The 112,873-nt window shown below is 67.1% G+C and carries 106 protein-coding genes; 67 read left to right on the top strand and 39 right to left on the bottom strand.

The window, feature by feature from the left end:
* Positions 1-86: 86 nt before the first annotated feature.
* From HNO81_RS05115 to HNO81_RS05105, 3 genes are all read right to left on the bottom strand, one after another.
* On the bottom strand, positions 87-596 hold the full coding sequence (locus HNO81_RS05115; RefSeq protein WP_175317057.1) for a universal stress protein: 510 nt from the start codon (positions 594-596) through the stop codon (positions 87-89).
* A gap of 80 nt (positions 597-676) precedes the next feature.
* Positions 677-1,456 carry a class F sortase gene (locus HNO81_RS05110; RefSeq protein WP_217509101.1) on the bottom strand — a complete coding sequence of 260 codons (780 nt, stop codon included), beginning with the start codon at positions 1,454-1,456 and terminating at the stop codon, positions 677-679.
* Positions 1,457-1,553: 97 nt separating this feature from the next.
* Positions 1,554-2,252 carry a hypothetical protein gene (locus HNO81_RS05105; protein WP_175317056.1) on the bottom strand — a complete coding sequence of 233 codons (699 nt, stop codon included), beginning with the start codon at positions 2,250-2,252 and terminating at the stop codon, positions 1,554-1,556.
* A gap of 271 nt (positions 2,253-2,523) precedes the next feature.
* On the opposite strand from HNO81_RS05105, the gene HNO81_RS05100 reads away from it, so the two are divergent.
* The 3 genes from HNO81_RS05100 to HNO81_RS05090 all read left to right on the top strand — a co-directional run bounded on the left by HNO81_RS05100 (position 2,524) and on the right by HNO81_RS05090 (position 4,198).
* Positions 2,524-2,724, top strand: a complete 201-nt coding sequence (locus HNO81_RS05100) for a hypothetical protein (RefSeq protein ID WP_175317055.1) — start codon at positions 2,524-2,526, stop codon at positions 2,722-2,724.
* Positions 2,725-2,808: 84 nt separating this feature from the next.
* Entirely contained in the window at positions 2,809-3,918 is a 1,110-nt protein-coding gene (locus HNO81_RS05095; protein ID WP_175317054.1) for an exo-alpha-sialidase, read from the top strand.
* Complete coding sequence (locus tag HNO81_RS05090; protein WP_175317053.1) at positions 3,911-4,198, top strand: MoaD/ThiS family protein; 288 nt, start codon at positions 3,911-3,913, stop codon at positions 4,196-4,198. Before HNO81_RS05095 ends, HNO81_RS05090 begins: the two co-directional genes overlap by 8 nt.
* Positions 4,199-4,332: 134 nt before the next feature.
* Here HNO81_RS05090 and HNO81_RS05085 read toward each other — a convergent pair whose 3' ends face one another.
* Together HNO81_RS05085 and HNO81_RS05080 are read right to left on the bottom strand one after the other, a co-directional pair.
* A complete protein-coding gene (locus HNO81_RS05085; RefSeq protein ID WP_175317052.1) occupies positions 4,333-4,569 on the bottom strand; it encodes a hypothetical protein in 237 nt (78 codons plus the stop codon).
* 124 nt (positions 4,570-4,693) lie between these two features.
* The gene (locus tag HNO81_RS05080; protein ID WP_175317051.1) at positions 4,694-5,920 is read right to left on the bottom strand and encodes a pyridoxal phosphate-dependent aminotransferase; all 1,227 of its coding nucleotides are present in this window, start codon (positions 5,918-5,920) and stop codon (positions 4,694-4,696) included.
* A 151-nt stretch (positions 5,921-6,071) separates the two neighbouring features.
* On the opposite strand from HNO81_RS05080, the gene HNO81_RS05075 reads away from it, so the two are divergent.
* Positions 6,072-6,995 carry an AEC family transporter gene (locus HNO81_RS05075; RefSeq protein ID WP_175317050.1) on the top strand — a complete coding sequence of 308 codons (924 nt, stop codon included), beginning with the start codon at positions 6,072-6,074 and terminating at the stop codon, positions 6,993-6,995.
* Positions 6,996-7,048: 53 nt separating this feature from the next.
* Positions 7,049-8,134 carry an ATP-dependent DNA ligase gene (locus tag HNO81_RS05070; protein WP_175317049.1) on the top strand — a complete coding sequence of 362 codons (1,086 nt, stop codon included), beginning with the start codon at positions 7,049-7,051 and terminating at the stop codon, positions 8,132-8,134.
* A gap of 115 nt (positions 8,135-8,249) precedes the next feature.
* Here the strand turns inward: HNO81_RS05070 and HNO81_RS05065 are convergent, their stop codons facing one another.
* Complete coding sequence (locus HNO81_RS05065; RefSeq protein WP_175317048.1) at positions 8,250-9,569, bottom strand: MFS transporter; 1,320 nt, start codon at positions 9,567-9,569, stop codon at positions 8,250-8,252.
* Positions 9,570-9,798: 229 nt separating this feature from the next.
* On the opposite strand from HNO81_RS05065, the gene HNO81_RS05060 reads away from it, so the two are divergent.
* From HNO81_RS05060 to HNO81_RS05005, 12 genes are all read left to right on the top strand, one after another.
* Entirely contained in the window at positions 9,799-10,662 is an 864-nt protein-coding gene (locus HNO81_RS05060) for an IclR family transcriptional regulator (RefSeq protein ID WP_175317047.1), read from the top strand.
* A gap of 156 nt (positions 10,663-10,818) precedes the next feature.
* Positions 10,819-11,700, top strand: coding sequence for a shikimate dehydrogenase (locus HNO81_RS05055; protein ID WP_175317046.1), 882 nt, complete (start codon positions 10,819-10,821; stop codon positions 11,698-11,700).
* The gene (locus HNO81_RS05050; RefSeq protein ID WP_175317045.1) at positions 11,700-13,571 is read left to right on the top strand and encodes a bifunctional sugar phosphate isomerase/epimerase/4-hydroxyphenylpyruvate dioxygenase family protein; all 1,872 of its coding nucleotides are present in this window, start codon (positions 11,700-11,702) and stop codon (positions 13,569-13,571) included. The genes HNO81_RS05055 and HNO81_RS05050 overlap by 1 nt, the downstream gene beginning before the upstream one ends.
* A gap of 45 nt (positions 13,572-13,616) precedes the next feature.
* Complete coding sequence (gene pcaH / locus HNO81_RS05045; RefSeq protein ID WP_175317044.1) at positions 13,617-14,489, top strand: protocatechuate 3,4-dioxygenase subunit beta; 873 nt, start codon at positions 13,617-13,619, stop codon at positions 14,487-14,489.
* A gap of 5 nt (positions 14,490-14,494) precedes the next feature.
* Positions 14,495-15,049, top strand: coding sequence for a protocatechuate 3,4-dioxygenase subunit alpha (gene pcaG / locus HNO81_RS05040; RefSeq protein WP_175317043.1), 555 nt, complete (start codon positions 14,495-14,497; stop codon positions 15,047-15,049).
* On the top strand, positions 15,046-16,524 hold the full coding sequence (locus tag HNO81_RS05035) for a lyase family protein (protein WP_175317042.1): 1,479 nt from the start codon (positions 15,046-15,048) through the stop codon (positions 16,522-16,524). Before pcaG ends, HNO81_RS05035 begins: the two co-directional genes overlap by 4 nt.
* A complete protein-coding gene (locus HNO81_RS05030) occupies positions 16,517-17,335 on the top strand; it encodes an alpha/beta fold hydrolase (protein ID WP_175317041.1) in 819 nt (272 codons plus the stop codon). The genes HNO81_RS05035 and HNO81_RS05030 overlap by 8 nt, the downstream gene beginning before the upstream one ends.
* A complete protein-coding gene (pcaC, locus tag HNO81_RS05025) occupies positions 17,332-17,772 on the top strand; it encodes a 4-carboxymuconolactone decarboxylase (protein ID WP_175317040.1) in 441 nt (146 codons plus the stop codon). Before HNO81_RS05030 ends, pcaC begins: the two co-directional genes overlap by 4 nt.
* The gene (locus HNO81_RS05020) at positions 17,769-18,971 is read left to right on the top strand and encodes a thiolase family protein (protein WP_175317039.1); all 1,203 of its coding nucleotides are present in this window, start codon (positions 17,769-17,771) and stop codon (positions 18,969-18,971) included. Before pcaC ends, HNO81_RS05020 begins: the two co-directional genes overlap by 4 nt.
* A 3-nt stretch (positions 18,972-18,974) precedes the next feature.
* Positions 18,975-19,664 carry a 3-oxoacid CoA-transferase subunit A gene (locus HNO81_RS05015; protein WP_175317038.1) on the top strand — a complete coding sequence of 230 codons (690 nt, stop codon included), beginning with the start codon at positions 18,975-18,977 and terminating at the stop codon, positions 19,662-19,664.
* Position 19,665: 1 nt separating this feature from the next.
* On the top strand, positions 19,666-20,346 hold the full coding sequence (locus tag HNO81_RS05010; RefSeq protein WP_175317037.1) for a 3-oxoacid CoA-transferase subunit B: 681 nt from the start codon (positions 19,666-19,668) through the stop codon (positions 20,344-20,346).
* Positions 20,347-20,381: 35 nt separating this feature from the next.
* Positions 20,382-21,194, top strand: a complete 813-nt coding sequence (locus HNO81_RS05005; protein ID WP_175317036.1) for an IclR family transcriptional regulator C-terminal domain-containing protein — start codon at positions 20,382-20,384, stop codon at positions 21,192-21,194.
* A 99-nt stretch (positions 21,195-21,293) separates the two neighbouring features.
* Here HNO81_RS05005 and HNO81_RS05000 read toward each other — a convergent pair whose 3' ends face one another.
* Positions 21,294-22,631, bottom strand: a complete 1,338-nt coding sequence (locus tag HNO81_RS05000) for an MFS transporter (RefSeq protein WP_175317035.1) — start codon at positions 22,629-22,631, stop codon at positions 21,294-21,296.
* A 136-nt stretch (positions 22,632-22,767) separates the two neighbouring features.
* Between HNO81_RS05000 and HNO81_RS04995 the strand changes: the two genes are divergently transcribed.
* From HNO81_RS04995 to HNO81_RS04970, 6 genes are all read left to right on the top strand, one after another.
* Positions 22,768-23,607 carry a shikimate dehydrogenase gene (locus tag HNO81_RS04995; protein ID WP_175317034.1) on the top strand — a complete coding sequence of 280 codons (840 nt, stop codon included), beginning with the start codon at positions 22,768-22,770 and terminating at the stop codon, positions 23,605-23,607.
* 87 nt (positions 23,608-23,694) lie between these two features.
* Positions 23,695-24,474: an IclR family transcriptional regulator C-terminal domain-containing protein gene (locus HNO81_RS04990; RefSeq protein ID WP_175317033.1), complete on the top strand. Its 780-nt coding sequence runs from the start codon at positions 23,695-23,697 to the stop codon at positions 24,472-24,474.
* Positions 24,475-24,651: 177 nt separating this feature from the next.
* Positions 24,652-25,833: a Re/Si-specific NAD(P)(+) transhydrogenase subunit alpha gene (locus tag HNO81_RS04985; RefSeq protein ID WP_175317032.1), complete on the top strand. Its 1,182-nt coding sequence runs from the start codon at positions 24,652-24,654 to the stop codon at positions 25,831-25,833.
* The gene (locus HNO81_RS04980) at positions 25,833-26,153 is read left to right on the top strand and encodes an NAD(P) transhydrogenase subunit alpha (protein WP_175317031.1); all 321 of its coding nucleotides are present in this window, start codon (positions 25,833-25,835) and stop codon (positions 26,151-26,153) included. The genes HNO81_RS04985 and HNO81_RS04980 overlap by 1 nt, the downstream gene beginning before the upstream one ends.
* Entirely contained in the window at positions 26,150-27,523 is a 1,374-nt protein-coding gene (locus HNO81_RS04975) for an NAD(P)(+) transhydrogenase (Re/Si-specific) subunit beta (protein WP_175317030.1), read from the top strand. The genes HNO81_RS04980 and HNO81_RS04975 overlap by 4 nt, the downstream gene beginning before the upstream one ends.
* Before the next feature lie 83 nt (positions 27,524-27,606).
* On the top strand, positions 27,607-28,527 hold the full coding sequence (locus tag HNO81_RS04970; protein ID WP_175317029.1) for a diacylglycerol kinase family protein: 921 nt from the start codon (positions 27,607-27,609) through the stop codon (positions 28,525-28,527).
* 21 nt (positions 28,528-28,548) lie between these two features.
* On the opposite strand, the gene HNO81_RS04965 is transcribed toward HNO81_RS04970, so the two are convergent.
* From HNO81_RS04965 to HNO81_RS04945, 5 genes are all read right to left on the bottom strand, one after another.
* Positions 28,549-29,274 (bottom strand): aspartate/glutamate racemase family protein, encoded by a 726-nt coding sequence (locus HNO81_RS04965; protein WP_371818165.1) that lies wholly within the window; start codon positions 29,272-29,274, stop codon positions 28,549-28,551.
* Positions 29,275-29,282: 8 nt separating this feature from the next.
* A complete protein-coding gene (locus tag HNO81_RS04960) occupies positions 29,283-30,704 on the bottom strand; it encodes an amidohydrolase family protein (RefSeq protein WP_175317028.1) in 1,422 nt (473 codons plus the stop codon).
* Between the two features lie 31 nt (positions 30,705-30,735).
* Positions 30,736-31,524, bottom strand: a complete 789-nt coding sequence (locus HNO81_RS04955; RefSeq protein ID WP_175317027.1) for an aspartate/glutamate racemase family protein — start codon at positions 31,522-31,524, stop codon at positions 30,736-30,738.
* Entirely contained in the window at positions 31,521-32,204 is a 684-nt protein-coding gene (locus tag HNO81_RS04950; RefSeq protein ID WP_175317026.1) for a GntR family transcriptional regulator, read from the bottom strand. The genes HNO81_RS04955 and HNO81_RS04950 overlap by 4 nt, the downstream gene beginning before the upstream one ends.
* A 77-nt stretch (positions 32,205-32,281) precedes the next feature.
* The gene (locus HNO81_RS04945) at positions 32,282-33,640 is read right to left on the bottom strand and encodes an MFS transporter (RefSeq protein ID WP_175317025.1); all 1,359 of its coding nucleotides are present in this window, start codon (positions 33,638-33,640) and stop codon (positions 32,282-32,284) included.
* A 428-nt stretch (positions 33,641-34,068) separates the two neighbouring features.
* On the opposite strand from HNO81_RS04945, the gene HNO81_RS04940 reads away from it, so the two are divergent.
* The 3 genes from HNO81_RS04940 (at position 34,069) to HNO81_RS04930 (ending at position 37,332) form a co-directional block, all read left to right on the top strand.
* Positions 34,069-35,145, top strand: a complete 1,077-nt coding sequence (locus HNO81_RS04940) for an FUSC family protein (protein WP_175317145.1) — start codon at positions 34,069-34,071, stop codon at positions 35,143-35,145.
* Positions 35,146-35,268: 123 nt separating this feature from the next.
* Positions 35,269-36,012: an IclR family transcriptional regulator gene (locus HNO81_RS04935; RefSeq protein ID WP_175317024.1), complete on the top strand. Its 744-nt coding sequence runs from the start codon at positions 35,269-35,271 to the stop codon at positions 36,010-36,012.
* Positions 36,013-36,144: 132 nt separating this feature from the next.
* Positions 36,145-37,332, top strand: a complete 1,188-nt coding sequence (locus HNO81_RS04930; protein ID WP_175317023.1) for a 4-hydroxybenzoate 3-monooxygenase — start codon at positions 36,145-36,147, stop codon at positions 37,330-37,332.
* Between the two features lie 38 nt (positions 37,333-37,370).
* On the opposite strand, the gene HNO81_RS04925 is transcribed toward HNO81_RS04930, so the two are convergent.
* Entirely contained in the window at positions 37,371-37,910 is a 540-nt protein-coding gene (locus HNO81_RS04925) for a TetR/AcrR family transcriptional regulator (RefSeq protein WP_175317022.1), read from the bottom strand.
* Positions 37,911-37,966: 56 nt separating this feature from the next.
* Between HNO81_RS04925 and HNO81_RS04920 the strand changes: the two genes are divergently transcribed.
* On the top strand, positions 37,967-39,034 hold the full coding sequence (locus tag HNO81_RS04920; protein WP_175317021.1) for an FAD-dependent oxidoreductase: 1,068 nt from the start codon (positions 37,967-37,969) through the stop codon (positions 39,032-39,034).
* A gap of 1 nt (position 39,035) precedes the next feature.
* On the opposite strand, the gene HNO81_RS04915 is transcribed toward HNO81_RS04920, so the two are convergent.
* The 4 genes from HNO81_RS04915 to HNO81_RS04900 form a co-directional block, all read right to left on the bottom strand.
* Positions 39,036-40,859, bottom strand: coding sequence for an iron ABC transporter permease (locus tag HNO81_RS04915; protein ID WP_175317020.1), 1,824 nt, complete (start codon positions 40,857-40,859; stop codon positions 39,036-39,038).
* Positions 40,856-41,920, bottom strand: a complete 1,065-nt coding sequence (locus HNO81_RS04910) for an ABC transporter ATP-binding protein (RefSeq protein ID WP_175317019.1) — start codon at positions 41,918-41,920, stop codon at positions 40,856-40,858. The genes HNO81_RS04915 and HNO81_RS04910 overlap by 4 nt, the downstream gene beginning before the upstream one ends.
* A gap of 47 nt (positions 41,921-41,967) precedes the next feature.
* A complete protein-coding gene (locus HNO81_RS04905; RefSeq protein ID WP_175317018.1) occupies positions 41,968-43,044 on the bottom strand; it encodes an extracellular solute-binding protein in 1,077 nt (358 codons plus the stop codon).
* Positions 43,045-43,261: 217 nt separating this feature from the next.
* Complete coding sequence (locus HNO81_RS04900; RefSeq protein ID WP_175317017.1) at positions 43,262-43,765, bottom strand: GNAT family N-acetyltransferase; 504 nt, start codon at positions 43,763-43,765, stop codon at positions 43,262-43,264.
* Positions 43,766-43,919: 154 nt separating this feature from the next.
* Between HNO81_RS04900 and HNO81_RS04895 the strand changes: the two genes are divergently transcribed.
* The 3 genes from HNO81_RS04895 to HNO81_RS04885 all read left to right on the top strand — a co-directional run bounded on the left by HNO81_RS04895 (position 43,920) and on the right by HNO81_RS04885 (position 45,803).
* On the top strand, positions 43,920-44,435 hold the full coding sequence (locus HNO81_RS04895) for a MarR family winged helix-turn-helix transcriptional regulator (protein WP_175317016.1): 516 nt from the start codon (positions 43,920-43,922) through the stop codon (positions 44,433-44,435).
* Between the two features lie 151 nt (positions 44,436-44,586).
* On the top strand, positions 44,587-44,841 hold the full coding sequence (locus HNO81_RS04890) for a hypothetical protein (RefSeq protein ID WP_254703307.1): 255 nt from the start codon (positions 44,587-44,589) through the stop codon (positions 44,839-44,841).
* Positions 44,838-45,803, top strand: a complete 966-nt coding sequence (locus HNO81_RS04885; RefSeq protein WP_175317014.1) for a serine/threonine-protein kinase — start codon at positions 44,838-44,840, stop codon at positions 45,801-45,803. Before HNO81_RS04890 ends, HNO81_RS04885 begins: the two co-directional genes overlap by 4 nt.
* A 14-nt stretch (positions 45,804-45,817) precedes the next feature.
* Here the strand turns inward: HNO81_RS04885 and HNO81_RS04880 are convergent, their stop codons facing one another.
* Positions 45,818-46,495 carry a histidine phosphatase family protein gene (locus HNO81_RS04880; protein ID WP_175317013.1) on the bottom strand — a complete coding sequence of 226 codons (678 nt, stop codon included), beginning with the start codon at positions 46,493-46,495 and terminating at the stop codon, positions 45,818-45,820.
* Positions 46,496-46,630: 135 nt separating this feature from the next.
* On the bottom strand, positions 46,631-48,073 hold the full coding sequence (purB, locus tag HNO81_RS04875; RefSeq protein ID WP_175317012.1) for an adenylosuccinate lyase: 1,443 nt from the start codon (positions 48,071-48,073) through the stop codon (positions 46,631-46,633).
* A 179-nt stretch (positions 48,074-48,252) separates the two neighbouring features.
* On the opposite strand from purB, the gene HNO81_RS04870 reads away from it, so the two are divergent.
* Positions 48,253-48,540, top strand: a complete 288-nt coding sequence (locus HNO81_RS04870) for a hypothetical protein (protein ID WP_175317011.1) — start codon at positions 48,253-48,255, stop codon at positions 48,538-48,540.
* Positions 48,540-49,886 carry a hypothetical protein gene (locus HNO81_RS04865; protein ID WP_175317010.1) on the top strand — a complete coding sequence of 449 codons (1,347 nt, stop codon included), beginning with the start codon at positions 48,540-48,542 and terminating at the stop codon, positions 49,884-49,886. Before HNO81_RS04870 ends, HNO81_RS04865 begins: the two co-directional genes overlap by 1 nt.
* A gap of 26 nt (positions 49,887-49,912) precedes the next feature.
* On the opposite strand, the gene HNO81_RS04860 is transcribed toward HNO81_RS04865, so the two are convergent.
* Complete coding sequence (locus tag HNO81_RS04860; RefSeq protein ID WP_175317009.1) at positions 49,913-50,812, bottom strand: hypothetical protein; 900 nt, start codon at positions 50,810-50,812, stop codon at positions 49,913-49,915.
* A 226-nt stretch (positions 50,813-51,038) separates the two neighbouring features.
* Positions 51,039-51,464, bottom strand: coding sequence for a phage holin family protein (locus tag HNO81_RS04855; RefSeq protein ID WP_175317008.1), 426 nt, complete (start codon positions 51,462-51,464; stop codon positions 51,039-51,041).
* A gap of 108 nt (positions 51,465-51,572) precedes the next feature.
* Between HNO81_RS04855 and HNO81_RS04850 the strand changes: the two genes are divergently transcribed.
* The 5 genes from HNO81_RS04850 to HNO81_RS04830 all read left to right on the top strand — a co-directional run bounded on the left by HNO81_RS04850 (position 51,573) and on the right by HNO81_RS04830 (position 57,162).
* Positions 51,573-52,691, top strand: coding sequence for a histidinol-phosphate transaminase (locus HNO81_RS04850; RefSeq protein WP_175317007.1), 1,119 nt, complete (start codon positions 51,573-51,575; stop codon positions 52,689-52,691).
* A 148-nt stretch (positions 52,692-52,839) separates the two neighbouring features.
* Positions 52,840-54,072 (top strand): pyruvate dehydrogenase (acetyl-transferring) E1 component subunit alpha, encoded by a 1,233-nt coding sequence (pdhA, locus tag HNO81_RS04845; RefSeq protein ID WP_175317006.1) that lies wholly within the window; start codon positions 52,840-52,842, stop codon positions 54,070-54,072.
* Positions 54,072-55,052 carry an alpha-ketoacid dehydrogenase subunit beta gene (locus HNO81_RS04840; protein WP_175317005.1) on the top strand — a complete coding sequence of 327 codons (981 nt, stop codon included), beginning with the start codon at positions 54,072-54,074 and terminating at the stop codon, positions 55,050-55,052. Before pdhA ends, HNO81_RS04840 begins: the two co-directional genes overlap by 1 nt.
* Positions 55,053-55,059: 7 nt before the next feature.
* Positions 55,060-56,526 carry a dihydrolipoamide acetyltransferase family protein gene (locus HNO81_RS04835; protein WP_175317004.1) on the top strand — a complete coding sequence of 489 codons (1,467 nt, stop codon included), beginning with the start codon at positions 55,060-55,062 and terminating at the stop codon, positions 56,524-56,526.
* A 24-nt stretch (positions 56,527-56,550) separates the two neighbouring features.
* On the top strand, positions 56,551-57,162 hold the full coding sequence (locus HNO81_RS04830; RefSeq protein WP_371818164.1) for a phosphatase PAP2 family protein: 612 nt from the start codon (positions 56,551-56,553) through the stop codon (positions 57,160-57,162).
* Between the two features lie 24 nt (positions 57,163-57,186).
* On the opposite strand, the gene HNO81_RS04825 is transcribed toward HNO81_RS04830, so the two are convergent.
* From HNO81_RS04825 to HNO81_RS04805, 5 genes are all read right to left on the bottom strand, one after another.
* Positions 57,187-57,522: a hypothetical protein gene (locus HNO81_RS04825; protein ID WP_175317003.1), complete on the bottom strand. Its 336-nt coding sequence runs from the start codon at positions 57,520-57,522 to the stop codon at positions 57,187-57,189.
* A 173-nt stretch (positions 57,523-57,695) separates the two neighbouring features.
* On the bottom strand, positions 57,696-58,124 hold the full coding sequence (locus tag HNO81_RS04820; protein WP_175317002.1) for a universal stress protein: 429 nt from the start codon (positions 58,122-58,124) through the stop codon (positions 57,696-57,698).
* A gap of 44 nt (positions 58,125-58,168) precedes the next feature.
* Positions 58,169-59,461 carry a PLP-dependent aminotransferase family protein gene (locus HNO81_RS04815; protein ID WP_175317001.1) on the bottom strand — a complete coding sequence of 431 codons (1,293 nt, stop codon included), beginning with the start codon at positions 59,459-59,461 and terminating at the stop codon, positions 58,169-58,171.
* Between the two features lie 57 nt (positions 59,462-59,518).
* Positions 59,519-59,914 carry a GerMN domain-containing protein gene (locus tag HNO81_RS04810; protein WP_371818163.1) on the bottom strand — a complete coding sequence of 132 codons (396 nt, stop codon included), beginning with the start codon at positions 59,912-59,914 and terminating at the stop codon, positions 59,519-59,521.
* A 400-nt stretch (positions 59,915-60,314) separates the two neighbouring features.
* Positions 60,315-60,872 carry an NAD(P)H-dependent oxidoreductase gene (locus tag HNO81_RS04805; RefSeq protein WP_175317000.1) on the bottom strand — a complete coding sequence of 186 codons (558 nt, stop codon included), beginning with the start codon at positions 60,870-60,872 and terminating at the stop codon, positions 60,315-60,317.
* A gap of 120 nt (positions 60,873-60,992) precedes the next feature.
* Here HNO81_RS04805 and HNO81_RS04800 point away from each other — a divergent pair, with 120 nt between their 5' ends.
* The 6 genes from HNO81_RS04800 (at position 60,993) to HNO81_RS04775 (ending at position 68,996) form a co-directional block, all read left to right on the top strand.
* Positions 60,993-61,604 carry a TetR/AcrR family transcriptional regulator gene (locus HNO81_RS04800; RefSeq protein WP_371818162.1) on the top strand — a complete coding sequence of 204 codons (612 nt, stop codon included), beginning with the start codon at positions 60,993-60,995 and terminating at the stop codon, positions 61,602-61,604.
* Between the two features lie 267 nt (positions 61,605-61,871).
* A complete protein-coding gene (locus tag HNO81_RS04795) occupies positions 61,872-62,855 on the top strand; it encodes an ABC transporter permease (protein WP_175316999.1) in 984 nt (327 codons plus the stop codon).
* A gap of 2 nt (positions 62,856-62,857) precedes the next feature.
* The gene (locus HNO81_RS04790) at positions 62,858-63,847 is read left to right on the top strand and encodes an ABC transporter permease (protein ID WP_175316998.1); all 990 of its coding nucleotides are present in this window, start codon (positions 62,858-62,860) and stop codon (positions 63,845-63,847) included.
* Positions 63,844-66,042 (top strand): ABC transporter ATP-binding protein, encoded by a 2,199-nt coding sequence (locus HNO81_RS04785; RefSeq protein WP_175316997.1) that lies wholly within the window; start codon positions 63,844-63,846, stop codon positions 66,040-66,042. Before HNO81_RS04790 ends, HNO81_RS04785 begins: the two co-directional genes overlap by 4 nt.
* Before the next feature lie 52 nt (positions 66,043-66,094).
* Positions 66,095-67,810: an ABC transporter family substrate-binding protein gene (locus HNO81_RS04780; protein WP_175316996.1), complete on the top strand. Its 1,716-nt coding sequence runs from the start codon at positions 66,095-66,097 to the stop codon at positions 67,808-67,810.
* Between the two features lie 118 nt (positions 67,811-67,928).
* On the top strand, positions 67,929-68,996 hold the full coding sequence (locus HNO81_RS04775; protein WP_175316995.1) for a Gfo/Idh/MocA family oxidoreductase: 1,068 nt from the start codon (positions 67,929-67,931) through the stop codon (positions 68,994-68,996).
* Between the two features lie 72 nt (positions 68,997-69,068).
* Here HNO81_RS04775 and ald read toward each other — a convergent pair whose 3' ends face one another.
* The gene (gene ald, locus HNO81_RS04770; RefSeq protein ID WP_175316994.1) at positions 69,069-70,187 is read right to left on the bottom strand and encodes an alanine dehydrogenase; all 1,119 of its coding nucleotides are present in this window, start codon (positions 70,185-70,187) and stop codon (positions 69,069-69,071) included.
* A 234-nt stretch (positions 70,188-70,421) separates the two neighbouring features.
* Here ald and HNO81_RS04765 point away from each other — a divergent pair, with 234 nt between their 5' ends.
* Positions 70,422-71,642 (top strand): CdaR family transcriptional regulator, encoded by a 1,221-nt coding sequence (locus HNO81_RS04765; RefSeq protein WP_175316993.1) that lies wholly within the window; start codon positions 70,422-70,424, stop codon positions 71,640-71,642.
* On the opposite strand, the gene HNO81_RS04760 is transcribed toward HNO81_RS04765, so the two are convergent.
* Together HNO81_RS04760 and HNO81_RS04755 are read right to left on the bottom strand one after the other, a co-directional pair.
* On the bottom strand, positions 71,605-72,375 hold the full coding sequence (locus HNO81_RS04760) for an alpha/beta fold hydrolase (RefSeq protein WP_371818161.1): 771 nt from the start codon (positions 72,373-72,375) through the stop codon (positions 71,605-71,607). The genes HNO81_RS04765 and HNO81_RS04760 overlap by 38 nt on opposite strands.
* 59 nt (positions 72,376-72,434) lie before the next feature.
* On the bottom strand, positions 72,435-72,857 hold the full coding sequence (locus tag HNO81_RS04755) for a helix-turn-helix domain-containing protein (RefSeq protein ID WP_175316992.1): 423 nt from the start codon (positions 72,855-72,857) through the stop codon (positions 72,435-72,437).
* Positions 72,858-72,994: 137 nt separating this feature from the next.
* Here HNO81_RS04755 and HNO81_RS04750 point away from each other — a divergent pair, with 137 nt between their 5' ends.
* From HNO81_RS04750 to HNO81_RS04715, 8 genes are all read left to right on the top strand, one after another.
* Complete coding sequence (locus HNO81_RS04750) at positions 72,995-74,053, top strand: LacI family DNA-binding transcriptional regulator (protein ID WP_175316991.1); 1,059 nt, start codon at positions 72,995-72,997, stop codon at positions 74,051-74,053.
* Between the two features lie 79 nt (positions 74,054-74,132).
* Positions 74,133-75,803: an ABC transporter substrate-binding protein gene (locus tag HNO81_RS04745; protein WP_175316990.1), complete on the top strand. Its 1,671-nt coding sequence runs from the start codon at positions 74,133-74,135 to the stop codon at positions 75,801-75,803.
* A gap of 97 nt (positions 75,804-75,900) precedes the next feature.
* On the top strand, positions 75,901-76,878 hold the full coding sequence (locus HNO81_RS04740; protein WP_175316989.1) for an ABC transporter permease: 978 nt from the start codon (positions 75,901-75,903) through the stop codon (positions 76,876-76,878).
* Positions 76,879-76,888: 10 nt separating this feature from the next.
* Positions 76,889-77,836 (top strand): ABC transporter permease, encoded by a 948-nt coding sequence (locus HNO81_RS04735; RefSeq protein WP_175316988.1) that lies wholly within the window; start codon positions 76,889-76,891, stop codon positions 77,834-77,836.
* The gene (locus HNO81_RS04730; RefSeq protein WP_175316987.1) at positions 77,833-78,822 is read left to right on the top strand and encodes an ABC transporter ATP-binding protein; all 990 of its coding nucleotides are present in this window, start codon (positions 77,833-77,835) and stop codon (positions 78,820-78,822) included. Before HNO81_RS04735 ends, HNO81_RS04730 begins: the two co-directional genes overlap by 4 nt.
* Positions 78,819-79,895 (top strand): ABC transporter ATP-binding protein, encoded by a 1,077-nt coding sequence (locus HNO81_RS04725; RefSeq protein ID WP_175316986.1) that lies wholly within the window; start codon positions 78,819-78,821, stop codon positions 79,893-79,895. The genes HNO81_RS04730 and HNO81_RS04725 overlap by 4 nt, the downstream gene beginning before the upstream one ends.
* The gene (locus HNO81_RS04720) at positions 79,892-81,427 is read left to right on the top strand and encodes a glycoside hydrolase family 32 protein (RefSeq protein ID WP_175316985.1); all 1,536 of its coding nucleotides are present in this window, start codon (positions 79,892-79,894) and stop codon (positions 81,425-81,427) included. Before HNO81_RS04725 ends, HNO81_RS04720 begins: the two co-directional genes overlap by 4 nt.
* Before the next feature lie 35 nt (positions 81,428-81,462).
* Positions 81,463-85,122, top strand: a complete 3,660-nt coding sequence (locus tag HNO81_RS04715; protein ID WP_175316984.1) for a GH32 C-terminal domain-containing protein — start codon at positions 81,463-81,465, stop codon at positions 85,120-85,122.
* 26 nt (positions 85,123-85,148) lie between these two features.
* Here HNO81_RS04715 and ptsP read toward each other — a convergent pair whose 3' ends face one another.
* Entirely contained in the window at positions 85,149-86,834 is a 1,686-nt protein-coding gene (gene ptsP, locus HNO81_RS04710) for a phosphoenolpyruvate--protein phosphotransferase (RefSeq protein ID WP_175316983.1), read from the bottom strand.
* A gap of 161 nt (positions 86,835-86,995) precedes the next feature.
* On the opposite strand from ptsP, the gene HNO81_RS04705 reads away from it, so the two are divergent.
* The 6 genes from HNO81_RS04705 (at position 86,996) to HNO81_RS04680 (ending at position 93,378) form a co-directional block, all read left to right on the top strand.
* A complete protein-coding gene (locus tag HNO81_RS04705) occupies positions 86,996-87,724 on the top strand; it encodes a TetR/AcrR family transcriptional regulator (RefSeq protein ID WP_175316982.1) in 729 nt (242 codons plus the stop codon).
* An 87-nt stretch (positions 87,725-87,811) separates the two neighbouring features.
* Complete coding sequence (locus tag HNO81_RS04700) at positions 87,812-89,863, top strand: PTS mannitol transporter subunit IICBA (protein ID WP_175316981.1); 2,052 nt, start codon at positions 87,812-87,814, stop codon at positions 89,861-89,863.
* On the top strand, positions 89,863-91,026 hold the full coding sequence (locus HNO81_RS04695; protein ID WP_175316980.1) for a mannitol-1-phosphate 5-dehydrogenase: 1,164 nt from the start codon (positions 89,863-89,865) through the stop codon (positions 91,024-91,026). Before HNO81_RS04700 ends, HNO81_RS04695 begins: the two co-directional genes overlap by 1 nt.
* Positions 91,027-91,122: 96 nt before the next feature.
* The gene (locus HNO81_RS04690; protein WP_371818160.1) at positions 91,123-91,644 is read left to right on the top strand and encodes an N-acetyltransferase family protein; all 522 of its coding nucleotides are present in this window, start codon (positions 91,123-91,125) and stop codon (positions 91,642-91,644) included.
* A gap of 41 nt (positions 91,645-91,685) precedes the next feature.
* Positions 91,686-92,126 carry a MarR family winged helix-turn-helix transcriptional regulator gene (locus tag HNO81_RS04685; protein ID WP_175316978.1) on the top strand — a complete coding sequence of 147 codons (441 nt, stop codon included), beginning with the start codon at positions 91,686-91,688 and terminating at the stop codon, positions 92,124-92,126.
* A gap of 28 nt (positions 92,127-92,154) precedes the next feature.
* Positions 92,155-93,378: an MFS transporter gene (locus HNO81_RS04680; RefSeq protein ID WP_175316977.1), complete on the top strand. Its 1,224-nt coding sequence runs from the start codon at positions 92,155-92,157 to the stop codon at positions 93,376-93,378.
* 79 nt (positions 93,379-93,457) lie between these two features.
* Here HNO81_RS04680 and HNO81_RS04675 read toward each other — a convergent pair whose 3' ends face one another.
* The 3 genes from HNO81_RS04675 to rraA form a co-directional block, all read right to left on the bottom strand.
* Complete coding sequence (locus tag HNO81_RS04675) at positions 93,458-94,900, bottom strand: sugar porter family MFS transporter (RefSeq protein WP_175316976.1); 1,443 nt, start codon at positions 94,898-94,900, stop codon at positions 93,458-93,460.
* Between the two features lie 217 nt (positions 94,901-95,117).
* A complete protein-coding gene (locus HNO81_RS04670; protein ID WP_175316975.1) occupies positions 95,118-96,782 on the bottom strand; it encodes an MDR family MFS transporter in 1,665 nt (554 codons plus the stop codon).
* 119 nt (positions 96,783-96,901) lie between these two features.
* Positions 96,902-97,387: a ribonuclease E activity regulator RraA gene (gene rraA, locus HNO81_RS04665; RefSeq protein WP_175316974.1), complete on the bottom strand. Its 486-nt coding sequence runs from the start codon at positions 97,385-97,387 to the stop codon at positions 96,902-96,904.
* Positions 97,388-97,510: 123 nt separating this feature from the next.
* Here rraA and HNO81_RS04660 point away from each other — a divergent pair, with 123 nt between their 5' ends.
* The 5 genes from HNO81_RS04660 (at position 97,511) to HNO81_RS04640 (ending at position 102,657) form a co-directional block, all read left to right on the top strand.
* Positions 97,511-98,788: an MFS transporter gene (locus HNO81_RS04660; RefSeq protein WP_175316973.1), complete on the top strand. Its 1,278-nt coding sequence runs from the start codon at positions 97,511-97,513 to the stop codon at positions 98,786-98,788.
* A gap of 137 nt (positions 98,789-98,925) precedes the next feature.
* Positions 98,926-99,534, top strand: a complete 609-nt coding sequence (locus HNO81_RS04655; RefSeq protein WP_175316972.1) for a TetR/AcrR family transcriptional regulator — start codon at positions 98,926-98,928, stop codon at positions 99,532-99,534.
* Positions 99,535-99,824: 290 nt separating this feature from the next.
* Positions 99,825-101,024, top strand: a complete 1,200-nt coding sequence (locus HNO81_RS04650; RefSeq protein WP_175316971.1) for an NADP-dependent malic enzyme — start codon at positions 99,825-99,827, stop codon at positions 101,022-101,024.
* Positions 101,025-101,126: 102 nt separating this feature from the next.
* Positions 101,127-101,633, top strand: coding sequence for a DUF456 domain-containing protein (locus tag HNO81_RS04645; RefSeq protein WP_175316970.1), 507 nt, complete (start codon positions 101,127-101,129; stop codon positions 101,631-101,633).
* Positions 101,634-101,679: 46 nt separating this feature from the next.
* Positions 101,680-102,657 carry a hypothetical protein gene (locus HNO81_RS04640; protein ID WP_175316969.1) on the top strand — a complete coding sequence of 326 codons (978 nt, stop codon included), beginning with the start codon at positions 101,680-101,682 and terminating at the stop codon, positions 102,655-102,657.
* A gap of 12 nt (positions 102,658-102,669) precedes the next feature.
* On the opposite strand, the gene HNO81_RS04635 is transcribed toward HNO81_RS04640, so the two are convergent.
* The gene (locus tag HNO81_RS04635) at positions 102,670-103,311 is read right to left on the bottom strand and encodes a LysE family translocator (RefSeq protein ID WP_175316968.1); all 642 of its coding nucleotides are present in this window, start codon (positions 103,309-103,311) and stop codon (positions 102,670-102,672) included.
* A 106-nt stretch (positions 103,312-103,417) separates the two neighbouring features.
* On the opposite strand from HNO81_RS04635, the gene HNO81_RS04630 reads away from it, so the two are divergent.
* The gene (locus tag HNO81_RS04630) at positions 103,418-103,873 is read left to right on the top strand and encodes an Lrp/AsnC family transcriptional regulator (RefSeq protein WP_175316967.1); all 456 of its coding nucleotides are present in this window, start codon (positions 103,418-103,420) and stop codon (positions 103,871-103,873) included.
* 7 nt (positions 103,874-103,880) lie between these two features.
* Here the strand turns inward: HNO81_RS04630 and HNO81_RS04625 are convergent, their stop codons facing one another.
* The 3 genes from HNO81_RS04625 to HNO81_RS04615 form a co-directional block, all read right to left on the bottom strand.
* The gene (locus tag HNO81_RS04625; protein ID WP_175316966.1) at positions 103,881-104,438 is read right to left on the bottom strand and encodes a hypothetical protein; all 558 of its coding nucleotides are present in this window, start codon (positions 104,436-104,438) and stop codon (positions 103,881-103,883) included.
* 92 nt (positions 104,439-104,530) lie between these two features.
* On the bottom strand, positions 104,531-106,009 hold the full coding sequence (locus HNO81_RS04620; protein ID WP_175316965.1) for a WXG100 family type VII secretion target: 1,479 nt from the start codon (positions 106,007-106,009) through the stop codon (positions 104,531-104,533).
* Positions 106,010-106,075: 66 nt separating this feature from the next.
* Positions 106,076-106,534 carry an Lrp/AsnC family transcriptional regulator gene (locus HNO81_RS04615; RefSeq protein WP_175317140.1) on the bottom strand — a complete coding sequence of 153 codons (459 nt, stop codon included), beginning with the start codon at positions 106,532-106,534 and terminating at the stop codon, positions 106,076-106,078.
* A gap of 328 nt (positions 106,535-106,862) precedes the next feature.
* On the opposite strand from HNO81_RS04615, the gene gluQRS reads away from it, so the two are divergent.
* Entirely contained in the window at positions 106,863-107,762 is a 900-nt protein-coding gene (gluQRS, locus tag HNO81_RS04610) for a tRNA glutamyl-Q(34) synthetase GluQRS (protein ID WP_175316964.1), read from the top strand.
* 9 nt (positions 107,763-107,771) lie between these two features.
* On the top strand, positions 107,772-108,380 hold the full coding sequence (locus HNO81_RS04605; protein ID WP_175316963.1) for a phosphohydrolase: 609 nt from the start codon (positions 107,772-107,774) through the stop codon (positions 108,378-108,380).
* Here the strand turns inward: HNO81_RS04605 and HNO81_RS04600 are convergent.
* Both HNO81_RS04600 and HNO81_RS04595 read right to left on the bottom strand, forming a co-directional pair.
* Positions 108,377-109,693, bottom strand: a complete 1,317-nt coding sequence (locus tag HNO81_RS04600) for an ATP-binding protein (RefSeq protein WP_175316962.1) — start codon at positions 109,691-109,693, stop codon at positions 108,377-108,379. The two genes, HNO81_RS04605 and HNO81_RS04600, sit on opposite strands and share 4 nt — an antisense overlap.
* A gap of 118 nt (positions 109,694-109,811) precedes the next feature.
* Entirely contained in the window at positions 109,812-110,759 is a 948-nt protein-coding gene (locus tag HNO81_RS04595) for an L-lactate dehydrogenase (RefSeq protein WP_175316961.1), read from the bottom strand.
* Between the two features lie 87 nt (positions 110,760-110,846).
* Here HNO81_RS04595 and ggt point away from each other — a divergent pair, with 87 nt between their 5' ends.
* Positions 110,847-112,682 (top strand): gamma-glutamyltransferase, encoded by a 1,836-nt coding sequence (gene ggt, locus HNO81_RS04590; RefSeq protein ID WP_175316960.1) that lies wholly within the window; start codon positions 110,847-110,849, stop codon positions 112,680-112,682.
* Positions 112,683-112,873: the final 191 nt, after the last annotated feature.

Genomic DNA, 112,873 nt, shown 5'->3' with positions numbered 1-112,873 from the left:
GGCACTGCGCCAGCACCATGAATAACTACTTTCGCTTTACTTTAACCGTGCCCCAGGGGCGCTCTTTTTGTCCGTGTCAGTCCCGCTCATGGCCGGTCCTCGTGCGCAGGCATCCGGTACGGAACCACCAGCACCGGACGGCTCTGGTGGTGGCTGAGCCAAGCCCCAACGGATCCGCCCAGAGCCTCCGAGAGGCGATGGGACAGGCCGCGCTCGGAGGTTCCCACGATGATCATGGGGGCATTCACCTCGGCTGCCAGCTGGCCCAAAGCGCGGGCCGCGTCACCCGTCAGGGTGCGGAAGGACCACTCCGGCGGGCTGGCACCGGCCACCCTGTCCACGGCGTCCTGGACCTGTGCTTTCAGTTGCGTGGTCAACTCCAGCATGTCGTCGTCATCCCCGGGGTGCCGTGAAAGGCGGTGCGCGGAGCGTGCAGGGTCCCACTCCACGAGGTAACTCGCTTCGTCCACGTACGCGCAGACCAGCGCCGCGCCCAAACGGCCGGCCAGGGCAGCCGCGGTCTGGAGTACTTCCGGATGCTGTTTGGGCATGATCCCCACCAACAGCGGGGCGTCGTCGAAGTGTTCCCACGTCATGCTGCCATTCTCACCGGCTCCGGGCCGGATGAACAGGTACGTTGGGCCCGGGCACCTATTCGCGCTGCCCTGCAGGGACGCTACGGAACTGCGGGAGAGGCGGTAACCACCACGTTCCTGCCCCACGGGTCCTCCGTGTAGCAGCTGATGAGGACCAGGCGGTTGGGCACCATGTCCCAGACCGGGCTGTCCTTGAGGGTGGATTTCAGGTATGTCGTGACGCTGTCCACGCGGTAGCTGATGGTTCCCGCCGCCGTCTGGACGTCAAGCAGGCCGCCAACTGCGGCGGCGGAACTGAGGTGGTTGAAGGGCGCGTCCGCGCCCTCCCAGCTGTGGCCGATGACGTAAGTGGTGTTGCCGGAGCCTTTGCCCGGGGTGCCGAAAGCCGTGAGCCAGTAACCGTCCTTGGTGGCGGGGGGCTCAATGGTACGGGTGGACTGGGCTTCCCCGTCCAGTTCCAGCGGCTGGACGGCCACGTCCAGGCCGGCGTCCGGGTAGCGGAGGTGGATTGGTGGGGCCGAAGGCGGAAGAGGGGGTTCTTCGGCTACCGTCCGGGCCGGCGGCTGGGCCGCCACCGCTGTTGCCGGCGGCATCCCGGTGTCCGCGACCGGCGCGGCCGCCCGGAGGCCGGTGGAGCCCGGAACACTGGGAGCCGAAGCGGGGGCGCTGCCGGCGGACAGCAGCGGGGCCGGGTGGAACAGCGGTGCGCCGGCAGTGAGGGAGAGGAACGTGAGGATGCCACAACCGAGGATGGCCGCGTCACCCCGGTTCCACCGCCGCCAGCCCGGCCGGCCGGTGATGCCTTGCCGGGAACCTGCGTGCCGGCGTCGGTCCTGCGGCGTGGCGTTCCGCTGCGGCATTGCACTCCTCACGGGGTTGGGTGGGAAGGAAGGCGCCCTGCCGGGCACTGGCCGGACGCCTTCCTTGTCTTCGCCACTGGAGGTGGCGGAGCGCGGACTAGCCGGCGTTGTGCAGCGGGCGCGGCCGGCGACGGACGGCCACCACTGCGCCTGCTGCAGCCAGCGCCCCCACTCCTGCGAGCCAGCCCGGCAGTCCCTCAGTGCCGCCCACGGCGGTCTGGGCGTTGTAGCCCTGGTTGGTTCCCACGCTGGCGGGGGCCGCGGGAACGGCTGCCGGGGCTGCCTTCGGTGCGGCGGCGGCCTGCTGGGCCGGCGCCGCCTGGACGGGGGCGGCCTGGGCCGATGCAGCTGCCGGAGCCACCACGGCCGGCGGCTGCACCACAGCGGTATCAGGCGTGACCACGGGCTTTTCCCCGGCAGGGGCATCGACGACGACGGGTGTCTCAACGGGCGGCGTAACCACCGGCTTTTCCCCGGCAGGGGGGTCGACGACGGCGGGCGGGGACACCGGCGGGTCCACCACAACCGGCGGTTTGGCCGGAACCACACACTTGTTCTCGAAGGTCGCCTTGCCGGTATCCCAGTTCAGGCCGTCCGGGAGCTCGGTGCTCGGCGGAATGATGTCGTCTTTGTGCTTCTCGTGTCCGTTGAAGCCGGGCTGGGCAATGCTGATCGACTGGTAGCCGCTTCCGGCCGCGTGGCAGAAGGCCTTGTTGTCGTTGTCTGCTGTTGCCGGGGCCGCGACGGCCAATGCCGCCAGGCCCACGGCACCCAGTGTGGCTAAGGTGCGTTTCATGTCTTCTCCCCATAGGTGTGAAACGGACCATGGCGGGGCTGGCCAGCGGTGGCGCCGCATGCCCCAGCAACACGGTCAGCTTGCTGAGATTTCAGGCTAGGGGCGCCGTCTGGGGCAGTCGCCAGTAGGAAGTACTCGTCTTTCCACGGCGCGGGCGGGCCACGTTACTTGCCAGTACCCTAAAGCGGTTCCGGGCCACCTGATTCCCTGCCGGACGCTTGTCCGCCCCCTGGGCCGGGCCTACCGTTTAACTGGAGCAGGGAGGGCAAGGATGGAAATCTTCATGTGGTGGCTGGACCTGGACATCGCCAGCAAGGAATGGCTGCGGCAAAACCTCCGGGCAGAGGAGCTGCCGCTTCCGGTGCTCCAGGGCATTGCGGAGGCGGGCGGCCCGCATCCAGGCAATCCCGCTGCGGTACTCACCTCTGCTGACTGGGATTTCATCGAGACACAGTCGGAATTCGTCGACTAAACCCTGCCTGCCGGCGTCCAGGCCGCCAGGTATCCGGGTATCCGGACCCCAAAACCGTTGCGCCCCGCCCTTGGCGGTGGTTGCATGGTCCGCATGGCAATGGCGGCAGAATCCTTCCTCCTGGCAATCGGCACCAAGAAAGGGCTGTGGCTCGCCACAAGCCCGGACAGGCGGGAGTGGTCCTTCACCGGGCCCCACTTCCTCATGGCTGAGATCCCCAGTATCGGGATCGATACCAGGCAGGGCCGCACCCGGATCCTGGTGGGGGTCAGCAGCCCGCACTGGGGGCCCACGGTGGCCCACTCCGATGACCTGGGCGCCACGTGGTCCGAGCCCGAGCACGGCGCCATCAGGTTTCCTGAGGACACCGGCGCCGCCCTGGAGCGCGTGTGGCAGATCCACCCGGATGACCAGTCCCGCCCCGGAGTGGTGTGGGCAGGGGCCGAGCCCATCTCCGTCTGGAAATCCACGGACGGCGGCGAGCACTTCGAGTTGAACCGGGGCCTGTGGGAGCACCCGCACCGCAGTGAGTGGGGAGCCGGCTATGGCGGTGCGGCGGCCCACTCCATCGTCGTGGACCCGGCAGGCGAAACCGTCCACGTTGCCATGAGTACGGGCGGCGTTTACCGCTCGCTCGACGGCGGAACGTCCTGGGAGGCCCGGAACAAGGGCATCTCGGCCTACTTCATGCCGGACCCCAACCCTGAGTTCGGCCAGTGCGTGCACAAGATCGCCGCCGATGCCGCGGTGGAAGGGCGGCTCTACGCCCAGAACCACCACGGGGTCTACCGGACGGACGACAACGCCGACACCTGGACCTCCATTGCCGGGGGCCTGCCCGCGGACTTCGGGTTCGTCATGCTGACGCATCCACGCCGGGACGGCACCGCCTGGGTGGTGCCGCTGAAGGCCGACGGCGAACGCATCCCCCCGGACGGCAAGCTGGCGGTCCACCGCACGGACGACGCCGGGAACTCGTGGAAGCGGCTGAGTGCCGGCCTCCCCGGGCAGGAATACAACAGCGTGCTCCGGGACGCCGCATCGGTGGACACGGCGGAGCCGGCCGGGGTGTATTTCGGTACGCGGGGCGGGACCGTTTACGCCAGCGCAGACGAAGGGGAGACCTTCCGGCAGGTGGCGTCCCACCTGCCGGATGTCCTGTGCGTCCGGGCGGCAGTGGTAGCCGGTGCCTGAGATTTCCCTGCTGCTCCCCGGCGTCCTGCAGCCGCTGGCGGGCGGTCAGTCCGTCCTGTCCACCCCGGCCGAGGGGCCGGTAACGGTGGCGCGGCTGCTGGACGCCGTGGCCTCGGACTATGCCGTGCTGGGGCGGCGGATCCGCGACGAAACGGGGGCGCTGCGCAGGTTCGTCAACATTTATGTCAACGGCGACGAAGTGCGGCGGCTGCAGGGCCTGGATACGGAAGTGCAGCCCGGCCAGGAAGTGCTGGTTATCCAGTCCGTTGCGGGAGGCTGAGCCGGGCCCTCGGATTCCTGACCGCTCATCAGTCCCGGAACCGTTGGCCCTGCACACCGGCAGCTTCGCCTCACGGAGGAAAATGGTGCGGACAGTCCTTCCCGACTACGCCCGCCACTGTCTTCCCGGACCGGCTATGCCACCCGCCAGACGCTGCATTCGTCTGTATTGATGGCCTTGCGCAGGCCGCTGATGCGGTCCAGGATCCAGATCACGCCGATTCCGGGCGCTGTTTCCTGGACGCTGCCGCGGCGGATCACCACGTCATCGTAAGAGGGCCCCACCGACAGGCGGGCTTCGATCTCGTCGCCGCGGCGGAGCTGGTCCAGGGCGCGGACTCGTGTTACATGCGTGGTCGCTTTCTTCAACATCGCTGGGGCCTCCTGGCTGGAGCTGGTGCCGGCTCTTGCCTGCACTACCAAGTGTGGTCCGGGAATGTTGCGTACCGGTTTCCCCGCGGTTAGGGCGCGGTTAGTTCTTCGCGCCGCAAAGGTTTCAGGCGGTTGCCCCGCCCCGGTAGGCCGCCAGGAAGGTGGAGATCCGCCTTACGGCTTCCTCGATGTCCAGCACCGAGGGAAGGATGACAAACCGGAAGTGGTCCGGTGCAGGCCAGTTAAAGGCCGAGCCGTGGGAGACCAGGATCTTCTGGTCCCGGAGCAGGTCCAGGACGAATTTCTCATCGCTCTCGATCGGGTACAGTTCCGGGTCCAGGCGCGGGAAAAGGTACATGGCGCCCGACGCCGGGACGCAGGTGACGCCGGGAATGGCAGTAAGGAGTTTGTGGGCGAGGTCCCGCTGCTCGCGCAGCCGCCCGCCCGGCTTCACCAGCGCGTCGATGCTCTGGTACCCGCCAAGGCAGGTCTGGATGGCGTGCTGCGCGGGAACGTTGGCGCACAGCCGGAGCGACGCCAGCAGTTCCAGCGCTTCACGGTAAGCGGCGGTGGCTGCCAGCGGACCGGTGATGGCCACCCACCCGGCACGGTAGCCGGGCATCCGGTAGGCCTTGGACAGGCCGCTGAAAGTCAGGCAGCAGACGTCCTCGGCCACCGCCGCGGTGTGGATGTGCGTGGCGTCCCCGTAGAGCACTTTTTCGTAGATCTCGTCCGAGAACAGCACCAGGTTGTGCTTCCGGGCCAGGCCGGCGAACTGTTCCAGGATGTGCCGTGGGTAGACGGCGCCCGTAGGGTTGTTCGGATTGATGATCACGATGCCTTTGGTGCGGTTGGTGATCTTCGCTTCCACATCGGCCATGTCCGGCCACCAGTTCTCGGCTTCGTCGCAGATGTAGTGCACGGCCTTGCCGCCGGTCAGGGTCACGGCGGCGGTCCACAGGGGGTAGTCCGGGGCGGGGACCAGGATTTCGTCGCCGTTCTCCATGAATGCCTGCAGGCACATGGAGATCAATTCGCTGACGCCGTTGCCCACCACGATGTCCTCGACACCGATGTTCATCAGGCCGCGGGTCTGGTAGTACTGCGAGATGGCCGTGCGGGCCGTAAAGATGCCCTTGGAATCGCTGTAGCCCTGGGCGCCGCGGAGGTGGTGGATCATGTCCACCACCACGGACTCGGGAGCCTCCAGCCCGAAAGGCGCCGTGTCCCCGAGGTTCATTTTCAGGATCCGGTGGCCCTCGGCCTCCATGTTCTTGGCGGCCTCAAGGATGGGTCCGCGGAGTTCGTAGCGGACGTTCCGGAGTTTGCTGGAGTGTTGCATGGCGCGCATGGTTGATCTTTTCACAAAGCGCGGCGGCAGGCGGCCGGAGCGGCCAATCCGTGGACGCATGCTGGCATCCGGCACCTTATTCGATAAGTTGTGGACTTGTAGTACCGCCTTCCTGCGGTGGTGCACGGCGGAACCGGACGGAAGGACCCGCGTGGGCGGTGTGCTGGTGGGACTGGCGGTGATCGGCGTCGTCATCGCCGTGGGGTACCTTGCTGCGCGCTGCGGCCTGGGCGATGAACCCACCATTTCGGCACTGACCCGCACCGCCTTCTTCATCACCAACCCGGTCCTGCTGTTCACGGTGGTGTTGAAATCGGACCTGTCAGTGGTCTTTTCCGCCTATGTTCCGCTGGCCATGATCACGGCGGCGGCCACCGCGCTGATATACGTGGCGGCGAGCCGGATCTGGTTCCCACGGCCCCTGGCCGAGACGGCGGTGGGTGCCATGGCAGGCTCCTACGTCAACGCCAACAACATCGGCATTCCCATCACGCTTTATGCCCTGGGGGACGCAACGCCGGTGGCCCCGGTCCTGCTGGTCCAACTCCTCCTGTTCGCCCCGCTGGTCCTGACCCTGCTGGACTTCTCGGCGGCCGGCCGGTTCTCGCCCCGGCTCATGCTCACCCAGCCCTTTCGCAACCCCATGATCATCGCCTCACTGCTCGGCGTGGTCCTGGCCGCGTTCCACGTCGAACTGCCCGCCCCGGTGATGGCGCCGCTGACCCTGCTGGGCGGTGCGGCGGTCCCGGTGGTGCTCCTGGCCTTCGGCATGTCGCTGCGCGGCACCAGGATGCTCCGGAGCGGCGGGCACACGGCCGAAATCCTTACTGCCACGGCGTTGAAGTCCGCTGTGATGCCCGGCGTGGCGTTCGTCGTCGGACGTTTCCTGTTCAACCTGGACCACCACATGCTCCTGGGCGTGGTGCTCATGGCGGCGCTCCCCTCAGCCCAGAATGTCTTCCTGTTCGCCAGCAAGTACGGCCGGGGCGTGGCTGTGGCGCGGGAGACCATCCTGCTTTCCACGGCCGCCGCTGCGCCGGTCCTGGTGCTGGTGGTCTGGCTGCTGGCGGCCTGACACCGGGCGCGCCGCCCTATCGCGCGGACTGCCGGCCGGGCAAGAATGGGCACATGGAACTTCCCGTGATGCCGCCCGTCCCGCCCATGCTCGCCAAGGCCGTCAGCGGCATCGACGGTATCCCCGGCGGCGGAGCCCTCAGCTACGAGCCCAAGTGGGACGGCTTCCGGTCCATCATTTTCCGTGACGGCGATGACCTGGAGATCGGCAGCCGCAACGAAAAACCCATGACCCGCTACTTCCCGGAACTGGTGGCCGCGCTCAAGGAAAACCTGCCCCCGCGCTGCGTGGTGGATGGCGAGATCATCCTGGTGGGGGCCTCCGGGGACCGGCTGGATTTCGACACGCTGCAGCAGCGGATCCACCCCGCCGCCAGCCGGGTCAAGATGCTGTCGGAACAGACCCCCGCCAGCTTTGTGGCCTTCGACCTCCTGGCACTGGGCGACGAGGACTACACTGCCAAGCCCTTTGCGGAGCGGAGGGCCGCGCTGGAGAAGGCGCTCGCCGCCACCAAGGCGCCGGTGCACCTGACCGCGGCCACCACGGACAAGGAGACCGCTTCGCAGTGGTTCGAACAGTTTGAGGGGGCCGGGCTGGACGGCATTGTGGCCAAGCGGCTGGAGGGCCGGTACGAGCCGGACAAGCGGGTGATGTTCAAGGTCAAGCACGAGCGGACCGCTGACTGCGTGGTGGCCGGCTACCGGCTGCACAAGAGCGGGCCGGATGCCATCGGCTCGCTGCTGCTGGGCCTCTATAAGGAGGACGGTGGCCTGGCCAGCGTGGGCGTGATCGGGGCCTTCCCGATGAAGCGCCGGCAGGAGCTGTTCCAGGAACTCCAGCCGCTGGTGACGGACTTCGACAACCATCCGTGGGCCTGGGCCAAGCAGGAGGACGGTGAACGGACGCCGCGCAATGCCGAGGGGAGCCGCTGGAGTGCCGGGAAGGACCTGTCCTTTGTGCCGCTGCGGCCGGAACTGGTGGTGGAGGTCCGTTACGACCACATGGAGGGCGAGCGGTTCCGCCACACGGCGCAGTTCAACCGCTGGCGGCCGGACCGGCACCCGGAATCCTGCACCTACGCGCAACTGGAGGAGCCGGTGACCTTCGACCTCGCCTCGGTGCTGGAGACCGGCCGGTAGCCGCAGCGCAGCGTCCTCACAGACTGGCCCGGTGTTAACGGGGGAGAGCCCGCCATTGGGGGGAATGGCGGGCTCTCCGGCCTGAAAACCGGGCCAGTCTGTATGCGGCGGGGGCCTACTTCAGGCCGAGCCGGGCGGTGGGGGTCCGGAACGATTCCTTGGCGGTCAGTGCGGACACGGCTGCGACGGCGCAGATGATGGCGGTGAAGATGCTGATCTGCACCCAGCCGCCGGGCTTGATCCCGCCCATGGCGGCCACAATGGCCGGCGCGAATCCTGCCATCAGGAAGCCCAGCTGGGTGCCGATGGCCAGGCCGGAGAAGCGAACCTTGGTGCTGAACATTTCGGCATAGAAGGACGGCCAGACGGCGTTGGCAGCTGCGTAGCCGCAGGAGAAGTAGCCGATGGCGGCCAGGAACATCAGCGGGACGCTGCGGGACTCAAGGCTCAGCAGGAAGGCGGGAGTCAGGACCGCGCTGGCCAGGGCGCCGTAGATAAACACCGGTTTGCGGCCGATCCTGTCCGCCAGCATTCCGAAGAGGGGCTGGGTGCCCAGGGCCACGATGTTGGCGGCAACCACCAGCCACAGGGTGGTGGTGCCGTCCACGCCGGCCACTGTCTTGGCATAGCTGATGGCCAGGGTGCCGAATACGGTGGACACGGCCGCGATGAAGGCGCAGCAGATCACGCGGAGGACGTCGCGCCAGTGGCCCTTGAGCAGGTCGGCCACGGGGAGCTTGGCGATCTGGGCGTTCTTCCGGGCTTCCTGGAAAGCGGGCGGCTCGTGCAGGGTGCGGCGGATCAGGAACGCGACCACCACCACTGCGGCGCTGAGCCAGAACGGGATGCGCCAGCCGATGCCGAACTTGATCTCGTCCGGCAGTGCCAGGACGGGGATGAACACCAGGGCCGCGAGGATCTGGCCGCCCTGGGTGCCGGTGAGGGTCCAGGAGGTGAAGAAGGAGCGGCGGTTGTCCGGCGCGTGCTCCAGGGTCATGGAGGAGGCGCCGGCCTGCTCGCCGGCAGCGGAGAGCCCCTGGCAGAGCCGGGCCAGCACCAGCAGCGCCGGGGCCCACCAGCCCATGGTCTTGAAGTCCGGCAGGCAGCCGATGACGAAGGTGGAGGCGCCCATGAGCACCAGCGTGAACATGAGGACCTTCTGGCGCCCCACCCGGTCACCGAAGTGGCCCAGAATGATGGCCCCGATAGGCCGGGCAACGTAGGCGAACCCGAATGTTGCGAAGGACATGATGGCGGCATTGGCGTCAGCGCTGGGGAAAAAGACCGTGGGGAAGATCAGCGCTGCGGCCGAGCCAAAGATGAAGAAGTCGTAATACTCGACGGCGCTGCCCAGGAAGCTGGCGAGGGCGGCTTTGCGGGGCGTCCCTGTGGAGGTGAGAGCACCTGGCCCTGCGGAGGGAAGTGTCTTGCTCATGGTGTTCCTTTGGTGTGACGACATTGTCGCGGATGGATCTGGAGGCGCAGCCGCCGAGGCCTTGGTGCGGGCAGGGTTGCGGCGGGAGTCCGTGGGAAAGACCCGGCATGTGTAGCCACATGGTGGGAGCTACTTTTGCGATACAGAAACTATGACTGTGAGGACAGTCACCTGTCAAGAAAATAATCACTATCTAGAAATAGCTCTCACATTGTGGCAACATCGACGTATGAGTGTGAACCAAGCCACAGCGGCCAATGATGAATCCGCTGCCGATGTCCGCCCGGCCGAACCAGTCAATGCCATGCCGCCCGAGGGCAAGGTGGGGGCACGTCCCGCGGACCGCACGGACATGGTGGGCAAAGCCCTGGGGTTGCTGGTCCTCCTGGGCGATGAGCCCCGCGGTGCCAGTGCTGCCGAGATTTCCCGCCGCGCCGAGCTTCCGTTCAGCACCACCTACCGCCTGCTGGGCTCGCTGACCCGCGACGGTTTTGTCGACTACGAACCGGATGGCCGCCGGTACCACCTGGGCCTGCGGATCTTCCAGTTGGGGCAGCGCGTCTCCAACCACCACGGCTTCGCCGGCACGGCCATGCCCATCCTGCGCCGCGTCACTGAACAGACCGGCGAGGCCACGATCCTCAGTGTCCGGGATGGCCTGCACCACTTGACCGTCAGTAAGGTGGATGGCCCGCAGACCTTCCGCGTCACCAGCGACCCCGGCCACCTGGGCTCGCTTTCCACGACCGCCGTGGGCAAGGCCCTGGTGGCATTTGCCGAGGATGGGGAGCGGGAAAAGCTGCTGGCCGAGGTCCCGCTGGAGGCGCTGACCGGCAAATCCATTACGGACCGCGAAGCCTTCGCTGCTGAAATCGGGAAGGTGCGCCGGCAGGGCTATGCCGTCATGGATGAGGAGAATGAGGCCGGCATGCGCGCCGTGGCCGTACCGCTGCTCAACGACCAGGGGCACGCCTTCGCCTCGCTGGCAACCGCCGTGCCTGTCTTCCGGCTGGACCTGGACGGCTTGGTTGCGCATGTCCCCGTCCTGCAGGAGGCCGCGGCTGAACTGGCCGCAAGGCTGCCACAGCGCTAGGCCCGCAGGAGCCCAGGGGGCTCCCGCATCAGCATGGATGTTCGTATGTAGAACAACAGTGCGATAAGTGAACATTTGTTGTACCTTAATCCCTATCACCCCGCAGCGAGGCCGACACCAGCCCCTGTCCGGTGCCGTACCAAAGGAGCTGCACGCATGAGCAATCGGACTGAGTCCTACCTTGTAGGGCTGGTTGGTGATGGCGTGACGCCATCGCTCACGCCGCCCATGCACGAACGGGAAGGTGACGTGCAGGGCCTGCGTTACCTGTACCGGCCCATCGACCTGCTGGACCTGGGGCTGGCCGGGGAAGCGGTAGGCGCCATCCTGGACAGTGCCCGCACCCTGGGCTTCAACGGCCTGAACATTACCCATCCCTGCAAGCAGCTGGTCCTGCAGCACCTGGACGAGGTCTCCCCCGACGCCCAACGCCTCGGTGCCGTCAACACCGTGGTGATCCGCGACGGCCGCTTCATTGGCCACAACACCGATTTCTCCGGCTTCGCCGCCGCCCTGGCATCCGGCCTCCCCGGTGCGCGGCTGGACCGCGTGGTGCAGCTCGGCGCAGGCGGGGCCGGGTCCGCCGTCGCCTACGCCCTGCTCAGCGCAGGCGTAAGAACGCTGGACCTGGTGGACATGGATCCGCAGCGCGCCGCGGCGCGGGCCGCCGAACTGGCAGGCTTCTTCCCGGACAGCACCGTGACGGCACGCACGACGACGGAGCTGCCGCAGCTGATGCGCGTGACCGACGGCCTGGTGCACTGCACGCCGGTAGGCATGGCAGCCCACCCCGGCGTCCCGCTGGACCTGGATTTGCTGGAGCCCCGGCACTGGGTGGCGGACATCGTCTACCGCCCCATCGACACCGAACTGGTCCGCGGCGCCCGCGCCAAGGGCTGCGAGGTCCTGGACGGCGGACGGATGGCAGTAGGCCAGGCCGCCGACGCGTTCCGGATCTTCACCGGCCTGGAAGCGGACCCGGAGCGCATGCGCTCGCACTTCCTGGAACTCGTAGCCGCCGAGGAGGTGACCGCCTGATGCGCACCGGAATCGCCACCGTGTGCCTCTCCGGCACCCTGAAGGAAAAGATGCAGGCCTGCGCCATCGCCGGCTTTGACGGGATTGAGATCTTCGAGCAGGACCTGGTCACCTCACCGCTGGGCCCCGAGGACGTACGCAGGATGGCAGCGGACCTGGGCCTCGGCCTGGACCTGTACCAGCCGTTCCGCGATTTCGACGGCGTCACCCCGGACCTGCTCAAGGCCAACCTCCGGCGCGCCGAGGCCAAGTTCAAGCTCATGGCGCGGCTGGGCATGGACACCATCCTGGTGTGCTCCAACGTTGCCACCGCCACCATTGACGACGACGCCGTCCGCGCCGAACAGCTGGCACAGCTGGCAAACCTGGCCGGGGACCACGGCATCAAGGTGGCCTACGAGGCCCTGGCCTGGGGCAAGTACGTCAACGACTACGAGCACGCCAGCCAGCTGGTGGAAATGGTGGACCACCCCAACCTGGGCACCTGCCTGGACTCCTTCCACATCCTCTCCCGCGACTGGGACACCGCCCCCATCGAGGACATCAACCCGGAGAAAATCTTCTTCGTCCAGGTGGCGGACGCCCCCAAGCTTTCCATGGACGTCCTGTCCTGGAGCCGCCACTACCGCGTGTTCCCGGGCGAGGGACAGTTCGAGCTGGCCAAGTTCATGGGCCATGTGGTCCGCGCGGGCTACACCGGGCCGGTCTCGCTGGAGGTTTTCAACGACGTCTTCCGGCAGTCGGACCTGGAACGCACCGCGGTGGACGCCATGCGGTCCCTGATCTGGCTGGAGGAGCAAAGCGCCAAGTGGCTCGCCGGTACCGACGCCGCGCCGAGCAACCCAGGCCCGCGCCGCCGTCGTTATCCCATGGAACTGGCCACGCTGCCCACGGTGAACGAACCCGCCGGTTTCAACTTTGCCGAGGTCAAGGCGGACGACACCGCCCAGCTGGAGAAGCTCCTGGGCCAGCTCGGGTTCCAGTTCGAAGGCCGGCACCGCACCAAGGACGTCCAGCTGTGGACCATGGGCCAGGCCCGGGTGATCATCAACGAACAGGCAGCGCAGCACGCGGAACCCGCCATCGCGGCGCTGGGGTTCGACGTCGATTCCCCCGTAATTGCCTCAGCCCGGGCCCAGCAGCTCAAGGCCCCCGTGGTGGCCCGCAAGGTTCAGGCGGACGAGGAAGTGTTCCAGGGCATCGCCGCGCCGGATTCCACCGAGATCTTCCTCTGCCAGGGCAGCCCGGACGGGACCGCGGCGTGGACGCACGAATTTGGCGAAGGCCTGGAACACCCCTCGGCCGGAACCACGGCGGTCATTGACCACGTTAATCTGGCCCAGCCGTGGCAGCACTTCGATGAAGCTGTCCTGTTCTACACCAGCGCCCTGGCCCTGGAGCCGCAGCCCTTCGCCGAGGTTCCCAGCCCCAGCGGGCTGGTGCGCTCGCAGGTCATGCAGACCTCCGACGGCGCGGTGCGGCTGGTCCTGAACCTCGCCCCCATCCAGCAGGCCCGGAACGAGGCCCGCAAGACCTACCAGGAACACATCGCCTTCGCCGTGGAGGACCTGGTGGCCGCTGCCCGTGACGCCCGGGAGCGCGGCCTGGAATTCCTGCAGATCCCGGCCAACTACTACGAGGACCTGGGCGCCCGGTTCGACCTGGACCCCGGCTTCCTGGCCACCCTGCGGGACCTCAACCTGCTGTTCGACCGGGATGCCGACGGCGAATTCCTGCACTTTTACACCGCCACCGTGGGCAGCGTGTTCTTCGAAATGGTGGAACGCCGCGGCGGCTACGACGGCTACGGCGCCCCGAACGCCCCGGTGCGGCACGCGGTCCAGTACGACTCGCTGCACCGCACCACTTAGACCAGACCAGACGCACCAAACCAACAGATCAGAAAGGAGCCAGCCATGCCGGAAGACATCACCGCTGAGCTGGAGTCGGAGGAACTCGTGCCCCCGGCCGAACCGAAGGCTGCCCACCAGCCCCTGGACAAGGCCATCGAGTCGCAGGCGGACCTCAGCGCAGAGATCAACGCCATCGGCGAGGCCTACCGCCGCGCGCTCAAGGACGGCGGCCAGCCGGAGATCCAGCCCCGGCTGGACTACCCGCCGTACCGCAGCAGCATCCTGCGCCACCCCACCAAGAGCCTGCAGCACGCGGACCCGGAAACCATCGAGCTCTACTCGCCGGCCTTCGGTCACCAGGACGTGCACGCCCTGGAATCGGACCTGACCATCCAGCACAACGGCGAGCCCCTGGGTGAGCGCATCATCGTCTCCGGCAAGGTCCTGGACGGCGACGGCCGCCCGGTGGCGGGCCAACTGGTGGAGATCTGGCAGGCCAACTCCTCCGGCCGCTACATCCACAAGCGCGACCAGCACCCCGCGCCCATCGACCCCAACTTCACCGGCATCGGGCGCTGCATCACCGGCCCGGACGGCTCGTACCGGTTCACCACCATCAAGCCCGGCGCCTACCCCTGGAAGAACCACCTGAACGCCTGGCGGCCGGCGCACATCCACTTCTCGCTGTTCGGCACCGAGTTCACCCAGCGCATCATCACCCAGATGTACTTCCCGGGAGACCAGCTCTTCCCGCTGGATCCGATCTACCAGACCATCGTGGACCAGGACGCCCGCGACCGCCTGGTGGCCACCTACGACCACAGCCTCACCGAACCCGAATGGGCCCTGGGCTACAACTGGGACATCGTCCTGACCGGTCCCAAGCGGACCTGGACCGAAAACGAGGCGCTCGGCGCCGCAGGCGACGAGGAGTAGGAAAGATGACCAAACTGGTACCCACCCCCGGCCAGACCGTGGGCCCGTTCTACGGCTACGCGCTCCCGTTCGAGAAGGACAACGAACTCCTGCCTCCCGGCTTCCCGGGCTCCATCCGCCTGCAGGGCACGGTCTATGACGGCGCCGGCCACACCATCCCGGACGCCATCCTGGAAATCTGGCAGCCCGACGCCGACGGCAAGGTGGTCCAGCGCACCGGCTCCCTGGTCCGCGACGGCTACACCTTCACCGGCTGGGGCCGCGGCGCCGTGGGCAACTCCGGCGTCTTCACCTTCACCACCGTCAACCCCGGCCCCACCAAGCCGGGCGCGGCACCGTTCATTTCGGTGGCGCTCTTCGCCCGCGGCCTGACCAACCGGCTCTTCACCCGCATCTACCTGCCGGAGGACACCGAGGCCCTGGCCAACGACCCCCTGCTGAGCTCGCTGGACCCGGAGCGCCGCAAGACGCTCATCGCCCGCCGCGACCCCGACGGCGGCCTCACCTGGGACATCCGCCTCCAGGGTGAGGGCGAGACGGTCTTCCTGGACTTCCAGTGACCCACACTGCCGCCCTGGGAGACCTGCGCGCCTTCGCGGAGGAGGCCGACGCCGGCCTGCTCACCCCCGTCTCAGCGTCGCCATTGGTGGCGGCGCTGACGGGGGACCGGGCAGTGCTGGCGGCCATCCTCGCCGTCGAAGCCGGCTGGGCCGCCGTGCTGCAACGGGCCGGGCTGGCACCTGCCGGGTCGGCCGCCGTCGTCGCCTCGGCTGCTGAGGCCGGCCGGTACGACCTCGCCGGCATCGCTCTTCGCGCCCAGGGCGGCGGCAACCCGGTGATCCCGCTGCTGGCTGACCTCCGGAAGAACGTGGCGGCGCTGGATACCGCCGGAGTTGGTGCCGCGAAGGCCGTGCACACCTCCCTGACCAGCCAGGACGTGCTGGACACTGCCCTCATGCTGCTGGCCCGCAACACCGTCCACGCGGTGCTGGCGGACGTGAAAGGCACCACGACGGCGCTGGCGCACCTTGCCGGGCAGCATGCGGACACGCTGTGCGTGGGCAGGAGCCTGACGCAGCATTCGCTTCCCTACACCTTTGGGCTGCGCGCCGCGCAGTGGTTCCAGGGCCTGGCCGCTGCGGGGCGGCAACTGGACACCCTGGAGTTCCCGGTCCAGTTCGGCGGGGCGGCGGGAACCCTCGCCGCCGGAACCGTATTGACGGATGGCTCCTCCGCCACGCCGTTTACCTTGGCTGATGCCCTGGCGGCCCAGCTGGAGCTGGCCCCGGCCATGGCTCCCTGGCACACCAACCGCCTGGCCATCACCTCCCTGGGCCATGCGCTGGTGTCCGTGCTGGACGCCTCCGGAAAGATCGCAGCGGACATCCTGTTCCTGAGCCGGCCCGAGGTGGCTGAGGTCGCCGAGCCGCGGGCAGCCGGGCGGGGCGTGTCCTCGGCCATGCCGCAGAAGCAGAACCCGGTGCTGTCTGTCCTGGTCCGGAGCGCCGCGCTGCAGGCACCGCAGCTGGCCGCCCAGCTGCACGTGGCCGCCGCCAACTTCAACGACGAACGCCCGGACGGCGCCTGGCACACCGAATGGCCGGCCCTCCGCCAACTGCTGGCCCTGGCCCTCGGCGCAGCAGGCCACCTGCGGGAACTCGCCGAAGGACTCCGGGTGTTCCCGGACGGCATGCGCCGCAACCTCGACCTGTCCGGTCCGCTGCTGCTGGCCGAAGGCGTCACTGCAGCCGTGGCTCCGCTGCTTGCGGAGCATGATGGGCGCACCGGCAAGCAGCAGCTGCAACAGGTGGTGGACCGGACCCTCGAAGCACCTCCGTCGGAGCAGGCCGGAACGTACCGCAGGCTGTTCCGCGAAGTCGTCCCCGCCGCCGTCGTCCCGGACGACCGGCTGGAGGAACTCCTGGACCCTGCCAGCTACCTGGGCCAGGCGGCGGAAATCACCCGTCGCATCCTTGCCGCCTACCCCGAATTCACTTCCCCCACCCCCGACGCGAATGGAGCTTCCCGTGGCTAAGCCGGCCCTGAAGGCAGCGCTGCTGTCCCCCCAACGTCCCCTGGGCGACCACCCCCTGATCGTGGCAGGGCCGTCCCTGGGCACCTCCACGATCCTGTGGAACAGGGTGGCGTCCCTGCTCGGCAACGATTTCGACGTGGTGGCCTGGGACCTCCCCGGCCACGGGGTTTCGCCCGCCGCCGGCGAAGGGTTCGACGTGGCCGCGCTCGCTGACGCCGTCGTGGACCTGGTGGACTCCATCGCCCCCGGCGAAAACTTCCACTACGCCGGGGTTTCCCTGGGCGGCGCGGTGGGCCTGCAGCTCGGCATCAAGCACGGTGGACGGCTTAAGAGCCTGTCCGTGCAGAACAGCGGCGCCAAGATCGGCACCCCCGAAGGCTGGCTGGAGCGCGCGGAAACCGTCCGCACGCAGGGCACACCGGTGATGATCCAGGGGTCCGCTCAGCGTTGGTTCGCGCCCGGCTTCATGGACCGCGAACCCGAGTTCAGCAGCAGGCTCCTGCACGCCCTGCGCGACGCCGACCGCTTCAGCTACGCCTTCTGCTGCGAAGCGTTGGCCGCCTTCGACGTCCGCGACGAGCTGGGCAGCATCACCGTCCCCACCCAGGTCATCGCCGGGTCCCTGGACGGTGTGGCCACGCCCGCCATGGCCGAGGATGTGGCTGCGGGGATCACCGCCGGTGGCGGCACCGCGACGGCGGTGACCGTGGAGGGCATCTCCCACCTGGCACCCGCGGAGGCCCCGGCCCATGTTGCGGACCTGATGCGCAGCCTGGCCACCTGGGCCGAATCACGGCAGGCCGCCCAGTGAGCGGCGCTGAACACGACGGGGCACAGCGCCACGGCGTAGTCCAGCCCGGCGCCACCAGCCAGGAAATCTACGACGGCGGAATGGCGGTCCGGCGGGACGTGCTGGGCGACGCGCACGTGGACCGGGCCAACGCCAACAAGGACGAATTCACCGCCGACTTCCAGGACATGATCACCCGCATCGCCTGGGGCGGAATCTGGACCCGGCCCGGCCTGACCCGCCAGATGCGCTCCGCGGTCACCATCACCGCCATGGTGGCGCACGGCCACTGGGAGGAGCTGGCCATGCACATCCGCGCCGCCCTCCGGAACGGCCTCAGCAGGGACGAAATCAAGGAAATCCTGCTGCAGACCGCCATCTACTGCGGAGTCCCCTCCGCCAACACCGCCTTCAAGACCGCCCAGCAGGTCTTTCGAGAAATGGACACCACCCGATGAACCAGGCTTTCGTGTACGACGCTGTGCGCACCCCCTTTGGCAAGTTCGGCTCCGGCCTTGCCGGCGTGCGTCCGGATGACCTTGCCGCGCACGTGATCAAGGAATCCGTCAAGCGGGCGCCGGCCCTCGACGTCGAGCGGATCGATGAGGTGGTGTTCGGCAACGCGAACGGTGCCGGTGAGGAGAACCGCAACATCGCCCGGATGGGCACGCTGCTGGCCGGGCTTCCGGTGTCCATCCCGGGCACCACGGTGAACCGGCTCTGCGGGTCCTCGCTGGATGCGGCCATTATTGCCTCCCGCCAGATCAACGCCGGTGACGCCGACCTGATGCTCGTCGGTGGCGCGGAGTCGATGTCCCGCGCCCCGTGGGTGCTGCCCAAGACGGAGAAGCCCTACCCGGCCGGGGACATGACCCTGGCGTCCACCACGCTGGGCTGGCGCCTGGTGAACAAGGCGATGCCCAAGGAGTGGACCATCTCCCTGGGCGAGGCCACCGAGCGGCTCCGCGAAAAATATGGCGTCACCCGCGAGGCGCAGGATGAGTTCGCCGCCGCCTCGCACAACCTGTCCGCCGCGGCCTGGGATGAGGGGTTCTACGACAACCTGGTCACCCCGGTCCCCGGCACCGACCTGGTCCGGGACGAAGGCGTCCGCCCGGGTTCCTCTGCCGAGAAGCTCGCCGGCCTGAAGACCGTGTTCCGGGCAGAGAACGGCACGGTTACCGCCGGTAACGCGTCCCCGCTGTCCGACGGCGCCTCCGCGGCCTGGATCGGATCTGAGGCGGCCGCCGGGCTGCTGGGGCTGGACCCGCTGGCGCGTATCGCCGGGCGCGGGGCGCACGCCAATGATCCGCAGTACTTCGGCTACGCCCCGGTCGAGGCGGCGAACAAGGCCCTCGAAAAGGCGGGTATCGGCTGGGAGCAGGTGGGCGCCGTCGAACTTAACGAGGCCTTCGCCGCGCAGTCCCTGGCCTGCATCAACGCCTGGGGCGTCGACCACTCGATCGTGAACCGGCACGGCGGCGCCATCGCCATGGGACACCCCCTGGGTGCCTCCGGGACCCGGATCCTGGGCACCCTGGCCCGGTCCCTGCAGGCCTCGGGTGAACGCTGGGGCGTCGCTGCCATCTGCATCGGCGTGGGCCAGGGCCTGGCTGTCGTGCTCGAAAACGTGACTGCTTCGAACGGAAAGGCGTAAGCCATGCTGAACTTTGTTGATTCGGTCCAGGACGCCGTCGCCGGCATCAAGGACGGCTCCACCGTGATGATCGGCGGGTTCGGCAACGCCGGCCAGCCGTTCGAGCTGATCGATGCGCTGCTGGACTGCGGGGCCACGGACCTGACTGTGGTGAACAACAACGCCGGCCAGGGCGAACAGGGCCTGGCCCTGCTGATCAAGGAGGGCCGGGTGAAGAAGATGATTTGCTCCTTCCCGCGGCAGTCAGATTCCTGGCACTTCGACGCCAAGTACAAGGCCGGCGAAATCGAACTCGAACTCGTCCCGCAGGGAAACCTTGCCGAGCGCATCCGCGCCGCCGGGGCCGGCATCGGAGGGTTCTTTACCCCCACCGGCTACGGCACCATGCTCGCCGAGGGCAAGGAAACCCGGTTCCTGGACGGCAAGTGGCAGGTCTTCGAGACCCCCATCCACGCCGACGTCGCCTTGGTCAAGGCCCTGAAGGCGGACGGCAAGGGCAACCTGGTGTACCGCAAGACCGCCCGGAACTTTGGCCCCATCATGGCCGCGGCCGCGAAGCACACCATCGTCCAGGTGTCCGACATCGTCCCCACCGGCGGGCTGGACCCGGAGAACGTGGTCACCCCGGGGATCTACGTCAACAGCATCGTCAAAGTTGCCGGCAGCGGCAGCGCAGCAGAAAAGGTGGCCTGAGATGAGCCTCACCGAAACCAGCCTCAAGACGTCCGAAACGCCGCTGGGCCGCGATGACCTGGCCAAGCTGGTGGCCAGGGACATTGCGCCCGGATCCTTCGTGAACCTGGGCATCGGCCAGCCCACCCTGGTGTCCAACTACCTCACCGAGGAACAGAACATCACCCTCCATACGGAGAACGGCATGCTCGGCATGGGCCCGGAAGCCAAGGGCGACCAGATCGACGGCGACCTCATCAACGCCGGCAAGATCCCCGTCACCGAACTCCCGGGGGCTTCCTACTTCCACCACGCTGACTCGTTCGCCATCATGCGCGGCGGGCACCTGGACATCTGCGTCCTGGGCGCCTTCCAGGTCTCCGCCACCGGGGACCTGGCCAACTGGCACACCGGCGCACCCGGGGCGATTCCCGCCGTCGGCGGTGCCATGGACCTGGCCACCGGCGCCAAGGACGTCTTCGTGATGATGACCCTGCTGACCCGGGAAGGTGCCTCCAAGATCGTGGATGCCTGCTCCTACCCGATCACCGGCGTCGGCTGCGTCACCCGCGCCTACACGGACAAGGCCGTCTTCCTGATCGGCCCGGACGGCGTCTCCGTCCGTGAAACCTTCGGCTGCACCCTCGAGGAACTCCAGGACCTGGTCCCCGTCCCGCTGAAGGCCGCGCCCGCCGCCGGCTGAGCCTGCGCCCGCCACCGCACCTAGGATTGGTAACCATGACCGACGCCGCAGGCACAGATACCCGGGCCGCTCCGCAGGCCAGCGACCAGTACGTCCAATCGCTGGCCCGGGGCCTGGCCGTGATCCGCGCTTTCGACGCCGGGAGCCCGGTCATGACGCTGTCCGAGGTTGCCGTCCGGACCGGCCTCACCCGCGCCACCGCACGCCGTTTCCTGCACACGCTCGTGGAATTGGGTTACGTGCGCACCGATGGGAAGACCTTCGCCCTGACGGCGAAGGTCCTCCAGCTGGGCTACGCCTACCTTTCGGGACTTTCCCTGCCGCAGTTGGCGCAGCCGCACCTGGAAGAGCTGTCCTTGAAATTGGGCGAGTCCACCTCCGCTGCGGTGCTGGACGGCACGGACATCGCCTACATTGCCCGCGTGACCACCCGCCGCATCATGACTATCGGCATCACCGTGGGGACGCGGTTTCCGGCCTACGCCACCTCGATGGGCAGGGTCCTGCTGGCACATCTACCGGCCGCGGACCTCAAAACCTACCTGGCAGCCGCGGATATCAAGCCCCTCACCCCCCACGCACTGGGGACCGTCCAGGAGCTGCTGGCCGTCCTGGAAACGGTCCGGGCGCAGGGCTGGTGCCTCCTGGACCAGGAGCTGGAGCTGGGCCTCATGTCCGTCGCCGCGCCCGTCTACGACGGCGCCAAGGTGGTGGCCGCCGTGAACGTGTCCCTGCAGGCCCAGTCCGTGGAGGCCAAACCTGACCCACAGGCGTACCTGGCGTCCGTGGCGCAGGAGATCGCGGCCACCGCCAGGCTCATCTCCGCTGACCTCACCGCCCGCGGCTGACCTCTGCCGCCGGCGTTGCCGTGCTTTAACTGAAGAGGCCGACGGCGGGTGCTTCCCGCCGTCGGCCTCTTCCTGTCTGGTGGGAAGCCGCCAGAGCCGCTACTTCACATGGTTGCCCAGCTCCCGGAGCGGGGTCTTGGCGGTTTCGCGCGCCCACCAGGCACCTGCCACCGCCAGGATCGAGGAACCGGCCACGATCCAGGCTGCCGGACCCCAGTTGGCCTTGTCCGCACCCACCAGGGCGGTACCCAGCAGCGGGGTGAAGCCGGCGCACAGGATGCCCACCTGGAGCCCGATCGCCATCCCGGAGTAGCGGACCTTGACGTTGAAGAGCTCGGAGAACCAGGCCGGGTAGATGGCGTTGGACATGGAGTAGGTGCCGGCGGTGATCAGCGTGCTGGTCAGGAAGATCATGGGGATGTTGCCGGTGGAGATCACCCAGAAGTACACGAAGATCATGGCGCCGGAGCCCAGTACGCCGCCGATGAAAATGGGCCGCCGGCCAAGGGTGTCGGACCACCGTGCCATCATGGGTTGGCTGGCGATCGCCAGGACGTTGCCCAGGATGCTGACCCACAGCATGGTGGAGGCTGGGACGCCCACCGAGACGGCATAAGCCAGGCCGAAGGACTGCATGAACGTGTTGGTGACTGTTTCAAAGGACATCAGCGCCACCTGGAAGAACTGCGCCGGGTGCGTCTGGAACATCTTGGCGAAGGGGAGCTTCACCAGTTCGCCGTGGTCCTGCTTTTCCTCGAAGACCTCCGGCTCCTCCAGCGAGCGGCGCACCAGGTAGGCGACGATCAGGACCACGAGGGAGAGCCAGAAGGGGATCCGCCAGCCCCAGGCGAGCCGGTCGGCTTCGCTCATGGCGGCCACGGGCAGGAACGCCAGGGATGCCAGGACGATGCCGGCGGAGATGCCGCTCATGGCGAAGCTGGCGAAGAATCCGCGGCGTCCCTCGGGCGCTTCCTCCGTTGAGAGTGCCGAGGCGCCTGCCGTTTCCGCTCCGGCGGACAGGCCCTGCATCAGGCGCAGCACCACCAGCAGCGCGGGGGCCCAGTAGCCGGCGGCGTTGAAGTCGGGAAGGGCCCCGATCAGGAACGTGGCACTGCCCATGAGCACCAGGGTGAGCACCAGGGTGTTCTTGCGGCCGATCTTGTCGCCGAGGTGCCCGAACACAACAGCACCGAAGGGCCGCGCAACATAGGCGACGCCGAACGTGGCAAACGACGCGATGAGGGCCACGGTGGGGTCGCCGCCCGGGAAGAAGATCTTCGAGAAGACGAGCGACGCGGCGGTGGCATAGATAAAGAAGTCGTAATACTCCAGGGCGCCGCCGAGGAAGGCGGCCAAGGCGGCCTTCCGGGCGCGCTTGAGCTGGCGTTGTGCTTCAGGCGTCGACTGTGCCTGGGCTCCGGCTGCTGTGTGGGTCATGGTCGGGGTTCCTTCCACGCTGAAGGTGGGGATTTATCAATAGTTGTACGCAATGCGAACAGATGTGCGGAATGCGCCTAGAACGAGGATACTAGGCGGTGACGCCAATCACAACGGCACGACGAAAGGTTGCATGATGGCCGAATCACGCGGGTGTCCCGCCCGGCTGGTCCTGATCGGTTCCGCCGCATCACAGGCCATGTCCCCAGCCCTCTGGAACCCGGTCCTCGCGGAGCTCGGCGGCGGTTGGACCTACGAGGCGTGGGACGTGCCGGCCGGCGCCGACCTGGCCCCGGTCCGGGACAGGCTCCTGGAACCGGACATCGTGGCCGCGAACGTGACCATGCCGCACAAGCACTGGGCAGCGGCAACGGCCGACGACGCCACCAGTCCCGTCCGGCTGAGCGGCGCCTGCAACCTGCTGGTCCGCCGGGACGGCAGGCTGGCGGGACACAACACGGACGTTACCGCCGTGAAGGTCCTTCTCGCGGACGGCTACCAGCGGCATGCGGTGTTGCTCGGCGCCGGGGGAGCGGCCCGGGCAGCCCTGGTCGCGATCAAGGGCACGGTGGGAAAGGTGTCCATCGCGGACCGCGACGTCCGGGCGGCCGAAGAGCTGCTTGAGCTGGCCCGCGGCTTTGGAACCGAGGCGGAGGCGGTCCCGTGGCAGGACGCGCAGGAGCTGGCGTCCACGGCGTCCCTGATCATCAACGCGACCCCGGTCGGAAAGAAGACCACGGACGGCCCCGTCTGGGGTGGCGGTTCACTGGCCCCCGGCGCGGTGCTGTACGACTACGTCTATGCCCGGCACGTGACAGCCAGCGTTGAGCGGGCCAGGGAATTGGGTGCCCGGTGCATCGACGGCTGGGACCACCTCCGTGAGCAGGCCGTGGCCATGGTGCCCCTGCTGCGGCTGGACGAACGGGCCCGTGACCTGCTGCGGCAATCCCTGGCAGCGCTCCGGGAGAAGCACTGAAAGCCCCACGGCCCGAACGATAAGATCGAACGGGCACCGCAGGCCGGTGCAGGAGCGCCCACGGTTCAGAGAGGAACGGCAACGTCAATGGAGGAGCAGGCAGCCTACTTTGTGAAGTCGGTTGAGAAGGCATTCGACGTCCTGCTCGCATTCACCCCGGACCAGCCCAGCCTTACCGTGTCGCAGGTTGCCGCCAGGACGGACATGACCCGCGCCTCCGCCCGCCGCTTCCTGCTGACCCTCGCGGATCTTGGGTATGTCCGGGCCCAGGGGCCGGCATTTGAACTCACGGCCCGGTCACTGGACGTGGGCCGTTCCTACCTCGCCGGCCTGACCCTGCCCAGGGTGGCCGAACCCCACCTCAGGGACCTGGCGGCAGAGCTCAACGAAACCACTGCCCTGTGCATCCTCGACGGCGAGGACGTGGTTTACGTGGTCTGCGTGCCGTCTCCGGGACTGCTGAGCGTTTCGATCACCGTCGGTACACGTTTCCCCGCATGGGCAACATCGATGGGCCGGGTCCTGCTCGCCGGGCTGCCGGCGCCGCAGCTTGAGGAGTACCTCCAGTCGGTCCAGCTGCGCCGTTTTACCGACCGCTCCATCGGCAGCGTTGAGGACCTTCGGGCGGAAGTGGAAGCGGCGCGGACCAGGGGGTGGTCCATGGTTTCGCAGGAACTCGAGGAGGGCCTGCGGGGTGTGGCCGTCCCGGTCCGCCGCGGAAATGAGGTGGTGGCTGCCGCCAACGTTTCCCTGCAGACCCACCGGGCAGCGGCGCGGGATATCGAGGCAACGGTCCTTCCGCAGCTGACGGAAGCCGCGCGGCGCATCGCCCTGGATTACGGCGGCCCGGCCGTCCGCGCCGTATAACCCACCTGGTTCTGCCGGACAGCATGCCCTCCGCAGCGTGGCGGGCAGTGGCTGACAGGTGAATCGTTACCCACAAGCTCCCCGCAGACCACTCCCGCCTGGGGCCGCCGCGCTCTAGACTCGTGCCAACCGTGCAGCAGGGCCGCTGCACAGCTCGTCAGGAAGAGGAGTCGGCGGGTGCAACTGGGGATTCCGCGGGAACGCAGGGAGGGCGAGCGGCGCGTCGCCGCCACTCCGGATACCGTCAGGCAGCTGATGGGGATGGGGCTTGAGGTTCTGGTGGAAACCGGGGCCGGCGACGGTGCCGGGCACGCCGATGCCGCGTACCGGGCCGCCGGCGCGGCCGTCGTCCCGCAGCTGGACCTTGCATCGCTGGACATCCTGGCCCACGTCCGGCCCCTTGACCCGCGCACGGCCGCGTCCCTGGCGCGGGGAGCCGTGACGGTGGGGCTCGCGTCGCCGTCGTCCGAACTGCCCACCGTCCAGGCGCTCGCCGACAACGCGGTGACCTCCTTCGCCCTGGAGCTGGTTCCCCGTATATCCCGCGCCCAGTCCATGGACGCCCTGACCTCGCAGGCGCTGGTAGCCGGGTACCGGTGCGTCCTGGAGGCCGCCATCAGGCTCCCGCGGTTCTTCCCGCTGTACATGACCGCCGCCGGAACCGTTCCGCCGGCGCGGGTCCTGGTGCTGGGCGCCGGCGTGGCTGGGCTGCAGGCCATCGGCACCGCCAAGCGGCTGGGAGCCCGCGTCTTCGCGAACGACATCCGGCCCGCTTCAGCCGACGAAGTCGCCTCAATGGGCGGCACCTTCATCCGTTTGGACCTTGAAACCGCCGAAGCGGCCGGCGGCTATGCCCGGCAGCTCAGTTCCGACGCCGGCACCCGGCAGCGGCAGCTGTTGGCACCCCATGTGGCGCAGTCGGATGTCCTGATCACCACAGCAGCAGTCCCCGGACGTCCGGCGCCGCTCCTGGTGACCCGCGGGATGGTCGAGGGCATGCGCCCCGGCTCGGTCGTCGTCGACCTCGCCGCCGAGTCCGGCGGCAATGTGGAGGGCTCGGTGGCAGGCCAGGACATCCCCATTCCCACGGCCGACGGAACGGGCCACATCATCCTGGTGGGCTTGAAGGATCCGGCCTCCGCGATGGCGTCGGACGCCTCCCGCCTGTATGCCAAGAACGTCGCCAACCTGCTGGCCCTGCTGGTCCGCGACGGGAAGTCCACCCTGGATTTCGACGACGACGTGGTGGCCGGTGCCTGCCTCACCCACGCCGGTGACGTGCGGCACCAGCCCACGGCCGACCTGCTGGCGGCAAGGACGGCCGCCGCGCCGATGGCCGGCCCGGAAGGAGCACGCTGATGGACGGTACCGCGCTGCTGACCATCACCGTGCTGGCGGTGTTCGTCGGTTTCGAGGTGGTCTCCAAGGTCTCCAGCACCCTGCATACGCCCCTCATGTCCGGCGCCAACGCCATCCACGGGATCATCCTGGTGGGGGCCATCATTGTCGCCGGCCAGGCGGCGGACCCCTGGGTGCTCGCGGCGGCGCTGCTCGCCGTCGTGCTGGCCACGGCCAACCTGGTGGGAGGGTTCGTGGTGACCGACCGGATGCTGCACATGTTCCATGCCAGGAAGAACACCGCCAAGGCCGGCGGCCAGCCGAAGGCAGGCAGCAAATGAGCCTCCTGGACCCCGTCTGGACCTCCCTGCTCTATCTCGCCGCTGCGGTCTGCTTCATCCTGGCCCTGCGCGGACTCAGTTCCCCGCGCACGGCCCGCCGCGGCAACCTGGTGGGGGCACTGGGGGCGCTGATCGCCGTCGTCACCGTCTTCCTGTCCGCCCGCCTGGAGAACATCCCCTGGATCCTGGCCGCCATCGCGGTGGGTTCAGCGGTGGCGGCACCGGTGGCCCGGCGGGTGAAAATGACGCAGATGCCGCAGCTGGTGGCCCTGTTCAACGGGGTGGGTGGCGGCGCGGCGGCGTTGGTGGCACTGCTGGAACTGGCCCATGCGGAGAACCCCTGGGTCCGGGTTGCGGTGGTCTTCACGCTCCTGGTGGGTGCGGTGTCCTTCGCCGGCTCAGGGATTACGTTCGCCAAGCTGCAGGAATTGATGACCACCCGGCCCGTGGTCTTTCCGGGCCTGCCGGTGGTGATGGCGGTGGTCCTTCTCGCCGGCGTGGCGTCCGGTGTGGCCGTGGTCTTCACGGGGTCGCTGCCCCTCGCGGCACTGGTGCTGGTGCTGGGCCTGGCTGCCGGTGTGCTGCTGGTGCTGCCCGTGGGCGGCGCCGACGTGCCCATCGTCATCTCGCTCCTGAACGCCTTCACCGGGCTGGCCGTCGCGGCGTCCGGCCTGGTGCTGGGCAACGTCCTGCTGGTGGTGGCCGGCACCCTGGTGGGCGCCTCCGGCACCATCCTCACCCGCGCCATGGCCGCCGCCATGGGCCGGAGCGTGGCGGGCATCCTGTTCGGGGCGTTCCGTGGAGGTTCGACGGCGGGGTCCATGGTCGTCAGTGAGCGTCCGGTCCGTTCCTCCTCGGCGGAGGACGTGGCAGTTCTGTTGGGGTACGCCCAGCGGGTGATCATTGTCCCCGGCTACGGGCTGGCGGTGGCGCAGGGCCAGCACACGGCTGCCGAACTGGCCCAGGCCCTGGAAGCCCGCGGCATCGAGGTGGATTTCGCCATCCATCCCGTGGCCGGCCGGATGCCGGGGCATATGAACGTGCTCCTGGCGGAGGCCAACGTGCCCTATGAGTCGCTGAAGGAGATGGGGGAGATCAATCCCGAGTTCAAGACCACCGATGTGGCGCTGGTGGTGGGCGCCAATGATGTGGTGAACCCGGCCGCGAAGACCTCCTCCGGCTCCCCGATCTACGGGATGCCCATCCTGGAGGTGGCCGAGGCCCGGCAGGTGGTGTTCCTGAAGCGCTCCATGCGCCCGGGCTTCGCCGGCATCGAGAACGACCTGCTGTACGAGCCCCAGACGTCCTTGTTGTTTGGTGATGCCAAGGACTCCCTGGCCCAGGTGCTGGGTGCCGTCAAGGCGCTGTAGGCTGCCGTGCTGCGCCGGACCGCCCCCGTGGCGGGTTACCCTTCTTTCAGAAGCTTGCTTTCCATCCGCCAATTGAGGACGCCATGACTGAAACCAGCTCCACTACGCCCAAACGTGCCGCCATCATCGTCAACCCCGCCAAGCCGGTGGACATCGACGTGCGCGGCCTGGTGGCCAGGCACAGCGTCGAAAACGGCTGGGGTGAGCCCATCTGGCTCGAGACCACCAAGGAGGATCCCGGCGTCGGCCAGGCAAAGGAAGCACTGGCCCAGGGCGCGGACATCGTCATCGCGGCAGGCGGGGACGGTACTGTCCGCTGCGTGGCCGAGGTCCTGTCCGGCGGGGACACCCCCATGGGCCTGCTGCCCCTGGGAACCGGCAACCTGCTGGCCCGCAACCTGGGCATGGACGTGACCGATTACGACGCCGCCATGGCCGGTGCCCTGGCAGGCACCGAACGGAAGATCGATGTGGTCCGCGCCCGCCGCACCGACCCGGACAAGGAGCAGCTGTTCCTGGTCATGGCCGGAGTGGGTTACGACGCCACCATCATGGCGGACACCAACGAGGACCTGAAGGACAAGGTGGGCTGGCTGGCCTATGTGGACGCAGGGATCCGGAACCTGCCCGGCAAGCCCATCAAGGCCACCGTGGTGATCGACGGCAAGCAGGTGGTCCACCGTGGCGTCCGCAGTGTGATGGTGGGCAACTGCGGCAAGGTCCAGGGCGGCCTGGAGATCTTCCCCGACGCCAAGGTGGACGACGGCCTGCTGGACATCGCTGTCCTGGCGCCCCACCACGGCAAGCTGGGCTGGCTGTCCGTGCTGGCCGGCATCATCGGCAAGGGCAAGAACCGGGACACGGCCGTGGAGTACTTCCAGGGCAGGACCGTTGAGATCACGCTGGAGCACAAGGACGACTACCAGCTGGACGGCGACCACGAAGGCGAGGGCAAACGCGTGCTCATGACCATGGAGCCCGGTGCCCTCACCCTGCGGATGTAGGGGCGGTCGGGGACGGGGCCGCTAGCCCAGCAGCCGGCCCCAGCGCGGTTCCAGCAGCGGCGCCCCGGCCAGCTTCAGGGCATGCCACAGCGTCACCGCCACCGAATCCAGTACCGGGACCCCGGTGGCCTGCTCTATTTCGGCGGTGATGTTGGCTCCGTACAGGTTGGTGCACAGGTATACCAGTGCATCAGGGGCCGCGGCGGCGAGTTCCAGGGAGCCGGGGCGCATCTCGTCGTCGGTCACCCGGGCAAAGGACTCGTTCTCGCTCAGGCCCAGCGCCCGGTGCTCCACCGTCTTGATGCCGTCGCGCTCGTAGGACGCGATCACCTGGTGGTTCACGTCCTCGGTGTAGGGCGTGAAGAGACCGATCCGTTCTGTGCCGAAAGTCCGGAAAGCCTCAAGGTAGGCCAGCGTGGAGGTGGTGGCCGGGACTCCGGTGGCGGCTGTGATGCCGCCGGCCAGTTCCTGGTCGTGCTCTGATCCGAGCCATGAACCCGAGGTGCCGTTCCAGGCGATCACGTCCACGTCCGCCGTCGCCAGCAGCCTGGCTGCCTCCTGCATGCCGGCGGGGTCGAACTGGCGGTCGGAGGAGTCATCAAGGGCGATCCGGGTGACCGGGATACGGGTGAAGTGCACGGTGACATCCGTGCGGCTGCCAAGGATGCGGTAGGTCTGGGGTTCAAGGCAGGTGTTGGAGGACGGCACGATCATGCCGATCCTGCGGGGGCGGGTGGTTGCTGGCACAGGGACTCCTAGAGGACGGCGGCTGGCTGGAGGGCGGCCGCGGACTGGTGCTGCCGGAAACCGTTGCGGGGGATGAAGCGGCCCACGGCTCCCGGGTCGTGGAAGCCGCCATCGTCCAGCACTACGCGCCCGTTGGACACCACGACGGCGGGCCAGCCGGTGAATGCCTTCCCGTCGAAGGGCGAGAAGTCGGTTCCCATGTGCAGGGCTGCGCCGTTGACCGTGCGCTCTTCGGCGGGATCGAAGATGACCAGGTCGGCGTCGAAGCCTTCGGCGATACGGCCTTTGCCGGGGACGGCGTTGATCCGCGCGGGCTCCGCAGCGAACGCGCTGACGAACTGCTCAACGGTGGCTCCGGCGGAGGTCATTGCGGTGAACGTGACCGGCATCCGCGTCTCCACTCCGGGCAGTCCGTGCGGCATGGCGCGCACGTCATCGGTGCGCTCGCGCTTTTGGGACAGGTCGTAGCAGGAGTGGTCCGAGGACATGGTGTGGATGGCGCCGGATACCAGCCGGTCCTTGAGCGCGGCCACGGTTTCCGGGCTGCGCATGGGCGGGCAGCAGGCGAACCACTCAGGGAACGCGGAGGCGTAGACGGTGTCGTCCAGCGTGACGTAGTGGGGGCAGGTCTCCGAGTATGCCTCAAGCCCGCGTTCCCGGGCCTGGGCCACGAGGTCCACAGCCCCGGGCGTGGACTGGTGGACGAAGTACACCGGTGCGCCGGTGTACTCGGCCATGGCAAGGGTTTCCTTGACGGAGATTTCCTCGGCCAGTTCGGGCCGGGTCCGGTGCAGGTGTTCGATGCCGATCCGGCCGTCCTGGGCGTGCTGTTCGGTGCAGTCGGCAATGATGGGGTCGTGCTCGGCGTGGATGTAGGCCAGTCCGTCCAGCCGCACCATTTCGCGCATGACTTTAAGGATGGTTCCGCCGTCGGCCATGGTGGTGCCGCGGTTGGTGGTGTACATCTTCACTGAACGGACGCCCTCGGCGGCCAGCTGTTCCAGTTGCCACGGCACGGTTTCATCCCAGCTGACCACGGCGCCGTGCAGGGCGACGTCGCAGCGGGCCTGGGTGGCGAGTTCCTTTTTGTGCAGGACGGCGGCCAGCGGTGTTTCCTGGGCATCGCGGGGGATGCCGAAGTCGATGATGGTGGTGGTGCCGCCCCACAGCGCCGCGGTGGAGGTGGTGCGGTAGTCGTCCAGGGTGCGGAAGCGTCCGGTCACCTGGGCCACGTGGCAGTGCCCGTCCACGCCGCCGGGGATCACCAGCCTTCCGGTGGCGTCGAGGGTGCGGTCTGCGGCCGGGGCGGGGTGGGCGGCATCCACAAGGGCTGTGATCCGGCCGCCGGACACCACAATGTGGGCCGTTTGGCGGCCGTCGCTGTTCACCACGGTGGCGTTGGCGATGACAAGTTCTGGCTGGTGGGACATCGGTGTCCTCCTCGAGTTGGTGGGATCTGGCTTAGGCCGCGGGCTGCGGGGTGCCGGCGTATTCCTGGCGGCCGGCGAGGGCGGCGTCCAGGTTGCCGGACAGGCCCTTGCGGTCTTTGGCGGGGGGTGGCGCGAAGGCGCCGGCGCGGTGGGTTCCGGACTGCAGCGCAGCTACGGCTTCGGCCATGCGGATGCCGGCGGAGATTCCGTCCACCACGGGAACGGGGATCTGTCCGTCCAGTTCGCGGGCGAGCCCGGCCAGCGGGGCGCCGGCGAGGATCACGACGTCGGCGCCGTCCTCGGCGACGGCCTGCCGGCTCAGTGCCAGCAGGGTTTCCTTGAAGTCCTGTTGCACGGAAGCGATGCTGCTGAGGGAGTCGTTGATGGAGCGGATGGAGGCCAGCCGGCCGGCCAGCCCGAACCGCTCGACGCAGTCGCGGTACCAGGGCCTGATCCGGTCAGAGATGGCGATGATGGAGAAGCGGTGGCCCTGCAGGGCGGCCGCGCACAGGGCGGCCTCCGTGATGCCGATGACGGGGATGTCCGCCAGTTCCTTGAGGGCCGGCATGCCCGGATCGCCGAAGGCTGCCACCACTACGGCGTCCACCGGGTCTGCCCCGGGGCGGGTGTGTTCGGCGATGATTTCGGCCACTGCACCGGCGGCGATGAGGGATTCGAAGCGGGTTTCGATGTATTCAACGCCGTGGCCTGCCGTCCGGACCAGCAGTTCGGTGCCGGGGGAGGCGGAGCGGAGCGCCTCGGATTCGATCAGTGCGGTGACGTCGGCGCTGATGTTGGGGTTGATGACCAGGAGTTTCATTTTCTCTTCCGGTGGAATTCTGGTTCGGTCTTTTGGAAGTCCTCCGGGAACTGGTCCCGGTACTTTCCAATATGGGAGGCGGACTGGGCGGCTGCCTTGTCCGGGTCGCCGCTGGCAATCGCGGCGTAGAGTTCGCGGTGTTCCCGGATGAGCTCGGGCAGGTCGCTGACGTGCCGGAACAGCCAGTGCATGCGGCCCTGGAGGGGTTCCAGGGCGGATTTGAGGAAGTTGTTGTCCGCGATGCCGGTGATGGCGTCATGGAATTCGCTGTTGGAGCGGTGGGCTTCCATCACCGCCCCCTTGGCCAGGAACGCCTCCGCGTTGTCCAGCAGCCCTTTAAGGTAGGCGAGGTCGTCCCTGGTGGCCCGCCTGGCGGCGAGCCGGCAGGCGAGGACTTCAAGCGACTGGCGGACGTCGAAGAGGTCTTCCACGTCCTTGGGGCTGAGGCTGCTGACTTCGGCCCCGCGTGCGCCCCGGTCACTGATGAGGCCTTCCTGGCGCAGCATGCGGAGCGCCTCTCGGACCGGCAGCCGGGATACGGAGAATTCGGCTGCCAGGTCGCGTTCCACCAGCCGCGTGCCGGGAGCATAGTGTCCTTCAAAAATCCGGGTGCGGAGGGTGTCCCGGACAGTCTCGCGGAGGGGGCGGTCCTTGTCCTGGGTCTCTTCTGCGGTCAGCATGATGCTCCATTCGGATGTGTGCGGCACTGCTCCCGGCTGCGGGGGCGTTGTTTGCAGGTGTCCCTGCGAGGGTCAGCTTAGACAGGAAGCCGCTTGTTGTAGTTCAGGGTCAGCACTGATGCGCCCATGATGACGGCGGAACCCACGAAGTAGAGCAGCGCCCAGGTGTAGGAACCGGTGGCTCCGACGATCAGGCCGACGACGATGGGGGTGACGAAGCCGGAGATGTTGCCGCTGAGGTTCATGGCACCGCCCAGGACGCCGGCGTTGGTGCGGCCGCCCAGGATGGCGGGGATGCTCCAGAACAGGCCCACCCAGCGCAGGAAGAACAGGACCAGGGAGAGCAGGACTACGGCGGTGGTGGCATCGGGGACCACCGTGACGCCTACCAGGCCGCCGATCACCACGGCACTGGAGATGCCCAGCAGGGTCCGCATGACCAGGTTGGCGGAGGCCCCGGAGGCCCGCCACTTGTCGGCGATGGTGCCGCCGATGATTTCGCCCACGAACCCGGCGCCGAAGATCACAAGGGTGGACCAGCCAATGGTCTTCAGGTCGAAGCCCTTGGCCTGGGCAAGGTACAGCGGGCCCCAGGTCAGCAGGCCGTAGAAGACGCCGTTGAAACCCAGCCAGCCCAGGCACATGGCCCAGAAAGAGCGGAATTTGAGGTAGGGAAGCAGCCCGCGCTTGCCCGTACTGCCGTCAACGGCTGCCTCTGCGTCCTCGGCAGCGTGCGAGGCTTCGATGTAGGCGGCCTCGGCGTCGTTCACGCCGCGGTGCTGGCGGGGGTTGTCCCGGACGTACCACCAGACCGCCAGGCCCATGAGGACCGTGGCTGCGCCGGCGATGACGAATGACCAGCGCCAGCTGCCGGTGGAGGCGATGAGGCCGGCGATGATGATGCCGCCCAGACCCGCCCCGAGGGGCGCGCCGGCGTCGAGGATGGTGGCGCCGCGGCCGCGTTCGGATTTATGCATCCAGATTGCGTTGAGTTTGCCACCGGCCGGCATCACACCGGCCTCGGTGACACCGATTCCGAGCCGGGCGATGAACATGCTCAGGAAGCCGCCGGCCATGCCGGACGCCGCTGTGGCAGCACCCCAGCCGAGGCAGGACGCGGTCATGACTTTGCGGGGGCCGAACTTATCGATCAGCCAGCCGACAGGGACCTGCATCAGGGCGTAGGTCCAGAAAAAGGCGGACAACAGCAGCCCCACCAGTTCGGGCGCCATGTTGAATTCCTTTTGGATGATGGGCAGCGCCACGGAAATCGAACCGCGGTCGATGTAGTTGACGGACACCAGGACCAGGAGCAGCAGGAACAGCCGCCAGCGGACGGCAGTGCGCCGTTGCGTGCCGTCCTTTCCGGGCTGGCCGGCGGAGCCGGCAGCAGCCTCTGTGGAAGGTGCCGTTGTTTCGGTGTTTGGTATGGACACAGCTTCTCCTTCACGGGGAAGTTTACGGATGGGGAGGGTTCGTAAGATGTGTGGTGCTTGGCGGCGGGAGGGGGCCCGCCGGTGGGGAAGTAACCGCCGGACGATCCGGAGCGTGGAGCGGTTCTTAGTTTTGGGATCCCAAATTGGGATCCCAAAATCAAAGGTAGAAGTGACTCCCGCCACTGTCAAGACTTTTTGGCGGCTCAGGGCCCTGGGTCGCCTGGAAACGGATTGTGACTGCGTGCCGTGCGGCGGGGGAGGGGTGATTCATGACCCAAGCGTCGTGGAACCGTGTTTCCGCCGCGTTCCCCCCGATTCCGTTCATGGGAACGCGCCGGGCGGTTCAGGGGGTCTGCCCCGTAGGATTGGCCAGGAACGTCAGCGCGGCCGCCACCCCGGAATCCACCCCCAAGGAAGGCGCTGCCCCCGTGAAGATGTTTGCTGAAATGTTCAGCATCGCCCCCGGCAATAAGGACCACCACCCGGCGCTGAGGTGCGCCGTCGGCGTCTTCGTTCCCCTGATCACCTTGGTGCTGCTGGGCAGGCTGGACCTGGCCATCTTCGCGTCCTTCGGTGCCTTCACGGGAATCTACGGCCGCGGGGAGCCGCACGCCGTCCGCTTTGTGCTGCAGCTCCGGGCCGGACTGCTGATGCTGCTGGTGATCCTCCTCGCCGCGCTCGCCGCCCGGATGGGCCCTGCCTGGGGGCTGGATGTCGCCGCGCACACCTGGTTGCTGGTCCTGGCCACCACGCTGGTTGCCGGGGCGTGTTCGGTGGCTATTTCCTGGCTGAGGCTGAGGCCGGCAGGATCCCTCTTCCACATCTTCGCCTTTGCCGCCATCGCCTCCATCCCCAACCAGCCGCCGCTGTGGCAGGGCATGCTGGTGTCCGTCCTCACCACGGTGTTCGCCCTGCTGGTCGGCTTCTCCTCAAGGATTCTTGCCAGCCACCGCACCCCCTGGACCAGGCCTCCCCGCATCCGGCGCACCGCCGCCGAGAAGCGGACGGCGTGGCTTGAGGGCTTCGGCTACCTGGTGGCGGCGGGCCTGGCCGGGTCGTTGGCCACCTGGGCGGGCGGCCGGCTGGGCTTCGGGCACAACTATTGGGCCATGGTGGCCGCGGTGGTTCCGCTCGTAGGGCATACCACCAGGCACCGGGTCCGCCGGGGGGTCCAACGAATCATCGGCACCGTGCTGGGCCTGCTGGTCCTGGCCGCCGTCCTGCTGGTGGGCCTCCAGCCGTGGCAGACAGTGCTGGTCATGGCGCTCTGCCAGTTCGGTGCCGAAATGTTCATCATCCGCCAGTACCTGGTGGCCCAGGTATTCGTGACGCCCCTGGCGCTGGTGTCCACGCTCCTGGTGGTCCCGGCATCGGCATCCATCCTGCTGCGGGACCGCATCATCGAGACCGTCATCGGTGCCGCCGTCGGCATTGCCGTCGTGCTCGCCCCAGGCGCATGGCGGCGCCTTCGGCCCGGGCCGCGGCGGGGTGCGACGGCGGCCTGACCGCCCCTCCCGGGGAGTGGCAGTTTGGAGGTGCCCGGCCATTTGTAAGGCGCCTCCCACCCGGCCGTCCGGACGGCAGGCGCGGTACGCTGGACTTCCCATTCAACGGAAGGTTGTGCGGCCGTGGCGAACTCAAGTTCGGGCGATTCGGTGGTGGACCGGATTGTGCGGCTGATCTCCGCCTTCCCGCAGGACGTCACCGACCTCCGTCTGTCGGAGCTCGCTGACCGCGCCGGCCTGCCGCTGACCACCACGCACCGGCTGGTGGGGCAGCTTGCCGGCCACGGGCTGCTGGAAACCGCCCCCGGTGGAATCGTCCGGCCCGGCCTCCGGCTCTGGGAACTGGTGAACCGCGTTTCCCCGGCGCTGGCGCTGCGCCAGGCTGCCATGCCGTTCATGGAGGATATCCAGCAGGTCCTGAACCAGAATGTGAACCTGGCGGTGCTGGACGGCTGGGAGGCGTTGTTCGTTGAGCGGCTTTCCCGGCGCGGATCGGTGGCGAACCGTGCGCAGGTGGCGGGCCGGATGCCTATCCACATTTCGTCCGCCGGGCTGGCGCTGATGGCCCACCAGGACAGGGCGCTGCAGCAGGAATACCTGGGCCAGTTCCACGATCCGTACGGAAAGCTGGCTGCCGATGACGTGCGGACCCTCCTCGCGGATACGTCCCTCCAGGGTTTCGCGCAGCTGAAGGGCGTGGTTGATCCGGATACCTGGGGCATCGCCGTGCCCGTCCTGAACCGCCGCCAGCGCGCGGTGGCATCCCTCGGCGTCGTGGTTCCGCTGCGGGAAATGCGGCTGCAGGCCCTGGTCCCGGCACTCCAGACGGCCGCCCGCGGCATCGCCCGCGGCCTGGCTGAGGCCTGATCCGCCACCCCACCCCAGACCGCCGGAGTCCGTTGAACGGAATGCCTGTAACGCCGGTCACCCGCCCTGGCGCACACTGAACGCAGGCAACCATTTCGGCCCACGGGCCCCGCAACGAAGCGAGACACAGCCATGGCACGTAAAGTCATCACCACCCAGGTGGCCATCATGGGAGGCGGCCCGGCGGGGCTGATGCTCTCCCATCTACTGGCCACGTCAGGCATTGAGTCCACGGTGATTGAGATCCGCAGCCATGAAGAGATCTCGCACACCGTACGCGCCGGCATCCTGGAGCATGGAACCGTCAACCTGCTGGTGGACAGCGGCGTCTCCGACCGGGTGCTGCGCGACGGCGACCGGCACGACGGCATCGAACTGCGCTTCAACAACGAGAGCCACCGCATCGACTTCAAGGACCTGGTGGGCGAGTCCGTGTGGCTGTACCCGCAGACGGACGTCTTCCTGGACCTCGCAGCCCGCAGGAAGGGCGACGGCGGCGACGTGCGCTACAGCGTCACCGACACCACCGTCCACGAACTGGAGGGAAAGCCGAAGGTCTGGTTCACCGATGCCGACGGCGTCGAGTTCGAAATCCAGGCCGACTTCCTGGTGGGCGCGGACGGTTCGCGCAGCCACTGCCGGTTCCAGATCCCGGAGGCCCACCGCAAGTGGTATTTCCATGAGTACCCCTTTGCCTGGTTCGGCATCCTGGCCGAGGCGCCGCGCAGTTCCGACGAACTCATCTACGCCAACTCCGCCAACGGCTTCGCCCTGATCAGCCAGCGCACGGAGACCGTGCAGCGGATGTACTTCCAGTGCGACCCCAAGGAAAACGTGGCGGAATGGGATGACGACCGGATCTGGGCCGAATTCCGCAGCCGCGTCAACGGCAACGGCTTCGAGCTCAAGGAAGGCCCGGTCCTGGAAAAGATGGTGCTGCCGTTCCGAAGCTTCGTCCACACCCCCATGCGCCACGGCAACCTGTTCCTGGCCGGCGACGCTGCGCACACCGTTCCGCCCACCGGCGCCAAGGGCCTCAACCTTGCCATCCATGACGTGAAGGTCCTCTTCGAAGGGCTGGACAGCCATTACAACTCCGGCTCGGACCGGCTCCTGGACACCTACAGCGACCGCGCCCTTGACCGGGTGTGGAAGGCCCAGCAGTTCTCCTACTGGATGACCACCATGCTGCACACTCCGGCCGATGCGGACGATTTCTCCCGCGCCCGCCAGTTGGGCGAACTGAACTCCGTGGTCTCCTCCCGCCACGGCAAGGCCTACCTGGCTGAGGCGTACACGGGCTGGCCCGCCTCGGCGTAGAGGGCCCGGGAAGGTACGACGCCGGCGGCCGGGTTGGGCTAGTTGCCCACCAGCCGCCGGACGGCGGCTGCGATGGCGGGAGCGTCGGGCTGCTCGTCCCGCCTGACGGTGAGCAGGTGCAGCAGCACACCGTCGCCATAGTCGGCCACATCCCGCGCCCGGTCCTTCGCATCCTGGACACCCAGCGCGGCAAGGGCATGTTCCAGGCCACCCACCAGCTGGAAGTGGCCGGCCGTCACGGACTCCGGCCTGTCCAGGGAAAGGGCCAGCCGGGCCCGGGTAAGGCCGGCGTGCCGGCCGGCCAGCAGCGCCACCATGGAGGCAAGCTGGCCTGCCAGTTCACCCACATCCTTGGGCGGGCCCGCGGGCCCCTGTTCCCGGAGGAGCGCGGCGTCCAGCTCAAGCATCCGGTCAAGTGCGGCGTCAACCAGGGCTGCGCGGTTGCGGTAGTAGTTGGAGGTGGTGCCCTCCGACAGGCCTGCGGCCGTATCCACGGCGCGGTGGGTGAGGCCCTTCATGCCCTTGTCCGCCACCACGGCCAGGGCGGCGTCGAGCAGGAGGGTGCGTCGGTCCGGCATGGATTCAGTGTAGTGTTACCCGTTCCCGTTCACTACAAAAGTAGTAAAATGGCGGCATGGAAACGATCACGATCGTTGGCGGCGGCATCGCCGGCCTGGCCTTGGCGGCAGCCTTGGATCCCCGCCGCTTCCAGGTGACGGTGTACGAGAAGCGGCCGGAACTGCCCACGGTGGGCAACGCCCTCGGAATGTGGCCCAACGCCCAGCGCGCCCTGGAACGCTTGGGGATCCTGGAGCAGGCGCGGGCGGTCAGCCCGGTTCTGGGCAGCGGGGCTGTCCGGAACGCCCAGGGCGAACCGTGGGTCACGGTCGACGCGGGGGAGATGTTCGGCATCTCCCGGATCGACCTGATCCGGCTGCTGGATGCCGCCGTGCCCGCCGCCGTCCGCCGTGTCACCGGCACCGTGCAGCCGGTCCCCGCGGACGGCAGCCTGGTAGTGGGCGCCGACGGTGTCCACAGCGTGGTCCGCAGCACGGCGTGGGGCCCTGGAACCGGGTCGCACCTGACGCCCTACCTGGCCCTGCGGGGAACGCTCAGCACCCCGGTGGCCCCGGATGAGGTGGGCGAATACTGGGGCCGCGGCGATCTGTTCGGCATGGCCGCCGCCCGGGGCGGATCCTTCTGGTATGCCAGTTACCGGTCCGGGCTTGGTCCCTACGGAATCGACGTTCCGTCAGCGCTGGACCAGGCCCGGGAGCGTTTCTCCGGCCACGCCCCTGCCATCCGGCGCGCCCTGGCCGCAGCCACGCCGGAGCAGTGCCTGGTCCAGCGGCTGTGGACAGTTCCGCAGCTGCGCTCCTACGTCCGCGGCCGGACCGTACTCATCGGCGATGCCGCGCATGGCATGCTGCCCACCCTTGGCAGGGGCGCCTGCGAATCGCTGGTGGACGCGGTGACACTGGCCGGCCTCCTGAACTCCGTCCCGGCAGGGCAGGACCCGGCGCAGGCGCTGCGTGCCTACAACCGGCAGCGGCGGCTCCGGACCCGCGCCGTGAGCGTGGCCTCCACGGCGCTCGGACGGGTGGCACTGGCTGACCGGGCCCAGCCGCTGCGTGACCGCATGCTCACCCTGGCCCGGCGGCGGAACCGGCAGGCCGCCGTCGGGAACGGTGCCGGCAGATAGGTCAGCGGACGGCGGCCGCAGGGCGCGCGGCGTCATCCTCAGCCGGAGCCTGTGCCGGCGGAAGGTCCGGCCCGGGGACCGGCTGCCCGGGCGCCGCGTCGGGCAGCCGCTTCGTGCCCTTGCGCCGGCCTGACCTGCCGTACACGAGGTACATCGTCACTCCGGTGATGACCATGAGGAGCACCGTGTAAACGAAAGTGTTCGCGATTCCCTCTGTGCCCTCGGCACCGTCGGTGTTGGCTTTGATCACCAGGCCCAGCGGCTGCACCAGCGGATGGGCCAGGAAAATGGCGGTGTCGTAATCGTCCAGCAGGCTGTTGAAGTTCAGGGCGGTAATGGCTGCCGCAGCCGGAAGCACCAGGGGCAGGAGGATCCGTCGGAACACGTAGAGCGTCTTGGCGCCCATGATGGCGGCAGCCTCCTCCAGGGAAGAATTGACCGCGGCAAAGGAGGCCTTGAGCATCCGGAGGGTGAACGGGATCTTCACCGTGACGAAGGCGATGAGCAGGATCACCGTTGTTCCGGTGAGGACGGCACCGCCCACCAGCGGGTTGGGGTGGTCGTAGCTGACGATCAGGCCCAGGGCAAGCAATGCGGACGGCAGGATCCACGGGATGTGCAGCAGGTATTCAAACGTTGAAGCCACCCAGTTCCTGTACTTCTGCAGCAGCCGCGCCACGAAGAGCAGCCCGCCCACCGCGATGACCGCCGCCAGGGCGCTGTACACCACGCTGACGATGAACGGCCTGAGCCCGGACTGCTGGGTGAGGACGCGGATGTAGTTGTCCAGTGTCAGGTTGGCCAGCGAAAGCTGTCCGGTCTGGATGGCCGCGCCGTCGGCAAATGAATAGAGCACGATCAACACCACCGGAAGCGTGTAGATGGCGAAGAGGAGATAGGCCACGGCGTGCACGGCCACGTTGGCCACGGGATTGGAAATCTCCTGCTTCTGCAGCTCGGAGGACACCTTCGACACCGAAAAGTAGGTGCCGCCCTTCTCCAGCCGGGACATGACGGCGAGCATCAGCATGGTGGCCAGGCCCAGGATCACGGCCAGCAGGGCCGCCAGGTCACGCGAGGTGGGACTGTTGGTGAAGGTCAGGATCATCGGGGTGATGGTTTGGAATTCGCGGCCGCCCAGCACCTGCGGGGCGCTGAGGGCGCCCAGGCCGGTGAGGAAGGACAGGATGGTCACGGCGAAGAGGGTGGGCTTGAGCATGGGCAGGACGATCCGCCGCAGGATGGTCCATGTGGAGGCGCCAAGGTTCCGTGCCGCCTCGATGGTCTGGTAGTCGATGCCCTTGAGGGCGTTGGCGACGAACAGCATGTGGTTGGTGGTGGTGGCAAAGGTCATGACCACCAGCACGGCAAAGAACCCGGAAAACCAGCCAGGATCCATCCCGGGGAATACCCGGACCAGCAGGGACGTGACAATGCCCTTGTCGCCGTAGATGAACTTGTACCCCGCTGCCAGCACGATGCCGCCGTAGATGAAGGTGGAGGCGTAGCCCAGGAACAGGATTCTCGAGCCGCGGATCCGGAAGTAATGCGTCACCAGGACGATGAAGACGCCCACCAGGTTGACCGTGACGGACAGCGCCACGGCCAGCAGGAAGCTGTTGCCCAGCGCCTTCATGGCCCGCTGCGAGGAGAACAGCTTTTCCGCGGCGCGGCCCGAAAAGCTGCCGTCCGGGAAGAACGTGGCCATCAGGATGTTCACGTTGGGCCACACCAGGAACGCGGCGATGAACCAGGTGAGGATGACCCCCACCACCAGGACAAACGGGGAGCGTGCCATGCTCCGCACCGTGCTGCTGCCACTCATGGCAGGGCAACCGCCCGGTCCTGCGCCAGCGAGGCACCCGTGTCCGGGTGGTACTGGAGGATGTGCTCCGGCTGGACGTAGACGGTGGTGGCAGTTCCTGCCGGGGGATGCGCGGCCCCGTCCTCCCTGACAAGGAGGCGGATGTCAGCGCCATGGCTCCGGACCACGTACCGGCTGTGCAGGCCGTGGTAGGTCCGGGACACCACCGTGGCGGCGAGTCCGACGGCGGGCCCCCCGGCCGCCGGCTGGTCCAGGGAGGCTTTTTCCACCCGCAGGTAGGACTTGGCTTCCGTACTGAGGCCGGCAGTGGAGAGACGGTTGACCTCTGCCACGAACTCCGGCGTCAAGGCGGAGCTGTCGCCAATGAAGTTGCAGACGAACTCCGTGGCGGCGTGATCGTAGATGTCCTGGGGCGTCCCGACCTGTTCCACCACCCCCTTGTTGAACACCGCCACCCTGTCGCTCATGGCCAGGGCCTCGTCCTGGTCGTGGGTGACGTACACGGTGGTGATGCCGAACTCGCTCTGCAGGTCCTTGAGCTGCTGGCGCAGCTGGTGCCGCAGCTTGGCGTCCAGGTTGGACAGTGGCTCGTCCAAAAGCAGGATCTTGGGCCGCAGCACCAGGGCCCGGGCAACTGCCACGCGCTGCTGCTGGCCGCCGGACAGCTCCGCCACGTTTTTTGCCAGCTGTTCGTCGCTGAGTTCCACGCGCCGGGCAATGTCCCGCACCAGGCGGTCGCTGTCTTCCGATTTTTCCTTCCGGACCCGGAGCCCGAAGGCGATGTTTTCCCACACGCTCATGCTTGGGAACAGGGCATAGTTCTGGAAGACCATGCCCACCTGCCGCTTGTCGCTGGGAAGCCGGGTGACATCCTTCCCATCCACCCTGACCGTACCCCTGGCCGGCTGGATGAAGCCGGCCAGGGTGCGCAGCGCCGTCGTTTTTCCGCAGCCGGAGGGGCCCAGGAGGGTGAAGAATTCGCCGGGGCGGACATCCAGGTCCAGGTTGGGGATGGCGGTGAAACCGCCAAAGGTAACTTCAATGTTTTCCAAGCGGATCATGGCAACCCTGTCTGTTGGAACGCGGGAACGGCGGCTGGCAGTGCGGACTACGTCATGTATTCCAGTTCGATCTTCTCCACCCAGGCGCCCATGTTCTTCTGGACGAAGTCCCAGTCAATGTCCTGCTGCTTGAGGTCGGCAAAGAAGTCCACCACCTCGGGATTGGCCTTTGCCTGGGCGCTCTTGTTGACGGGCATGGAGTTGAATTTCTGGGCGAATTCGCCCTGGACCTCAGCGCTGCCGAACCAGTCGATGAATTTCTGCGCCTGTTCCTTCTTCTTGCTTCCCTTCACCAGGGCGAGCTGCTCCACGGCCAGCGGAACCCCCACGGACGGGGTGACAGTGTCCACGTTGACCTTGAAGGACTTCTCGCGGTCGGCAATGATCGAGGACGGCATCTGGCCCATGTCCACGTCGCCGGAAGCGATGCGGGCAAACAGGTCGGTCTTGGCCACGGCGGGGTTGCCGTTCTTGAAATACTCCTCAACCTGCTTCCAGCCGTCGTCGGAAATCCCCAGGTCGCCGGAGTCGTCCCGGTAGCGGGACAGGATGCCGGCGAAGACCAGCTGCGCGGTGGCCGTCCCCAGGCCCGTCACCCGTTCATAGCGGCTCTTGAACTCGTCCTTGGTCCACAGGTCCGTCCAGTCCTTGGGTGCGGCGTCCTTGGAGATCTTGTCCGAGTTGTAGCCCAGGAGGATGGCCTGCTTCACCAGCGGCCAGTAGGTCTCCCCGTCTCCCAGGCCTTTGTCCACTTCGCCCGCCCATGCAGGCTGGTAGGCCTCCAGTGCGCCCTCGTTCTTGACCTGCGAGAAGTACATGTTGTTCAGGCCGAACGCGACGTCGGCAATGGGGTTGTTCTTCTCCGCAATGAGCTTGTTGGTGGCATCGGCGCCGCCCGCTCCCACGATCTCGATCTTGTATCCGGCCTCGGCCGCCTTGGCGGCCAGCCAGTCGCCCCGGCCTTCGCCGTTGGAGTTGGTGTAGATCACCAGGGTGTCCCCGGATGCGGCAGCCGGGGCCCCGGAAGCTTCGCCGCTGGAAGCCGGCGGGGTGGAGCCTCCGCCGCAGCCGGCGAGGAGGGTGGCGGCGACGGCGGCGGCAACCAAAGTCTTCAATGTACGCACGATCAGGACTCATTTCTGGACTGGAATCGGAGCATGTCCGCACAGCCTATAGCCGGGCACGACGAAAACCGGGCTGTTATAGCTATCGATTCGATAAACAGCCCGGCTTCTTACTTTGATCCAGCCGGGAAAACGGAAGGGGGCGCCTGCCTGAACCGGAGGCAAACCTTGGCCCGTCGCCCGGGAGTCCTGTTCTGCGGCAACGCCGGGGCGGAGCCTACGCCATGGCGGTCTGGGCGGCGCTGTGGGCGTTGATGGCCTTGGCGTAGCAGTGGGAGTGCTCAACGCCGATGTAGGGACCGAAGTTCGGGACGGGCTCGAAGCCGGAGTTTTCGTAGAAGTTCCGCCCGTCCGGCTGGGCCGACCCCGCTTCGGCTTTGATGCGCGTGATGCCTTGGCTGAACGCCTCCGCCTCCAGTGCCGCCAGGATGGAGCTGGCAACGCCGGAGCCGCGCGTATAGGGCAGCACGTAGAGCCGTTTGATCTCGGCCGTCGTTCCATCCAGGAGCCGCAGCCCGCCGCAGCCGACGGGCTGCCCGGACCCCTTGTCGTACGCCACCAGGAAGACGGCGCAGTCGGCGCCCGACGGCGGCGGCCCGGGTTCGTGGTCGGCCCTACCAAAGCGGGCATCGAGTTCGGCCTGCTGTGCGCGGCGAAGGTCCGCGCCGACGGGGTTGGTCCAGGGGACCTGCCGGATGTTGAGCCTGGGGTTGGTCTGCATAGCTGCCTCTATTCGCCGGAGGGGTATGCCTGACAAGGCTAGGGCGGCGGAGTTACGCAGGTGTTTCCCCGTGGTTAGCAGCTGGATAACGCCCGGACCGGCCCCGTTGCAATTCGCTTGGCGGTCTAGTTACCAGTTGGTCTAAAATGATGGCATGGCTTCTATGGGCAACGAGGGATCGGGCTACTGGTACGGACCCGACGGGCAACTGGATTACAGTGCGGCAGTATTAAAGGCTCTCCGGGACTACCGGGCAGCCGAGACGGAAATCCGCCGCAATACCAGGGACTCCATGGGCATGGGCGAAACGGACATCCTCGCCCTGCGGTACCTGCTGCGGGTGCAGGCATCCGGCAAGCAGGTGGTGCCCAAGGACCTGAGCCAGTTCCTCAATATTACTAGCGCTTCCACTACGTCGCTGATTGACCGTCTGGTAGCCAGTGGGCATGTCCGCCGTGAGGCGCACCCGACCGACCGACGCTCCGTGGTGGTGGTGCCTACGGTGGAATCGGACAAAGAGGTCCGGGAGACCCTTGGTGCCATGCACCGCCGGATGATGGCGGTGGCGGAAGGCCTCACGGCTGAGGAAGCACGCATCGTGGTGGACTTCCTCCAGGGCATGACCGAGTCACTGCACGCCAAAGAAGGCGCAGAATTAAAAGTTCACTAGCCTGACTAGCTAGTTCAGCTAGATATATGTAAGCTTACGATTGTTCCCGAAAGTGCTTTTCAACGGAGTCGTGAGTGTGTTGGTTTCTGTCACCGAAGTTTCACCGCGTGAGCCCGGTACGGGTGCCGTAACCCCGGACGAGCATTTTGATTTGATCTGGCCCACCCTGGACGGCACCGTAGCGCCGCAGGGTCAGGCCGCCATCCACTGCGGCTCTCCGATGCAACTGGTTACTCCCGCCTCCGGTTGGCAGGGAACCAGCTACACCTTTGCTCCAGCCGGCGCAGGACTGGCCGCGCTTCCACCGGTATGGCGCTGCGCCTGCGGGTTCCAGCTCGATGCCTGGGCCACCGATGACTGCGCCGACCACAACTCCGCTGCTCCATCCTTCGCGTTCCCCGCATGACCGCCGTTGCCACGCGGCCGTTGTTGAGGCCCTCCCCGCTGGAAGCTGCTGCCGACCCGCTGGCAGGCCGCTACGTTCTGAAGGAACGCCTGGGCAGGGGTTCTGGCGCGGAAGTATTTCGTGCGGTGGACCTGCATGGTGGCCCGGACGTCGCCGTAAAGGTTGCTGCCGCCAGCGGCCGGAAGCAGCACCAGCGCATCCGGAACGAAGCGGCGGTCCTGGCCCGCCTGGACCATCCATCAATCGTCAAACTCGTGGCCCAAGGTGTGGTTGCAGGCCCTGGCGCCCACTCCAGCCGGCCCTACCTCATCGAGGAACTGGCCCTCGGCGCCAGCCTGGCCGAGACCATTCGGGTGGGAAGCCCCAAGGCCGGCGCTGTCGCCCTCTGGGCCCGCGGCCTGTTTGGTGCCCTGGCATACCTGCACGCCAATGGACTGGTGCACCGGGACATCAAACCTGCAAACCTGATGCTGAGCGGCCTGCGGAGGAGTCCTGTCCGCATCATCGATCTCGGCATTGCCGCCGCCATCGGCTCGGCACCCGAGCCAGGGATCTCGTCCGGCACCGTGCACTATATGAGCCCGGAACAGGCGTCCGGCGGGGCAGTTGCGCCGTCGTGGGACGTCTACGCCATGGGGCTGGTGCTGCTGGAAGTTCTCACCGGCCAGAAGGCATTTCCCGGCACCGCCATCGAGTCTCTGGTGGCAAGGACCCTGCGGTCACCGGACGTCCCCGGCCATCTCGGCGACTGGGTTCCTTTCCTGCGGTCCCTGACTGCCATGGATCCCCGGGACCGGCCGACGGCGGCCGACGCCGCAGCGATGGCAGCCCGGCTTATCCCCGGGGTACCGTCAGGCAGTCCTGGCATCCAGGGCAGCCACACCGGGCGGGGCACCATGGGTGCGCGCCCCTGCCCGGCGGCGGGGGCTTTTCCCTCCCGGCGGCACCGGCAGCAGGCCTAGCGCCGGCAGCACACCTACGGCGCGGACACGTCCCGTCCGGTCGGGTCCCCGGCGGCTGGGTCAGCCAGGGCCAGGCCGCCCACTGGGCTACCGTCCCAGTGGAGCAGGTTCCAGCCGGCGTCCGGGCTGCCCTCAACCGCCACAATTCCGGTATTGGCCAGGACGTGGCGCGCAGCGAACTCGTGGTCCGCGCCCTCGGCCCGCAGCCCCGCCCAGGTGCGGATGGCGGCTCCGTGGCTGACCACGGCAACGGTGCCGTGCTGCTGCCGTTCCGCCCGCTCCACCACCAGCGCAATCGCGGCGTCGAACCGCTCAAAAAACGCATGGCCGTCCGGTCCGGCCGGCATGCGGCGGTCCAAGTCGCCGGCGGCCCAGGAGATCACGGTGCCCATATAGCGCTTGTGTGATTCATGGTCGGTGAGCTTCTCCAGCGCCCCGGCCTCGATCTCGTGCAGCCCCTCCAGCACCTCAACTTCCAGGGTGTGCAGCAGCGCCAGGGGAGCGGCAGTGATCTGCGTCCTGACCAGGGTGGAAGCGTACAGCGCACCAATGCGTTCGTTGGCAAGTGCCCGTGCCATGGCCTCGGCCTGGCGTTGGCCGAGTTCGGTCAACCCGGGACCGGGATGATCGGTGTCCAACTCCCCCAGTACGTTACCGGGGGTTTCGCCATGGCGGATCAGGAGCAGCTTCATGTTCCCAGTTTCCCACCCCAAATGGCCGTCAGCCCGCCGTTGGGGCGGCTGTCGCGCTGCCGAGCCACAAAAAGGCGCCGGGCCCGGGGGAGCCCCGCGCCGCCGTCGTACCTTCTTGTCCTGCTGGCGCAGGGCCTACTTCAGGTGGTCCACCAGCTGGTCCGCGATACCGGTGTACCGGCCGGGGGTGAGTGCCAGGAGGCGTGCTTCGGCTTCCGGGGAAAGGCCCAGGCCCTGAACGAATTCCTGCATGCGCGCGGCATCCACGCGCTGGCCGCGGGTGAGGTCCTTGAGCCGCTCGTAGGGGTTTTCCATGCCCTCGACGCCGGCGATCGCCTCCGCCCGCATCACCATCTGGATCGCCTCGCCGAGGACCTCCCAGTTGGTGTCCAGGTCCGCGGCGAGGACGTCCTCTGCCACGTCGAGGCGCTCCAGGCCCTTGGCTACGTTGGAGATGGCCAGCAGGGAGTGGCCGAACGCCACGCCGATGTTGCGCTGGCTGGAGGAGTCGGTGAGGTCGCGCTGCCAGCGGGAGGTCACCAGGGTGGCGGCCAGGGTGTCCAGCAGGCCGTTGGAGATCTCCAGGTTGGCCTCGGCGTTTTCGAAGCGGATGGGGTTGACCTTATGCGGCATGGTGGATGAGCCCGTGGCGCCGGCCACGGGGATCTGCGCGAAGTAGCCGATGGAGATGTAGCTCCAGATGTCCGTGCAGACGTTGTGCAGGATGCGGTTGAAGCGCGCGACGTCGGCGTAGAGCTCGGCCTGCCAGTCGTGGCTTTCGATCTGCGTGGTGAGCGGGTTCCACGTCAGGCCCAGGGTTTCCACGAACGACCTGGAAACCTGCTGCCAGTCGGCGCCGGGGACGGAGGCCACGTGGGCGGCATAGGTGCCGGTTGCGCCGTTGATCTTGCCCAGGTATTCGGTCTTGGCAATCCGGTCCAGCTGGCGGGTGAGGCGGTGGGCGATGACGGCCAGTTCCTTGCCCAGCGTGGTGGGGGTGGCCGGCTGGCCGTGGGTGCGGGACAGCATGGGAACCGACCGGTTGTCCTCCGCCATCCTGCTGATCTGTGCCACCAGGGTGCGTGCTGCCGGCAGCCACACGTCCTCCACAGCGCCCTTGACGCCCAGAGCGTAGGAGAGGTTGTTGATGTCCTCGGAGGTGCAGCCGAAGTGGACCATGGCGGTCAGGTTCTCGATGCCGATGGCGGGGAGGCGGCGGCCAATGTAGTACTCCACGGCCTTCACATCGTGCACGGTCACGGCTTCGATCTCAGCCAGTTCAGCGACGGATGCGGCGTCGAATTCGGTGACGATGGCGCGGAGCCGGGCCTGCTGCTCCGTGCTCAGGGGGCCAGCCCCGGGAAGGACGTTGTTGCTGGTCAGGTGGATGAGCCACTCCACTTCGACGGCCACGCGGTCCCGGTTGAGGGCGGCCTCGGACAGGTAGTCAACGAGGGGCGCGACGGCGGACTGGTAACGGCCGTCCAGGGGCCCAAGCGCGATCTTGTCCGATGACGCGGCGAGGGCCAGGCGTCCTGAGGGCGTACGGGTATCAGCTGTGGCGGCAGTTTCAGGCATGTGCTGATTCTTTCATGAAGTCCGGCGCCGCCTTAAGCGTGGCCGGCCACGTTACTTCTCCACATGGCCGGCGGCGGCGCTGACGTGCGCGGTGCCCTCTGCCTAGCGTTGGGAGCGGCGGGGTTGCGGCATTCAATCCGGCCGGGGAGCCAGGGCGGAAAGAGCAGGGAGAGGGTGCGATGGACGGGATGTGGGGGAATGGGCTGGCCGTCAGCCTTGATGTCCAGGAGGTGGGCAGGAAAGTGGCGCAGTGCTCGGACAGGACTGAAGAAGTGCTGGCCGGATTCCAGGAGATCCAGTTGGTGGACTGGGAATCACCGGCCGGGCAGGCCTACCGCAACTCCGTCAGCCTCCAGGCGGTGGCGGTGCGGAGGGCACTGGACCGGATCCGGGAAGCCTCTGCCGCTGTGGCAGTGCACGCCAGCGCAGCACTGACATCCGACTGCCCGCCCGATGGGCGGTTGTGATGGCTGACGCAACGCCGCACGGATCGGGCGGACCCATCCGGGTCTTGCCGCCACCTCCCGACGGCAACCTCACGGTCTCCGGCGGGGTCGGCGGCATCACTGTCCAGCTGGATGAGCTTGAGAAGGGAGCCGGTAAGCTCAGCCTGCTCGCAGAGCAGCTCGCAGCCATCGAGGCGGGGCTCTTCGCCGCCTGGCAGGAGCTTGGCGTGCAACAGGACCATCCGCGCGGTACGGGAACCGCGGCTCTCATGGCCGTGTGGGAGGCAAAGGATGCCGTCCGGGATGTTCGCCAGGAACTGCAGCGGATCAGCGGACAGGTGCGCAGCTGCAGGCGCGACTATGAGATAGCTGAATCCGCTGCCCACCTTCAGTGGAGGCTGGGGCTGTCAGATCCCGACGTTGAGTTCCAAAAGCACGTGGACTTCTGGCGGACCGGATTCCTGAACGGGGATGCCACGGAAATGCTCGCGGCAGACGCCGTCCTCCTCCTGCCCGCGATCGAGCCCGTCATCGAAGAAAACATCCCTTCCCTGCGCACCGGAACGGTGACGGCAACGCGGGAGGAGAGTGTGCCCATCGATCTTGACGCCAGTCCTGCCGGGCTGCTGCAAAGGGTACAGCTGATTGAAGCCCGCGGAAGTGGCTACATCGAAGTCATTGAGGTGGATACCGGAAGCGGCAAGGCCTACATTGTGGTGGTTCCCGGAACCCAGGTTAATGAAGCCGACGGGGGAACCAATCCTTTCGACCTGGGCGGAATCGTTGACGGCATGGGAGGCCAGTCCGGATACGTGAATGCCGCCGTGATCCAGTCGCTGCGTGCGGCGGGTGCGGCACCGGGGGCGGACGTGGTTGCTGTCGGCTACAGCCAGGGCGGCATCCACGCGATGAACCTCGCGGCTGACGAGGATTTCCTGAAGGAATATCGGCTCAAATACGTCCTGACCGCAGGGTCTCCGGTTTCGCGCATCACACCGTCCCCCGATGTCAGCACCCTTCACCTGGAGCACCGGACAGACTGGGTGCCCGGCAGCGATGGCTTGCCTAACCGCGATGCCAGGAACCAGGTCACCGTCACCATGACCAACGACCTCTACGTGCGCGGCGGGGGAGACGCCGGGCTGGGTCCCGGCCACAGCCTCACGGGCTATGAGGAGGCGGCCCGGCAGGTGGGCGCAAGCAAAGATCCATCACTGGTGCAGTCCACGGCGGTGTTGGGCGGAGTCCTCGGTGCCGGCGGTGCGGCCACTGCTACCCGCTTCGCGTTGACCAAAACTCCGCCGCCCACGGTTCCCAAAGACCGCAGGGATCCTTTCTCCGGGCGGCCGCAACCGGGAGCCCGCTAGGACGTTTCTTCGACCCGGGGCCCGGGTTACGAGATGGGAGCCGGATGCAGTTCCACGTACCGGATTGAGCGTGCCGGTTCGGGCTGCGCTACCGGCGAGGCAGGCGCTGGAGCGGGGGCCGGAGCGTAGGCCGGGCATCGGTAGTTATAGTCCAGGTTGTCCTCCGTGAACTGGGTGGTGGTGACCGTTCCTCCGGGGGTTAAGGGGGCGGCCCCACAGTACTCTCTGGCAGACCACGCTGAGTCCGGGCCTGCCAGCCAGTTCGGGAGCGCGTAGAGGTTGCTGCGTTGGTCCACGGCACCGGCGATTTCCCCGAACTGGTAGGCCGTGGAGTAGATCCCAACTTTTGCGCCGGCCCCCTGGAGGTAGGCCGTCATGCCTTCCAGTTCAGCCATATTGGCTGCCTTGTCCCACAACCAGCTGTTCCCGGTTTCAACGTCCAGCCACCACATCCGGTGTACTCCACTGCCGTCCGCTTCCTTCAGGATCGCGGCATCGTCGGCAGCCGTGGCATAGCCGTGGATGTAAGCGCAGGCCGGAGACGCGGTGCCATCGCACAGTCCGTACGGGTTGCTGACAGACGTTTCACCGTAGGTGTTCCCTGCCGGCCACCACAAGGACTCCCCGGGCCCCGCAGCAGCGGTGTTCACGTAGACTGCCGCCGGGGTGCCACCGGCCGACTCGGCGCTTTGGTCTGCCCATGCCAACTGGGCCGCCAGGCATGGGTTGACCGTGCCCGGCCGCCCCCCGTTCACGCCCACCACTGCAAACGCCGGCGGCGCCGGGAGGTCTGTGCCGCACTGAGGCCAGGAGACGTCGTTGCCCAATGGTCCGCCGTCCAGGGCGGAGCCGGAGTCTGCATGCGCGGAGCCTGCCTGCCAGGCCACGAGAAGGCAGGCAGCGAGCAGCAACTTGATGGGTTTCATGGTGGGCACCCGTTTTCGGAACTGGAAACAATGGGCTGTTGTGGCCCGATTGGCAGCCTAGGCTGCCGGTTCCGCGGGGGTCATGGGTAGCCGGTACTGGACTTTTTTCCTGCTGGTTCGGGGGTGGCACCTAGGGGTACTTGTTCTGCGGCGCCTTCCTACTGGGCCGGAAGTCCTCCCTGACCAGCCCGGGATGCTCGGTGGAGGGCGTGGCGTTTCCCGGGACTCAGCGCCGTCCGCCCGGCAGCAACCCCGCCACCAGCGAGACCAGGGAGATGATGATCGCTGAAAGCAGGGCGGTCCAGAAGAACGAATCGATGGTGAGGTGCACCGGCGTGTAGCTGCTGATCCATGCTGTCAGGTAGAGCATGGCGGCGTTGATGACGATGGCGAACAAGCCAAGCGTCAGGATGGTGATGGGAAGCGCGAGGAGCCGCACCAGCGGCCGCACGAAGGCGTTGACCACACCGAAGATCAGGCCGATGAACAGGTAGGCCAGGACCACTCCGATTGTCCCGGTGTCCTGCGAAATGCCGCTCCTGGCCACGGCATCAGTTGCCGCTGTGCTGGAGATATCCATTCCCGGCAGCAGCCAGCTGGCCACCCAGAGGGCTGCGGCATTGACGATGACCCGAAGGATGAATGAACCCATGGCTCCATGCTTCCACACCGTCCGCTGTGGACGGATGGCGGCGGACCCTGATTTTCCCATGGCCCGCTCCCCGGCTGCCCGCCGGGGCTTGGACGTAGGCTAGGAGCCATGACTTCATCTGATGCCAGGGCGGGCGGGACTGCCCCGCGCCCGGTGCTGGACCGCCTGCCCCGCTACGCGGCAGGAAAGCCTCCGGCCGCTGTCAGCGGCCTTGCCAGTTACAAACTGTCCTCCAACGAGAACCCGTTGCCGCCCATCCCGGCCGTTCTGGAGGCCATCGCCGGGCAGACGGACTTCAACCGGTACCCGGACCCGCTGAGCAGCAAGCTCCGGGCGGCGCTCGCCGAATTCCTGGGGGTGCCGGCGGACGACATCGTCACCGGCGCCGGAAGCCTGGGCGCCCTGAACCAAATCCTGGCTGCTTTTGCCGGCCAGAACGACGACGGTAAAGCGGACGAGGTCATTTACGCCTGGCGGTCCTTTGAGGCCTACCCCATCAGCGTGGGCCTGGCGGGGGCAGAAAGCGTGCGCGTACCGGTCACAGCAGACGGACGGCACGATCTTCCTGCCATGGCCGCCGCCGTCAGCGCCCGCACCAAAGTCATCCTGCTCTGCACGCCCAACAACCCCACCGGCCCGGCGCTGACGGCAGCGGAAACCGAGGCGTTTATCCGGATGGTCCCAGCGGATGTGGTGGTGGTCATTGATGAGGCCTACCAGGAGTTTGTCCGGGCGACGGACGCCGTGGACGGGATCGACCTCTACCGCAAATACCCCAACGTGGTGGTGCTCCGGACGTTCTCCAAGGCCCACGGCCTGGCCGGGCTGCGCGTCGGATACAGCGTTTCCCACCCCGGGCTTACGCAATACCTGAGGGTTGCCGCCACACCGTTCGCCGTCTCCCAAATTGCCGAAAGGGCAGCAGTCGTTTCACTTGAGAACTACGCCCAGGTTGTGGAAAGGGTACAAAAGCTCGTGGACGAGCGCACCCGGGTGATGGCCGGTCTCCGCGACCTTGGCTGGTCCGTTCCCGATGCCCAGGGAAATTTCGTTTGGCTGGCCCTCGGCGCCGAAACTGCAGCCTTCGCAGAGTTGGCCGGAGCGCGTGCCCTTTCCGTCCGGGCCTTCGCCGGGGAGGGTGTGAGGGTCAGCATCGGAGAGGCTGAGGCTAACACCCGATTCCTCGAACTGTGTGCCGACTATACAAATGCACCAGCAACTTCCTAGCACTTAACAAGTAGCCCTCCCGCTACTTACCGAAGATAAAGTTAGGATCAGTAAGCCAATGTATGCCGCCACGGGAATGTATTCCTTCCGCGGCATATATCCCAGCGACATTGCATTGCATCCGGATGCGGCAAGCAAGGAGAACGGTATGGGCACTCATCTGCCTTCCACCGAGTTCGACGGAACAGCGGTAGACGACCAGCGGGAAGCTGATGCTGAAGCCGTCATGGGCGAGCCCGCGGCCCGGATGGTGCAGCTGCTCGGTCCTGACGGGAAGCTGGGCACCGATCCTGTCTTCAGCGGCTACGCGGACAAGCTCACCCCGGAAGACCTCCGCGGGCTCTACGCCGACATGGCGGCGATCCGCCGGTTCGACGTCGAAGCTACAGCCCTCCAGCGCCAGGGCCAGCTGGCTCTCTGGGTCCCCCTGACCGGCCAGGAAGCTGCGCAGATCGGTTCGGGCAGGGCCAGCCAGCCGCAGGACTACATATTCCCCACCTACCGGGAGCACGGCGTCGCCCTCACGCGCAACGTGGACCTGGCGGAACTCCTGCGCCAGTTCCGCGGCGTTTCCAACGGTGGCTGGAACCCCAAGGACACCAACTTCCACCTCTACACGCTGGTCCTGGCCGCGCAGACCCTCCATGCAGTGGGCTATGCCATGGGGATCCAGCGTGACCAGAAGCTGGCCGCAGCGTCGGACCCGGCAGGCCGCGAGCCTGATGCCGCCGTCATCGCCTACTTCGGCGATGGCGCCAGCTCTGAGGGCGACGTCCACGAGTCGATGGTGTTTGCCTCCTCCTACAAGGCCCCGGTGGTGTTCTTCTGCCAGAACAACCACTGGGCCATCTCGGTTCCCACCAATGTCCAGACCCGCGTCCCGCTCTCCAACCGCGCCAAGGGCTACGGTTTCCCGGGTATCCGCGTTGACGGCAATGACGTGATCGCCGTGCACGCGGTGACCGAATGGGCGCTGGAGCACGCGCGCCAGGGCAACGGGCCGGTCCTCATCGAAGCCTTCACCTACCGGGTGGGGGCACACACCACCGCAGACGATCCCACCAAATACCGGCAGTCAGCGGAGGAGGATGCGTGGCGCGCCAAGGACCCGCTGGCGCGGCTGGAGAAATACCTCCGGGCTGAAGGCCTGGCAGATGACGCCTACTTCGCCAAGGTCAAGGCCGACGGCGACGAGCTGGCTGCCTACGTGCGGCGCACCGCCCACGATCTTGAAGACCCGGACATCCGGCAGGCCTTCGCCAGCGTCTACCGGGAGGCCCACCCGCTGGTGGCCGAGGAACTGGCGTGGTTCGAGGAGTACAGCGCAGGATTCGCCGGCGGGGACGAGTCCGCCGGCCAGGCAGCAGAGGCAGGCCACTGATGACCACCATGACCATCGCGAAGGCCATCAACGAAGGGCTCCGCGCCACCCTTGCCGCCAATCCCAAATCGCTGCTGATGGGCGAGGACATCGGGCCCCTGGGCGGGGTCTACCGGGTCACCGACGGATTGATCGGCGAGTTCGGCCCGGACCGCGTGGTGGACACCCCGCTGGCCGAGTCCGGAATCATCGGAACCGCCATCGGCCTTGCCCTGCGGGGATACAGCCCGGTCTGCGAGATCCAGTTCGACGGCTTTGTCTTCCCCGGCTTCAACCAGATCACCACCCAGCTCGCCAAGATCCATTCGCGCAGCAGCGGCAAGCTCAGCGTCCCCGTTGTCATCCGGATCCCGTACGGCGGGGGCATCGGCTCCATTGAGCACCACTCCGAGTCCCCGGAGGCACTGTTCGCCCATACAGCCGGACTGCGCATCATCACCCCGTCCAACCCCCATGACGCCTACTGGATGATCCAGCAGGCCGTGCAGTGCCAGGACCCGGTCATCGTCTTCGAGCCCAAGCGCCGCTACTGGCTCAAGGGCGAGGTTGACGTCGAGGCGCCCGGACCGTCGGAGGATCCTTTCAAGGCCCACGTCCTGCGCGAGGGCACCGACGCCACCGTGGTGGCCTACGGCCCGCTGGTTCCTGTGGCCCTGGCAGCGGCCAACGCTGCGGAAGAGGACGGCAGGAGTGTCGAGGTCATCGACCTTCGGTCCATTTCCCCCATCGACTTCGACACCGTCACTGCCTCCGTCCGGAAGACCGGGCGGCTCATCGTGACCCACGAGGCCCCCACGTTCGGCGGAATCGGCGGCGAGATTGCCGCCCGGATCAGCGAACGGGCGTTCCACTCCCTTGAGGCGCCGGTGATCCGCGTCGGCGGGTTCCACATGCCCTACCCCGTTGCCAAGGTGGAGGAAGACTACCTTCCGGACATCGACCGCATCCTGGAGGCGCTGGACCGCGCCCTCTCCTACTGAGGACACCATGACCCTGAACAAGTTCAACCTGCCCGACGTCGGCGAAGGCCTCACCGAGGCCGAGGTGGTTTCCTGGAAGGTCAAACCCGGTGACACCGTCGCCGTCAATGACGTCATCTGCGAAATCGAAACCGCAAAGTCGATCGTGGAACTGCCGTCCCCCTTCGCCGGGACGGTGATGGAACTCCTCGTGCCCGAAGGCGTGACTGTCGACGTCGGGACCGCCATCATCAGCGTCAGCGACGAGGTATCCGGCGACCCCACCCCCGCCGATGTCCGGGCGCCGCAGGCGGCACCCGCCGCTGATGCTGCCGTCCAACCGCTCTACGGGAAGCTGCAGGCGGACCAGGAGGACGCCGGAAGCGCCGGTTCCCCGGCCACCGCACCCCTGGTGGGATCCGGGCCCAAGGCCGACGCCGTCAAGCGCCGGCCCCGGAAGACCGCCCCCGCGGCTGCCGTGACAGTCAACGCCCCCGAGGTTGAACCTGTCCAGCCCCGCACTCCCGCTGAGGTGACCGCCGGCGAACCTGCCGCCGTCGACACCCGGCCAACCCTGGGCGGCACCATCACGGGCCTGGTCAACCGGGTCCTGGCCAAGCCGCCGGTCCGCAAAATCGCCCGTGACCTGGGAATCGACCTCGCCGACGTCGTTGCCACCGGTTCCCGCGGGGAGGTGACGCGCGAGGACCTGGTGAGCTACCAGGCGCAGCGCGACGCCGAGCTGGACAAGGCTGACGGCTTCTGGGGCAAAGCCGGGAAGCCGCAGGACCAGCGCGTTGAGCGCATTCCGGTCAAGGGCGTCCGCAAGGCCACCGCGAAGGCGATGGTGGAATCGGCGTTCGCGGCTCCCCACGTCAGCATCTTCGTGGACGTCGATGCCAGCCGCACCATGGAATTCGTCAAGCGGCTCAAGACCTCCCGGGACTTCGAAGGCATCAAAGTGTCCCCGTTGCTCATCCTGGCCAAGGCCGTGATTTGGGCCGCTGCACGGAACCCCAGCGTGAACGCAGCCTGGGTGGACAACCAGGACGGCAGCGCCGAGATCCAGGTCAAGCACTTCATGAACCTGGGCATTGCCGCGGCCACTCCGCGCGGCCTCATGGTGCCCAACATCAAAAACGCCCAGGACCTGTCCCTGAAGGAGCTTGCGCTCGCGCTGAACGACCTGGCCACCACGGCCAGGGCGGGGAAGACGCAGCCGGCGCAGATGCAGGGCGGGACGCTGACCGTTACCAACATCGGCGCCCTGGGCATCGATACCGGTACGCCCATCATCAACCCGGGCGAAGTGGCCATCGTTGCGTTCGGAACCATCAAGCAGAAGCCCTGGGTCCTGGACGGAGAAGTGATTCCCCGCTGGATCACCACCCTGGGCGGATCCTTCGACCACCGCGTGGTGGATGGTGACCTGTCCGCCCGCTTCATGGCGGACGTGGCGGCCATCCTGGAAGAACCCGCGCTCCTGCTGGACTAAGGGGTGCCGGTTCAGGACGTGTCAGTGGGCAGCGGGTCGATCCGGGCCAGGAACCGCACGGCCAGATGGCTGACGGAGGTCTTCCAGCCCCCGGTGGTGGTCTCCCTGCAGTTGCTGATCAGCCCGCTGGCCCAGCCGGGGTTCCCGGGAACCATCGGCTACGGTGCACTGGCGGCACTTTTCGTCTGCGTGCTTCCACTGGCGGTGCTGCTGGTCCTGGTCAGGCGGGGCAAGGTCACGGACCACCACGTCAGCGACCGGAAACAGCGCGCACCTGTGTTGTTGATGGCACTGGCCTGCATCGCTGTGGGGTTGCTGGTACTGGGTGCCGTGAAGGCGCCGGCCAGTGTCATCGCCATGGTCCTGGCGGTGGTGGGCGGCGTAGCAGTGCTGGCCGTGGTCAGCCCGTTCTGGAAAATGAGCGGCCATGCCGCTGCCGTGTCCTGCGCCGCCGTCGTATCGGTGCTGATGCTGGGCGCCGCGTGGGCGCCGCTGCTGATTCTCATCCCGGCGGTCGGCTGGTCGCGGGTAGTGCTGCGGGCGCATTCGCTGGCCCAGGTGGTGGCGGGGTCGCTCTTTGGCGGCGTGGTGATGGCCGGCATCTGGTGGCTGCTGCAGGGCTGGCTGCTCGCCTGATCCCTGTGCCGCCGGGAAAGGTGCCTAGTAGGCGGCGTACGCGGTGAAGGCCTCAAGCATGGCCGGGTCTGCGGTGGTTCCCAGCGCAACGGAGGCGGCGGTCATCAGGCCGCCCACGAGCGCGGCCACTCCGGCCCAGGCGCTCAGTAGCTTCCAGTCCTCGCGCAGGACGCTGCGTACTGTCTGGGGAAGCCGGAGTCCCGGAGTAATGAGGTTCGGTGCGCTGTCGAGGCTGCCGTCGTCAAGGAGTGCAACCACCCGGTCGTTGCTGCGGTCCACCCGCATGGAGCTGATGTGGTTGCCGTGGCGGGCAAGGAGGATGTCATGGCCAACAAGCTGGCGGCGCTGCATGGTGATCAAGGGGAGCCCTTCGCTGGGGTGGATTCGTCCGAGTCCACGCCTTTGGGGCCCCTTCAATTTTATCGTTGCGCCAGCAGCTTAATGGATGGTAGAGCGGTGAGAACGGCCACCCCCCGCAGCGATATCCGCCACCACGGGGGGTGTCCTGCGTTACGCCAAAAGGATCCTGCGCCTTAGTCGGCGTCGTAGGTGTTGGCGATGTAGACGTCGCAGAGAGCGTTGTGGGCCACACTGTTGGCCACGCTGCCCAGGACACGGCCAATGCCGTGCATGCGCCGGTTTCCCACGACGATGACGCGGGCGTCCATGCGGACGGCTTCCTTGATGAGGGCATCGGCTGGCCGCCCGCGGGCCGCGGAGTACGTCACCGTGACGTCGCGGCCAAGCGATTCCGCAACCGTCCGTGCCACCTGTTCGGCGGCATCGGCGTCGGACACGATCCACCGGTCGCTGCCGCTGCCGAACACTTCGGTCCGGTCGCTGTCGAAGGCCGATACGACGTGCAGTGAGGCGCCCAGTCCTGCGGCCAGGTTCTTGGCCGATTCCGCCGCCTTCTTGGCGGTTTCGCTCCCGTCAACCCCTACAACGATGATTCCACCCATATGCATGCTCCTTTGCTCGGTTTTCGGCTTTCGTGTGGCTTACGCTACAGCGCGGCCATGGCTTCCTGCAGCACCGGCGCCAATCGGCGCACCCCTTCGGCGATGGCGTCGGGAGGCACGGCGCTGAAAGCGAGCCTTAGCTTGTTGGATGGTTCGTCCGACGGCGTGAAGGCGGCGCCGGGGATAAAGACGACGCCGGCGTCGATCGCCTTTTGCAGCAGGGGGTAGGTGTCGACGCCCTCAGGCAGGGTCACCCAGACGAAAAAGCCCCCCTGGGGGCTGGTCCAGGTGGTGCCGGCGGGCATGTACTCCTCCAGGGCGGCCAGCATGGCGTGGCAGCGTTCGGCATACAGCCCACGGTAGGTTTCGATCTGGCCTTTCCAGTCGTACTCGCGCAGGTAGGCGGAAACCAGCATCTGGTTCAGCGCGGGCGGGCACAGCGTCACCGCTTCCGCGGCGAGGTAGTAGCGGCGCTGCAGGTGCTGGGGGACCAGGGCCCAGCCGATGCGGAGCCCGGGGGCGAAGATCTTCGAGAAGGAGCCGAAGTAGATGACATCGTCCGGGTTGGCTGCGCGCAGGGGCGGCAATGATTCACCGTCGAAGCGGAGCAGTCCGTAGGGGTTGTCTTCCAGGACCAGGATATTCGCCCTGCGGCATATATCGACCACCTGCTGCCGCCGCTCCCGGGCCAGGGTGATGCCGGACGGATTGTTGAAATTCGGAATGGTGTAGAGGAATTTGATGCTTTTGCCCGCCAGCTGCAGCGCGGCGATCCGAGCCTCCAGCAGCTCCGGAACCAGGCCGTGCTGGTCCATCCCCACAGTCTCCACCTGCACCTGGTAGGCCTCAAAGGTGTTCAGCGCGCCGACGTAGGTGGGGTCCTCCACCAGCACCACGTCGCCCGGATTACAGAAGAGCTTGGTGGCAACGTCCTGGGCGGATTGCGATCCCGCGGTGACCACCACGTTCTCCGGCAGGGCATCCTGGATGCCTTCAGCGGCCATGACCTCGCAGATCTGCGCCCGCAGTTCCGCGGTTCCCTGCCCGGCGCCGTACTGAAGGGCCGTGAGCCCGTCGTCGGCAATGATTTTGGCGGCAGTCTCCGCGAGGCGCTCCAAGGGCAGCGACTGAAGGTATGGGCTTCCTCCCGCCAGGGACACCAGTCCCGGCCGCAGCGAGATATCGAAGACGTCCCTGACGGCGGACTGGCGGATATTCGCTGCACGCTCGGAAAACAGTCCCTCGTGGCGGTGGGCCGACGTGGCCGCGCGTTCGATCGCATCGATGGCCTCGGCGGGAAGCGCTCCGGCTGAGGCGTCAAGTGTTTCGTGGGTCACAACGTCAGGATACAGCCCGTTGTTGCTCTTGATGCAACACCTGTTTATCTATGATTTTCACCGGCTCCGGCTCATCCGCGCGAGGTAATCGCTCAGTGTTTCGCCGTTGATGTAAATCTCGGCCTTGACGGCGCCTGTGGCTTCGAGGGCGGTCTGGGTCAGTTGGGCCTCGACCCTGGGGAGATCGCAGCTGCCGCCATGGTTCAACGTGCCGGACAGATAAACGGTGACGGTGGTGCCGTCGAAGCTGCCGGAGAGGAAGGTGAGCCGGGAAGCACCCAACGCGTTGTACGCATTGGCAGGCTGCCCGCCATCCAGCAGGGCGCCGATCGCTGCTTTGAGCGGGACGTTCCCGCCGTCTCCGGGCTGGGCAAAGCCGACCAGGCTGTCATTGCAGCCGAAGCGGATCCCGTGCCGTCCGCCGTCGTCCACCATCACGAAGTAGGCGGTCACCGGGGAAGTTTTTGGGCCGGCGCTGGCCGCCGGGCCCGGGGAAGCTGCGTTCGGATGATCCCGCCCGTCGGCGGCGGAGCCGATGCCCGGCTTCGCCGACGGGAGGAGGGCCAGCGGCGCCTCCCGGGATCCGGCGCTCCCCATGGCAGAGCAGCCGCAAAGCAGGAGTGCCAGGCAGCTCGTGGCCGCGGCCAGGGCACGCCGGCCGGCCCAGCTGCAACTTTTCGCCATGCGGCACCGCAATCCGATCCGGTAGGTCCAGTGGATTAACGCTACGGGCCTGCCGGTTGGCGGAGATGTCCGCTCGGTACCGGTTGGGACAAGAGTTGGTCACGGCAGCGCCGGACGCAGCAGCGCCCGGCACATCCAGGATGTGCCGGGCGCTGACGCTGGCCGGGGGCTAGGCTGCCGGTGCTGCTGCCGCAAGGGCATCGAAGACGCCCTTGATCTGCTCCACCACCTCGGCGTCATCCTTGGGGTGGACTTCGGCGAAGCGCACCATCGAACCGGGGACGGCAAGCTTGACGTCCTCCAGGATCTGCGCACCGGCAATGCCGGCAGCCTTGCGGGCTTCGTCCTGGGCCCAGACGCCACCGTACTGGCCAAACGCGGTTCCGACGACGGCGGTGGGCTTCCCGTTGAGGGCGCCGGCGCCGAAGGGGCGGGACAGCCAGTCGATGGCGTTCTTCAGCGGGGCGGGCACGGTGCCGTTGTACTCAGGGGTCACCAGGAGCAGGGTGTCAGCCTCGTTGGCTGCGGCGCGCAGGGCGGCTGCGGCGGCGGGAACCTGGCCCTCGACGTCGATGTCCTCGTTGTAGAACGGAATGTCGCCCAGGCTGCCGTGGATTACTACCTCCACCTGGTCCGGAGCGTTCAGCTGGATCGCCTCGGCGAGCTGGGCGTTGGTGGAACCGGCGCGCAGGCTGCCGACGAGGGTAAGGACGGTGTTCTTGGTCATGTGCACTCCTGGCTGGGGGAGCGGCGGGGGCCGCTGTTGGTCGATCGTCAGGCTCGCAGAGCCTTTACCAGACTAAACGGACCGTAGTCCGTTTCTATTCCGCATGACTACACTGGCTGTGTGAGTTCCATCCCAATGCGGCCGGACATGACCCCGGAAACGGCTGCGGAACGCAGCGATGCTGCCCGGAACCGGGAGCGCCTCCTGGTGGCTGCCCGCGAGTTGATCGAGCAGGGCGGAGTGGCGGCACTCACCATGGACCGGCTGGCTGAACAGGCTGGCGTGGGCAAGGGCACCGTCTTTCGCCGTTTCGGCAGCCGGGCCGGGTTGATGCTGACCTTGCTGAATGACTCCGAGGCCGCCTTCCAGGCGCAATTCCTGTTCGGCCCTCCGCCGCTGGGGCCGGGTGCTCCGCCTCAGGACCGGCTCATCGCCTTCGGCGCCGAGCGGATCGCCTACGTGGTGGAGTACGGGGACCTGGTACTCGCGGCCGGAAGTTCCCCCGGGGGCAAGCTCGACGTTCCTGCCGCAGCCCTCTGGGACCGGCACGTGGAGATGCTCTTGCGCGAAGCCGGATTCAACTCCCCGGAACCGTGGCTGATGGCCGGGTCACTCAATGCAACCCTGGATCCTGAACGGCTCCTGCACCTGATCCGCAAACACGGAGTCACAAGCGAGCGGCTCGCTACATCGTGGCGTGACCTTGTGACACGGGTTGTCACGGCTGCGTAGAATACGCGTCCGCAAGCTCCCGCGTCCAGTCACGCGGACTTCACAGAACTATTCATAACGATCTGATACGGCGCGTCCGGTTTCGGGGGATTCCCGCGCTTTTCGCCTTGTGGCTTGTGATAGTTTCCTCTGGAATGTGACCCGCGACATAGTCCACCAGGACCTGCCCTTAGGGCTGCGGGATGCCAGCTACCCGCTGGCGCAGGACCCGGTGAGGCGGCACAACCCGTGCTCGTCCGGGGAAGACGGAAGGATCCAGCAGCGCCCATGCTCAAGTACCTCGCCAAGCGCGGCATTACCTATGTGGTGATGATCTTCCTCACCACATCCGCCGGCTACTTCCTTGCGGTCAGCTCGCTCAAGCCGGCGTTGCTCGAACAGGAACGTATCCCCCGGCCCACCCCGGAGCAGGTGGCCAACTCCATGCGGCTGAAGGGCCTGGACCCGGACCTCAACCCCTGGGAACGATACGTAGACTGGCTTACCGGCATCCTCACGCGGTGGGACTGGGGCCGCAGCCCCAACGGGGCCTACATCAACGCCGAGTTCGGGGACCGGGTGTGGATTTCCACCCGGCTGTTTCTGGCCTCCATCATCCTGACCCTGGTGATCGGCGTCGCGCTCGGCGTCTATTCGGCGGCCCGCCAGTACAAGTTTCAGGACCGTGTCATCACGTCCTACAGCTACCTCGCCTACATTGTGCCGGCACCCATCGCCTACTTCCTGGTGCAGCTGGGCGCCATCAACATCAACGAAACCGTGGGCGAACGCATCTTCTTCGTCACCGGCATCTCCACGCCGGGCCTGGCGCCCGGCTGGGCGCAGTTCGTTGACATGCTGGCGCACTACGTGGTCCCCACGGTGGCCATCACCCTGGTGGGGTGGGGCGCCTACCAGATCGCGCAGCGGCAGTATCTCCTGGACAACGTGAACGCCGACTTTGTCCGTACGGCCCGGGCCAAGGGGCTGACCCGGAACCAGGCCATTGCCCGGCACGCACTTCGGGTCTCCTTCATCCCGGTGGCCCAGAGCATCGCCTTCACCATCCCGGCCATCTTCGCCGGCGGCTTCTTCGCCGAAAAGATCTTCGCCTGGCCCGGCGTCGGGTCCTGGAGCATCGACGCCATCTCGCTGCAGGACGTCAACGCGGCCACCGCAACGCTGGCTTACGGCTCCGTGATCTTCGCCCTGGGCGCCATCCTGGCGGATTTCGCCACCACGCTTGTCGACCCGAGAGTGCGGGTGCAGTAGCCATGACCAACCTGAACGCCGTTGACCCGGCAACCGTGGCGCAGGACGCGCACCTGGAGCACGCCGACGTCGTCATTGGCAAGACCACCATCATTTTCCGCCGCTTCCTGCGCAACAAGACCGCAGTGGCAGGCCTGGCCATCTTCCTGGCGCTGACGGTTTTCTCGTTCATCGGGGGGTTCTTCACCCAGTGGGACAAGGAAACCATCGACCCCTTCAACATCGGGATGCCGCCGTCCGCCGACCATTACCTCGGCACATCGCAGGCAGGGATCGACCTGTACGCCATGACCGTGGAGGGCACCAGGATCTCCATCCTGATCGGCCTGGTGGTGGGCCTGGTGTCGGTCCTGATCGCCGCCGTCTACGGCTGCACCATGGCCTACTTCGGCGGCAAAGTGGACAAGGTCATGCTCTTCATCCTGGAAGCGCTGATCATGATGCCGGCCCTGCTGGTGGTTGCCGTGGCCACCAGCGGCGGCGGTGAAGGACTGAAACGGAACCTTCCCTCCTGGCTGCTGCTCATCATCGTCCTGCTGGTGTTCAGCTGGATGGGCACTGCCCGGCTGATCCGCTCCATGTCCATGTCCCTGATGCAGCGCGACTTCGTCAAGGCGGCACAATACATGGGCGTCCCGCCGCGGCGCATTGTCTGGCGGCACCTGGTGCCGAACATCGGCTCCCTGCTCATCCTGGACATCACCCGCGGCGTCACCGCAGCAATCCTCGCCGAGGTGGCGTTCTCCTTTATCGGCATCGGCATCAAGGTCCCGGACGTCAGCCTTGGCGTGCTGATCGGCGGCGCCACCTCCCAGGTGCAGACCTTCCCGTGGATGTTCTGGGTCCCGCTCACCGTCATGTTCCTGCTGACCGGTTCCCTGGCCATGATGAACGACGGCCTGCGCGACGCCTTCGACCCCAGCTCCAGCTCCACCGGCAAAGCCAAGAAGGCCAAAGCCCGGAAAACCACCGTGGAAAAGAAGATGGCATGAGCAGCGAAACCACCACCGGAGCCACCCAGCCTGCACGGCCGGACGTCGAACGCCTGCACCTGGCAGGACTGCACGCTCCCACGGACGCTGTCCTGTCCGTCCGTGACCTGAACGTCCGCTTCAACTCGGAGAATGGCGCAGTCCATGCCGTCCGGGGCGTCGACTTCGACCTGATGCCCGGCAAGACGCTGGGAATTGTGGGCGAATCGGGTTCCGGCAAGTCCGTCACGTCCCTGGCCATCATGGGCCTGCTTCCGCCGACCGCCGAGGTTTCCGGTTCCGTCCGGCTCAACGGCCGGGAGCTCCTGGGGCTCAGCGACAAGGAAATGTGCAAGTACCGCGGCAACGACCTCGCCATGGTCTTCCAGGATCCGTTGTCCTCCCTTACCCCGGTGTTCACGGTCGGCACCCAGATCGTGGAGGCGCTGACCATCCACCACCCCGGCATGAGCAGGGCAGCCAAGGAAGCGCGCGCCGTCGAACTTCTGGCCATGGTGGGAATCCCCAGTCCCAAGGACAGGCTGAAGGCCTTCCCGCACGAATTCTCCGGCGGTATGCGCCAGCGCGTCATGATCGCCATCGCCATCGCCAACAACCCGCGCGTCCTGATTGCCGACGAACCCACCACGGCCCTGGACGTCACCATCCAGGCCCAGGTCCTGGAGGTGCTGCACACGGCACAGGAGGAGACCGGCGCCGCCGTCGTCATGATCACGCATGATCTTGGCGTGGTGGCCGGCATGGCAGACGACATCATGGTGATGTACGCCGGCAAACCGGTGGAAACCGGGGCCGTGGATGACATCTACTACAACCCGCGGATGCCCTACACCATGGGCCTGCTGGGCGCCGTCCCCCGCGTGGACGTGGCGGAGAAGTCCTCGCTGGTGCCCATCGAGGGCATGCCGCCCAACCTGCTGCACGCCCCCACGGGATGCTCCTTCGCACCACGCTGCCCCCTGGCCTCGGACGCCTGCCTGGACGGCGAACCCGCCCTGGCCCCGGTCGGCGGCGAAGCGGGGCACGCTGCGGCCTGCATCAAGTCCGGCTCCCTCGGCGGAAGCGTGGATGTGCACGAGGTGTTCGCAGCTCCGCCCGTGCCGGTGTCCCGCTTCGATGCCATTCCCAGGGAGGAACGGTCCACCGTCCTGGAGCTGACGGATGTACGGAAGCACTTTCCGCTGACCAGGGGCGCACTGATTAAGCGCCGGATTGGCACCGTCAAGGCCGTGGACGGCCTGAGCTTCGACATCCGCGAAGGCGAATGCTTCTCCATCGTGGGCGAATCCGGCTCGGGGAAGACCACCACGCTCCTGGAGATCATGGAGTTCCACCCGGACCAGGACGGCGAAGTGGTGATCGGCGGCCTCAGCAACAAGCAGGCGGCCGACACGAAGACCAAAGCCAGGATGCGGCGCGAACTCCAGATGGTGTTCCAGGACCCCACCGGCGCCCTGGACCCGCGGTTCACCGTCTACGAAGTCCTCGCCGAACCGCTGCAGAACGCCGGCATGGACCGCGGCGCCATCCGGAAACGGATCATGGAGCTGATGCAGCTGGTGGGACTCCAGCCGGACCACGTCAACCGCTTCCCCAACCAGTTCTCCGGCGGCCAGCGTCAGCGGATCGGCATTGCCCGCGCGCTGGCGGTGAACCCCAAGCTGGTGGTCCTGGACGAGCCCGTCTCGGCCCTCGACGTGTCGGTCCAGGCCGGCGTCATCAACCTGTTGGACCACCTGCGCGCCGAACTGGGCCTGAGCTACCTGCTGGTGGCGCACGATCTTTCCGTGGTGCGCCACATCTCCAACCGCGTGGCGGTCATGTACCTGGGGAAGATCGTGGAGATCGGCGCCGTGGACCGCGTGTTCGACAACCCCCGGCACCCCTACACCCGTGCCCTCCTCTCGGCCATCCCGGTGCCGGATCCCCAACTGGAACGGACCCGCGAACGCATCATCCTCCAGGGCGACCTGCCTTCGCCCCTGCAGGCACCCAAGGGCTGCAACTTCGCCACCCGGTGCCCTGTGTTCGCGGCGCTCCCGCCGGCCGGGCAGGAGAAGTGCCTCACCCTGGAACCGCCACTGGAGCCGGCGTCCGCCGGTACGGACCAGCAGTTCGCCTGCTTCTTCCCCGACGGGGAACTGGATGAGGACATGCTGGTGGCCCACGAACCGGCGGACCAGCATGCGCCCTAAGGCTTTTTCGACCCCCAAGCACCACCACTCGCACCACAATGAAGGGAACACCATGAGGAAACTGAACAGGATCGGCGGAGCTGCAGCTGTTGCTGCGGCCCTGGCGCTGACGGCCTGCGGCGGTGGCGGTGCCAGCGGCCCCGAAACAGCCAAAGGCCAGGAATCCGGAAGTGACCTGTCCAAGCTGATCAGCATCAACGAGAAGCCGGCAGCAGACCTCCAGCAGGGCGGCAAGGTCACCCTTCCGCTGGGCAACATCGGACCGGACTTCAACGGGTTCTCCAACAACGGCAACAGCGCGGACAACTCCGCCCTGCAGGTTCCCATGAACCCCGTCGGGATGAACAGCGGCGGCATCGGCGGCTGCTGGAAGGTGGACTTCAAGGGCAAGGTCACGCCCAACACCGACTTCTGCGAATCAGTGGACAGCGAAGTCAAGGACGGCAAGCAGACCATCACCATCAAGGTCAACCCCAAGGCCACCTACAACGACGGCACGCCCATCGACGTCAAGGCCTTCAAGAACACGTGGAACATCCTCAAAAGCCCCGATGCCGGCTACGACATCGTCAGCTCGGGTGCGTACGAGTTCGTTGACTCGGTCGAGGCCGGCAGCAACGACAAGGAAGTCATCGTCAAGACCAGCCGCCCGGTCTTCCCGGTCGACTCGCTCTTCTTCGGCCTGATCCACCCCGCCGTCAACACCCCGGAAATCTTCAACGAGGGCTACAACGGCGACCTGCACCCCGAGTGGATGGCCGGTCCCTTCAAGCTGGACCAGTACGACACCGCGGCCAAGACCGTAACCCTGGTGCCGAATGACAAGTGGTGGGGACAGAAGCCCGTCCTGGCCAACGTCACCTTCCGCCAGCTGGAAACCAGCGCCCAGATTGCCGCGTTCAAGAACGGCGAGATCGACGCCATGTCCGCGAACACCATCTCCCTTTACAAGCAGCTTGACGGGACCAAGGATTCAGACATCCGCCGCGGCCAGCGCCTCTTCGCCGGCGGCATGAACCTGAACGCCCAGCGCATCACCGACGTTGCCGTCCGCAAGGCCATCTTCGCCGCAGTGGACCGTGAAGCCCTCCGCAAGGTTCGTTTCAACGGCCTGAACTGGGAAGAGCCCAGCTCCGGCTCCATGATGCTGCTGCCGTTCTCTGAGTACTACCAGGACAACTACCCGGTCAAGGAAACGGGCCCGGACGCCGCCAAGAAGGTCCTCACCGACGCCGGCTACACGGCCAACGCCAACGGCATCATGGAGAAGGACGGCAAGACCGCCGCCTTCAAGATCAGCAACTTCGGTGACGATCCCACCACCCTCGCCTTCACCCAGACCCTGCAGAAGCAGCTCCAGGCCGGCGGCATGGACGTAGGCATCGACCAGCGCGCCTCCGCCGACTTCGGCAAGGTCCTGGGCTCCCGCGAGTTCGACATGAGCGTTTCCGGCTACACCGTTGGCCCGGATGCCACCGACGCCGTCAAGCAGTACTACGACTCCAAGGTCAACGAGAACAAGCTGGGCGACGCCGATCTGGATAAGAAGATCGCGGACCTCGCTTCCATCGAGGACAACGCAGCGCGCAACAAGGCTGCCATGGACGTCGAGAAGGAGCACATGGCGAAGTACTTCTCCATGGGCGTGGTCATGAACGGCCCGCAGATCTCCTTCGTCCGCACCGGCCTGGCCAACTACGGTCCGTCCCTGTTCCAGAGCCTGTCGCAGGTTCCGGACTGGACCACCCTCGGCTGGGAAAAGAAGTAGCCGCTCCTCCCGCGGGCCAGCCCGCTTAGTGGCAAGACGGCCCCCTGGTACTACAGTCCAGTACCGGGGGTGCCGGCTTTCTTTTTAAGCCCGCTGCACCGGGGGTAGCGTTGGCTCCATGACCGGAACTGAAGGCGACCGCCGCACCATCCGCACCGCCGTCGTCGGCTATGGACTGGCCGGCAGCGTCTTCCACGCGCCGCTCCTGGCAGCCAACCCAAGCTACTCGCTGGACGTCATTGCAACGTCCGACGCCGGGCGGCGGGCGGCTGCATCATCCCGGTTCCCGGGCGTGGAGGTGGTGGGTGACGGCGCAGACGTGGTGGCGCAGGCGGCCCGCCTCGACCTGGTGGTCCTGGCTACCCCGCCCGGGACCCATTACCCCCTGGCGAAGGCTGCGTTGGAGGCAGGCCTGGATGTGGTGGTGGACAAGCCGTTCGCCGTCACCAGCGCCCAGGGACAGGAACTGACGGCGCTGGCGGGACGGCTGGGCAGGGTGCTGACCGTTTTCCACAACCGCAGATGGGACGGGGACTTCCTGACGGTCCGGAAACTCCTGGCCGCGCAGGCCCTGGGGACCGTGACCCGGTTCGAGTCACGGTTCGAGCGGTGGTCACCCACCATCGCCAAGGCCTGGAAGGCGCACGCCACCGCTGCCGACGGGGGCGGTGTCCTGTTCGACCTGGGCAGCCACCTGATCGACCAGGCCCTGCAGCTGTTTGGTCCGGCCACCGTGCTGCACGCGGAACTGCAGGCGCGGCGCTCCGATGAGCGGGCGGACGATGACGTCTTCCTGGCCCTGCGTCACCAGTCAGGGGTGGTCAGCCATCTCACCATGAATGCGCTGTGCGCCCAGCAGGGTCCCCGGTTCAGGATCCTTGGCTCGATCGGCGGCTTCACCAAGAACGGCGTGGACCCGCAGGAACCGTACATTGCTGCCGGCGGCAGCCCGTTGGACGGTAACTACGGCATCGAAGCGCCCGAGTGGGCAGGACTTCTGGGCCGCGACGGACACCTGGACCGGCTGCCGACGGAGCGGGGGAACTACCCGGTGTTCTACCGGATCCTTGCGGAGAAGATCCTCGACGGCGGAGCACAGTCACCCCTGCCCCTCCCCGTCAACCCGGAGGACGCCGTCGAGGTCCTCAAAATCATCGAACGCGCAAGGGAACTTGGGGTTAAATGACTCATCGATTGCTCCGTAGTTGTCGTTCTGGGGGTCCAAAACGACAAGTACGGAGCAATCGATGAGGGGGCGTTAGGCGGAGACGAGCTCGTGCCAGTCAGCCACGAGGGGCAGGTTGTGCGCCTCGGAGACGGAGTGGTGCGCCACGTGGCCGGCGGCGATGTTGAGGCCGGCAGCCAGGGCGGGATCGCGGTCGAACGCGGCCTTGACGCCCAGGTTGGCCAGGGATACCGCGTAGCGCAGGGTGACGTTGGTCAGCGCGTACGTGGAGGTGTTGGGAACGGCGCCGGGCATGTTGGCCACGCAGTAGAAGATGGTGTTGTGCACCTTGTACGTGGGTTCCTGGTGGGTGGTGGGGTGCGTGTCCTCGAAGCAGCCGCCCTGGTCCACGGCGATGTCCACCAGCACCGAGCCGGGCTTCATCCGGGCCACGAGGTCGTTGGTGACCAGCTTGGGGGCCTTGGCGCCGGGGATCAGGACTGAACCGATCACCAGGTCGGCGTCCACCACCGACTTTTCGATCTCGTACTTGTTGGACGCCACGGTCTTCAACCGGCCCTGGTACTGGGCATCCAGTTCGCGCAGGCGGTTGATGTTGATGTCCAGGATGGTGACATCGGCGCCCAGACCCAGGGCCATGGCTGCGGCATTGGTGCCGGCAACGCCGGCGCCCAGGACAACCACCTTGGCCGGGCGGACGCCGGGAACGCCGCCCAGGAGGACACCCTTTCCACCGGCCGGGGCCATCAGCGAGGTGGCACCCACCTGGACGGACAGGCGGCCGGCAACCTCGGACATCGGGGCCAGCAGCGGCAGTGAACGGCCCTCCTGCACGGTCTCGTAGGCAATGGCGGTGACGCCGGAGTTGATGAGCGCCGTGGTGAGTTCCGGCTCGGCGGCCAGGTGCAGGTAGGTGAAGAGGATCAGGCCCTTGCGGAAGCGGTGGTACTCGGACTTGATGGGTTCCTTGACCTTCATCACCATGTCGGCGCGGGCCCAGACGTCGTCCGCCTCGTTGACGATCTCGGCGCCGGCGATCGAGTATTCCTCGTCGGTGATGCCCGAACCCACGCCGGCCCCGCGCTCCACCAGGACGGTGTGTCCATGGGTAAGGAACTCGTGGACTCCGGCCGCGGTGATGGCCACGCGGAATTCGTTGTTCTTGATTTCTTTGGGGACGCCGATGATCATCGTCTGCTCCATTTTTTGGGGCCGGTGGGCCGGTTCATGCGGAAGGATTTGCGTGTTTCAACGATAAATCCTGCTGTGAGCCAGGCGACATGGCGCGGTCCGGGAAGGCCGCGCAGAGCCGCGTCATTCCGGGGATTTTAATCTCATCAACTCGACATGTGTCGAGTCCTGAAGCGTCAGGTGTCGCCTCGTGTCCGTTCGGCCGGGAAGCTGCCCGGGCAGTAGTGTTGGCCCATGCAGCAGCAGGGTGTGGAACAGCTCGTGGAACAGGTTGCGCAGAAGCTGGGCCGCGGCCTGTCCCTGGAGGACCTGGACGGCCTGCTGCTCGCCTACAGTTCCAACCAGTCCCACGCCGACCGCGTACGGGTGAACTTCCTGCTGAGCAAGAAGGTGCCGGCGGACGTGAGCGCGTGGCAGCTATCGCATGGGATTTCCACCGCCGTCCGGCCGGTGGTGGTTCCCGCCAACCCGGACCTGGGCATGCTGGGCCGGGTTTGCGTCCCCCTGATGGTGCGCGGTTTCCGGGTGGGCTACCTCTGGGTGCAGCAGGACTCGGCGGAGGAAAGCCCGACGGCGATCCTCACCCAGCTGCCGGCCGTCAACCACGAGCTTGAGCTGCTGTCCGGGCTCCTGCTGGACTCCAACACGGCCGAATCCGAGTTCCGGCGGGGCCGGGAGCGGGAATTCCTGGCCGCCTGTGCGGGAGAGCCCAATGCGGTGGCGGCCGTGGCCGGGTGGAAGGAAGTCCAGGGCAGGGGACCGTGGCAGATGGTCACGGTGCTGGACGCGGACGGCTGGTCCAGTGGCCCGGATCCCATCGCCTCCACCCTGATCCACCGGTCAACGGCGCTCCAGGCCACGGTTGGGGTGGATGCCGCCCTTTTCAGTGCAGGTACGGAAACCCATTCAGTGGTGCTGTTCCGCGAATCAACCGGCAGGGCCAACCATGCCCAGGTGCTGGTGCACTACCAACTGGAGCTGGCCAAGCGCTCCGGTCGTCCGGTGCACCGGATCATCCTGGGGATCAGCGAAGGCTTCGCCAGGACCCGCCAGCTCTCCGAGGCGTACCGGCAGTCACGCCTGGCAGCCCAGGCCGCCGCCGTGGATCCGCAGTTGGGCGAGCTGGTGGATTGCCGGGCAACCGGCGTGTACCAGCTGCTGGCGTCCGCCGGGGGAGGGGTGGGGGCCTGGGCGGACTCAGGATCGGTGTACTTCCGCATGCTCGAGGATCACGACCGCAACGGCGAGCTGATTCCTGTCCTTGAACTGCTCTATGACAACGACGGGTCAGTCCAGGACGTGGCCACGCGGCTCCACCTCCACCGCAGCAGCATCTACAACCGGCTGGGCCGGATCCGGCAGCTGCTGGGCGTGGATCCGCTGAAGGGGATGCCCCGGCTGGAGCTGCACGCCGCCCTCAAGATGCGCCGGTGGACGGCGCGGCCCAGGATTTAATGGCCGCCGCCACCTGCTGCGGGCGCAGGTGCTGCACCACATGTCCGGCACGCGGGATCTCCACGAAATTGCCCTGGGACGCCACCTGCGAAAGCCGCAGCGACCAGTCGGCGCCCGCCACCTGGTCATGGTTGCCGCGCAGCACCAGCACGGGCACGGTGATCCCGGCCAGGCGCCGCTCCGTGGGATAAGCCATCATCACGGGGACCTCGGTGAAATACCAGCGCGGGCCGCAGCGGAGGTAGTCCGAGAGGACCAGCCAGTTGGAGGACGCGTTCTCGCGGAGGAGGCCGTCGAGGAACAGTGCGAGCCCCTGCCGCCGCACCGTCCGGTACCGGGAATCCACCACCGGGCCCATCAGCACCAGGCGCTGTGCTTGGCCCGGCGCGTAGAGGGCGGCTTCGATGGCGAACTGCGTGCCCATGGAATGTCCCACCAGGATGTAGGAGCCAATGCCGCTTTCTTTCAGCGCCTGGGCGATGAAGGCCCCGTAGTCGGCCACGGACAGCTGCTGCTGCGGCCTGGGCGTTCCGGCGAAGCCCGGCAGGTCCAATGAGTATGTAGGGGCAACGGCTGCCAGTTCGCCGTGCAGGCGGCGAAGGTAGCGGTGCGAAACGCCGATGCCATGGATGAGGATGTAGGCCGGCGGCGTGGAAGCGCCGGCGGCTTGCGGTCCGGGGGCTGGTGTTCCGTCAGCCCACAGCAGCCGGCCCTGCAGGCCGTTTGCCTCCACCACGGCAGAGTGGAGGGGTGCGTGTTCCCGGCGCTGCGGGCTCGTTGGGCGGGCCCGCACTACTCGGCCGCGCCAGCGGGATCCCCGGCGGACTTCCCGTGCTTGCGCTTTTGTTCCGCGAGCTTCTGTTCGTCGAGCCACGCCATGATGTGGGCCGTTCGGATCCGGCGGTGCGATCCGCGGTACTCCACCGGAATCTCGCCGCGATCGGTCATGTTGCGCAGGTAGGTATGCGATATTCCGGCAAGTTCGGCTGCCTGGGAGGTGGTCAGCATCTCCTCCACGCTGCTGACCGTCACGGTTTCGCCGCGGCCCAGCCTGGCGAGTAGGTCCACGACGGCGTCCCGCGCCTGTCCGGGCAGGCGGTGGACCGTTCCGTCCACGAAGACGGTGATGTCGTTGCTGTCCTCGAGGGCGCGCGCCAGGGTGCGGGCATCGCCGGCGGCAAGGCCGGCCGTGACGCGGGGGGCTATCAGTGCCATGGGAGAAAGCCTAGCCCGGCCGCGTGGGGAGGGTGAACGGGGTCGTTGACAGCGTGGAGGTAACGCGCGTAACCTACATCACAGAGAAGTGGTAACGCGCGTTACCTCGGTCAGACCAAGGAAAACCGGAGCATTCAATGGCGAAAAGCACCCAGGCCCAGCCGCCGCCCCCGAGGCAGCGGGGCGTCACCATGACCGACGTGGCCCGGCATGCGGGCGTCTCCCGGACGGCAGTGTCGTTTGTGCTGAGCAACCGCGAAAATGCCAGCATCTCCGAGGAAACCCGCACCCGCATCAATGAGGCCGTGCAGGCTTTGGGGTACCGGCCCAACGCCGGAGCACGTGCACTGGCAGCCCAGCGCAGCGACTGGTACGGGATCGTCACTGAAATCGTCACGGCACCGTTCGCCGTCGACATCATCAAGGGGGCCCAGGACCAGGCCTGGCTGGACCGCAGGTTTCTGCTGATCGCGCCTTCCGACCAGGCGGATGCGCAGGGACCGAACCAGGGCCTGGAGGATGCTGCCGTGGAGAAACTGCTGGAACAGCGCGTGGAAGGACTGCTCTACGCAGCCACCTACCACCGGGCCGTGCACGTGCCGGAAAGCGCCCACGAGGTGCCCACGGTACTGATCAATTGCTTCGACGCCGACGGCAGGCTGCCCTCGATCATCCCGGATGAGCGGGCGGGCGGGAAAGTGGCCGTTGAACGCCTGCTCCAGGCCGGCCACACGCGCATCGGCGTGATCGACCTGGACCCCGGCATCCCGGCGTCGGTGGGCCGGCTGGCAGGGGCCCGGGAAGCGCTCGCCGCAGCCGGACTGGACCTGGACCCGCGGCTGGTGGTCTCCGGGAACGCGACGGCGGACGGCGGCTACGAGGCGGCCTGTACCATCCTGGACCTGCCGGACCGGCCCACGGCGCTCTTTTGCCTCAATGACCGCATGGCGATGGGGGCGTATGACGCCATCAAGGAACGGGGCCTGGCCATCCCCAAGGACATCGCCGTGATCGGCTTCGACAACCAGGAACTGATTGCGGCCTACCTCCGGCCCAAACTGACCACGGTGGCGCTGCCGTTTGAACAAATGGGTGCCCTGGGAGTCCAGACACTCGCCGCTCTTACAGCAGGACAGCCGATCACTGCCAGCCAGCAATTGGTCGACTGTCCGCTGCTAGAACGCTCTTCGGTCTGACCGCGAAATCAACGTCGAAGAGCAACCCCTCACCAACCCCTTCACCAGCACTGATGAAGACAGGAAAGAGATAACCATCATGACACAACCCCGATTCCTGAAGTCTGCCCGCATGGCGGGGGCCGGCCTCGCGATAGGCGCCTTGCTGCTCACCGGCTGCGCAGCCAACGTCAACAAGGCCGGCGCTGGCCCGGAAGCCAACGCCGCCGCGCTGCTCACCATCCCGCGGGAGGACATGGGAACGTTCGTCCAGAACTTCAACCCCTTTGCCCCCACCGTGAACCCCATGGTCCAGCAGGCCATCTACGAGTCCCTCCTCATCTTCAACCCGGCCAAGGGAGACACGGTGCCGTGGCTCGCTACAGACTGGAAGGCCGCCGCAGACGGAAAATCAATCACCTTCACCCTGCGCGACGGCGTGAAGTGGTCCGACGGCCAGCCGTTCGTGGCCGACGACGTGGCCTACACCTTCGAACTGCAGAAAAAGATCAAGGGCGGCTACGAATACCTGGACACCGTGACCGCTGACGGCAACAAGGTGACCTTCACCTTCAACAAGCCGTGGTCCCCGGCGCTGTACGACGTCGGCCAGCTCACCATCCTGCCCAAGCACATCTGGTCAGCACTGCCCGACCCGGAAAAGGACGCCAACGCCAAGCCCGTGGGCACCGGACCGTACACGGAAGTGGACAGCTTCCAGGCCCAGTCCTTCGTGCTGAAGAAGAACCCCAACTACTGGCAGCCGGACAAGCAGAAGATCGCCGGCATCAAGATGCTCGCCTTCGCCGGAAACGACGGCGCCAACCTCGCCGCCGCCAACGGGGACGTGGACTGGGCCCCGCAGTACATCCCGAACATTGAAAAGACCTTCGTCTCCAAGGACAAGGAACACCGGCAGTACTGGTTCCCTCCCACCGGCTCCATGATCAACTGGCAGCTCAACACCACCAAGGCGCCGTTCAACGACGTCGACGTCCGCAAGGCGCTGAGCATGGCCGTGGACCGGGACCAGGTGACCAAAATCGGGATGAGCGGTTACGCCCAGCCCGCGGACTGCACCGGCCTCTCCGGCAACTACGAAACCTGGAAGAACAGCGAGGTCAAGGACAACTGCACGTGGACCAGCCACGACGTGCAAAAGGCCAACGAGCTCCTGGACAAGGCCGGCTACGCCAAGGGCGCCGACGGCAAGCGGATGCTCAAGGACGGCAAACCGTTTGAGTTCAAGATCTCCGTGGGCGCCACGTCCTCCGACTGGCTCTCGGTGGCCAACGTCATTTCGCAGAACCTGGCCGAGATCGGCGTGACCGCCAAGGTGGACTCCCCTGACTGGGCCGCCGTGGTGGCCGGGTACGAAACCGGCGACTTCGATTCCGGCATTGTCTGGAGCGCCAACGACCCCAGCCCGTACAAGTACTTCAACACCTCCATGGGGTCGGCAACCGTCAAGCCGGTGGGCACCAAGACGTTCGACAACTACCACCGCTTCGGCGACACGAAAGCCGACGCCCTGCTGGCCCAGTTCGCCGCGGAATCCGACGAGTCCAAGCAGAAGGACCTCGCCAACAAACTCCAGGAAGAGTACAGCGACGCCGCCCCGCTGGTGCCGCTCTTCTCCGGCCCGGAATGGGGCGCGTTCAACGACACCCGCTTCACCGGCTGGCCCACCGAGGACAACCCCTACGCCACCCTGTCGGTCCGCGCACCCACCACGGTGCTGGTGCTGACCACGCTCGAACCGCGCAAGTAAGGCCGCCGGCCCACCCGCTTCGTGACACAGCTGGCCGCCGGATCACCCGGCGGCCAGCCCCCACACTTTTCCACCACTCCCGAATTGGAGGGAACCCGTGCGCTTCATCCTGCGCCGGCTGGGTTTCTACCTGGTCGCCTTCTGGGCATCCATCACCCTGAATTTCCTGCTCCCGCGCTTTATGCCGGGCGATCCCGTCTCCCGCATGTTTGCCCGCTCCCAGGACAGGATGCAGCCCGAACAGATCGAGGCCCTGCGCCGGCTGCTGGGGGTGGATGACCGGCCCCTCTGGGAGCAGTACATCGGCTACCTGCAGAACATCTTCACGGGCCAGATGGGCGTCTCCATCTCCCGGTTCCCCGCGCCGGTCACCGAAGTCATTTCATCCCAGATCGGCTGGACCCTGCTGCTGGGCGGCACCGCCCTGGTGATTGCCGCCGTCGTGGGCAATCTGCTGGGCATCGTGGCCGCATGGCGCCGAGGTGGAGCGATCGACTCGGCCCTGCCTCCCGTGCTGGTGTTCATCGGTTCCTTCCCCTACTTCTGGCTGGCGATGGGGGCGCTCTACCTGTTCGGCGTGGTGCTGGGCTGGTTCCCCATCCGGCACGCGTTCACGGACGGCCTTGAGCCCGCGTTCACCTCGGAGTTCATTGGCGACGTCGGCGCCCACCTGGTGCTCCCGGCGCTCACCATCGTGCTGGTCTCCATCGGCGGCTGGATGCTGGGCATGCGGAACACCATGATTGCCACCAACTCGGAGGACTACATCACCATGGCCGAGGCCAAGGGCCTCCGCCCAGGCCGCATCATGCTCCGCTACGCGGCCCGCAACGCGATGCTGCCGTCCGTCACCAGCTTCGGCATGGGCCTGGGGTTCGTGGTGGGCGGGGCGCTGCTCACCGAAGTGGTATTCGCCTACCCCGGCGTCGGCTACCAGCTCCTCAACGCCGTCCAGGGCCTGGACTACCCGCTGATGCAGGGCCTGTTCCTCACCATCACCGCCGCCGTCCTGCTGGCGAACTTCCTGGTGGACATCCTTTACGTCCGCCTCGACCCGCGCGTGCGCAGCAACTAGGAGGACCCTCATGGCAACCGCAATCCTGCAGCAGCCCGGCAAGACGGCCGGCGCAACCCCCGCTGCCAAACCGAAACCCAACCGCAGCTTCGTCCACGGGCTCCTGACCAACAAAAAGGCACTGGTGGGCATGGCCGTGATGGCACTGTTTATCGTGGTGGCGCTCCTGGCCCCGGTGCTGTTCCCCGGCGACCCCTCCCGGATCACGGCCATGGCGTCATTGGAACCGGACGCCGGGCACTGGCTGGGCACCACGGCAAAAGGCCAGGACGTGCTGGCGCTGACCGTGCACGGTGCCCGCAGCTCGCTGCTGGTGGGCCTCACCGTCGGCTTCGCCTCAACGTTCATCGGCATCCTGGTGGGCCTGGCCTCCGCCTACTTCGGCAAGGTCATCGACGAGGCCCTGTCACTGGTCACCAACGTCTTCCTCCTCCTGCCCGGGCTGCCGCTCCTGGTCATCCTCGCCGCGTTCCTTCCGCCGGGCCTGGGCACCGTGATCCTGGTCCTCATCGTCACCGGCTGGGCAGGGTCCGCCCGTGTCCTGCGCTCGCAGGCCCTGTCCATCCGCTCCAAGGACTTCGTCGCCGCCGCTGTAGTCTCCGGCGAACGGGCAGGCCGGATCATGTTCCGGGAAATCCTCCCCAACATGGCATCCATCGTGATGGGCACCCTGCTGGCCTGCGTGATCTACGGCATCGGCGCCCAGGCGGGACTGGAATTCCTGGGCCTGGGAGATGTCAGCACCGTCTCCTGGGGCAACAACCTCTTCTGGGCCGGCAACGAGGGCGCCCTGCTCACCGGAAGCTGGTGGGTCTTCGTCCCGTCCGGCGTCTGCATTGCCCTCGTGGCGTTCGCCCTGGCCCTGATCAACTACGCCGTGGACGAGGTCACCAACCCCCGCCTGCGGAAGGTCAAGACCCCCGCGCCCGCAACCACTGGAAGGAGCGCCGCCAAATGACCGTCTCCCAAACCTCCTTCGGGTCCCACGAACCGGTCCTGGACGTCCGGAACCTCACCGTGCAGTACACCGGCGACACCCGCTCCACCACCGCCGTGGACCGCGTCTCCTTCAGCATCGGCACCGGCGAGGTCTTCGGCCTGGCCGGGGAATCGGGCTGCGGGAAGTCCACCATCGCCAACTCGATCATGCGCCTGCTCAAGGACCCGGCAAAGATCGCCGGCGGCAGCATCACCTTCGGCGGCAGGGATGTCCTGGCCATGAGCCCGGACGAACTGCGGCGCTTCCGCTGGCAGGACGTGGCCATGGTGTTCCAGTCGGCCATGAACTCGCTGAACCCGGTGCTGACCATCGGGGAGCAGATCGTGGACATCTTCACAACCCACGCCGGGCTGTCCCGCAGGGAATCGCTGCGGCGGGCGGGGGAGTTGCTGGAGCTGGTCCGGATCGACCCCGCACGGCTGAAGTCCTACCCGCACCAGCTCTCCGGCGGCATGCGGCAGCGCGCCGTCATCGCCATGGCTGTGGCGCTCAAGCCCTCCCTCCTGATCCTCGATGAGCCCACCACCGCCCTGGACGTGGTGGTCCAGCAGGAAATCATGGCCCAGATCAAGGAACTCCAGCGCGAGCTGGGCTTCTCCGTCCTGTTCATCACGCACGACATGTCCCTCATGGTGGAGCTTTCCCACCGGATGGCCGTGATGTACGGCGGCCGCATTGTGGAAACCGCCAAGGCCCACGATGTCTATGCCGACCCCCGGCACCCCTACACGCAGGCGCTGATGGGTGCGTTCCCGCCCCTCACCGGCCCCCGGGTTCCGCTCACGGGACTGCCCGACGGCGTGAAGTTCCGGAACATCCCGGACCTCGCCGAGGTGGCGCCCGGCCACCTCGTGGCACCGTTTGGTGCCGACGACCTGTCCATTCCCCGCGGCGTGCACGTCACCGGCGACGAGGCCGCAGCGCTTGAAGGAGCCATCCGATGAGCCACCCCATCCCCGCCCTCGAGGTCCGCGGACTCGGCAAATCCTTCCCGATCGGGGGACTCTTCTCGCGCGACTCGGTGCGCGCCCTCCACGGCGTGGACCTGACTATTGGCCGGGGCGAGATCGTGGCGCTGGTGGGCGAATCCGGTTCCGGCAAGAGCACCCTGGCCCGCTGTGTGGCCAGGCTCGAAAAGCCGGGCGAAGGCGCCATCCTGCTGGCCGGCGTCGACGTCCTCAAGCGTGACCGCTTCCAGGCGTCACGGGCCTTCCGCTCCCAGCTGCAGATGGTGTTCCAGGACCCTTTCGGATCGTTGAACCCGGCACACCGGATTGAGCATTTCCTCCGGCGTTCCCTGGCCATTCACGGGAAGGGCGGCCATACGGAGACGGAAACCCAGACACGCCTGGAAGAACTCATGGCCACCGTTGGCCTGCAGGCGGACATGCTGGACTCCTACCCTCATGAACTCTCCGGCGGACAGCGCCAGCGGGTGGCCATCGCCCGGGCACTCGCCGTGGAACCGCAGGTCATCCTGGCCGACGAACCCACCTCCATGCTGGACGTTTCGGTGCGGATCGGCGTCCTGAACCTCATGCGAAAGCTTCGCGATGAGAAGGGCATCTCCATGCTCTACATCACCCACGACCTCGCCTCGGCCCGGTACCTCGCGGACCGGACGGCCGTGATGTTCGCCGGCGAACTCGTTGAAGAAGGCGAGTCCCTGGACCTGCTGGCCAACCCGGCCCACCCCTACACCCAGCTCCTGGTCTCCGCGGTGCCGGACCCTGCCCGGGCAGGGTCCTACGATCCCATCCGGCGCGCACAGCTGCGGCAGGCCGTCATGGCCTCCACAGGCTGCGCGTTCGACCGCGACCCGGACCAGCCCTGCTCCGCCGATGAGCCCGTCCGCCACCAGGTGGGTGGCCCCGAAAACCGGCACTGGGTCCGCTGCCACCTCTACCGTCCGCGGGCCGGCGCAGGCGGGCACGCGCTCGCCGCAGAACCGGCGGCCGCGGCATCCACCCAGGCCGGGCACCCGGCGTCGAACCTCCCCAAGAAGGCTTCCGCATGACCGAACTGACCCACCCGCTCGCCACCGTCCCGCGCGGCGAACTGGTTGCCCGCGCCGAGGCCGATCCGCTGCGGCCCCGCTTCCACTTCGTCTCACCCGGGGGCTGGCTCAACGACCCCAACGGGGTGTGCCAGTGGAACGGAACCTTCCACCTCTTCTACCAGTACAACCCTGAGGGCGCCTTCCATCACCGGATCCAGTGGGGACACGCCACCAGTACGGACCTGGTCACCTGGACGGACCGGCCGGTGGCCCTGGAACCTTCTCCGGGCCCGGACGCCGACGGGTGCTGGTCCGGCGTGCTGGTGGACGACCGCGGCACGCCCACCCTGGTCTACTCGGGCCGCCTGGGGGAGCGCGAGCTTCCCTGCGTTGCGGTGGGCTCACCGGATTTGTCCACCTGGACCAAGGCGCCGGAGAACCCGGTCATCGCCGCCCCGCCGGCGGGCGTGGACATCACTGCTTACCGTGACCACTGCGTCTGGCGCGAAGGCAGCAGGTGGCGGCAGCTGGTGGGCTCGGGCATCCGGGGCCGCGGCGGCACGGCCTTCCTCTACGAGTCCGCGGACCTGCGCTCGTGGGACTACGTGGGTCCGTTGTTCATTGGCGACGCCACGCAGGGCAGCCCTGCCGACACTGACTGGACCGGCACCATGTGGGAATGCGTGGACCTGTTCCGCGCCGGCGCCGGGCAGCTGGGCGCGGACCCCGTGGACGGATCCCCTGACGTCCTGGTGTTCTCCGCCTGGAACGATGGCGACACGCGCCACCCGCTGTACTGGACCGGACGCTACTCCGGCGACTCCTTCGAACCCGCCGCGCTGCATCGCCTGGACTACGGCGGCCGGTACTTCTACGCGCCGCAATCCTTCCTGGACGAGGCTGGCCGGCGCATCATGTTCGGCTGGCTGCAGGAAGGCCGCCCGGACGCCGCGATGGTGGCAGCCGGCTGGTCCGGCGTGATGAGCCTGCCGCGGGTCACCACCCTGGCGGAGGACGGAACGCTGCAGTTCGCCCCGGTCCCGGAGCTGGAGCAGTTGCGCCGCCACCACGCCAGCCTTCCCGGGCAGATGTTTGACGGCGAAACCTCCGTGGAGACGGGTGTCGCCGGCAACCAGCTGGACCTTGAACTGGAGCTCCGGCTGGCGCCGGGAGCGGTCCTGCGGCTGGCGCTGCTGGCCTCCGCCGACGGCAGCGAGGAAACGGTGGTCGAACTGGGCCGCGCCGCGCACCACCCCGGCGGCGGGACGCTCCGGCTCGACCGGACCCGCAGCTCCCTGGACCCCGCCGTGGACATTGAAGAAAAGTCCGGGCCCGTGCCCATGACCGACGGGCAGGTGAGCCTGCGCATCCTGGTGGACCGCTCCGCCGTCGAAATCTTCGCCAACGGCAAGCCGCTCACGGCCCGCGTCTATCCCACCCTGGGCGGCGGCCGGGTAACCCTTTCGGCTGCGGGAAGCGTGCACCTGGAGGCCTTCGATGCCTGGACCATGGCCGGCATCTGGGAGGGGGCCCGCACCCTTCTCCCGTAGCTGCTCCACTACCTCCGAGATCAAAGGCGATCCGAATGCACAAGCGCTTACTTGCCGGCCTCACGGCAGCATTCCTTGGCGCCGGCGTCACGGGAACGGGGACCGCCGCTCCGGCGGCGGCCCTGGAACCGGCGCCCGTCACCCGCAACAGCACCACCAGCCCCATCCCGGATGTGGCGGGTGCCGGCGGCACATGGACCAGGACGGACCAGGGCGGATACACCGGCGTGGCACCGGCCGGGCATAACGCGGCGGCCACCAGCGAACAGGCCATCGCGGGCACGGCCCGCTATACGGCCAGCGTGACGGTGGACGCCGGAAGCCCGTACGGAGTGGGCGCGCTCATCTTCCGGGCCGCCCCCGACGCCGGCGCCGGCTACGCGGCCACGATCGACCCCAACCTGGACCGGGTCCGGCTGTTCGACCTGGCCACGGGGCAGGACGTCACCGCCCCGGCTGCCGTACAACTGGACACCGGGCGGGCCTATTCCGTGGACGTCCACGTTGATGGCCCGCGGATCCATGTCGAGGTGGACGGGATCCCCCGGATCGACACGACCGACTACCGCTACGACGCCGGCCGGGTTGGCCTGCACGCATTCAACGGAACAGTGGCCTTCGGGCCGCCGCGCGTACGGACCATCGACGCAAACGTTTCCGGCTGGAGCGCGGGCCCCGGCTGGTCGGCCACGGCCACCGGGTTCCGGGGCGCCGCTCCCGCAGACACCAACATCCGTGCCATCGCCACGGGGCAGTCGCCCACGGACACCGACTTTTCCGCCGACATCCAGGTGGTATCCCCCTACGGGGTGGGGACCGTCTTGTTCCGCACCAATGCCGCCGGAACCACCGGGTACGCCGCAGAAGTGGACCCCAACGCCGGCAGGCTGCGGCTCTACCGGACAGCGGACAACACCACCCTGGGGACCTACGCGACGGCCATCACGGTCAACCAGGTCTACCGGCTCCGGGTGACCGCCCTCGGCGAGGCATTGGCTGTCTACTGGCAGACGGACTTCCTGGATCCCAACGGCGCCACGCCCGCCATCACGGCAACGGACTCCACCGCCGGCGCGGGGCACGTTGGCCTCGGCTCGTACAACGGCGCAGCGGTGTTCCAGGGCATGACCCTCCGAGGCCTCGAAAGTTCGCTGCAGAACTGGCGCACCGCCGCCGGGTCATGGGAGCCTGACGCCGCCGGCCTGCGGGCCGCAGCGGCAGGAGGTCCCGCGGCACGGTTCATCCCGGCGGTGGCGCCCGACGTCGTCGCCTCCCTGGACCTGACGGTCACCTCCCCGGCAACAGCCTCGGTAGTGGCCCGCAGCGGCGCGGACGGTTCCGGCGGCCTGGAACTGCGGATCGATCCCGGCGCGGGGGCCGCGAAACTGTATGACCGCACCGGCTCCACCCTGCTGCTCACCGGTGCCCTGCCCGCCACCAGCTTCAAGGCCGGGCAGCTCAACCGCGTCCAGTTCACCGCGCGGGGCACCGAAGCGTCCGTGCTGGTCAACGGCCAGCCGGTCCTGGCAGGAGCCGTCCCCGCCGCCTCCGGGTCAGGGGTGGCCCTGCTGGCCAGCGGCACCGCCTGGTTCCAGAACGTCCGGGCAGACAGCGTGGACCAGTACATGAACGGTCCCTACCAGCCCGGCTACCACTACACCCAGAACTCGGGAAACAGCTCGGACCCGAACGGCCTGGTGTTCTTCGACGGCGAGTACCACCTCTTCCACCAGGACCGCGGCCGCTGGGCGCATGCCGTCAGCACCGACCTGCTGCACTGGAAGCAGTTGCCGATCGCGCTCCCGCACATGGCGGCGGGGGAGTCGTGGTCGGGTTCGGCCGTGGTGGACGCCAACAACGCGAGTGGGCTCTTCCCCGGCGGCTCCGGGCTGATCGCCTACTACACGAGCTTCAACCACGACGCCCCCAACGGCAACCAGTCCGTCCGCGCCGCCTACAGCGCGGACAGGGGCCGCACCTGGCAGACCGTCCAGGCGGATCCGGTGGTGGAGAACCCGGGCGGACCCGACGGCGGCTGGGACTTCCGCGACCCCAAAGTCACTCTTGACGCGACGTCCGGGCGCTGGATCATGGTGGTGGCGGGCGGCGATCACATCCGCTTCTATTCCTCCGCGGACCTGCTCCACTGGACCTTCGCCAGCACCTTCGGCTACGGCGACTGGGTCCGCGGCGGGGTGTGGGAATGCCCCGACTTCTTCGAACTGCCCGTCGAGGGCCGGCCCGGAGTGCGGCGCTGGGTGCTGTGGTGGAGCACCGGAGCCGTCCGGGCAACCAACGGATCGGCAGCGCAGTACGTCACCGGAACCTGGAACGGAACTGCCTTCACCCCCGACACCCCAGCGTCCACGGTGCTGCAGGCGGACCACGGCCGCGACTACTACGCTGCCATGAGCTTCTACGGCACCCCGGACGGCCGGCGCATCATGCTCGGCTGGATGAGCAACTGGGACTACGCCTTCAGCCCGCCCACCGGCCGCTGGAACGGGCAGCTGTCCATGCCCCGTGAGGTCCGGCTCGTGGATGTTCCCGGCGCCGGGCTGCGGCTCACCCAGGCTCCGGTGGCGGAGGCGGCTTCGCTGCGGAACTCCACGTGGCAGGCTGCGGACGTGCCGGTTTCGCCGGCCTCCGCCAATCCGCTGGCAGGAGCCTCCGGGCGTTCCTTTGAACTCGAAGCAGAGGTGGGGATCCCGTCGTCGGGCGGCGCCGCGTCCTTCACGTTCGGCCTCCGGAAGGGCGGCCCAGCAGGCGCGCAGCAGACCCAGGTGGTGTACGACGCCGCTGCTGCCGCCCTAACGGTGGACCGGGGCGCCGCCGGGCGGGAAGACTTCACCCGCCACTTCGCAGCTTCGGCCGCTGACAACGCAACGGCTCCGTGGAGCTCCACGGAAGTGGGTACGGAGAAACGGGTAAAACTGCGGATCCTGGTGGATTCGTCCTCCGTGGAGGTCTTCGGCGGTGACGGGACGGCTGCCATCACCTCGCTCATCTTCCCGGACCACGCCTCCACCGGCCTGTCCTTTTCTGCAGTGGGAGGCACCGCCCGGCTGGTATCCGTCACGGTCAACCAGCTCAGCGACACTGCGCGCCTCATCGGTGCACCGCCGTCGGCCATCCTGCCATCAACGGCCGGCAACGCCCGGCACAACCTGGGCGCTTATTCGGTGGTTCCGGGCGGGCAATGGGAAAGTACCGGTGCCGGCCTGGCCGGCATCTTCGACAAGGATTCCACGGCACTGGGGGCTGCCACCTATGCCAACGTCCGGCTGCAGGCCACGGTGAGGTTCGGCGGCGAGGGGTTCGCCGGCGCTTTCCGGAACCCTGGGGCGGCACCCGAAAAGGGCTACGGGGGTGCCGGCTCCGTATTGCTCCGCTCCTCCGCGGACGGGTCCACCGCCTACTGCGTGAACCTGGACCCCAACCTGCACGTGGTGCGCGTCTTCAAGCTGGTGGACGGCGTATCCACCGTACTCGCCAGCGTTCCTGCGACCCTGGGGCACGGCGTCAGCTACGCCCTGGACGCAGCGGTCACGGGAAACCGGATTACCGCCTCGGTGGACGGGACACCGTTGATCGACGTGACGGACGCGGACGCCCTGGCAGCAGGGAAGGTGGGCGTCAATGTCTTCGACGGCAGGGCCGCCTACCAGGATGTCCTGGTGACGGCCCTGCCATAACGGCGGAGCGCCGGCCCGGCCCGGGCTTACAGGCCCAGTTCCTCCAGGACGGGCAGCTTTTCCCGCACCCAGGCGCGGGCCTCGGTAGCGCTGGGCGCGGACAGGGCCAGCTTGGCCAGCTCCTGGGCTTCGGACAGCGTCACGGTCTTCAGGACCGCGGCCACCGCTGCCAGCGAACGGGCCGTCATGGACAGGGTGGTGACGCCAAGGCCGGTGAGGACGACGGCGAGGGCAGGATCGGCGGCCGCCTCGCCACAGACGCCCACGGGCTTGCTGTGGCCCTCTGCGCGGGATCCCTCCACGGTCAGCCCCACCAGGCGCAGGACGGCGGGCTGCCACGGGGTGTTCAGGTTGGCCAGCGGGCCCAGCTGGCGGTCGGCGGCCATGGCGTACTGGGTGAGGTCGTTGGTGCCCAGGCTGGCGAATTCGACTTCCCGGAGGATGGCTTCGGCGGTCAGGGCAGCGGACGGAACCTCCACCATGACGCCGGGGGTCTTGATGCCCGCGTCCGCGCACATGGAGGCGAAACGCGCGGCTTCCTCCGCGGTGGAGATCATGGGCGCCATGACCCAGACGTCGGCCTCGGACTGCTGCTGGGCCAGGGCGATGGCTTCGAGCTGCCGGTCCAGGACGCCGGGGGTGGTGAAGTCGGTGCGGTAGCCGCGGACGCCCAGGGCCGGGTTGGGCTCGGTGGAGTCGGTCAGGAAGGGGAGGGGCTTGTCCGCGCCCGCATCCAGCGTGCGCAGGACCACTTTCTTGCCGGGGAAGGCATCGAAGACGCTCTTGTAGGCGGCCGCCTGCTCCTCCACGGAAGGTTCGGTGTCACGTTCCAGGAAGCAGAACTCGGTGCGGAAGAGGCCCACGCCCTGGGCGCCGAGCCTGGCGGCCGCTTCGGCGTCCTTGCCGCCACCCACGTTGGCGAGCAGGGGCACCTGGTGGCCATCCGCCGTCGCGCCCGTACCGGTGAACTCGGCCAGCAGCGAGGCGGTGGCCGCCCAGGCTTCCGCCGTGGCGCGGAGGGTCTGGTCAGGGTCCGCCGTGATGCTGCCGGCCGCGCCGTCCACGTACACCTCGGTGCCGTCCGGAAGTTCGTCGACGCCCACGGCGGCCACCACGGCAGGCAGGCCGAGGGAACGGGCGATGATGGCGGTGTGGGACTGCGGGCCGCCGCCGGCGGTGACCAGCGCCAGGACCTTGTTCGGGTCAAGGGTGGCGGTGTCGGCCGGGGCAAGGTCTTCTGCCACCAGGACGAACGGGGTGGTGGAAGCGGGGATGCCGGGCGCGGGAACGCCCCGCAGTGCGGCCACGATCCGGGCGCGGACGTCCAGGACGTCGGTGGCGCGCTCGGCCATGTAGCCGCCCAGGTTGTGCAGCATCTCGGAGACAGAGGAACCGGATTCCCAGATGGCGCGTTCGGCAGAAACGCCCCGGGCCACCAGCTTGGCAGCGCCCTTGATGAGCATGGTGTCCTTGGCCATCAGTGCGGTGGCTTCCAGGACGGCCTTGCCGTCACCCGTGGCGTGGGCGGCGCGGTCCTTCAGTTCGTCGTGGACTGCCTGGGACGCTGCCTTCAGCGCTGCGGTGGCTTCCTCGGCAGTGGTGTCCGGAGCCAGCTGTTCACCGGCGGGAGGCTCACTGATGGGTTTGGGCATCTGCCGGATGGTGCCGATGACACGGCCTGGGCTGACGCCTACTCCTGGGAAGTTCTGCACTGAAGGTCCTCATTCTCTGCCGGTAGACAGGCCCGCCAAGTTCTCCGGCGCCGTGCCGGGTCCGCCGGAGGACTGCTACGTCCAGGGGCGGGAAACGTGCCTGAAAAAATTGTATGTGATTCAGTTCATATAGCAACGCTATAGGTGCTAGGGTAGCGGTTATGAGTTTGGATGGCCAGCTTCCCCCTAAATTGCGGCTGCTCCGTGCTGCCGCGGAACTGCTGGCCAAATCCGCGGGAGCTCCGGTTTCCACCCGCCAGATCACCCAGCTGGCAGGGGTTTCCGCCCCCACGCTCTACCACCACTTCGGTGACAAGGAAGGTCTTTTCGACGCCGTCGTCGCCGCAGGGTTTGAGGAATATGTCGCGGGCGAACGGGACTTCGCCCCTTCCGGACAGCCCCTCGAGGACATCCGGAGAATGTGGGACAACCACGTGCAGTTCGGCCTGAACCAGCCCGAGCTGTACCTGGTGATGTTCGGCAACATCCGCCCCGAAAGCCGGCCAGCCATTGTGGCCGACGCCGAGGCGCTCATGGAAGAGATGCTGAACAAGGCAGCGGCAGCGGGCCAGCTCAACGTCCAGCCCAGGGAAGCGGCCAGGTCCATCCTGGCGGCCAACGTGGGTGTCACGCTGATGCTGATTGCGGAGCCCGCCGCCGAGCGCAACCTCGAACTGTCCACCATGACCCGGGACGCCATGATCTTCGCGGTGTCCGCCGAGCCTGCCAGCGGCCCGGCCCCGGGCGGCGCCGGGAAGTCCTCGGTAGTGGTGGCAGCGATCGCCCTGAATGCCGCACTTCAGGCCTCGCACTCTGACCAGCTTTCCAGCTCGGAACTCAAGCTTTTCCTCGAATGGCTCCACCGGATCTCCACCACCCCGGCCGGATAGCCCACAACACCGCGGTACCCAGCAAGACGTCGTCGTAATCATCGGACCAATCCTGCGGAGCAGCAGGAATGACGGTTAGGAAATCACATGGCAACAGAGACAGTTGCAAAACCCCGCACCAGCGCGCGCGTGCACGTCCAAAAGTTCGGGACATTCCTGTCCGGCATGATCATGCCCAACATCGGGGCGTTCATCGCCTGGGGCATCATCACCGCCCTCTTCATCGAGAAGGGGTGGCTGCCTGTTCCGCAACTGGGTGGTTTCGGCGAGACCGACGGGAAGCCGAACATCGGCCTGGTTGGCCCCATGATCACCTACCTCCTGCCGCTGCTGATCGGCTATACCGGCGGCAAGATGGTCTATGACGTCCGCGGCGGCGTCGTGGGGGCCATCGGCACCATGGGCGTGATCGTCGGCGCCGGCATTCCCATGTTCATCGGGGCCATGATCATGGGCCCCCTGGGCGGCTGGACCATGAAGAAGATCGATGCGATCTGGGACGGCAAGATCCGTCCCGGCTTCGAAATGCTGGTCAACAACTTCTCCGCCGGCATCTGGGGCGCCCTGCTGGCACTGCTGGGGTTCTACGGCATATCGCCGCTGGTGACAGCCTTCAGCACCGCGGCCGGCAACTTCGTGCAGTTCCTGGTCCAGAACGGCCTCCTGCCGCTGACCAGCATCTTCATCGAGCCTGCCAAGGTCCTGTTCCTGAACAACGCCATCAACCATGGCGTGCTCACCCCGCTGGGCGTGCAGCAGTCCCTGGAGCAGGGCAAATCCATCCTGTTCCTGCTGGAAGCCAACCCCGGCCCCGGCCTGGGCATCCTGCTCGCGTACATGTTCTTCGGCCGCGGCGCTGCCAAGGCATCGGCCCCCGGTGCGGCCATCATCCAGTTCCTGGGCGGCATCCACGAGATCTACTTCCCGTACGTCCTGATGCGCCCGCTGCTCATCCTGGGCGCCATTGCCGGCGGCATGACCGGCATTGCCACCCTGGCGGTCACCAACTCCGGCCTCGTGGCACCCGCCGCACCCGGTTCCATCTTCGCCGTCCTGGCCCAGACGTCCCGAGACAGCTACTTTGGCGTGATCCTCTCCGTAATTCTTGCGGCCGCCGTCTCCTTCCTGGTGTCCTCCGTCATCCTGCGAACCACCAAGCACAGCGATGAGGCGGACCTCAACGACGCCACCTCCCGCATGGAGGCCATGAAGGGCAAGAAGAGCTCCGTTGCCTCCACCCTTACCGGTGCCGGCGCGGGTGCCGCAGCCGCCGGCCACGGCGGAGTGGGCGTGCTGGCCGGGCCCGTGCGGAACATCGTGTTCGCGTGCGACGCCGGAATGGGCTCCAGCGCCATGGGCGCATCCGTGCTGCGGAACAAGATCAAGGCCGCCGGCTTCCCGGACGTCAAGGTCACCAACGCCTCCATCGCCAACCTCAGTGACACTTACGACGTGGTGGTCACCCACCAGGACCTGACTGAACGCGCCAGGCCGGTCACGTCCAGCGCTGTCCATTACTCCGTGGACAACTTCATGAACAGCCCCCGCTATGACGAGATCGTGGAGCTGGTCCGCGAGAGCAGCACGGAGGGCGGCACGTCCGGCGCCGGCGCCACCCACGGTGCCCACGCCGCCGAAGCCCCCGTCGACGCGGCGCCGCCTGCCGCGGGTACCGCGGCAGGCGGCGCGGCTGCCACGGCCGGGCCCGGCGAGATCCTGGCCCGTGAGAGCGTGGTGCTGACCGGTTCGGCGACCAGCCGCGATGCCGCCATCGACGAAGCCGGCCGGCTCCTGCTGGCACGGGGCGCCGTGGATGAGGGCTACATCGCTGCCATGCACGAACGCGAGGAATCCGTGTCCACCTACATGGGCAGCTTCCTGGCCATCCCGCACGGCACCAACGCGGCAAAGGACCACATCCGCAAGTCGGCCGTGTCCGTCATCCGTTACCCGGAAGGCATCGACTGGAACGGCAAGGAGGTCAAGTTCGTGGTGGGCGTGGCAGGGATCAATAACGAGCACCTGCACATCCTGTCCTCCATCGCCAAGGTGTTCACCAACAAGGAGCAGGTTGCCCGCCTTGAGGCAGCCACCACGGAGGACGAAGTCCTGGAGCTCTTCGGAAAGGTCAATGCATAGTGAAGGCAGTACATTTCGGTGCCGGCAACATCGGCCGCGGCTTCGTCGGCCTGCTCCTGCACGACGCAGGCTACGAGGTGGTGTTCGCCGACGTCGCCGAGGAACTCATTACCCGGCTCTCGCAGGCGGACAGCTACCAGGTGCACGAGGTGGGGGAGAACCCGGCCGTGCGCACCGTGGACAACTTCCGGGCGCTGAACTCCAACGCCCAGGAGGCTGAGCTGGTCCAGGAAATCTCGACGGCGGACATCGTCACCACGGCGGTGGGGCCCCACATCCTGAAGTTCGTGGCGCCCGTGATCGCCAAGGGCATCGTGGCCAGGGAGCCGGGCCTGGCGCCCCTGCAGGTGATGGCCTGCGAGAACGCCATCAACGCCACGGACATCCTGGCCAAGGAGGTGGCCGCCCAGCCGGGAGTCACTGCCGCAGTCCTGGACGGGAAAGCAGTGTTTGCGAACACCGCCGTGGACCGGATCGTGCCCAACCAGGAGGCCGGGCAGGGCCTGGACGTCACCGTGGAAACCTTCTACGAATGGGTCATCGACCGCACCGCCTTCGGCGAGGCAGCACCGGTGATCCCCGGCGCCACATTCGTGGACGATCTCTCGCCCTACATTGAGCGGAAGCTGTTCACCGTGAACACCGGGCACGCCTCCGCGGCCTACCTCGGGTTTGAGGCTGGCCTGGAGAAGATCTCCGACGCCATGGCGGACCAGGATGTGGCCGAAGACGTGCGGGCGGTGCTTGAGGAAACCAAGCAACTCCTGGTGGTCAAGCACGGGTTCAGCAACGACGAGCAGGAGGCTTACGTCCAGAAAATCCTGGTTCGGTTCTCCAACCCGTACCTGCCGGACACCGTCAACCGGGTGGGCCGGGCGCCGCTGCGGAAGCTGAGTCGGCACGAACGGTTCATCGGTCCGGCGGCGGAACTGGCCGAACGCGGCGTGGTGCCGGAGGCGCTGCTGGGTGCCATCGCGGCCGCCCTGCGCTTTACGGATCCCGCGGATGCCGAGGCCACCGAGCTGGCAGCCATCCTGGCCTCCGCAAGCCCCGCCGACGCCACGGCGAAGATCACCGGGCTCGAGCAGGACCACCCGCTGTTCAACGCCGTTGCCACCCTCGTGGAGGAACGGCAGGCGGAACTGGCGGGCACCCCAGCCTGACCACCCCGGCAACGCCCCACTACGGCGACGCCGGCACCCATGCGGGTGCCGGCGTCGTTTCGTTTCCGGGGCCACGTCCTGTGCCAAGCTGAACGGGTGACCACTGCCCATGATGCCACTCCTGTCCTGTTCACCGCCGACGTCGGTGCCGGCTCGTTCCGGCTCCGGGAGGCCGCCCGCGCCGATCTGCCGGCCGTCGTGCAGCTCCTCGCGGATGACGCCCTGGGCGCAGGCCGTGAGGCGGCCCAGGACATGGCGCCCTACGAACTGGCCTTGGACGCGATCAATGCCGATCCCGCCCACGTGCTGGTTGTCGGCGAGCTGGTACCGCATGGCGAAACAGCGGGTGCAGTGGTTGCCACGTTCCAGTTGAGCTACCTGCCCGGCATCTCGCGCCACGGCGCCTGGCGCTCGCAGATCGAGGGCGTGCGGGTGGCCGATGCCATGCGTGGGCAGGGCCTGGGGAAACTGATGGTGGGCTGGGCCATTGCGGAGTCCCGGCGGCGCGGCTGCACCCTGATGCAGTTGACCACGCACCACAGCCGCGCTGCCGCGCAGCGGTTTTACGGGCAACTGGGCTTCGAGGCCAGCCACATTGGGATGAAGCTGGCTCTCTGAATCTTGACTGTTAGGTGCCCTAAATGTTAGGGTACCTAACAATGAATACTAACGATCCCCAGCTGCAGGAACTCGCCAGCGGCTTCCGCGAAGCCCTCCGCCACAGCGTCTACCTGGTCCGGCGCCTCGACGCGGACGGCGAGCTCAGCGCCGCCCAGCTCAGCACCCTCAAAATGCTGGGCGGTGACGGCCAGCGCGTTGGCGAGATCGCCCGGAACCTTGGCGTCCGCGTCCCCAGTGCCACCGAGCAGATCATCAAGCTCGAACGCGCCGGCCTGGCCCGCCGCGAGCCGGACCCCGCCGATTCCCGCGCCGTCCGGGTGATCCTCACCCCCGAAGGCCGGGCCGCCGTCGAGTCTGCCAACACCCGGCGCAATCAGGTGATGGCAGACATCCTGAGCACCCTCACCGACCAGGACCGCAAAGCCCTGGCGGACGCGCTGCCGGTCATCGACAAAATCAACGCTTCCCTCCAGAACTGAACCAGTGACGAATTTAGGAGCACCCTCCATGAACCGCCAAGCAGAAACCCTGCCGGCACCGGAATCAACCCTGCAGGCCGAGAAGGCCTCGTTCCTGAAGCAGCCCAAGGCAGTATGGGCCACCGCCCTCGCCGCGGTGTTTGCCTTCATGGGCATCGGGCTGGTTGACCCCATCCTCCCGGCCATTGCCACCAACCTGGACGCCAGCCCCAGCGAAGTATCCCTGCTCTTCACCAGCTACTTCCTGGTCACGGCGCTTGCCATGCTCATCACCGGTTTTGTGTCCTCGCGGATCGGCGGCAAGAAGACACTGCTGATCGGCCTGGCCGTCATTGTCGTCTTCTCGTCCCTGTCCGGGCTGTCGGCCAGCGTCGGTGAGCTGGTGGGCTTCCGCGCCGGCTGGGGACTGGGCAACGCCCTCTTCGTCGCCACCGCCCTCGCCGTTATCGTAGGCGTGGCCAGCGGCGGCGCAGGGACCGCCATCATCCTCTACGAAGCCGCCCTGGGCCTGGGCATCTCCCTCGGCCCGCTGCTCGGCGCACTCCTGGGCGGCTGGCAGTGGCGCGCACCGTTCTTCGGCACCGCCGTCCTGATGGCCGCCGCCTTCGTTGCCCTGATCGCCCTGCTGCCCAAGACCCCGCTGCCTGAACGCAAGGTGCGCCTGCGCGATCCGCTGCTGGCCCTTGGACACAAGGGATTGCGGACCACGGCGGCGAGCGGCCTGTTCTACAACTACGGCTTCTTCACCATTCTGGCGTTCACCCCGTTCATCCTGGGCATGGACGCGTACGGCATCGGCGGCGTCTTCTTCGGATGGGGTGTTGCCGTGGCCGTGTTCTCCGTCTTCGTGGCTCCGCCGCTGCAGTCCCGCTTCGGTGCCGTCAAGGTCCTGACCGGAACCCTGTTCCTGCTCATGCTGGACCTGGCCGGCCTGGGACTGGCTGCCGGGCACTCGGTGCCTGCCGTCGTCGTCCTGGTGATCGTTGCCGGCGCGCTGCTCGGCGTCAACAACACCATCTACACCGAACTGGCCATGGGCGTCTCCGACTCGCCCCGCCCGGTGGCCTCCTCCGGCTACAACTTTGTCCGCTGGATGGGCGGCGCCCTGGCTCCGTTCGCGGCAGCGCAGCTCGGCGAGCACTTCGGCCCGCAGGTTCCGTTCTTTGCCGGGGCAGTGGCCATGGCGGTTGCCATCCTGGTGGCCTTCGGCGGCCGGTCGTACCTCTCCTCGCACGAACCGCACGTCGTTTAGGCGGCCGGACAACAAAGAAACCCTCCATCACGCCAGGTGATGGAGGGTTTCGTGTTTTCCGGCGAAAGCTGATGGGGCGTTACTTGGCCTTCGCTGAACCCTTCGGCACGAACAGCGTCTCCGCCTGCTCCAGGGACATGCCGTTGGTCTCCGGCACCTTGAACATCACAAAGAAGAAGGACGCGGCGGCGAACAGGGCGTACATGGCATACGTCAATGGCAGTGATGCGGACGCCATGACCGGGAAGCTGAGGGTGATGATGAAGTTTGCCACCCACTGCGCTGCAGCGGCCAGGCCCAGTGCCCGGGCCCGGATCCGGGACGGGAAGATCTCGCCCAGGAGCACCCACACCAGGGGGCCCCAGGAGGCGCCGAAGCTGACCACGAACACGTTGGCGGCAACCAGGGCCACGGGACCCCACGCGCCCGGGAGGCTGATGTTTTCGCCGGTGCCGGTGGCGGAGGAGAAGGCCAGGGCCATGGCGCCCAGGGACACGGCCATGCCCACGGAGCCGGACAGCAGGATGGGCCGGCGGCCCACCCGGTCCACCAGGGCAATGGCCACCAGGGTCACCAGGATGTTGGTGATGGACGTTGCCACGGAGATGGTGAGGGAGTCCTTCTCCTGGAAGCCCACAGCCTTCCACAGGGTGGTGGAGTAGTAGAAGATCACGTTGATGCCCACGAACTGCTGCAGCACGGACAGGATGATGCCCACCCAGACCACTGCCTGCAGGCCAAAGGTCCTGCCGCGCAGTGAACCCTTCTGGCCGGCCACCTTGTCTTCCTCGATGGCTTCCTGGATCTCACGGATGTGCCGGTCGGTGTCCTCGGCGGGGGCGATGGAAGCGAAGACCTTCCGGGCTTCCTCCTCCTTGCCCTTGAACACCAGGAACCGCGGGGACTCCGGCAGCGTGAAGGCAATCCAGCCGTAGACCACGGCCGGGACGGCGGCAGCGAGGAACATCCAGCGCCAGGCCTCAATGCCCAGCCAGAAGCGCTGGTCCGCGCCACCGGCAGTGGTGGCCAGGAGTGCGTCGGACAGCAGGGCGGCAAAGATACCGGTGGTGATGGCCAGCTGCTGCAGCGAGGCCAGGCGGCCGCGCACCTGCCGCGGCGAAATCTCGGAAATATAGGCCGGCGCGATGACCGACGCCAGGCCGATGCCCAGACCGCCCACGAGGCGCCAGAACACCAGGTCCCAGACGCCGAACGCGAAGCCGGTGCCCACGGCGCTGACCAGGAACAGCAGCGCGCCCAGCTTCATGGCCGGGATGCGGCCATGCCGGTCCGCCACCTTGCCCGCAAGGAAGGCGCCGGCCGCACAGCCCAGCAGGGCTATGGCCACGGCGAAGCCCGTGACGGCCTCGGAGAGCGCAAATTCGTCCTGCATCGCATCCACGGCCCCGTTGACCACGGACGAATCGAAGCCGAAGAGGAATCCGCCCACTGCCCCCGCAAGTGCCAGCCAGATCACCCGCCGCGGTATCCCGGTTTTGGTCTGCTCCTGTGCAGTGGGCATGGTTCTCCCTGGGGTCTGGAATGGGTGGAAGCGGTGCGGACGTCGTCGACTGCTGAACCGGTCACGTTCGCCGGTGCGCTTCCGCAAGTGTTCCACGCCGCGGCGCCCCAATCCACTCGGGGGAAGCTGCCGCCCCTATGCCACCCGGCTTAAAAGGATGGGCGACGGCGGCGGTCCGTGCCGCCGTCGTCGCCCCATCCAGCCATATTTTCCCTGGTCAGTGGGCCGGAAGAGCCATCCCGTCCTGGTCCTGAGGGGAGGCCTTCTGGTCGGTCAGCTTCTTCCGGGGCAGGGCGAAGCTGATGAGGAACGCCAGGCCGGTCAGGGCCGCGGCCGTCAGCATCACCGTGTCAATGGACGTGGCGAAGCCTTCGGTGATCGGCCTGGTGAGCGTGCTGTTGGCGGTGTGGAGCCAGCTGGTGTCATTCAGGGAATCGTTGGACGCGCCGTTCTTGAAGAAGTCGTACAGCTTGGCGTTGGCCGGGTCCGATGCCACGGCAGGGTCCTTCAGGACAGCCAGGTAGGCGGGATCCGTGGCGGCAGCCTTCATGCCGTCGGCAATCCGGTTGGCGGCCAGGCTGAACAGCATGGAGATAAAGACGGCGGTTCCCACGGCGCCGCCCATGGAGCGGAAGAACGCCGCTGAGGACGTTCCCACGCCCATGTCCCGCGGCGGCACGGAGGTCTGCATGGCCAGGGTGAGCGGCTGCATGCAGAAGCCCAGGCCTACGCCGAAGAACACAGCGATGAGGCCCGGCACCCAGAGCCCGGTGTCAACGCCAAGGGAGAAGCCCATCACCAGGGCGGCGGCGGTTAGGATGCCGGTACCCATGATGGGGAAGATGCGGAACGTTCCCGAGGCCGAGATGGTGCGGCCGGCGGTGATGGAACCAAACAGGATGCCCACGGTGAAGGTGATCATCATCAGGCCGGCTTCGGTGGGGGTGAGGCCCTTCACGAGCTGGAGGTACATGGGGAGCATCGCGATGGCACCGAACATGCCGATGCCAATGATGAAGTTCAGCAGCGAGGACAGCCCGAACGTGACGTTGTGGAACAGCCGCAGCGGGATGAGGGCGTAGTCACCGGCGCGCTTTTCCGCCAGCAGGAACCACGCAATGCCCACCACGCCCAGGCCGTAGCAGAGGAAGGAGTTCAGCGAGGTCCAGCCCCAGGTGCGGCCCTGTTCGGCCACCAGCAGGAGCGGAACGATCGCGACCGTGATCGCGGCTGCGCCCCAGTAGTCGATCTTCTGCTTGAGGTGCTTGGCGGGCAGGTGCAGGAACAGGAAAACCACGGTCAAGGCCGCGAGTCCGATGGGCAGGTTGATGAAGAAGACCCACCGCCAGCCGTCGAAGCCCAGGATGTTGGCCGAACCGGCGAACGCCCCGCCGACTACCGGCCCCAGGACCGAGGAGATGCCGAAGACGGACATGAAGTAGCCCTGGAACTTGGCGCGGTCCTTCAGGGAGACGATGTCCCCGATAATGGTCAGCGCCAGGGCCAGCAGGCCGCCGGCGCCCAGGCCCTGGATGCCGCGGGCAACGGCCAGCTCGGTCATTGAGTGCACCGACCCGGCGTAGAGGGAGCCCACCAGGAAGACGGCGATGGCGCTCAGGTACAGCGGGCGGCGCCCGAAGATGTCGCTCAGCTTGCCGTAGAGCGGGGTACTGACCGTGGACGTGATCAGGTACGCGGTGGTGGCCCACGCCTGCAGGGAGAGCCCGTCCAGGTCGTTGGCGATGGTGTAGATGGACGTGGAGACGATGGTCTGGTCAAGGGATGCCAGGAACATGCCCAGCATCAGGCCCACCATTACGGTGACGATCTGGCGTTTCGTTAGGGTTTCTCCGGCGCCCGGCGCGGCAGTGGCTTTGGACATGGGTGCTCCAAGGGAAGAAAAGGATATAAGCAGCGATAGTTGCTTTCAGTAACTATCTTACCGGGTCTTTCTATTCCCACCACGCGTTGTGTGTTGGCTGGGCGCCGGCCCGGCGTGGCCTAGGGCTCCACCAGGATGCCGTCGGGATCGCACCAGACGGTGGCGCCGGGGCGGAAGGTCACGCCGTCGATGACCACGTCCACGTCAACCTCGCCTGCGCCGGCCTTCTGGCTCTTCCGGGGGTTGCTGCCGAGCGCCTTGACGCCGAGGTCCAGGTCTGCGATCGCCAGCCGGTCGCGGATGGCGCCGTGGATCACGACGCCGGCCCAGCCGTTCGCCACGGCGCTCTCGGCGATCATGTCCCCCATCAGGGCAGTGCCCAGCGAGCCGCCGCCGTCCACCACCAGCACCGCACCGTTTCCCGGCGACCCGAGGGTGGACTTCACCAAGGCGTTGTCCTGGAAGCAGCGGATGGTCCGGACCGGGCCGCTGAAATGGGACCGGCCGCCCAGGGACTGGAACTGCAGGGACACCGATGCCAGGTCGTCGCCGCGCTCGTCATAGAGGTCGGCGGTGTTCACCGCAGGGGTGGAAGCAGCAGTCATGTGGTTCTCCTTTGAGCCTCGGTGCACCGCACGGGCAAATCCCGCCCGCGTGCGGCACAGACGCCGGGCAAGGCCCACGATAGTCTGATTTCCAGCATCAGCACCTGCCCGGGGGAACAAGATATGAGTCTGTCCAACACGCCGGTCCCGCCGGACCTTCCGCGGGCCACGACTGCGGCGCTCGCCGAACCGACACAGAAGGTCACCGCGCGCTGGGTCACCGGGCTGGTGCTGGTCAACGTTGGCATCAACGCCGCGTTCTTCGGACCCATCAACATCTTCATCGCCCAGCAGGCCATTGGCATCGACGAAGCAAACAAGGAAGCCATCGCCTCCCTCGTGCTTGGGTGCGGGGCCGCCGTGTCCCTGGTTGCCAATCCGCTCTTCGGTGCGCTGTCCGACAGGACGGTCTCGGGGTTCGGCCGGCGTTCCCCCTGGGTTCTGGCAGGTGCCATCCTTGCCACGGCGGCGTTGCTTGCATTGTCCGGGGCCACGGCTGTTGCCCTGATGGTGCTGTTCTGGTGCCTGGTCCAGCTGGGCGCCAACGCGGCCTATGCCGCCATTACCGCCGCTATTCCGGACCGCGTGCCGGTGCTGCAGCGGGGCGGCGTGGGAGGACTGGCGGCCCTGGGCCAGACGTCGGGGATCCTCCTCGGCGCGGTCTTCGGGGCGGTGGTTTCGGGGAACTTCATGGTGGGATACGCCATGTGCGCGGCAGCGCTGCTGTTATCTGTGCTGCCGTACCTGTTCCACCGGAACGACCCGCCGCTGCCCAGGGAGCTGCGCCCGCCATTCTCGTGGGGCCATTTCCTCCGCGGCTTCTGGATCAGCCCCGTCCGCCACCCGGACTTCGCCTGGGCGTGGCTCACCCGCTTCCTGGTGAACGTCTGCAACCAGCTGACCATTGTGTACCTGATCTTTTTCCTCACGGACGTCATCAAGCATGAGAACCCGGCGCTGGGGGTCCTGACCCTGACCGGCATTTATGCGGTGTTGGTGATGATCACTGCGGTGATCGCGGGGCCGTGGAGCGATCGGGTGGGTAGGCGCAAGCCATTCGTGATCGCGTCCTCCGCCATGATCGCCATGGCAGGTCTCACCATGGCGCTTTTCCCCGTGTGGACCGGCGCCCTGATTGGGGCCGGAATCCTGGGCATCGGTTTCGGCGCCTACCAGGCCGTTGACTTTGCCCTGCTGACGCAGGTGCTCCCGCAGGCCGCGGACCGCGGCAAGGACATGGGGGTCATCAACGTGGCTGCCTCGCTGCCGCAGGTGTTCGCCACGGGTCTGGCTTACCTCGCGGTGACGAAATTCGGAGGGTACGGCACCCTGTTCACCACCGCCGCGGTCATCGGACTGCTGGGCGCCGTCTTCGTGGTCAATATCAAGGGCGTCGACTGACCCTGCGGCCCCTGAAGATAAGGCCACTGACCAATTAGGGCACACTGCTGTGCCGTATAGTTGAACCGGGCTGCAGGGCGGTACGGAAGTGGGGGCGCTCCTGGCCGCAGTCCCTACGACACAACCCCGGAATGCTGATGCCCGAGACTCTTTCAGATCATCCGCCCATGGCCGCCAGGCCTTCCGCTCCACGCCAGCGAATCCGCTACGCACGGATCCTCGATACCGCCGCCGGCTTTGCCCGTACTGGGCTTGAAGCCGTGGACCCCGCCCAGATCGCGGAAAAGGCAGACGTCCCCCTGGGCACGCTCTACCGGTACTTTCCATCCCCCACCCATCTGATGCTGGCGCTGTACCGCCATCAGCTGGACGAACTGCAGGCGGGCTCCCGGGGCTCGTCCCAGCGCTTCCGCGGCCGTGCCCTCTCCGGCCTGCTGATGGAAATTTTCCATATGCGCGTCATGCAGCCCGCCGTGGAGCAGTGCCTCAGCCGGAGCGTGTACCTGCCGGAAAAGGACACCACCGAGCTCCTCAGGGAGATCGACGCACTCAGCGAAAAGCTCGTGGCCGGCGTCTGCGGTGACGCCGTGGGTGCGAGGGTACTGCTCCTTACGGTCACTGGTCTGGTCCAGTCCGTCCGCAACCGCAGGCTATCGCTGTTCGAAGCCGAGGAAGACCTCAAGAAGGCCTGCGGGCGGCTGTCCTCCAACGCGGAGTCCGGGTTAACAGTGGGTCGATCGGCGTAACTGGTCTAGACCAAAGACTGATTAAATCCGCCATAATTACGTGATGCGGGCCACTTTTTAGTGCGATAAAACGTTTTGGCGTCGTATCAGTCTGTCAAGAGGCGCGCCAACGCCTCCGTGCAGCCACTTACCATGGAGGCACCGGAGCGGCAGGGCGGAAACATCCCCGGCGTTCCCTCGGACCCGACACCCCTGGGTTTCCTGTCGCACTACTTTTCCCTGCTGGACCCGGCTTCCGGACTCCAGCCCCATGTGCCGTGCGCCCACGGCAAGCACCAGGAGACAACGACGTGTCCATTGACGCAATCACCGCCACCGACAATTCAGCTGCCACGGCCCTGACCGAAGACGAGATCTTCAGCGCCCACCAGGGTGGAAAGCTGTCCGTCACCAGCACCGTTCCGCTGTCCAACAAGCGGGATCTGTCCATCGCCTACACGCCGGGTGTTGCTGAGGTCAGCCGCGCCATCCATGCCAGGCCGGAACTGGCCCGCACGCTGACCTGGGCTGAACGCCTGGTGGTCGTGGTCAGCGACGGCACTGCCGTCCTGGGCCTGGGCAACATCGGCGCCAGCGCCTCGCTGCCCGTCATGGAGGGCAAGTCCGCGCTGTTCAAGACCTTTGGCGACCTGGATTCGATCCCGCTGGTCCTCAACACCACCGACGTGGACGAGATCGTGGAAACCCTGGTCCGCCTGCGTCCCAGCTTCGGCGCCGTGAACCTTGAAGACATTTCGGCGCCGCGCTGCTTCGAGCTTGAGGAAAAGCTCATCGAAGCCTTGGATTGCCCGGTGATGCACGACGACCAGCACGGCACCGCCGTGGTGGCCCTTGCTGCCCTGACCAATGCCGCGAAGGTGACCGGCCGGGGCCTTGAAGACCTGAAGGTGGTGGTGTCCGGTGCAGGCGCGGCAGGCATCGCCGTCGCGGAAATCCTGCTCGCCGCCGGCATCACCGACGTGGTCCTGCTCGATTCCCGGGGCATCATCAACAGCAACCGCGCCGACCTTGCCGCCAGCCCCGAGGGCAAGAAGGCGGACATTGCCGGCCGCAGCAACCCCCGCGGCATCACCGGCGGCCCCGCCGAGGCACTGGCCGGCGCCGACGTCTTCATCGGCGTCTCCTCCTCGAAGCTGGACGAGGCCCACCTGGCCACCATGAACAAGGACGCCATTGTGTTCGCGCTGTCCAACCCGGACCCCGAAGTCCTCCCCGAGGTTGCCGTGAAGTACGCCGCCGTCGTCGCCACGGGCCGCAGCGACTTCCCCAACCAGATCAACAACGTCCTGGCGTTCCCCGGCATCTTCCGCGGTGCCCTCGACGCCGGTGCCCGCCGCATCACCCCTGCCATGAAGCTCGCCGCGGCCCGCGCCATCGCCGAGCTCGCCGAAGAGGACCTCTCGGCCGACTACATCGTGCCCAGCCCGCTGGACCCGCGAGTGGCCCCGGCCGTCACCGCCGCCGTGGCCGCCGCGGTCGAAGCGGAGTAGGACTCGGTCCTTTCGGAGACCACGACGGCGGTGCCTCCTTCCCGGAAGGAGGCACCGCCGTCGGGCGTTAACGCGCTGAACCCGGCCCCTAGACTGGGCAGCATGACCTCCGAAACCGTGGTGACCATCCTGTGCGGCCTGGCGATCCTGGTGGGGGTGGCCGGCACCATCATTCCTGTCCTGCCCGGGAGCGTGCTGATCGGCGTGAGCCTGCTGGCGTGGGCCATCTGGGGCGGCGCAGGAACGGCGGGCTGGGTGGTGTTCGCGGTGGCCATGGTCTTCGTCGCGGCCGGGATGACCGCAGGGGCGGTCCTCACCGGCCGGAAGCTCAAACAACACGCCATTCCCAGCCGCAGCGTGGTGGTGGCCCTGGTGGCCGGTGTGGCGGGGATGTTCATCATTCCCGTGGTGGGACTCTTCGTAGGCTTCGCCGCCGGGCTGCTGGCCAGTGAATTCCTGCGCACCCGGAACATCTCAGCCGCGTCAAAGTCCAGCTGGGCGGCCCTCAAGGCAACCGGACTGGGCATGCTCGCCGAATTCGGGCTTGCCTGCCTGGCCGCCAGCACCTGGGTGATCGGCGTATGGATAGCCGCCGCCACCGGGTGGTAAGGCTGCTTCGGGCGCGGGCCCTCAAACCCGCGGTTAGCATTTAAGGATGAGCGCCGGGGAGACTGCACCGATCTACTGGGACAGCCGCGACCTCACCCCCTTCGGGCAGGCACAGCTGCGCACCCCCGTCCATGATCTCGCCGGGGGAGTGGGCGGCATGCTCACCGGCGTCCTGGGCGGACGCAACCCGGCGCTGCTGTCCATCGACGGTGAGGTCCCCCGGCTCAAACGGCTGCTCCCCAAGCCTGCCAAGGCGGTCCACGACGCCGTCTTCACCAGCCGCGAACCCGAACGCCTGATCACCCTGGCCCGCGCCTACCCGGGATGGGCCGGCCTATGCTACCTGATGGCCGGGCTGCTGGTGTACAAGCACGGCGGCTATCTCCGTGCGTCCGAGCTCCTCCAGCGCGGGCTGAGCACCAGGAATGACGATGAGGCCAACCGGTACTCCTCCACCTACCTCACCAGGATCGTCAGCCGGATCGAGCTGGCCGAACGGGTGGAGATTCCGGTGCTCTTCAGCGAGGAATCGGTGTTCCTTGCCCTGGCGCACTCGTTGCGCGAGACGGGCCGCACGGAAGCGGCGCTCGACGCCCTCGCCGGGCTGCCGCCGTCGCTACCCCTGGCGCTGGCGCGCTGCTCCCTTGCCCTCAGCCTGGGCCGAAGCCGCACAGTCATCGACTGGACGGAGGGCCTGCTGAACGCGGATGACCTCTCCGCTGCCCTTCTGCTGGTCCGGGGCCGCGCCCTCCGCAGGGAAGGCCGGCTGGACGCGGCCCACCAGGCGGTTGCCGAGGTTCTGCGCCGCCGCAAGACGCATCTTGCGCTGCGCAACGATGCGTTGACGGACCGGGCGCTGCTGGTCCTGGAATCGAGCCGCCGTTCGCTGAATCCACGCGACTGGGGACGCCGGCGCGTTGACCCTGAACCACAGCGGGAGCTGGAGCCGCCCGTACCCATCCGCAAGGACGAGGAGATGCGGCGGATCTGGGAGCAGGACTGGAAGGAACTCAGCGGGGACTAGGGGCCGGTCCGCCTACGACCGGCCGGCCAGGAAGGGCAGCAGTTGCTCCCCGAGCAGGACAGTCCCCAGCGCCACCATGATGATGCCGCTGGCCAGGGTCACCGAGCGCGCTGCGCCGGGCCTGCTCTGCAGCAGCGTGCGGGACAGCAGGGCCACCACCGTGTAGACCAGGCCCGCCAGCGCCACGAATGTCATCCCCAGGAGCCCCGACTGCACCGGCACCGGCAGCGATGCGTCGGCGCTGACGAACTGCGGAATGAGTGCCACGTAGAAGAGCAGGCCCTTGGGGTTGATGCCGCTGGTGCCCATCCCCTGCAGGAAGGTGCGCAGCTGGGTTCCCGGCCCGACGGCGGCATCCGCACTGAAGCTGGCACCGCGCCATGTCCGGAGGGTACCCACGCCGAGCCACAGCAGGTATCCGGCACCAGCCAGGGTGATCCAGCCCAGCACGCCGGGCATTCCGGCCAGCACCGCAGCCAGGCCCGCCACCAGCAGGGCCGTGTGCAGGACGTAGCCGCCGCAAAGCCCCGCCACCGCGGGAACGAAACTGCGCTGCCGGAGGCCTGCGGAAATGGTGTAGGCCCAGTCCACTCCCGGCGTGCAGGCCAGGGCGGCGGCCACCACCAAAAAGGCCAGGAACAGCTGCGGATTCATGGTTTTCTCCTGTCGAAACGCTCTCAGGAGCAACCATAGAAAGAATCCGACCAAAAGTGCTGTCCGGTTTTCGCCCGCCTCGCGGCGCCCGCAGTATGTTTATTGCGTGCTGGATAGAATCGACAGAAATATTTTGCGCCACCTCCAGGAGGATGGCCGGATGACTGCCACAGCTCTCGCCGCGAAGGTGGGCCTCACGGTGGCTCCGTGCCACCGCCGGCTCCGGGACCTGGAGCAGTCCGGCGTCATCCGCGGGTACAGGGCAGACGTTGACCCCGCTGCCGTGGGGCTGGGTTTCGAAGCGATCGTCTTTGTCACGCTCCGCCAGGTGGACAGGTCCACCATGGAAATCTTTGAAACCCGGGTGGCAGAGAATCCCAACATCATCGAGGCGCAGCGCCTTTTCGGTTCGCCGGACTACCTGCTAAAGATCATCGCCGCTGACCTGCCGGCTTACCAGCGCTTTTACGACACCGAGCTCACGTCCCTGCCCGGGGTGGAGCGGCTGACGTCGACGCTGGTCATGAAGAACCTGAAGTCCAACGCGGGGCCGCCGGTGTAGGAACGGCCTACGGCCTGCCCGTGGACGCGATGCCTTCCTCAGCGTCAGGGGTGTAGTACTTATCGGCAAGCTGCACGGAGTAGACGAACGTCATCCGGCCGGTGTCGTGGTTGGAAAGAATCTCGGCGGAAAAGACAGTCCCCGTTTTGTTGCCCATCCCGGGAATCCACTGCTCCTTGCCGGAGCCGTCCTTGAAATCGGCGTCGATGGGCTCGGCGTCCTGCAGCATGACGAAGCCCAGTTCATCTGCGGCCCGCTTGATTTCCCGGTTCGCGTCCTGGGCCTCCGGGTAATTGACGAAGATATCCACGTGGTCCACCATGTTGTCAGCACCGGGCCGGATGCGGATGGTGTCCGTTGACATCTCAACCACGCCGTTGGGGGTGGTCATGCTGACGTTGATCAGCTTGCCGGAGTCAGCCGCGACCAAAGCCCCGTCCGATCCCGCCGGAAACCCCAGGGCAGACATATCCATCGGCCGCTCGGTGAAATCGAAAAAGGCCTTCCCGCTGCTCTTGATGGCATCGATGCCCTCCGGGGTGAACTGGGAGTTGCCGTTAGCCACTATCGCTTCCTTTTCCTTTGGATCTGCAGCAGGGATGACGCCGCAACCGCTCAAGAGCGATGCGATCAGGACTGTGACGATGAACCTCAGCCTCATGGCGCACCCACGGCATCGCGGACTTCCTTGGGTACCATCCGGTACTCCTCCACTCGGGCAGGCATGGGCTTCACCATCTCACCGTAGGGGTCTTTCTCGCCGTGCAGCCATTTCTCATAGGCCCCCAGCGTGTCCTGGTCGATCAGGTTCCAGCGGTCCTGCCGATCGGAGATGTTGCCGTGATGGACGTCGATGCCAACCGGGGGAAACCGCCGGACGTCCGCGTAGGGGGTGACCGCGGGGAACTGCTCGTAGTAGGACTTGGCTCCAACGAGGCTTGGTTCGCCCAGGACGGTCATGGCTTCGGTAAACGGCACTCCCGTGGGTCGTGCCCGGATGTTGTCGTAGTCGTCGGCAATGATGTAGTTCTGTTCCTGGTCGGCCATGTTGAAGGATGCCTGGTGCAGGGCCGTTTGCTGGGCCGGCGTCAGGTGGTGGTAGCCCTCCGGTCCGGAATACGGCGGAACGGAATCGATGCCTCCCCACGCGTCAGCCATGCGCGGGGTCACCATGCCGGCGGCCTCCAGGCGCTGGATTTCGGCGATCCCGCCCTGCTGATAGGCGAAGTGCTGGGATCCGATGTCCGAGAAGATCTCCTTCTGCATCTTCAGGAAGGTGGTCTCGTAGAACTGCAGCTCAGAGGTTCCGGCCGTGGCAAGGGCCCGAAGGGCTGCCTTGGTCACCGGGTCTGCTCCCGCGATCAGCGGAGTGATGTCACGGCCGGCCGCCGCCATGTGATGGAGGAACGCGATGTCCTCAAAGCCGGCAATGAACGTTGGCCCCACCTGGTTTGCCATGCCGATCCACTCCATGCGGGGATCGGCCTTGTACAGCTCTGCGTAAAAGGCGTACACCTTGTAGATGTCGGCGCGGTTGTAGTCGACGCCCTTTGCCGGGTCCCAGTGGCCGGGATCGATCCCGGCCTGCCGCATGGCGGACTCCGCCCAGTACTGCTGGAGGAAGGTGCCATAGCCGTTGGCCCGGCCTCCCGGCCGCGTGGGGGATAGCACACCCGAGTCCACCAGGCCGTCCAGGACGGTCTTGGCGGCATCGGCGTTGGCCTGGCTCTCCCGGACCCACTGCTGGAACTCCGCGGACTTCAGGTACGCATCCCGTTCCTGGGGCGACATGCCGCTGAGTTCGTCTGTCAGCTCACGTGCGGGGGTGCCTGCGGGAGAACCGCCGGCTGCACCCCCGGCACCGCCGCCGGCGCTTGCTTTCTCCTGCTCGTCCACGTTGGCAAGGAGGGCTTTGGACGCCGATTCCAGCCCGGCGGTGGCCGACCTCAGGAGCTTGGCGTGCGAGGAGGTCCAGTCATTGCGGAACCTCTCGCCGTCGCGCCCTTTCCACAACCCGGAGCCGATGCTGCTGGAGAGCTGCTGCCCCAGGGAGTTGAGCCGGTTGGCGCTGCCGGTGAGCTCCTTGGCGAGCTGCCTGAGCTGCGCCACGTCGCTGCCGTAAAAGTTCCCCGCCATGTGTTCCCCCCGGTTGAATCCTCCCGCCAGCCTAACCGGGCTGCCGCGCCCCGGCGATGGGGAGGACTATCCTCCCAGGAGGCCGGTGGTGCGGTACGGGATGACCTCGCGCAGGAACATGCTGGTGGATGTCCGGACGATGCCGGGGCAGAGGCGAATTTCTTCGGAGACGCGGTAAAGATCATCCGGGCTCTTGGCCACCACCCGGATCAGGAGGTCGGTGTCACCGGCCGGCGCGTGGCACTCCAGGACTTCCGGAATCCTGCGCAGCGCGGCGATGGCCTCGTTCAGGTGGCTTTGGTCCAGCTCCGCGCTCACGGCAGCAGCCACACCCCTGCCCAGGGCCGCCGGGAGGACGCGGCTGCTGTTGGGGCGTAAGGCCCCCGAGGCCGACATCCGCTCCAGCCGCGACTGCACGGTCCCACGGGCCAGGCCCAGCTTTTGCGCCAGCACCATGATCGGGACGCGCGGATCCTCATCCAAGGCCTTCAGGATGCGCTTGTCCGTAGCGTCCAGTTCCTGCAATCTGATCACTTCCTGTCTGATCCATGCTCAGGATTTGATCAGAATGACTAACCCAAGTCCTGCTTGTTGTTCTAACTGTAGAAGATCTGCTGAAATAGTGGCAACAAGGGCAAAAGCTACCGCTGGTCCCCGCAGGCTACAGGTTCCCGGCACACCACCCGGCAGGCTGGACACCGCTTCCCGCAAGGAGGCCGCCGCTGATTGAGGCTTGTTCACACCATGCTCACTCTGCAAACACGGCAAGAGCCCCTGAGCTACCGACGTAACGGATTTTCCGCAGTCATCGGTAGCTGAGGGGCTCTTGTGTTGTTCCGTCTAGGGTTGTGCCATGACCTCTGCCGGCCGTTTTGCCCCCAGCCCTTCCGGAGAGCTACATGCGGGAAACCTGCGGACCGCCATCCTTGCCTGGCTGTTTGCCCGATCCACCGCGCGCAGGTTCCTGCTGCGGGTGGAGGACCTGGACCGGGCCCGTGCAGGAGCAGAAGCGGTACAGCTGCGCGACCTGTCCGCGGTCGGCGTGACCTGGGACGGCGACGCAGTCCGGCAGACCGAACGCGGACCGTTGTATGACCAGGCGATCGCCCGGCTCGAAGACGCCGGACTGACGTATGAATGCTTCTGCACCCGCCGGGAGATCCAGGAAGCGGCCTCGGCGCCCCATGCACCGCAGGGTGCCTATCCGGGCACCTGCCGCAACCTGGATCCGGCGGAACGGGAGTTCAAACGGTCCATCCGCCCGGCCGCCCTGCGGTTGCGGGCCGGCGTCACCGACTACACGGTCCAGGACGTCCTGCACGGCCCCTTCACGGGTGTGGTGGACGACTTTGTGCTGCGGCGCAATGACGGCGTCACCGCCTACAACCTCGCCGTGGTGGTCGATGATGCCGAGCAGGGCATAGACCAGGTGGTCCGCGGCGATGACCTGCTGCCCTCCACCCCGCGGCAGGCCTATCTCGCAGCGCTCCTGAATATTCCCGTTCCGGAATATGCCCATGTGCCCCTGGTGGTTAACCGCGACGGCGCCAGGCTGGCCAAGCGCGACGGTGCCGTCACGCTGGCGGACCTGGCAGCGGCCGGCATCGGCGCCGATGCGGTGCGGGACCACCTGCTCGCCTCGTTGGGGCTTCCTCCGGGGCCGCTCGAGCGTGCCCTGGCCGGGTTTGATCCCGGGCTGCTGCCCCGGGAACCGTGGGTCTGGTCCGCCCCCGGCGGCCGTTCCGCCCCGTAGTCTGGAGTCATGCCAGAATCCACGGAACACCGCGCCGCCAGCAGTTTCACGCCCGAGACAGCCCGTGTCCTTGCGGAGGTGGCGCACAACCGCCAGAAGGACAAGCTCAAGCGGCCCTACAAGGAGCATGTGCTGGCAGTGGGAGACGCCCTGGCAGACTTCGACGACGACGTCCGGATCGCCGGGTACCTTCATGACATTGCCGAGGACACCCCGATGACCCGGCAGGCGCTGCTGGACATGGGGGTCTCCGAGCGCGCCGTCGACATCATTGAACGGGTCACCAACCGGCTGCACGAAAACCCTGATGACTACCTGTCCGGCATCCATGAGATAGCCCAGGACCATGATGCCGCCCTGGTCAAGATCGCCGACAATGCGCACAATTCACTGCCCGAACGCGTCCAGGCGCTGGCCGAAAAGTGGCCCGACAAGCCGCCCGTTACTAAATACCTGGACGCCCGGCCTGTGCTTTACGCGGCCGTTGACGTGGAGGAGATCCGCAAAATCCTGGCCCGCGTCAACCCCTGGCTGCTGGAAGAGTTCGACGAACAGTTGGACGAGGCGGATGACACCGATTACGAAAACCTTCGGTACGACGCCGGCTCCGGGGACTAGACCCGCCCCAGCGCCTCGATGTCCTCCAGGAAGTCTGCCTGCACCTCGGCGCTGACGGTGGTGCGTGTATCGCCGATGGCGTCGAGGTAGTCCTGGGTGGAGGGGCCCTTCCGGACCGCTTCGCGGACTGAAACGTCGCCGCCGGAAGCCAGCCCGCCGTCGTCGTACACTGCCTTCTCCAGCGCCCGCTGGGAGGCGCTGCGCGCTGCGTACTCGATGTCTGCGGGCGAGAAGCCCTCGGTGCGCTCCACCAGCAGCTCCACATCCACGGCATCCACCACGGTGGCAGGGATGAAGCGCTGCCACATCGCCTCGCGTGCCTGCCGGTCCGGCAAGCCGATGGGTATGACGTAATCGAACCGGCCGTGCCGCAGGAATGCGGAGTCCAGCGCGCGGATGAAGTTGGTTGCGCAGACCAGGAGCCGGCCGGGCTGTTCGCGGAATGCCGGGATGATCTTGAGCAGCTCGTTGGTCACGCCCTGCAGCGGCGACGGCGGGTCCCCGGCCCGCTGGGATGCGATCTCCTCCACCTCGTCGATAAACACCACGGCGTGCTCCAGCTCGGCGATTTCCAGGAAAGTCTCGCGCAGCGCTCCCGCCAGGCCCTGGGGATCGCCGGCCAAACGGGAGGGGAACACCTCCACGAACGGCCACTCGAGCCGCGAGGCGATGGCCTTGGCGAAGGTGGTCTTGCCGGTGCCGGGCGGGCCGAACAGCACCACGGCGCGCGGCGGCACCACGCCGAACTCATCCGCCAGGTCCGCCTCCGCGAGCGGAAGCACCAGGCGGCGTTCGAGCAGTTCCTTCTCGTTACGCATGCCGGCCACGTTTTCCCACAGGTCGCGGGCCAGGACCCGGCCGCCCAGCTGGCCGAGGGCACCGAGTTCCTGGCGCTGGACGGGGATGGTCCGTTCGAAGTAGCGGAGGTTCTTCTTGAGCGCGAAGCCCCGGCCCAGGAACGCCTCCACACGGGTTTCTGATTCCGGCATCAGCGCAGAGAGCTTGTTCAGGCCGTGCGGAGCCATCCGGTTTTCGACGGCGGCGAGCAGGGAGGTGCCGATGCCCCGGCCGCGGTACTCGGGCAGGGTGGCCAGGAAGACAATCCAGCCTTGGTCGTGCGCGGCGCGTCCGACGGCGGCTCCCACCACCTGCTCGCCCAGCACCGCCACCACTGCATGGTCCTTTTCGCAGGAGGCGAGGACCTCGGACAGGGCGTAGACGGGTTCCACGTTGTTCGCCTTCAGCGTCTCCCACAGGTGCAGGATGCCGTCCAGGTCCGCCGAATGGAAATCCCTGATCCGCCAGTTGGTCATGCGTTACTCCTGTTGGTTCGTCGTTGAGCCAGTCCCGGTGGCCTGCGTTTGGCACCTGGAACTGAGCTTATGCGAACCCGCCGCACGGGAGGGTTGCGGCGGCGTTGCATGACGGCCGTCAGATGCCCAGCGCGTCCATGGTGTGGCGCAGGGTATCCGCGGAGTGCCGCAGTGCTGCCAGCTCGCCGTCGTCCATGGGTGTCTCCAGGACGCGGTGCACGCCGCCGCGGCCGACCACGCTGGGCAGGGACAGGGCCACCCCGGAGATCCCGTGTAGCCCCGACAGGACCGTGGAGACCGGCAGGACGGCGTTGTCGTCGCGGAGCAGGGCCTCGACGATGCGGGCCCCGGAGAGGCCGATGGCGTAGTTTGTGGCCCCCTTGCCGGCGATCACCTTGTAGGCGGCCTGCACCACTTCCTGTGCAGTATTGGTGAGGTATTCGGGTGTGAAGATCCGCTCGCCGTGGTCCGTCCATTCACGGATCGGCACCGGGCCGATGGTGGCGCCGGACCAGAGCGGGAACTCGGTGTCGCCGTGTTCACCCACCATGCTGGCGTGGACGCTGGAGACCGAAACGCCTGCCCGGCGGGCCAGCAGCCAGCGCAGCCGGGACGTGTCCAGTACCGTACCCGAGGAGAAGATCCGCTCCGGGGGCAGGCCGGAGATTTGCTGCGCGGCCACCGTCAGGACGTCGCAGGGATTGGTCACCAGGACATAGACAGCACCGGGTGCCCGCTCCAGCAGCGGCGGCATCAGCTGTTCCAGGATCCGCACATTCGTGCCGGCGAGGTCCAGCCGGCTCTGGCCGGGGTTCTGCTTGGCCCCGGCTGTGATGACCACGACGTCGGCGCCTTCCGTCACGGCGATATCCCCGCCGCCGCTGACGGTGGCGGAAGCTGCCGCGAACTGGCTGCCATGGGCCAGGTCCAAGGCTTCGGCCTCCGCCTTGGGCGCGTTGACATCGAACAACGCGATGTTGCTGGCGGAGCCACGGATCAGTGCCGCGTACGCCAGCGAAGTTCCGACGCTGCCTGCGCCCACTACCGCGAGTTTGGATCCCGGCATGGTGCCCTTCCTTCCCGGTGTCGTTGAGTGTGTCCTACCCGGAGAGTAGCGTGGCCCACATCACTCGTCATCCCTTTAGGAGCCACCATGCCACATTTCGGACGCCGGCTCGCAGCTGTTACTGCGGCGCTGGCCCTAAGCGTCACCACGGGGGCCATCAGCCCCGCGGCGGCCGATCCCCGGCAGACCGACAAGGACCCCACCGCCACCGGTTACGGCGGCGCAGTCAGCACCGTTGACCCGGAAGCCTCAGCTGCAGCCATCGAAGTCCTCCGCAAGGGCGGCAACGCGGTGGATGCCGCGGTTGCCGCCGCAGCCACCCTGGGCGTCACTGAGCCGTACAGCGCCGGCATCGGCGGTGGCGGCTACTTCGTCTACTACGACGCCAAGTCCGGGGAGGTCAACACCATCGATGGCCGGGAAACTGCGCCTGCCGGGATCAAGCAGGACGCCTTCATCGATCCCGCCACCGGCAAGCCGTACCCCTTCACCCCTGAGCTGGTCACCAGCGGCGTCTCGGTAGGCATTCCAGGTACGCCCGCCACGTGGGAGCGGGCATTGGATCGCTGGGGCAGCATCAGCCTGGGGGATGCCCTGAAGCCAGCCATCAAGGTGGCGGACCGCGGCTTCGTGGTGGATGAGACCTTCCGCAACCAGACCGCGGACAACCAGAAGCGCTTCGAGGCCTTCACCTCCACCAAGGACCTGTACCTCAAGGGCGGCAAGCTGCCCGAGGTGGGCTCCGTATTCCAGAACCACGACCTCGCGGACACTTACCGCCTGCTGGCACGCAAAGGCATGAAGGCCTTCTACACCGGACCGCTGGCCGAGGAGATCTCCAAGACCGTACAGAACCCGCCCAAGTCCCCGGATACCAAGCTCCCCGTCCCGGTGGGTTCCATGACAGTGCAGGATTTGAAGGACTACGAAGCACTGGACCAGGACCCCACGCATGTGAACTACCGCGGCTATGACGTCTACGGCATGGCACCCTCCAGCAGTGGCGGCACCACGGTGGGGGAGTCGCTGAACATTCTGGACGTCTTCGATCTGCCGGCGCTGAAAAAGGACCAGCCTGCCGTACTGCACCACTACCTGGAGGCCAGCGCGCTGGCTTTTGCGGACCGTGCCAAATACGTGGGGGACCCGGCGTTTGTGGACGTTCCCACCGAGGCGCTGACGGATCGCACCTTTGGTAAGGAACGCGCCTGCGAGCTCGATCCCAACAAGGCAGCCATGAAGCCCCTGCAGACCGCCGGTGACGTCAGCAACTACGACGGAACCTGCCCGATGAAACCGGCCGCTGCCGCGGACGAGAAGGACACGGAGAACATCTCCACCACCAACATGACGGTCTCGGACAAGTGGGGCAACGTGGTGGAGTACACGCTGACCATTGAACAGACCGGCGGCTCCGGCATGGTTGTTCCCGGCCGAGGCTTCCTGCTGAACAACGAGCTCACAGACTTCTCCACCGTCTACAGCGCCACGGACCCCAACCGGATCGAACCCGGCAAACGGCCGCGGTCATCCATGTCACCCACCATCCTGCTGGAGGACGGCAAACCGTTCCTGGCCCTGGGCTCACCGGGCGGCTCCACCATCATCACCACCGTCCTGCAGACCATCGTCAACCGCATCGACCTGGGCATGAGCACCCCGGATGCCATTGCGGCACCCCGTGCGTCCCAGCGGAACACCAAGACTGTGACGGCAGAACCGGCGTTCATCGACAAGTACGGGCCGGCCCTGACCTCCCGGTTCGGCCACGTCCTGACGCCGTCGGGTGACTCGTTCACGTCCGCCGCGGAGATCGGGGCAGCCACCGCCATCGAGTTCCTTGATGACGGCCGCACCCTGGCGGCAGCCGAGCCGGTCAGGCGCGGCGGCGGGTCCGCCATGGTGGTCAAGCCGTCCAAGTGACGGGCTGAGGCACCTTTAAACCCCGACGGCGGCACTTGGGTTCCGGACTTCCAGAACCCAGGTGCCGCCGTCGGACGTTTGGGGCAGTTACTTCTTGAAGGTGTCAGCCGGTGCGTTGGCGACCACCGGTGATGTTCCGGTGTAGCCGTCGCGGGTTTCGGCGATTTGGCGGATGCGGTGGCGGCAGGCGT

It is taken from the genome of Pseudarthrobacter sp. C4D7 (assembly GCF_013359725.1).
Taxonomy (GTDB): domain Bacteria; phylum Actinomycetota; class Actinomycetes; order Actinomycetales; family Micrococcaceae; genus Arthrobacter.
Note: the sequence above shows the minus strand (reverse complement) of the source record. Positions and strands in the feature narration are given on the sequence as shown.

What these genes read in the sequence shown, in the direction of transcription:
- purB (WP_175317012.1), bottom strand. Translation starts at nt 48,073, where the DNA reads ATGCCTGAAACTGCCGCCACAGCTGATACCCGTACGCCCTCAGGACGC.
- HNO81_RS05085 (WP_175317052.1), bottom strand. Translation starts at nt 4,569, where the DNA reads ATGTTGAAGAAAGCGACCACGCATGTAACACGAGTCCGCGCCCTGGAC.
- HNO81_RS04900 (WP_175317017.1), bottom strand. Translation starts at nt 43,765, where the DNA reads ATGCAGACCAACCCCAGGCTCAACATCCGGCAGGTCCCCTGGACCAAC.
- HNO81_RS04910 (WP_175317019.1), bottom strand. Translation starts at nt 41,920, where the DNA reads ATGATCCGCTTGGAAAACATTGAAGTTACCTTTGGCGGTTTCACCGCC.
- HNO81_RS05080 (WP_175317051.1), bottom strand. Translation starts at nt 5,920, where the DNA reads ATGCGCGCCATGCAACACTCCAGCAAACTCCGGAACGTCCGCTACGAA.
- HNO81_RS04605 (WP_175316963.1), top strand. Translation starts at nt 107,772, where the DNA reads ATGCCAGAATCCACGGAACACCGCGCCGCCAGCAGTTTCACGCCCGAG.
- HNO81_RS04670 (WP_175316975.1), bottom strand. Translation starts at nt 96,782, where the DNA reads ATGTCCAAAGCCACTGCCGCGCCGGGCGCCGGAGAAACCCTAACGAAA.
- HNO81_RS05115 (WP_175317057.1), bottom strand. Translation starts at nt 596, where the DNA reads ATGACGTGGGAACACTTCGACGACGCCCCGCTGTTGGTGGGGATCATG.
- ald (WP_175316994.1), bottom strand. Translation starts at nt 70,187, where the DNA reads ATGATCATCGGCGTCCCCAAAGAAATCAAGAACAACGAATTCCGCGTG.
- HNO81_RS04725 (WP_175316986.1), top strand. Translation starts at nt 78,819, where the DNA reads ATGAGCCACCCCATCCCCGCCCTCGAGGTCCGCGGACTCGGCAAATCC.
- HNO81_RS04790 (WP_175316998.1), top strand. Translation starts at nt 62,858, where the DNA reads ATGACCAACCTGAACGCCGTTGACCCGGCAACCGTGGCGCAGGACGCG.
- HNO81_RS05060 (WP_175317047.1), top strand. Translation starts at nt 9,799, where the DNA reads ATGAGTGTGAACCAAGCCACAGCGGCCAATGATGAATCCGCTGCCGAT.
- HNO81_RS05000 (WP_175317035.1), bottom strand. Translation starts at nt 22,631, where the DNA reads ATGACCCACACAGCAGCCGGAGCCCAGGCACAGTCGACGCCTGAAGCA.
- HNO81_RS04640 (WP_175316969.1), top strand. Translation starts at nt 101,680, where the DNA reads ATGAGCGCCGGGGAGACTGCACCGATCTACTGGGACAGCCGCGACCTC.
- HNO81_RS04975 (WP_175317030.1), top strand. Translation starts at nt 26,150, where the DNA reads ATGAGCCTCCTGGACCCCGTCTGGACCTCCCTGCTCTATCTCGCCGCT.
- HNO81_RS04970 (WP_175317029.1), top strand. Translation starts at nt 27,607, where the DNA reads ATGACTGAAACCAGCTCCACTACGCCCAAACGTGCCGCCATCATCGTC.
- gluQRS (WP_175316964.1), top strand. Translation starts at nt 106,863, where the DNA reads ATGACCTCTGCCGGCCGTTTTGCCCCCAGCCCTTCCGGAGAGCTACAT.
- HNO81_RS04820 (WP_175317002.1), bottom strand. Translation starts at nt 58,124, where the DNA reads ATGGGTGGAATCATCGTTGTAGGGGTTGACGGGAGCGAAACCGCCAAG.
- HNO81_RS04805 (WP_175317000.1), bottom strand. Translation starts at nt 60,872, where the DNA reads ATGACCAAGAACACCGTCCTTACCCTCGTCGGCAGCCTGCGCGCCGGT.
- HNO81_RS05005 (WP_175317036.1), top strand. Translation starts at nt 20,382, where the DNA reads ATGACCGACGCCGCAGGCACAGATACCCGGGCCGCTCCGCAGGCCAGC.
- HNO81_RS05015 (WP_175317038.1), top strand. Translation starts at nt 18,975, where the DNA reads ATGCTGAACTTTGTTGATTCGGTCCAGGACGCCGTCGCCGGCATCAAG.
- HNO81_RS05105 (WP_175317056.1), bottom strand. Translation starts at nt 2,252, where the DNA reads ATGAAACGCACCTTAGCCACACTGGGTGCCGTGGGCCTGGCGGCATTG.
- HNO81_RS04745 (WP_175316990.1), top strand. Translation starts at nt 74,133, where the DNA reads ATGACACAACCCCGATTCCTGAAGTCTGCCCGCATGGCGGGGGCCGGC.
- HNO81_RS04635 (WP_175316968.1), bottom strand. Translation starts at nt 103,311, where the DNA reads ATGAATCCGCAGCTGTTCCTGGCCTTTTTGGTGGTGGCCGCCGCCCTG.
- HNO81_RS04720 (WP_175316985.1), top strand. Translation starts at nt 79,892, where the DNA reads ATGACCGAACTGACCCACCCGCTCGCCACCGTCCCGCGCGGCGAACTG.
- HNO81_RS05110 (WP_217509101.1), bottom strand. Translation starts at nt 1,456, where the DNA reads ATGCCGCAGCGGAACGCCACGCCGCAGGACCGACGCCGGCACGCAGGT.
- HNO81_RS04595 (WP_175316961.1), bottom strand. Translation starts at nt 110,759, where the DNA reads ATGCCGGGATCCAAACTCGCGGTAGTGGGCGCAGGCAGCGTCGGAACT.
- HNO81_RS04955 (WP_175317027.1), bottom strand. Translation starts at nt 31,524, where the DNA reads ATGAAACTCCTGGTCATCAACCCCAACATCAGCGCCGACGTCACCGCA.
- HNO81_RS04700 (WP_175316981.1), top strand. Translation starts at nt 87,812, where the DNA reads ATGGCAACAGAGACAGTTGCAAAACCCCGCACCAGCGCGCGCGTGCAC.
- pdhA (WP_175317006.1), top strand. Translation starts at nt 52,840, where the DNA reads ATGGGCACTCATCTGCCTTCCACCGAGTTCGACGGAACAGCGGTAGAC.
- pcaG (WP_175317043.1), top strand. Translation starts at nt 14,495, where the DNA reads ATGACCAAACTGGTACCCACCCCCGGCCAGACCGTGGGCCCGTTCTAC.
- HNO81_RS04895 (WP_175317016.1), top strand. Translation starts at nt 43,920, where the DNA reads ATGGCTTCTATGGGCAACGAGGGATCGGGCTACTGGTACGGACCCGAC.
- HNO81_RS04765 (WP_175316993.1), top strand. Translation starts at nt 70,422, where the DNA reads ATGCAGCAGCAGGGTGTGGAACAGCTCGTGGAACAGGTTGCGCAGAAG.
- HNO81_RS05055 (WP_175317046.1), top strand. Translation starts at nt 10,819, where the DNA reads ATGAGCAATCGGACTGAGTCCTACCTTGTAGGGCTGGTTGGTGATGGC.
- HNO81_RS05010 (WP_175317037.1), top strand. Translation starts at nt 19,666, where the DNA reads ATGAGCCTCACCGAAACCAGCCTCAAGACGTCCGAAACGCCGCTGGGC.
- rraA (WP_175316974.1), bottom strand. Translation starts at nt 97,387, where the DNA reads ATGACTGCTGCTTCCACCCCTGCGGTGAACACCGCCGACCTCTATGAC.
- HNO81_RS04780 (WP_175316996.1), top strand. Translation starts at nt 66,095, where the DNA reads ATGAGGAAACTGAACAGGATCGGCGGAGCTGCAGCTGTTGCTGCGGCC.
- HNO81_RS04795 (WP_175316999.1), top strand. Translation starts at nt 61,872, where the DNA reads ATGCTCAAGTACCTCGCCAAGCGCGGCATTACCTATGTGGTGATGATC.
- HNO81_RS04930 (WP_175317023.1), top strand. Translation starts at nt 36,145, where the DNA reads ATGGCACGTAAAGTCATCACCACCCAGGTGGCCATCATGGGAGGCGGC.
- HNO81_RS04915 (WP_175317020.1), bottom strand. Translation starts at nt 40,859, where the DNA reads ATGAGTGGCAGCAGCACGGTGCGGAGCATGGCACGCTCCCCGTTTGTC.
- HNO81_RS04785 (WP_175316997.1), top strand. Translation starts at nt 63,844, where the DNA reads ATGAGCAGCGAAACCACCACCGGAGCCACCCAGCCTGCACGGCCGGAC.
- HNO81_RS04775 (WP_175316995.1), top strand. Translation starts at nt 67,929, where the DNA reads ATGACCGGAACTGAAGGCGACCGCCGCACCATCCGCACCGCCGTCGTC.
- HNO81_RS05070 (WP_175317049.1), top strand. Translation starts at nt 7,049, where the DNA reads ATGGAACTTCCCGTGATGCCGCCCGTCCCGCCCATGCTCGCCAAGGCC.
- ggt (WP_175316960.1), top strand. Translation starts at nt 110,847, where the DNA reads ATGCCACATTTCGGACGCCGGCTCGCAGCTGTTACTGCGGCGCTGGCC.
- HNO81_RS04660 (WP_175316973.1), top strand. Translation starts at nt 97,511, where the DNA reads ATGAGTCTGTCCAACACGCCGGTCCCGCCGGACCTTCCGCGGGCCACG.
- HNO81_RS04980 (WP_175317031.1), top strand. Translation starts at nt 25,833, where the DNA reads ATGGACGGTACCGCGCTGCTGACCATCACCGTGCTGGCGGTGTTCGTC.
- HNO81_RS04840 (WP_175317005.1), top strand. Translation starts at nt 54,072, where the DNA reads ATGACCACCATGACCATCGCGAAGGCCATCAACGAAGGGCTCCGCGCC.
- HNO81_RS04730 (WP_175316987.1), top strand. Translation starts at nt 77,833, where the DNA reads ATGACCGTCTCCCAAACCTCCTTCGGGTCCCACGAACCGGTCCTGGAC.
- HNO81_RS04735 (WP_175316988.1), top strand. Translation starts at nt 76,889, where the DNA reads ATGGCAACCGCAATCCTGCAGCAGCCCGGCAAGACGGCCGGCGCAACC.
- HNO81_RS04835 (WP_175317004.1), top strand. Translation starts at nt 55,060, where the DNA reads ATGACCCTGAACAAGTTCAACCTGCCCGACGTCGGCGAAGGCCTCACC.
- HNO81_RS04705 (WP_175316982.1), top strand. Translation starts at nt 86,996, where the DNA reads ATGAGTTTGGATGGCCAGCTTCCCCCTAAATTGCGGCTGCTCCGTGCT.
- HNO81_RS04855 (WP_175317008.1), bottom strand. Translation starts at nt 51,464, where the DNA reads ATGGGTTCATTCATCCTTCGGGTCATCGTCAATGCCGCAGCCCTCTGG.
- HNO81_RS04920 (WP_175317021.1), top strand. Translation starts at nt 37,967, where the DNA reads ATGGAAACGATCACGATCGTTGGCGGCGGCATCGCCGGCCTGGCCTTG.
- pcaH (WP_175317044.1), top strand. Translation starts at nt 13,617, where the DNA reads ATGCCGGAAGACATCACCGCTGAGCTGGAGTCGGAGGAACTCGTGCCC.
- HNO81_RS05050 (WP_175317045.1), top strand. Translation starts at nt 11,700, where the DNA reads ATGCGCACCGGAATCGCCACCGTGTGCCTCTCCGGCACCCTGAAGGAA.
- HNO81_RS05095 (WP_175317054.1), top strand. Translation starts at nt 2,809, where the DNA reads ATGGTCCGCATGGCAATGGCGGCAGAATCCTTCCTCCTGGCAATCGGC.
- HNO81_RS04685 (WP_175316978.1), top strand. Translation starts at nt 91,686, where the DNA reads ATGAATACTAACGATCCCCAGCTGCAGGAACTCGCCAGCGGCTTCCGC.
- HNO81_RS05100 (WP_175317055.1), top strand. Translation starts at nt 2,524, where the DNA reads ATGGAAATCTTCATGTGGTGGCTGGACCTGGACATCGCCAGCAAGGAA.
- HNO81_RS04620 (WP_175316965.1), bottom strand. Translation starts at nt 106,009, where the DNA reads ATGGCGGGGAACTTTTACGGCAGCGACGTGGCGCAGCTCAGGCAGCTC.
- HNO81_RS04645 (WP_175316970.1), top strand. Translation starts at nt 101,127, where the DNA reads ATGACCTCCGAAACCGTGGTGACCATCCTGTGCGGCCTGGCGATCCTG.
- HNO81_RS04750 (WP_175316991.1), top strand. Translation starts at nt 72,995, where the DNA reads ATGGCGAAAAGCACCCAGGCCCAGCCGCCGCCCCCGAGGCAGCGGGGC.
- HNO81_RS04990 (WP_175317033.1), top strand. Translation starts at nt 23,695, where the DNA reads ATGGAGGAGCAGGCAGCCTACTTTGTGAAGTCGGTTGAGAAGGCATTC.
- HNO81_RS04885 (WP_175317014.1), top strand. Translation starts at nt 44,838, where the DNA reads ATGACCGCCGTTGCCACGCGGCCGTTGTTGAGGCCCTCCCCGCTGGAA.
- HNO81_RS04600 (WP_175316962.1), bottom strand. Translation starts at nt 109,693, where the DNA reads ATGACCAACTGGCGGATCAGGGATTTCCATTCGGCGGACCTGGACGGC.
- HNO81_RS04870 (WP_175317011.1), top strand. Translation starts at nt 48,253, where the DNA reads ATGGACGGGATGTGGGGGAATGGGCTGGCCGTCAGCCTTGATGTCCAG.
- HNO81_RS04950 (WP_175317026.1), bottom strand. Translation starts at nt 32,204, where the DNA reads ATGCTGACCGCAGAAGAGACCCAGGACAAGGACCGCCCCCTCCGCGAG.
- HNO81_RS04860 (WP_175317009.1), bottom strand. Translation starts at nt 50,812, where the DNA reads ATGAAACCCATCAAGTTGCTGCTCGCTGCCTGCCTTCTCGTGGCCTGG.
- HNO81_RS04675 (WP_175316976.1), bottom strand. Translation starts at nt 94,900, where the DNA reads ATGCCCACTGCACAGGAGCAGACCAAAACCGGGATACCGCGGCGGGTG.
- HNO81_RS04865 (WP_175317010.1), top strand. Translation starts at nt 48,540, where the DNA reads ATGGCTGACGCAACGCCGCACGGATCGGGCGGACCCATCCGGGTCTTG.
- HNO81_RS04880 (WP_175317013.1), bottom strand. Translation starts at nt 46,495, where the DNA reads ATGAAGCTGCTCCTGATCCGCCATGGCGAAACCCCCGGTAACGTACTG.
- HNO81_RS04995 (WP_175317034.1), top strand. Translation starts at nt 22,768, where the DNA reads ATGGCCGAATCACGCGGGTGTCCCGCCCGGCTGGTCCTGATCGGTTCC.
- HNO81_RS04680 (WP_175316977.1), top strand. Translation starts at nt 92,155, where the DNA reads ATGAACCGCCAAGCAGAAACCCTGCCGGCACCGGAATCAACCCTGCAG.
- HNO81_RS04850 (WP_175317007.1), top strand. Translation starts at nt 51,573, where the DNA reads ATGACTTCATCTGATGCCAGGGCGGGCGGGACTGCCCCGCGCCCGGTG.
- HNO81_RS04925 (WP_175317022.1), bottom strand. Translation starts at nt 37,910, where the DNA reads ATGCCGGACCGACGCACCCTCCTGCTCGACGCCGCCCTGGCCGTGGTG.
- HNO81_RS04755 (WP_175316992.1), bottom strand. Translation starts at nt 72,857, where the DNA reads ATGGCACTGATAGCCCCCCGCGTCACGGCCGGCCTTGCCGCCGGCGAT.
- HNO81_RS05020 (WP_175317039.1), top strand. Translation starts at nt 17,769, where the DNA reads ATGAACCAGGCTTTCGTGTACGACGCTGTGCGCACCCCCTTTGGCAAG.
- HNO81_RS04715 (WP_175316984.1), top strand. Translation starts at nt 81,463, where the DNA reads ATGCACAAGCGCTTACTTGCCGGCCTCACGGCAGCATTCCTTGGCGCC.
- HNO81_RS05065 (WP_175317048.1), bottom strand. Translation starts at nt 9,569, where the DNA reads ATGAGCAAGACACTTCCCTCCGCAGGGCCAGGTGCTCTCACCTCCACA.
- HNO81_RS04655 (WP_175316972.1), top strand. Translation starts at nt 98,926, where the DNA reads ATGCCCGAGACTCTTTCAGATCATCCGCCCATGGCCGCCAGGCCTTCC.
- HNO81_RS04960 (WP_175317028.1), bottom strand. Translation starts at nt 30,704, where the DNA reads ATGTCCCACCAGCCAGAACTTGTCATCGCCAACGCCACCGTGGTGAAC.